Annotated in this window: 93 protein-coding genes, 3 pseudogenes and 1 riboswitch (2 of these 97 cut by a window edge); of the genes and pseudogenes, 63 read left to right on the top strand and 33 right to left on the bottom strand. The window is 70.0% G+C overall.

The features are described from left to right. Together AB0D14_RS24810 and AB0D14_RS24805 are read left to right on the top strand one after the other, a co-directional pair. Window positions 1-643 carry the 3' portion of a helix-turn-helix domain-containing protein gene (locus AB0D14_RS24810; protein ID WP_362782689.1) on the top strand. 65 nt of this gene lie to the left of the window's left edge, so the window shows 643 of its 708 coding nt (coding positions 66-708); its start codon lies beyond the left edge, outside the window; the stop codon is at window positions 641-643. Next, complete coding sequence (locus AB0D14_RS24805) at window positions 640-3,171, top strand: ABC transporter permease (protein WP_362782686.1); 2,532 nt, start codon at window positions 640-642, stop codon at window positions 3,169-3,171. Before AB0D14_RS24810 ends, AB0D14_RS24805 begins: the two co-directional genes overlap by 4 nt. Before the next feature lie 135 nt (window positions 3,172-3,306). Here AB0D14_RS24805 and AB0D14_RS24800 read toward each other — a convergent pair. The 8 genes and pseudogenes from AB0D14_RS24800 to AB0D14_RS24765 form a co-directional block, all read right to left on the bottom strand. Further along, a pseudogene (locus tag AB0D14_RS24800) lies at window positions 3,307-3,495 on the bottom strand (hypothetical protein); the annotation flags it as partial. 33 nt (window positions 3,496-3,528) lie between these two features. Next, entirely contained in the window at window positions 3,529-4,098 is a 570-nt protein-coding gene (locus tag AB0D14_RS24795) for a cysteine dioxygenase (protein WP_362782683.1), read from the bottom strand. Window positions 4,099-4,182: 84 nt separating this feature from the next. Continuing rightward, window positions 4,183-4,254: a putative leader peptide gene (locus AB0D14_RS24790; protein ID WP_309544753.1), complete on the bottom strand. Its 72-nt coding sequence runs from the start codon at window positions 4,252-4,254 to the stop codon at window positions 4,183-4,185. 80 nt (window positions 4,255-4,334) lie between these two features. Further along, window positions 4,335-5,930, bottom strand: a complete 1,596-nt coding sequence (locus AB0D14_RS24785) for an FAD-dependent monooxygenase (RefSeq protein ID WP_362782681.1) — start codon at window positions 5,928-5,930, stop codon at window positions 4,335-4,337. Between the two features lie 190 nt (window positions 5,931-6,120). Continuing rightward, a complete protein-coding gene (locus AB0D14_RS24780) occupies window positions 6,121-7,032 on the bottom strand; it encodes an amino acid ABC transporter permease (protein WP_362782679.1) in 912 nt (303 codons plus the stop codon). Further along, window positions 7,029-7,694, bottom strand: a complete 666-nt coding sequence (locus tag AB0D14_RS24775; protein WP_362782676.1) for an amino acid ABC transporter permease — start codon at window positions 7,692-7,694, stop codon at window positions 7,029-7,031. The genes AB0D14_RS24780 and AB0D14_RS24775 overlap by 4 nt, the downstream gene beginning before the upstream one ends. 89 nt (window positions 7,695-7,783) lie before the next feature. Next, window positions 7,784-8,629, bottom strand: a complete 846-nt coding sequence (locus AB0D14_RS24770) for a glutamate ABC transporter substrate-binding protein (protein WP_362782674.1) — start codon at window positions 8,627-8,629, stop codon at window positions 7,784-7,786. A 59-nt stretch (window positions 8,630-8,688) separates the two neighbouring features. After that, window positions 8,689-9,465 (bottom strand): amino acid ABC transporter ATP-binding protein, encoded by a 777-nt coding sequence (locus AB0D14_RS24765; RefSeq protein ID WP_362782671.1) that lies wholly within the window; start codon window positions 9,463-9,465, stop codon window positions 8,689-8,691. Between the two features lie 290 nt (window positions 9,466-9,755). Between AB0D14_RS24765 and AB0D14_RS24760 the strand changes: the two genes are divergently transcribed. Next, a complete protein-coding gene (locus AB0D14_RS24760) occupies window positions 9,756-10,442 on the top strand; it encodes a response regulator transcription factor (protein ID WP_362782669.1) in 687 nt (228 codons plus the stop codon). 9 nt (window positions 10,443-10,451) lie between these two features. After that, the gene (locus AB0D14_RS24755; protein WP_362782667.1) at window positions 10,452-11,858 is read left to right on the top strand and encodes a HAMP domain-containing sensor histidine kinase; all 1,407 of its coding nucleotides are present in this window, start codon (window positions 10,452-10,454) and stop codon (window positions 11,856-11,858) included. Window positions 11,859-11,977: 119 nt separating this feature from the next. Here the strand turns inward: AB0D14_RS24755 and AB0D14_RS24750 are convergent, their stop codons facing one another. Next, a complete protein-coding gene (locus tag AB0D14_RS24750) occupies window positions 11,978-12,976 on the bottom strand; it encodes a TAXI family TRAP transporter solute-binding subunit (RefSeq protein WP_362782664.1) in 999 nt (332 codons plus the stop codon). A gap of 188 nt (window positions 12,977-13,164) precedes the next feature. Here AB0D14_RS24750 and miaB point away from each other — a divergent pair, with 188 nt between their 5' ends. Further along, complete coding sequence (gene miaB / locus AB0D14_RS24745) at window positions 13,165-14,685, top strand: tRNA (N6-isopentenyl adenosine(37)-C2)-methylthiotransferase MiaB (RefSeq protein ID WP_362782662.1); 1,521 nt, start codon at window positions 13,165-13,167, stop codon at window positions 14,683-14,685. 160 nt (window positions 14,686-14,845) lie between these two features. Continuing rightward, complete coding sequence (locus AB0D14_RS24740) at window positions 14,846-15,571, top strand: class III extradiol dioxygenase subunit B-like domain-containing protein (RefSeq protein ID WP_362782659.1); 726 nt, start codon at window positions 14,846-14,848, stop codon at window positions 15,569-15,571. A 271-nt stretch (window positions 15,572-15,842) separates the two neighbouring features. Here AB0D14_RS24740 and AB0D14_RS24735 read toward each other — a convergent pair whose 3' ends face one another. Then, the gene (locus AB0D14_RS24735) at window positions 15,843-16,223 is read right to left on the bottom strand and encodes a hypothetical protein (RefSeq protein WP_362782656.1); all 381 of its coding nucleotides are present in this window, start codon (window positions 16,221-16,223) and stop codon (window positions 15,843-15,845) included. A gap of 183 nt (window positions 16,224-16,406) precedes the next feature. Between AB0D14_RS24735 and miaA the strand changes: the two genes are divergently transcribed. The 6 genes from miaA to hflX all read left to right on the top strand — a co-directional run bounded on the left by miaA (window position 16,407) and on the right by hflX (window position 24,632). Beyond that, window positions 16,407-17,345 carry a tRNA (adenosine(37)-N6)-dimethylallyltransferase MiaA gene (gene miaA, locus AB0D14_RS24730; RefSeq protein WP_362782653.1) on the top strand — a complete coding sequence of 313 codons (939 nt, stop codon included), beginning with the start codon at window positions 16,407-16,409 and terminating at the stop codon, window positions 17,343-17,345. 108 nt (window positions 17,346-17,453) lie between these two features. Next, entirely contained in the window at window positions 17,454-17,975 is a 522-nt protein-coding gene (locus AB0D14_RS24725) for a hypothetical protein (protein ID WP_362782700.1), read from the top strand. Between the two features lie 100 nt (window positions 17,976-18,075). Beyond that, entirely contained in the window at window positions 18,076-18,945 is an 870-nt protein-coding gene (gene dapF / locus AB0D14_RS24720; RefSeq protein WP_362782650.1) for a diaminopimelate epimerase, read from the top strand. Between the two features lie 169 nt (window positions 18,946-19,114). Beyond that, complete coding sequence (locus AB0D14_RS24715; protein ID WP_362782647.1) at window positions 19,115-21,244, top strand: HD domain-containing protein; 2,130 nt, start codon at window positions 19,115-19,117, stop codon at window positions 21,242-21,244. Window positions 21,245-21,430: 186 nt separating this feature from the next. Continuing rightward, window positions 21,431-22,957, top strand: a complete 1,527-nt coding sequence (locus AB0D14_RS24710) for a M1 family metallopeptidase (protein ID WP_362782644.1) — start codon at window positions 21,431-21,433, stop codon at window positions 22,955-22,957. A 181-nt stretch (window positions 22,958-23,138) separates the two neighbouring features. Beyond that, the gene (gene hflX / locus AB0D14_RS24705; protein WP_362782641.1) at window positions 23,139-24,632 is read left to right on the top strand and encodes a GTPase HflX; all 1,494 of its coding nucleotides are present in this window, start codon (window positions 23,139-23,141) and stop codon (window positions 24,630-24,632) included. Window positions 24,633-24,798: 166 nt separating this feature from the next. Here the strand turns inward: hflX and AB0D14_RS24700 are convergent, their stop codons facing one another. Both AB0D14_RS24700 and AB0D14_RS24695 read right to left on the bottom strand, forming a co-directional pair. After that, on the bottom strand, window positions 24,799-25,998 hold the full coding sequence (locus tag AB0D14_RS24700) for a hypothetical protein (protein ID WP_362782638.1): 1,200 nt from the start codon (window positions 25,996-25,998) through the stop codon (window positions 24,799-24,801). A gap of 215 nt (window positions 25,999-26,213) precedes the next feature. Continuing rightward, window positions 26,214-27,449, bottom strand: coding sequence for a hypothetical protein (locus tag AB0D14_RS24695; RefSeq protein WP_362782636.1), 1,236 nt, complete (start codon window positions 27,447-27,449; stop codon window positions 26,214-26,216). Window positions 27,450-27,779: 330 nt separating this feature from the next. Here AB0D14_RS24695 and AB0D14_RS24690 point away from each other — a divergent pair, with 330 nt between their 5' ends. The 5 genes from AB0D14_RS24690 to AB0D14_RS24670 all read left to right on the top strand — a co-directional run bounded on the left by AB0D14_RS24690 (window position 27,780) and on the right by AB0D14_RS24670 (window position 36,915). After that, window positions 27,780-29,369 (top strand): diaminobutyrate--2-oxoglutarate transaminase family protein, encoded by a 1,590-nt coding sequence (locus AB0D14_RS24690; RefSeq protein WP_362782633.1) that lies wholly within the window; start codon window positions 27,780-27,782, stop codon window positions 29,367-29,369. A gap of 237 nt (window positions 29,370-29,606) precedes the next feature. Further along, on the top strand, window positions 29,607-31,652 hold the full coding sequence (locus AB0D14_RS24685) for an IucA/IucC family protein (RefSeq protein WP_362782631.1): 2,046 nt from the start codon (window positions 29,607-29,609) through the stop codon (window positions 31,650-31,652). Between the two features lie 39 nt (window positions 31,653-31,691). Beyond that, window positions 31,692-32,681, top strand: a complete 990-nt coding sequence (locus AB0D14_RS24680) for a GNAT family N-acetyltransferase (RefSeq protein WP_362782628.1) — start codon at window positions 31,692-31,694, stop codon at window positions 32,679-32,681. A 57-nt stretch (window positions 32,682-32,738) separates the two neighbouring features. After that, window positions 32,739-34,838, top strand: coding sequence for an IucA/IucC family protein (locus AB0D14_RS24675; RefSeq protein ID WP_362782626.1), 2,100 nt, complete (start codon window positions 32,739-32,741; stop codon window positions 34,836-34,838). 100 nt (window positions 34,839-34,938) lie between these two features. Beyond that, a complete protein-coding gene (locus AB0D14_RS24670) occupies window positions 34,939-36,915 on the top strand; it encodes an ATP-dependent DNA helicase (RefSeq protein ID WP_362782623.1) in 1,977 nt (658 codons plus the stop codon). Between the two features lie 144 nt (window positions 36,916-37,059). Here the strand turns inward: AB0D14_RS24670 and lexA are convergent, their stop codons facing one another. Next, on the bottom strand, window positions 37,060-37,842 hold the full coding sequence (gene lexA, locus AB0D14_RS24665; RefSeq protein WP_362782620.1) for a transcriptional repressor LexA: 783 nt from the start codon (window positions 37,840-37,842) through the stop codon (window positions 37,060-37,062). A gap of 533 nt (window positions 37,843-38,375) precedes the next feature. Between lexA and nrdR the strand changes: the two genes are divergently transcribed. Both nrdR and AB0D14_RS24655 read left to right on the top strand, forming a co-directional pair. Then, a complete protein-coding gene (gene nrdR, locus AB0D14_RS24660; protein ID WP_362782618.1) occupies window positions 38,376-38,924 on the top strand; it encodes a transcriptional regulator NrdR in 549 nt (182 codons plus the stop codon). Window positions 38,925-39,076: 152 nt separating this feature from the next. Beyond that, window positions 39,077-41,971: a vitamin B12-dependent ribonucleotide reductase gene (locus tag AB0D14_RS24655; protein WP_362782615.1), complete on the top strand. Its 2,895-nt coding sequence runs from the start codon at window positions 39,077-39,079 to the stop codon at window positions 41,969-41,971. A gap of 147 nt (window positions 41,972-42,118) precedes the next feature. On the opposite strand, the gene AB0D14_RS24650 is transcribed toward AB0D14_RS24655, so the two are convergent. Beyond that, on the bottom strand, window positions 42,119-42,652 hold the full coding sequence (locus AB0D14_RS24650) for a TerD family protein (RefSeq protein WP_362782612.1): 534 nt from the start codon (window positions 42,650-42,652) through the stop codon (window positions 42,119-42,121). A 152-nt stretch (window positions 42,653-42,804) separates the two neighbouring features. Here AB0D14_RS24650 and AB0D14_RS24645 point away from each other — a divergent pair, with 152 nt between their 5' ends. From AB0D14_RS24645 to AB0D14_RS24630, 4 genes are all read left to right on the top strand, one after another. Next, window positions 42,805-43,410, top strand: coding sequence for a YdbC family protein (locus tag AB0D14_RS24645; protein ID WP_362782609.1), 606 nt, complete (start codon window positions 42,805-42,807; stop codon window positions 43,408-43,410). A gap of 82 nt (window positions 43,411-43,492) precedes the next feature. Then, complete coding sequence (locus AB0D14_RS24640) at window positions 43,493-44,170, top strand: histidine phosphatase family protein (protein ID WP_362782607.1); 678 nt, start codon at window positions 43,493-43,495, stop codon at window positions 44,168-44,170. 12 nt (window positions 44,171-44,182) lie between these two features. Further along, complete coding sequence (locus AB0D14_RS24635) at window positions 44,183-45,106, top strand: ADP-ribosylglycohydrolase family protein (RefSeq protein ID WP_362782604.1); 924 nt, start codon at window positions 44,183-44,185, stop codon at window positions 45,104-45,106. A gap of 686 nt (window positions 45,107-45,792) precedes the next feature. Then, window positions 45,793-47,205 carry a DUF4173 domain-containing protein gene (locus AB0D14_RS24630; RefSeq protein WP_362782698.1) on the top strand — a complete coding sequence of 471 codons (1,413 nt, stop codon included), beginning with the start codon at window positions 45,793-45,795 and terminating at the stop codon, window positions 47,203-47,205. Between the two features lie 147 nt (window positions 47,206-47,352). Here the strand turns inward: AB0D14_RS24630 and AB0D14_RS24625 are convergent, their stop codons facing one another. Beyond that, entirely contained in the window at window positions 47,353-48,900 is a 1,548-nt protein-coding gene (locus AB0D14_RS24625; RefSeq protein ID WP_362782601.1) for an MFS transporter, read from the bottom strand. A gap of 200 nt (window positions 48,901-49,100) precedes the next feature. Here AB0D14_RS24625 and AB0D14_RS24620 point away from each other — a divergent pair, with 200 nt between their 5' ends. The 3 genes from AB0D14_RS24620 to AB0D14_RS24610 all read left to right on the top strand — a co-directional run bounded on the left by AB0D14_RS24620 (window position 49,101) and on the right by AB0D14_RS24610 (window position 51,261). After that, complete coding sequence (locus AB0D14_RS24620) at window positions 49,101-49,724, top strand: TetR/AcrR family transcriptional regulator (RefSeq protein WP_362782598.1); 624 nt, start codon at window positions 49,101-49,103, stop codon at window positions 49,722-49,724. A 137-nt stretch (window positions 49,725-49,861) separates the two neighbouring features. Next, window positions 49,862-50,563 carry a ribonuclease HII gene (locus AB0D14_RS24615; protein WP_362782596.1) on the top strand — a complete coding sequence of 234 codons (702 nt, stop codon included), beginning with the start codon at window positions 49,862-49,864 and terminating at the stop codon, window positions 50,561-50,563. Between the two features lie 68 nt (window positions 50,564-50,631). Next, window positions 50,632-51,261, top strand: a complete 630-nt coding sequence (locus tag AB0D14_RS24610) for a hypothetical protein (RefSeq protein WP_362782593.1) — start codon at window positions 50,632-50,634, stop codon at window positions 51,259-51,261. 231 nt (window positions 51,262-51,492) lie between these two features. Here AB0D14_RS24610 and AB0D14_RS24605 read toward each other — a convergent pair whose 3' ends face one another. Together AB0D14_RS24605 and AB0D14_RS24600 are read right to left on the bottom strand one after the other, a co-directional pair. Continuing rightward, the gene (locus AB0D14_RS24605; RefSeq protein WP_362782590.1) at window positions 51,493-52,110 is read right to left on the bottom strand and encodes a hypothetical protein; all 618 of its coding nucleotides are present in this window, start codon (window positions 52,108-52,110) and stop codon (window positions 51,493-51,495) included. Between the two features lie 220 nt (window positions 52,111-52,330). Beyond that, window positions 52,331-52,609, bottom strand: a complete 279-nt coding sequence (locus tag AB0D14_RS24600; protein ID WP_362782587.1) for a hypothetical protein — start codon at window positions 52,607-52,609, stop codon at window positions 52,331-52,333. Between the two features lie 6 nt (window positions 52,610-52,615). On the opposite strand from AB0D14_RS24600, the gene AB0D14_RS24595 reads away from it, so the two are divergent. The 8 genes from AB0D14_RS24595 (at window position 52,616) to AB0D14_RS24560 (ending at window position 65,806) form a co-directional block, all read left to right on the top strand. Further along, on the top strand, window positions 52,616-54,775 hold the full coding sequence (locus AB0D14_RS24595; protein WP_362782584.1) for a RecQ family ATP-dependent DNA helicase: 2,160 nt from the start codon (window positions 52,616-52,618) through the stop codon (window positions 54,773-54,775). Window positions 54,776-55,216: 441 nt separating this feature from the next. Further along, entirely contained in the window at window positions 55,217-56,683 is a 1,467-nt protein-coding gene (locus AB0D14_RS24590) for a DUF4192 domain-containing protein (protein WP_362782581.1), read from the top strand. Between the two features lie 397 nt (window positions 56,684-57,080). Further along, entirely contained in the window at window positions 57,081-59,027 is a 1,947-nt protein-coding gene (locus AB0D14_RS24585) for a glycogen debranching N-terminal domain-containing protein (protein ID WP_362782696.1), read from the top strand. 127 nt (window positions 59,028-59,154) lie between these two features. Next, window positions 59,155-59,913, top strand: coding sequence for an NUDIX hydrolase (locus tag AB0D14_RS24580; protein ID WP_362782580.1), 759 nt, complete (start codon window positions 59,155-59,157; stop codon window positions 59,911-59,913). Between the two features lie 184 nt (window positions 59,914-60,097). Further along, window positions 60,098-61,861 (top strand): ABC transporter ATP-binding protein, encoded by a 1,764-nt coding sequence (locus AB0D14_RS24575; RefSeq protein WP_362782577.1) that lies wholly within the window; start codon window positions 60,098-60,100, stop codon window positions 61,859-61,861. 162 nt (window positions 61,862-62,023) lie between these two features. After that, complete coding sequence (locus AB0D14_RS24570; RefSeq protein ID WP_362782575.1) at window positions 62,024-62,911, top strand: FadR/GntR family transcriptional regulator; 888 nt, start codon at window positions 62,024-62,026, stop codon at window positions 62,909-62,911. A gap of 405 nt (window positions 62,912-63,316) precedes the next feature. Next, entirely contained in the window at window positions 63,317-64,855 is a 1,539-nt protein-coding gene (locus tag AB0D14_RS24565; protein ID WP_362782573.1) for an RNA polymerase sigma factor, read from the top strand. A gap of 135 nt (window positions 64,856-64,990) precedes the next feature. Beyond that, complete coding sequence (locus tag AB0D14_RS24560) at window positions 64,991-65,806, top strand: serine protease (RefSeq protein ID WP_362782570.1); 816 nt, start codon at window positions 64,991-64,993, stop codon at window positions 65,804-65,806. A gap of 115 nt (window positions 65,807-65,921) precedes the next feature. Here AB0D14_RS24560 and AB0D14_RS24555 read toward each other — a convergent pair whose 3' ends face one another. Next, window positions 65,922-66,152, bottom strand: coding sequence for a hypothetical protein (locus tag AB0D14_RS24555; protein WP_362782568.1), 231 nt, complete (start codon window positions 66,150-66,152; stop codon window positions 65,922-65,924). A gap of 441 nt (window positions 66,153-66,593) precedes the next feature. On the opposite strand from AB0D14_RS24555, the gene AB0D14_RS24550 reads away from it, so the two are divergent. The 6 genes from AB0D14_RS24550 (at window position 66,594) to AB0D14_RS24525 (ending at window position 73,484) form a co-directional block, all read left to right on the top strand. After that, a complete protein-coding gene (locus AB0D14_RS24550; protein WP_362782567.1) occupies window positions 66,594-68,717 on the top strand; it encodes a DNA topoisomerase IV subunit B in 2,124 nt (707 codons plus the stop codon). A 235-nt stretch (window positions 68,718-68,952) separates the two neighbouring features. Further along, on the top strand, window positions 68,953-69,477 hold the full coding sequence (locus AB0D14_RS24545) for a DUF1453 domain-containing protein (RefSeq protein WP_362782565.1): 525 nt from the start codon (window positions 68,953-68,955) through the stop codon (window positions 69,475-69,477). Then, window positions 69,474-70,625, top strand: a complete 1,152-nt coding sequence (locus AB0D14_RS24540; protein ID WP_362782563.1) for a histidine kinase — start codon at window positions 69,474-69,476, stop codon at window positions 70,623-70,625. Before AB0D14_RS24545 ends, AB0D14_RS24540 begins: the two co-directional genes overlap by 4 nt. Next, complete coding sequence (locus AB0D14_RS24535; protein WP_362782559.1) at window positions 70,622-71,302, top strand: response regulator transcription factor; 681 nt, start codon at window positions 70,622-70,624, stop codon at window positions 71,300-71,302. Before AB0D14_RS24540 ends, AB0D14_RS24535 begins: the two co-directional genes overlap by 4 nt. 104 nt (window positions 71,303-71,406) lie before the next feature. Next, a complete protein-coding gene (locus AB0D14_RS24530; RefSeq protein ID WP_362782556.1) occupies window positions 71,407-71,895 on the top strand; it encodes a DUF485 domain-containing protein in 489 nt (162 codons plus the stop codon). Continuing rightward, window positions 71,892-73,484, top strand: a complete 1,593-nt coding sequence (locus tag AB0D14_RS24525) for a cation acetate symporter (RefSeq protein WP_362782554.1) — start codon at window positions 71,892-71,894, stop codon at window positions 73,482-73,484. Before AB0D14_RS24530 ends, AB0D14_RS24525 begins: the two co-directional genes overlap by 4 nt. Before the next feature lie 81 nt (window positions 73,485-73,565). Here the strand turns inward: AB0D14_RS24525 and AB0D14_RS24520 are convergent, their stop codons facing one another. The 7 genes and pseudogenes from AB0D14_RS24520 to AB0D14_RS24490 all read right to left on the bottom strand — a co-directional run bounded on the left by AB0D14_RS24520 (window position 73,566) and on the right by AB0D14_RS24490 (window position 79,280). Beyond that, a complete protein-coding gene (locus tag AB0D14_RS24520) occupies window positions 73,566-74,249 on the bottom strand; it encodes a response regulator (protein ID WP_362782551.1) in 684 nt (227 codons plus the stop codon). After that, window positions 74,246-75,931: a sensor histidine kinase gene (locus AB0D14_RS24515; RefSeq protein WP_362782548.1), complete on the bottom strand. Its 1,686-nt coding sequence runs from the start codon at window positions 75,929-75,931 to the stop codon at window positions 74,246-74,248. The genes AB0D14_RS24520 and AB0D14_RS24515 overlap by 4 nt, the downstream gene beginning before the upstream one ends. A 72-nt stretch (window positions 75,932-76,003) precedes the next feature. Beyond that, on the bottom strand, window positions 76,004-76,954 hold the full coding sequence (locus tag AB0D14_RS24510) for a sucrase ferredoxin (protein ID WP_362782546.1): 951 nt from the start codon (window positions 76,952-76,954) through the stop codon (window positions 76,004-76,006). Between the two features lie 52 nt (window positions 76,955-77,006). Continuing rightward, window positions 77,007-77,165, bottom strand: a pseudogene (locus AB0D14_RS24505) (citrate synthase); the annotation flags it as partial. Window positions 77,166-77,290: 125 nt separating this feature from the next. Beyond that, window positions 77,291-77,941 carry a DUF6082 family protein gene (locus tag AB0D14_RS24500; protein WP_362782545.1) on the bottom strand — a complete coding sequence of 217 codons (651 nt, stop codon included), beginning with the start codon at window positions 77,939-77,941 and terminating at the stop codon, window positions 77,291-77,293. Window positions 77,942-78,196: 255 nt separating this feature from the next. Continuing rightward, entirely contained in the window at window positions 78,197-78,433 is a 237-nt protein-coding gene (locus tag AB0D14_RS24495) for a hypothetical protein (RefSeq protein WP_362782543.1), read from the bottom strand. Window positions 78,434-78,776: 343 nt separating this feature from the next. Further along, a complete protein-coding gene (locus tag AB0D14_RS24490; RefSeq protein ID WP_362782542.1) occupies window positions 78,777-79,280 on the bottom strand; it encodes a DUF6082 family protein in 504 nt (167 codons plus the stop codon). Window positions 79,281-79,601: 321 nt separating this feature from the next. On the opposite strand from AB0D14_RS24490, the gene AB0D14_RS24485 reads away from it, so the two are divergent. Beyond that, window positions 79,602-80,750, top strand: coding sequence for a GTP-binding protein (locus AB0D14_RS24485; protein WP_362782540.1), 1,149 nt, complete (start codon window positions 79,602-79,604; stop codon window positions 80,748-80,750). Here the strand turns inward: AB0D14_RS24485 and AB0D14_RS24480 are convergent. Then, on the bottom strand, window positions 80,747-83,206 hold the full coding sequence (locus AB0D14_RS24480) for a DNA topoisomerase IV subunit A (protein ID WP_362782538.1): 2,460 nt from the start codon (window positions 83,204-83,206) through the stop codon (window positions 80,747-80,749). The genes AB0D14_RS24485 and AB0D14_RS24480 overlap by 4 nt on opposite strands. 546 nt (window positions 83,207-83,752) lie before the next feature. Here AB0D14_RS24480 and AB0D14_RS24475 point away from each other — a divergent pair. The 4 genes from AB0D14_RS24475 (at window position 83,753) to AB0D14_RS24460 (ending at window position 88,705) form a co-directional block, all read left to right on the top strand. Further along, window positions 83,753-85,120: a pitrilysin family protein gene (locus AB0D14_RS24475; RefSeq protein WP_362782535.1), complete on the top strand. Its 1,368-nt coding sequence runs from the start codon at window positions 83,753-83,755 to the stop codon at window positions 85,118-85,120. Further along, on the top strand, window positions 85,117-86,505 hold the full coding sequence (locus AB0D14_RS24470; RefSeq protein ID WP_362782533.1) for a pitrilysin family protein: 1,389 nt from the start codon (window positions 85,117-85,119) through the stop codon (window positions 86,503-86,505). Before AB0D14_RS24475 ends, AB0D14_RS24470 begins: the two co-directional genes overlap by 4 nt. A 294-nt stretch (window positions 86,506-86,799) precedes the next feature. Beyond that, a riboswitch (cyclic di-AMP (ydaO/yuaA leader) is annotated at window positions 86,800-86,960 on the top strand. Window positions 86,961-86,972: 12 nt separating this feature from the next. Continuing rightward, the gene (locus AB0D14_RS24465) at window positions 86,973-87,761 is read left to right on the top strand and encodes a M23 family metallopeptidase (protein ID WP_362782531.1); all 789 of its coding nucleotides are present in this window, start codon (window positions 86,973-86,975) and stop codon (window positions 87,759-87,761) included. 251 nt (window positions 87,762-88,012) lie between these two features. Beyond that, complete coding sequence (locus AB0D14_RS24460; protein WP_362782528.1) at window positions 88,013-88,705, top strand: GntR family transcriptional regulator; 693 nt, start codon at window positions 88,013-88,015, stop codon at window positions 88,703-88,705. Between the two features lie 215 nt (window positions 88,706-88,920). On the opposite strand, the gene AB0D14_RS24455 is transcribed toward AB0D14_RS24460, so the two are convergent. Beyond that, window positions 88,921-89,202 (bottom strand): HPr family phosphocarrier protein, encoded by a 282-nt coding sequence (locus AB0D14_RS24455; protein WP_362782526.1) that lies wholly within the window; start codon window positions 89,200-89,202, stop codon window positions 88,921-88,923. A 268-nt stretch (window positions 89,203-89,470) separates the two neighbouring features. Here AB0D14_RS24455 and AB0D14_RS24450 point away from each other — a divergent pair, with 268 nt between their 5' ends. Genes AB0D14_RS24450 through AB0D14_RS24435 form a run of 4 tightly spaced genes read left to right on the top strand, consistent with a single transcriptional unit; the run spans window position 89,471 to window position 95,003 of the window. Then, window positions 89,471-92,476 (top strand): GNAT family N-acetyltransferase, encoded by a 3,006-nt coding sequence (locus tag AB0D14_RS24450; protein WP_362782524.1) that lies wholly within the window; start codon window positions 89,471-89,473, stop codon window positions 92,474-92,476. Between the two features lie 32 nt (window positions 92,477-92,508). After that, window positions 92,509-93,105, top strand: a complete 597-nt coding sequence (locus AB0D14_RS24445) for a DUF5998 family protein (RefSeq protein ID WP_362782694.1) — start codon at window positions 92,509-92,511, stop codon at window positions 93,103-93,105. After that, window positions 93,105-94,292 (top strand): nucleotide pyrophosphatase/phosphodiesterase family protein, encoded by a 1,188-nt coding sequence (locus tag AB0D14_RS24440; RefSeq protein WP_362782521.1) that lies wholly within the window; start codon window positions 93,105-93,107, stop codon window positions 94,290-94,292. The genes AB0D14_RS24445 and AB0D14_RS24440 overlap by 1 nt, the downstream gene beginning before the upstream one ends. A 54-nt stretch (window positions 94,293-94,346) precedes the next feature. Then, window positions 94,347-95,003 (top strand): thymidine kinase, encoded by a 657-nt coding sequence (locus AB0D14_RS24435; RefSeq protein ID WP_362782518.1) that lies wholly within the window; start codon window positions 94,347-94,349, stop codon window positions 95,001-95,003. Between the two features lie 36 nt (window positions 95,004-95,039). On the opposite strand, the gene AB0D14_RS24430 is transcribed toward AB0D14_RS24435, so the two are convergent. Next, window positions 95,040-95,834 (bottom strand): VOC family protein, encoded by a 795-nt coding sequence (locus AB0D14_RS24430; protein ID WP_362782515.1) that lies wholly within the window; start codon window positions 95,832-95,834, stop codon window positions 95,040-95,042. Window positions 95,835-96,148: 314 nt separating this feature from the next. On the opposite strand from AB0D14_RS24430, the gene AB0D14_RS24425 reads away from it, so the two are divergent. Then, window positions 96,149-96,976, top strand: coding sequence for a sulfurtransferase (locus AB0D14_RS24425; RefSeq protein ID WP_362782513.1), 828 nt, complete (start codon window positions 96,149-96,151; stop codon window positions 96,974-96,976). Between the two features lie 111 nt (window positions 96,977-97,087). Here AB0D14_RS24425 and sepH read toward each other — a convergent pair whose 3' ends face one another. The 3 genes and pseudogenes from sepH to AB0D14_RS24410 form a co-directional block, all read right to left on the bottom strand. Beyond that, window positions 97,088-98,170 (bottom strand): septation protein SepH, encoded by a 1,083-nt coding sequence (sepH, locus tag AB0D14_RS24420; protein WP_362782510.1) that lies wholly within the window; start codon window positions 98,168-98,170, stop codon window positions 97,088-97,090. A 449-nt stretch (window positions 98,171-98,619) separates the two neighbouring features. Beyond that, window positions 98,620-99,939: a D-arabinono-1,4-lactone oxidase gene (locus AB0D14_RS24415; RefSeq protein ID WP_362782508.1), complete on the bottom strand. Its 1,320-nt coding sequence runs from the start codon at window positions 99,937-99,939 to the stop codon at window positions 98,620-98,622. Then, window positions 99,902-100,522, bottom strand: a pseudogene (locus AB0D14_RS24410) (MFS transporter); the annotation flags it as partial. The pseudogene AB0D14_RS24410 and the gene AB0D14_RS24415, both read right to left, overlap by 38 nt. A 53-nt stretch (window positions 100,523-100,575) precedes the next feature. On the opposite strand from AB0D14_RS24410, the gene AB0D14_RS24405 reads away from it, so the two are divergent. Together AB0D14_RS24405 and AB0D14_RS24400 are read left to right on the top strand one after the other, a co-directional pair. Then, window positions 100,576-101,703, top strand: coding sequence for a ferrochelatase (locus tag AB0D14_RS24405; protein ID WP_362782505.1), 1,128 nt, complete (start codon window positions 100,576-100,578; stop codon window positions 101,701-101,703). Then, window positions 101,700-102,524 (top strand): inositol monophosphatase family protein, encoded by an 825-nt coding sequence (locus tag AB0D14_RS24400; protein ID WP_362782503.1) that lies wholly within the window; start codon window positions 101,700-101,702, stop codon window positions 102,522-102,524. Before AB0D14_RS24405 ends, AB0D14_RS24400 begins: the two co-directional genes overlap by 4 nt. Before the next feature lie 117 nt (window positions 102,525-102,641). Here AB0D14_RS24400 and AB0D14_RS24395 read toward each other — a convergent pair whose 3' ends face one another. Then, complete coding sequence (locus AB0D14_RS24395) at window positions 102,642-102,815, bottom strand: hypothetical protein (protein WP_362782500.1); 174 nt, start codon at window positions 102,813-102,815, stop codon at window positions 102,642-102,644. Window positions 102,816-103,241: 426 nt separating this feature from the next. On the opposite strand from AB0D14_RS24395, the gene AB0D14_RS24390 reads away from it, so the two are divergent. The 4 genes from AB0D14_RS24390 to AB0D14_RS24375 all read left to right on the top strand — a co-directional run bounded on the left by AB0D14_RS24390 (window position 103,242) and on the right by AB0D14_RS24375 (window position 106,742). After that, window positions 103,242-103,895, top strand: coding sequence for a response regulator transcription factor (locus AB0D14_RS24390; RefSeq protein ID WP_307535873.1), 654 nt, complete (start codon window positions 103,242-103,244; stop codon window positions 103,893-103,895). Between the two features lie 6 nt (window positions 103,896-103,901). Continuing rightward, window positions 103,902-105,143, top strand: coding sequence for a HAMP domain-containing sensor histidine kinase (locus AB0D14_RS24385; RefSeq protein ID WP_362782497.1), 1,242 nt, complete (start codon window positions 103,902-103,904; stop codon window positions 105,141-105,143). Between the two features lie 392 nt (window positions 105,144-105,535). Further along, window positions 105,536-105,832, top strand: a complete 297-nt coding sequence (locus tag AB0D14_RS24380) for a DUF4193 domain-containing protein (protein ID WP_005481602.1) — start codon at window positions 105,536-105,538, stop codon at window positions 105,830-105,832. A 13-nt stretch (window positions 105,833-105,845) separates the two neighbouring features. Further along, window positions 105,846-106,742 (top strand): hypothetical protein, encoded by an 897-nt coding sequence (locus AB0D14_RS24375; RefSeq protein ID WP_362782494.1) that lies wholly within the window; start codon window positions 105,846-105,848, stop codon window positions 106,740-106,742. A 137-nt stretch (window positions 106,743-106,879) separates the two neighbouring features. Here the strand turns inward: AB0D14_RS24375 and AB0D14_RS24370 are convergent, their stop codons facing one another. Further along, the gene (locus AB0D14_RS24370; protein WP_362782492.1) at window positions 106,880-107,341 is read right to left on the bottom strand and encodes a DUF3093 domain-containing protein; all 462 of its coding nucleotides are present in this window, start codon (window positions 107,339-107,341) and stop codon (window positions 106,880-106,882) included. Between the two features lie 58 nt (window positions 107,342-107,399). Here AB0D14_RS24370 and AB0D14_RS24365 point away from each other — a divergent pair, with 58 nt between their 5' ends. From AB0D14_RS24365 to AB0D14_RS24335, 7 genes are all read left to right on the top strand, one after another. Beyond that, complete coding sequence (locus AB0D14_RS24365) at window positions 107,400-107,984, top strand: PaaI family thioesterase (RefSeq protein ID WP_362782488.1); 585 nt, start codon at window positions 107,400-107,402, stop codon at window positions 107,982-107,984. After that, window positions 107,981-108,502: a dUTP diphosphatase gene (gene dut / locus AB0D14_RS24360; protein WP_362782485.1), complete on the top strand. Its 522-nt coding sequence runs from the start codon at window positions 107,981-107,983 to the stop codon at window positions 108,500-108,502. Before AB0D14_RS24365 ends, dut begins: the two co-directional genes overlap by 4 nt. A gap of 1 nt (window position 108,503) precedes the next feature. Then, a complete protein-coding gene (locus AB0D14_RS24355; protein ID WP_362782483.1) occupies window positions 108,504-109,265 on the top strand; it encodes a DUF3710 domain-containing protein in 762 nt (253 codons plus the stop codon). Between the two features lie 455 nt (window positions 109,266-109,720). After that, complete coding sequence (locus AB0D14_RS24350; protein WP_362782480.1) at window positions 109,721-110,608, top strand: peptidoglycan-binding domain-containing protein; 888 nt, start codon at window positions 109,721-109,723, stop codon at window positions 110,606-110,608. A 207-nt stretch (window positions 110,609-110,815) separates the two neighbouring features. After that, window positions 110,816-112,084 carry an alginate lyase family protein gene (locus AB0D14_RS24345; RefSeq protein ID WP_362782477.1) on the top strand — a complete coding sequence of 423 codons (1,269 nt, stop codon included), beginning with the start codon at window positions 110,816-110,818 and terminating at the stop codon, window positions 112,082-112,084. Between the two features lie 59 nt (window positions 112,085-112,143). Continuing rightward, entirely contained in the window at window positions 112,144-112,854 is a 711-nt protein-coding gene (locus tag AB0D14_RS24340; RefSeq protein WP_362782474.1) for an ABC transporter ATP-binding protein, read from the top strand. 175 nt (window positions 112,855-113,029) lie between these two features. Next, window positions 113,030-115,343, top strand: partial view of a sensor histidine kinase KdpD gene (locus AB0D14_RS24335; protein WP_362782471.1) — the 5' portion only. Its footprint extends 353 nt past the window's final position; the window shows 2,314 of its 2,667 coding nt (coding positions 1-2,314); it begins with the start codon at window positions 113,030-113,032; its stop codon lies off the right edge, out of view.

The raw sequence follows: 115,343 nt of genomic DNA, 5'->3' as shown, positions 1-115,343 counted from the left end.
GACCGATCGCGCTCCGGTCGAGCTCTCCGACCTGGCCACGCTCAAAGCGCTTGCCCAGCCCCGTCGACAGCGGATGCTGCAGCACCTCACCGTGCACGGTCCCGCCACCTCCGCCACGCTGGCCCGGTCCCTCGGGCTCAACACCGGGGCCACCAGCTACCACCTGCGTGAACTCGCGCGCTATGGCTTCGTCGAGGAGACGGGCGCCCACGGGCAGGGCAGGGAGCGCTGGTGGCGGGCCGTTCCCGGAGACCGCCGCTTTCCGCCCCGCAGCCGCCAGAGCCCCGAAATGCGGCTCGTTATGGACGAACTCAACCACCACGCCTACGCCGCCGACCTCGAACTCTTCGAGCAGCTCCAGCTCCAGCGGCAGCCCGGCGACGAACCATGGGCCGACGCCTTCCCGTACTCACGCGGCACGATCCGGCTGACGCTCCCCGAACTCCGAGCGTTCTTCGAGGAGTACATCGCCCTCCTCAACCGGTACAAGCGCCCGGAGGCCGACACCCCGGCCGGCGCCCGCACGGTACTCACCCGCTTCCTCGCCTTCCCAGCCCAGGGCGACGCCGCGGGCGAGCTCGCGCCCGACGGCAACGAAGACGACAAAGGCAAAGACAACAGAAGAGAGGCCGGGACCCCATGATGCTGCGCTACGCCCTGCAGACCGTCCGGCACCGCAAAGGTGGCTTCATCGGCGCCTTCCTCGCACTGATGTGCGCGGCCGCCCTCATCACCGCCTGCGGCACGCTCCTCGAAACCGGACTGCGCGGCACCATTCGCACAGAGCGCTACGCCGCCACCCCCGTGGTGGTCTCCGCCGACCAGAACGTCCATCAGACCACCGTCAAGCACAAGAAGGGCAAGACCAAGACCAAGCACAAGGCCAAACCCATCGCCGAACGGGCCTGGTTGCCGGAGAACCTCACAGCGCGGCTCGGCGCAGTCCCCGGCGCCGAGCGCGTCATCCCGGAACTGACCTTCCTGGCACAGCCCTTGACCCCCACCGGCACAGGCGACCGGACCGCCTACGGTCACGCCTGGGACTCCGCGGCCCTCACCCCGTACACCCTCGCCACCGGAACCCCGCCCAAGGCACCGGGCGATCTGGTTGTGGACCGCTATCTCGCCGACCGCGCCCGGCTCAGGCCCGGTGACCGCCTCGCCGTCCAATCCACGCAGAGCCCGCGCACGTACCGCGTCACCGGCATCGCGGTACCGGCCGGAGACGGCATACGCCACCAGACCTCCCTCTTCTTCTCGACTGCCGAAGCCCGGCGCCTCGCCGCGCACCCCGGCGACGTCACGGCCTTCGGCGTTGTCCCGGCCAAGGGCATAGACACCGCCACCCTCGAAAGGGCCGTGGTCAAGGCGCTGCACGGCACCACCGCGCAGGTCAGCGCCGGTGACGAGCGAGGCCCCGTCGAGTTCCTCGACGCGGCTGCCGCCCGGATCAAGCTCGTCAGCATGGGAGGCGCGATGGGCGGTACATCTCTCCTCGTCGCCATCCTGGTGGTCGTCGGTACGTTCGCGCTCTCCGTCCAGCAGCGGCACCGCGAACTCGCCCTGCTCCGCGCCATCGCCGCCACTCCCGGACAGATCCGCAAACTCCTCGGCCGGGAGGCCCTGCTGGTCGGCGCGGCTGCAGGCATCACCGGAGCGCTCGCCGGACTGCCGCTCGGCGGCTGGCTGCACGGCAGGTTCGTCGCCCTGGGCGCCGTGCCCGCCACGCTTCAGCACACGGTCAGCGTGTTTCCGGTGTTCGCCGCAGTCGCCGCCACCCTCGTCGGTGCCTGGGCAGCCGCGCGTGTCTCGTCCCGGCGCATCGCCCGTCTCCGCCCGGCCGAGGCACTCGCCGAGACCGCGGCGGCGCTCACTCGACCGGCCTGGGGCCGCGTTGTTGCGGGGTTCGTGCTACTGGCCGGGGGCACGGTTCTCGTCGCTCTACTCAGCGTGCTGCGCACCGAGCCGGCCTCGACTCCTGTGACCTTTCTGGCCGTTGTGGTCCTTGCCTCCGCCGTCGCCCTCCTCGGCCCGCTCCTGGTGAGGGCGGCCGCAGCGGTCCTGGGCACTCCACTGCGACTCACCGGCCTGGGCGGCAAACTAGCCACCGCCAACCTGCGCGGTAACGCCGCCCGCATGGCCTCCGTCGTCACCCCGCTCACCCTCCTCATCGGTATGACCTGCACCGTCCTCTTCGTCCAGCCCACTCTGGGGCACGCCGCCCGGGCCCAGGCCCGCGAGGGAATCCGCGCGGACTGGGTCCTCGCGGCACAGGGCCCCGGCGTCCCGAAGCAGGTCGCACGACAACTGCGTACGGACCGTGACGTCGCCACTGAGATCGTCCGCACGACCGTCCGCGTCGGGCTCGGCAAGTACGCGGCACAGGGCGTCACACCCCAGGGGCTGACCCGCACCTGGGACCCCGAGGTCACCGACGGCTCCCTCGCCGAGCTCACAGAAGACACCGTTGCCGTCAGCGAACTCGCCGCGGACCAACTCCACCTGAAGCCTGGCAGCGCACTGAAACTCACCCTCGGCGACGGCACGCCCGTCACCCTCACCGTCGCCGCCGTCTACACCAAGGGCCTCGGCTTCGGCGACCTCACGATGGCCCACGACCTCATCGCCCGGCACGTCGACAACCCGCTCGCGGCCACGGTCCTCGTCTCCACCCCCCGTTCACTGGAAGAACTGTCGGCCGCCGTCCGGAAGTTCCCGGGGGTCCGGGTCGTCTCGCCGGCCACCGCGGACTCGTTGCAGGCCGAGCGGCAGCAGGCGAACGCCGAGGTCAACTACTTCGCCATGGGCCTCGTGCTCGCCTTCACCGCCATCGCGGTCGTCAACACGCTCGCCATGTCGGTCTCGGAGCGTGTCCGCGAATTCGCGCTGCTCCGCCTCGCGGGTGCCACCCGCCACCAGGTGCTGCGCATGCTGCGGACAGAGGCGCTGTCGGTCCTGCTGCTGGCCACCGGCCTCGGCAGCGGGATCGCGCTCGCCGTCCTGACGGCCTTCAGCGTCGGGATGACGGGCAGTGCGGCTCCGGCCGTCACGCCCCTGGTGTACATCGCGGTGGTGGCGTCCGCCGGACTGCTCGCCCTCGTCGCCACCGCGGTGCCCGGCCGGGTGGCCCTCAAGGTCCGCCCTGTCACAGCGGCGACGGCCAGGGAGTAAGGGGCGGTACGCAATGGTGGGTGCCCCTTACGTGAAGGGGCACCCACTGCTGGCTATGCCCAACGCCCGGACGGGATACGCCTGACGGGGCGGCTTCTGCATCTGAGGGAGCGGCTTCTCCGTCTGCCTGGGCTCCTAGACAGCCGCAGCCGCAGCCACAGCCGAGATCGAGGCCGTACTCGCCGTACTCGCCTCAGCCAAGGCTGCCCGGGCCGTATGTACCGGCAGCCCTGCCGCTCGCCAAGCCTGGAAGCCTCCCACCAGGTCCGTGGCCCGGTGGACTCCCAAGTGGTGCAGGGACACGGCCGCGAGGCTCGACGCGTAGCAGCTCATCGATCCCCACAGGACGCTCGGCCGTCACTGCCAGTCCGCGGGGCGCTCGACCTGCTCCAGGCGCAGGACCTGGCCGCTGCGGCTGTAGCGGCGGATCCTCGGCAGCGGCGGGTAGTACGCGTGCACGGAGACGGCGTGCTCCTCGGCGGACTCGTTGAGTACCTCGTGCACGTGGTGGCGGCCGAAAGAACGACCCTTGCCGGCCGACAGCCGCCGTTCACGGTCGATCCCCTCGGTGAGTTCGAGGGTCTGCCAGCCGTCGGTGGGCAGCCGCGCGACGAGCGAGTTCTCCTTGAGCTCGCCCGACGCGGTGAGGAAAGCACCCACCGACTCGGCGTGGTCGTGCCAGCCGGTGCCCGTGCCGGGCGGCCAGCCGATGAGCCAGGCCTCGCTGCCGCCGGGGCCTTCGAGGCGTACCCACGTACGGCCCTCGGGATCGAGCGGCAGGGAGGCGATCAGCTCCGCGTCGGCGGCCGTGCGCCGTACGAAGTCCAGCAGCTCGGCCTGAGTGGGGGTGCGGGCCGCAGCGGGGACCGCGGAGCTGGCGGAGGCGGGAGTGGAGGCGGAAACAGAGACAGAGGGTGACACAGACACGGGTACCGTCCTGACAAGCGTTCGCGTGGGTGCGCGCGGCAACACAGAGGTCACACGCGCGGGATACAGAAGAGGGATGCGAAGTCAGCAGGACGGGCGACACACACAGCCCGCATAGCGGACGAGGTCCATATGGACCCTCCGCCACAGGCGCACACAGGTGTCGGTCACGATCCGGAGTAGACCACGACGGTGCGGGCCGGTCAACTCGGTGTCATCGGGTGGACAGAGGGCATTCAGGACCTGCTCGCGGCCGCCTCCGCCGTGGCCCGGGGGCCGCCCAGTGCCGCCTCCGCGGCCTCGTACAGCTCCGCCGGGCGCACCCCGCTCAACGCTGTGACCAGGTGCCCGTCCGGGCGGATCAGCAGCACCGAGTGCGCGGCCGCGCCCGGGTAGGCCTCGGCGACCAGCAGCTCGGCCCGGTGCGGCAGTGCGGTCACGGCGGCGGCGAGCCGCGGCATGACCCCGGCCGTCACCCAGTGCTTGCGTTCCCACACCACAGTCCCCGGCGCGATCAGCAGTACGAGGAGCGCCCCCCGGCCCAGCCGGTCCCGCAGCGCCACGGACGAACCGTCCTCCGCCGTCACCCGTACATCGGCGACCGGAGCACCCACCGCCGTGTCGACCTCGACCGAGGACTCGGCGCGTGGAGGTGCGAGCGGCGAATCGGCGTACGCTCCCGGCGCACCCAGCGGACCGCGCCCCAGGTGACCGTCCGTGAGCAAACTGTCATGGCTGCGGGCCGAGCCGGGCACCACGGACCGCAGGCCTCCGGCACGCAGCACCGGCAGGGCCTGGTCGGCGGCGCGCAGCCGGGCGGCGACGTTCGCGCGCCGCTCCACCTGGTAGCTGTCGAGCAGTGCCTCGTGCGGACCGTGATGCCAGGCGAGGGCCAGCTTCCACGCGAGGTTGTCGGCGTCCCGCAGCCCCTCGTCGAGGCCCTGGGTGCCGAGTGCGCCGAGCAGATGCGCCGCGTCCCCGGCGAGGAGGACACGGCCGGCCCGCCAGCGGCGCGCCAGCCGGTGGTGGACCGCGTGGACTCCGGTGTCCAGCAGCTCGTACGGCGGGGTGGTGCCCCCGCACCAGCCCGCCAGGGTCTCGCGGACGCGCGCCACGAGCAGGTCGGGCGTGACGAGGTCCTTCCCCGGGGGGAGCAGCCAGTCCAGGCGCCACAGGTCCTCGGCCAGGGGGCGCGCGGTCACTTCGGCGACCGAGGGGCCCGAGGTCCGCCACGGTGGCATGCGGTGCAACAACGCCTCGCCGGGCCACGGGAGCTCCGTACGCAGGGCCGCGACCGCGTGCCGTTCCACGGCGGTGCGGCCGGGGAAGCGGATGTCCTGGAGCTTGCGCACCGTCGAGCGCGGACCGTCGCAGCCGACCAGGTAGCTACCGCGCCACCACGTGCCCTTGGGCCCCCGCGTGTGCGCCGTGACGCCCGCGGGCTCCTGCTCGACGGAGTCGAGACGGCTTTCCACGGAGACCTTGACCAGGCGTTCGTCCACGATCGCCGTCCGCAGGGCGTCGGTCAGAACGTGCTGGGGGAGGTGCAGGAGCGCCGGATCGTCCTCGGTGAACGTGATCTGCCGCATCACCTGCTTGCGCCGCATCGACCGCCATCCGGCCCAACGGAAACCGGCCTCGGTGAGGGGGAACCCTGTCAGCCGTCCGACCAGCGCGGTGGTGTCCTCGCGCAGGACGGTCGTACGCGCCAGCCTCTGCTCGTCTTTCCCGGGACCCTCGTCCAGGACGACCGACGGGACCTCCTGGCGCGCCAGCGCCAGGGCGAGCGTGAGTCCTACGGGCCCCGCTCCGACAATGATCACCGGGTCCACGGCGCGGTGCCCCCTGCCCGGAGCGGCGTGCTGAGTGTCCTACCGGGACTTGCAGGTGGAGCGGGGTACACGATCACAGAACGTATGCAACCTATTGCCGGTGCTTGCGTCAAGTGACGGAGGCAGTGGCGCTCACGCCACTGCCTCCGGCTGCTCACATCGCGTCAGTTCTTCGATGCGGGTGGGCTGTTCACTTGCCCTTGTCGACCTCGTGGGTGACATCCACGTGATCACCAGGTGCGCTGAGCTCGTCGACCGCGTCCGCCCCGAGCACCGCGCCGGTGGACTTCTTGCCGCGGCGCAGCCTGCCCTCCAGCCAGCTCGCGAAGGACGTGAGGGCAAAGTTGATCACGATGAAGATCACGGCTACCACCGTGAAGCTGGCGATGGGATTGCCGTAGTAGCCGATCATCGAGCTGGCCGACGCGAGCAACTCGGGGAAGGTGAGGACCGCGCCACCGAGCGCCGTGTCCTTCACGATCACCACGAGTTGGCTGACGATCGCGGGCAGCATCGCCGTGACCGCCTGCGGCAGCAGGATGAACCGCATGACCTGGTTCTTGCGCAGGCCGACCGCCGACGCGGCCTCGGACTGGCCCTTGGGCAGCGACAGGATGCCTGCCCGGACGATCTCGGCGAGGACCGAGGAGTTGTAGAGCACCAGGCCGGTGACGACCGCGTACAGCGGGCGATCGTCCGTGTTGACGTTCGTGTACTCGGAGAACAGGGCGAGGCCGAAGATCATGAGCACCAGCACCGGAATGGCGCGGAAGAACTCCACCACGACGCCGGCCGGGACACGCACCCAGGCGTGGTCGGACAGCCGGGCGATACCCAGGACCGCGCCGAGCGGCAGCGCGATGACCATGGCGAGCGCCGCGGCCTTGAGAGTGTTCTGCAGCCCCGGCCAGAGGTATGTGCTCCATGCCTCGGTGCCGGTGAAGAAGGGCTTCCACAGCACCCACTCGAGCTGGCCCTTCTCGTCGAGCTTGCTGTACATCCACCACAGCACAGCGGCGAGAGCGGCGAGAAACACCACGGAGAACACGAGGCTCCGCCGCTTGGCCCGTGGACCCTGGGCGTCGTAGAGGACCGAGCTCATCGCTTCACCGCCACCTTCTTGCTCAGCCAGCCGAAGAACAGACCCGTCGGCAGCGTCAGACACACGAATCCGAACGCGATGACCGCGGAGATCGCGATGAGCTGCGCCTCGTTCTCGATCATCGTCTTCATCAACGCCGCGGCCTCGGCCACACCGATCGCGGCGGCCACCGTGGTGTTCTTCGTCAATGCGATCAGGACGTTCGCCAGCGGGCCGACGACCGAACGGAAGGCCTGCGGGAGCACGATCAGCGACAGCACCTGTGTGAAGTTCAGGCCGATGGCCCGCGCCGCCTCGGCCTGTCCGACGGGCACCGTGTTGATGCCGGATCGCAGCGCCTCACACACGAACGCCGAGGTGTACACGATCAGACCGAGTACCGCGAGCCTGAAGTTGATGGTGTCGGTCTGATCCGAGCCGAGGGTGATCCCGAACGTCTGGTTGAGTCCGAGCGACGCGAACAGGATGATCACGGTCAGCGGGATGTTCCGCACGATGTTGACGTAAGCGGTACCGAAGCCGCGCATCAGAGGCACCGGGCCGACCCGCATGGCGGCCAGCAGGGTTCCCCAGATCAGGGAGCCTACGGCGGACAGAACGGTCAGTTGCACCGTCGTCCAGAAGGCTTCCCACAGGTCGTAACCTTCAAGAAAGTCGAACACGATCTCCCGCGCTTCCGCGTGTGGGGAGGGGTCCTCCTGACTGGTGCGCCGCCCCGGAGGACGACGCACCAGTCAGGTCAGATCCCGCTTCACTTGACGATGTTGCCGATCTTCGGGGCGGGCTCGTTCTTGTAGTTGGCCGGGCCGAAGTTGTCCTTCACGGCCTTGTCCCACGTCTTGTCGGAGACCATCTTTTCCAGGGCCGTGTCGATCTTGGCCTTGAGGTCGCTGCCCTTCTTGACGCCGATGCCGTAGTTCTCGTTGGTCATCTTGAAGCCGCCGAGCTTGAACTTGCCCTTGAAGTTCGCCTGCGAGGCGTAACCGGCGAGGATCGAGTCGTCGGTGGTCAGCGCGTCGAGGGCGCCGCTCTGTACACCGGTCAGGCACGCCGAGTAGGTCGGGTACTTCTGAAGCTGGGCCTTCGGGGCGAGCTTGTCCTTGACGTTCTGCGCCGAGGTCGAGCCCGTCACCGAACACAGCTTCTTGCTGTTGAGGTCCTTAGGCGTCTTGATCGAGTCGTCGTCGGCACGGACCAGCACGTCCTGGTGGGCGAGGAGGTACGGGCCGGCGAAGTCGACCTTCGCCGCGCGCTCGTCGTTGATCGAGTAGGAGGCGGCGATGAAGTCGACGTCACCACGCTGGAGCATGGTCTCGCGGTCGGCGCTCTTCGCCTCCTTCCACTGGATCTGGTCGTCGCTGTAACCGAGCTGCTTGGCGACGTACGTCGCGACGTCGACGTCGAAGCCCGCGTAGCCGTCCGGCGTCTTCTGGCCGATGCCGGGCTGGTCGAACTTGATGCCGATGGTGATCTTCTTGTTGCCGCCCCCGGAGGAGGAGCCGCTGCTGTCGTCCTTGTCGTCGGAACCGCACGCGGTGGCGGTGACAGCGAGCGCGAGGACGGCGGCCGAGGCGGCGGTGACCTTGCGGAGCTTCATGGTGAACATCCTTTGAGTGGTGAAGACGTGCGATCCGGCAGTGCGGGTGACGTAGGTCGTCAGTGGTGCAGGATCTTCGACAGGAAGTCCTTCGCCCGGTCGCTGCGCGGGTTGCTGAAGAACTGGTCCGGCACAGCCTCTTCGACGATGCGTCCGTCCGCCATGAAGACGACACGGTTGGCCGCCGAACGGGCGAATCCCATCTCGTGGGTGACCACGACCATTGTCATTCCGTCACGCGCGAGCTGCTGCATGACTTCCAGGACCTCGTTGATCATCTCCGGGTCGAGAGCCGAAGTCGGCTCGTCGAAGAGCATGACCTTGGGGTCCATCGCCAGCGCCCGTGCGATCGCGACACGTTGCTGCTGCCCGCCGGAGAGCTGCGCCGGGTACTTGTCCGCCTGGGCGGTGACGCCCACTCGGTCGAGCAGCCCGCGTGCCTTCTCCTCGGCGGCCTTCTTGTCCGCCTTACGGACCTTGAGCTGGCCCAGCATCACGTTTTCGAGCACCGTCTTGTGCGCGAACAGGTTGAAGGACTGGAAGACCATGCCGACGTCGGCGCGCAGACGGGCGAGTGCCTTGCCCTCCTCGGGCAGCGGCTTTCCGTCGATCGTGATGGATCCCGACTCGATCGACTCCAGGCGGTTGATCGCGCGGCACAGGGTGGACTTTCCGGACCCGGAGGGTCCGATGACCACGACAACCTCACCACGGGCGATGGTCAGATCGATGTCCTGAAGTACATGCAACGCACCGAAGTGCTTGTTGACGTTCTTCAGTACGACCAGATCGTCGGCCGTGGGTACGGCGTCCTTGGTCACCGATACTTCGGTCATCGGCCTCTAGCTCCGTCCTCCTCGGTTGCGGAGGACAGTAGTGACGCCGCACGATCAGCGTCATCACATCTGAGGGGAAATTGAGCATAACGATCCGGCGGCGACCGGGCACTCTTCGTGAAGGCCGCCCCGGGCGCGTACCGGCTGCGTAACGGAAGTGGGCCGCGACCCGAACATGCTTGACGCCGTCCGCGTCCATCGGCCTGACTGCCAGGGGGCACGCGCGCGGGTCCACGTCCATCCGTTCTATCCGCTCAGAACATACGACTGATGAACCTAAGGGGGCCGTAATGAGACTGCTCCTCGTCGAGGACGACAACCACGTCGCTGCCGCTCTGTCCGCGGTCCTCGCCCGTCACGGCTTCGCGGTCACGCACGCCCGCAGCGGCGAAGAGGCCCTCCAGGCACTCGTCCCGGAAGGGGACGGCTTCGGAGTGGTGCTCCTCGACCTCGGGCTGCCCGACCAGGACGGCTACGAGGTCTGCGGCAAGATCCGCAAGCGGACCAGCACGCCCGTGATCATGGTCACCGCGCGGGCGGACGTACGCTCCCGGATCCACGGCCTCAACCTCGGCGCCGACGACTACGTGGTGAAGCCCTACGACACCGGAGAACTCCTCGCCCGTATCCACGCCGTCAGCCGGCGCAAGGTCCCCGACGACGCTGCGCCCTCCGGTGAGGAGTCGCTGCGCCTCGGCCCCGTACACATCGAACTGTCCACACGCCAGGTCAGCGTCGACGGCTCGATCGTCCAACTGACCCGCAAGGAGTTCGACCTGCTGGCGCTCCTCGCCCAGCGCCCCGGTGTCGTGTTCCGGCGGGAGCAGATCATCAGCGAGGTCTGGCGCACCAGCTGGGAGGGGACCGGCCGCACCCTGGAGGTGCATGTCGCGTCGCTGCGCTCCAAGCTGCGGCTGCCCGCCCTGATCGAGACCGTGCGCGGCGTCGGATACCGGCTCGTCGCGCCCGCCGCGTAGCGGGCCCCGGTGCGCACACGCCTTCTTCCGCTGCTCATCGTCCTCATGGCGGCCATCCTGCTCGCCCTGGGCGTCCCCCTGGCCGTGAGCCTGGCGGCGGCCCAGCAGCAGAAGGTGGTCGTCGACCGGATCGACGACACCGCACGCTTCGCGTCCCTGGCCCAGTTCGTGGCCGACCGGCCGGAGGGCTCGCGGGTCAGCCCCACGGAACAGCGCGGTGAGACCCTCCTCCAGGAACTCGACATCTACCACGAGCTGTACGGGATCAAAGCGGGCGTCTTCTACCGCGACGAGGACGTCATGGCGAACGCTCCGCTGAACTGGTACCTCCCTGCGGACGGCGAGGTGCGCGACGCCTTCGACGAAGCGCTCCAGAGCCGCCGCAGCCACGACCCGGAGCAGGTCTGGCCGTGGCAGCGGGACCGTCTCGTCGTCGCGTCCCCCGTCATCCGGGACGGTGACGTCGTCGCGGTGGTGGTCACCGACTCGCCCACCGGGCAGATGAGGTCGAGGATCCTGCACGGCTGGCTCGTCATCGGTGCCGGCGAGGTCGCCGCGATGCTTCTCGCGCTCGGCGCCGCGCTGCGCCTCACCGGCTGGGTGCTGCTCCCCGTCCGCGTCCTCGACGCCACCACCCACGACATCGCGACCGGCCGCCTGAAGTCCCGGGTCGCCGCGGCCGGCGGACCGCCGGAACTCAGACGCCTGGCCCGGTCGTTCAACGAGATGGCCGACAACGTCGAGGATGTCCTGGAACAGCAGCGCGCCTTCGTCGCCGACGCCTCGCACCAGTTGCGCAACCCCCTGTCCGCCCTGCTGCTGCGCATCGAACTGCTCGCCCTGGAACTGCCCGAGGGCAACGAGGAGATCACTGCCGTCCGTACGGAGGGCAAGCGCCTCGGCCAGGTCCTGGACGACCTCCTGGACCTCGCCCTCGCCGAGCACGCCGAGGCGGACCTGCGGCTCACCGACATCGGAGACCTCACCGCCGAACGCGTGGCGTCCTGGTCGCCGTACGCCGACGACAAGGGCGTACGACTCGTGGGGACCTGCCCCGCCACGACCGCCTGGGCCGACCCGATCGCCCTCTCCAGCGCCCTGGACGCGGTCATCGACAACGCGCTGAAGTTCACGCCCCAGGGAGAGTCCGTCGAGGTCGAGGTGGCCTCCAACGGCGAGGCCTCGACGATCGTCGTCACCGACCGCGGGCCCGGCCTGAGCGACGAGGACCTGACCCGCGTCGGCGACCGCTTCTGGCGCAGCGCCGGCCACCAGAACATCAAGGGTTCGGGTCTCGGCCTGTCGATCTCGCGTGCACTGCTCTCCGCGGGTGGCGGCTCCATCGCGTACGCGCGCCACGAGCCGCACGGGCTGAAGGTGACGGTGACGGTACCTCGGACGATGCCGGGGGCCTGAGCGGGCGTACAGGGGGCTTGTAGGCCCCTTCACCGTCGGAGTACGGGCCGCCGTCCCGCCTCGTCGCTCCCTCCGCCGAACCGTTCTCTCCACCGAGCTGCTAAGGCTTGACCGACCCGCTAAGGCTTGACCGAGCGGTAGTACCGCTGTGCGCCCCGGTGCAGGTCCAGAGGGTCGGTGTAGATGGCGGTCCGCAGATCCACGCGTTGCGCGGCATGCACCTTCTCGCCGATGCGGTCGCGACTGTTGATCACTGTGCGGGTCATCCCCTCGGTGAGCTCCGAGTTCGTCCCGTCCCGCGTCACCAGCAGATTCGCCACCGCCACCGTAGGCACGGCGATACGGCCCTGGGCCTTGCCATAGGCGTCTGCCGGCATGAGGGCCGACCGGTAGTAGCTGGACCCCGTGCCTGGCTGGTGCAGCTTCGCGACCAGGTCGGCATCGATCGGGACCAGTTTGATGTCGAAGCGGTCCGAGAGGTCGGTCACCGCGCTGGTCGGGAGTCCGCCGGACCAGAAGAACGCGTCGATCTTCTTCGTTTCGAGCAGTTTCGGCGCGGTGGAGATTCCGGCCGAGACCGGCTGGACGTCCTTCTTCGGATCGAGGCCGGCCGCCGCCAGCACATGCTCCGCGATCAGGCGTACCCCGGAACCCGGCGGCCCCACCGCCACCCTCTTGCCCTTCAGCTCCGCGATGGAGTTCACGGAGGACCTACGGGGGACGACCACGTGTACGTAGTCGTCGTACAGCCGGGCACAGCCGCGCAACAGGTCCGCGCCGCGCCCGCCGTTCGCCTTGTACTTCTCGACCGCGTCGGCCGCCGCGATCGTGAAGTCGGCCTGCCCGGTGGCCACCCGCTCCACGTTCTCCTGCGAGCCCTCGCTCTGCTCCAGGGTCACGTCCAGGCGCGGCATGTCCTTGGCGAGCGCCTCCTCCAGCAGATTTCCGTACAGCTGGTACACCCCGGTCGGTGTCCCCGTACTGATGACGACCTTTCCGCCCGGCGAGTCCTCGCCCAGGGGCAGCAGCCACCACAACAGCAGCCCGAAGGCCACGAAGGCGGCGGCCGAACCCTGCAGGGCCCGGCGTCGGCCGATACGGGGGAGTGCCTGGAACATGCGCGCGATCCTGCCAGCTCACCGGCCCGGATGACCAGGGCCGGTCTCGCCGGGTACGCGCACGGCCCGGTACGGCGGACCAGAAGTCCCCTGGGGGCCGCGGGAGCGGCCGTGCCGCCCGGCAGGTCCGGGAACCGGCCTGTGGCTCCCGGGCGGGACGTACTCCGGGCACCGCCTACCCTTGTCGCATGAGCAGCAGCGACCGGAGCCGTGCAGTGGACCTGACGAGAACGTATGAAGTGCGCACTTACGGATGTCAGATGAACGTCCACGACTCGGAGCGGCTCTCCGGGCTGCTGGAAGGCGCCGGCTACGTACGCGCTCCCGAAGGCTCCGACGGTGACGCCGACGTCGTCGTCTTCAACACCTGCGCGGTGCGGGAGAACGCCGACAACCGTCTCTACGGGAACCTCGGCAGGCTCGCGCCGATGAAGACGAAGCGGCCCGGCATGCAGATCGCAGTCGGCGGCTGCCTCGCCCAGAAGGACCGCGACACCATCGTGAAGAGGGCGCCCTGGGTGGACGTCGTCTTCGGTACGCACAACATCGGCAAGCTCCCCGTCCTCCTGGAGCGCGCCCGCGTCCAGGAAGAGGCACAGGTCGAGATCGCCGAGTCGCTCGAAGCGTTCCCGTCGACGCTCCCGACGCGTCGCGAGAGCGCGTACGCCGCCTGGGTCTCCATCTCCGTCGGCTGCAACAACACGTGCACCTTCTGCATCGTCCCGGCGCTGCGCGGCAAGGAGAAGGACCGCAGGACCGGCGACATCCTCGCCGAGATCGAGGCCCTCGTCGCCGAGGGCGTCTCGGAGATCACCCTGCTCGGGCAGAACGTGAACGCCTACGGCTCCGACATCGGTGACCGCGAGGCCTTCAGCAAGCTCCTGCGGGCCTGCGGGAAGATCGAGGGCCTGGAGCGGGTGCGCTTCACCTCGCCGCATCCGCGCGACTTCACGGACGACGTCATCGCCGCGATGGCCGAGACACCGAACGCCATGCCGCAGCTGCACATGCCGATGCAGTCCGGTTCGGACACCGTCCTGAAGGCGATGCGCCGCTCGTACCGCCAGGACCGGTACCTCGGGATCATCGACAAGGTGCGCGCCGCGATCCCGCACGCCGCGATCACCACCGACATCATCGTGGGCTTCCCCGGCGAGACCGAGGAGGACTTCGAGCAGACCCTGCACGCGGTTCGCGAGGCCCGCTTCGCGCAGGCCTTCACGTTCCAGTACTCCAAGCGTCCTGGCACCCCCGCGGCCACCATGGAGGGGCAGATCCCCAAGGCAGTCGTGCAGGAGCGCTACATGCGCCTGTCGGCCCTCCAGGAGGAGATCTCCTGGGACGAGAACAAGAAGCAGGTCGGCCGCACGCTGGAGCTGATGGTCGCCGAGGGCGAGGGCCGCAAGGACGGCGCCACGCACCGGCTCTCCGGACGTGCCCCCGACAACCGCCTGGTGCACTTCACGAAGCCCGACGTCGAGGTCCGCCCCGGCGACGTCGTCACCGTCGAGATCACGTACGCCGCCCCGCACCACCTGCTCGCCGAGGGCGCCGCTCTCGATGTGCGCCGCACGCGCGCGGGGGACGCCTGGGAGAAGCGCAACGCCGCCGAGGCCGCGAAGCCCGTCGGCGTCATGCTGGGGCTGCCGAAGATCGGCGCACCCGAACCGCTGCCCGTCGCCGCGGGCGCCGGCTGCGGCTGCGACTGACCGCGGCACGGGCGGGGGAGGGGCCCGTCATGCCGTAGAGGGCGAAGTTCACCGAGCGTGCCCCACGTGCGGCACGTGCCGCGCAAGGCGACCTCACGGCTCACGGACGTGCTCGCCGCGGAGTGACGTTCGGCCGCCGCCCGGGGTTACGCTGCCGATCATGCTTGTCGCCGCCGCCGTATGCCCCTGCCCGCCTCTGCTCGTGCCCGACGTCGCCTCGGGGGCCGCGTCCGAACTGGACGCGGCGCGTGCCGCGTGCGTCGATGCCCTGGGGGTGCTGGCCGCCGCGCGCCCGGACCGGCTGGTGGTCGTGGGGCCTGCCGAGGAGGACGCCCGCGGACCACATCCTGAGGGCTCTCCCGGATCGTTCCGCGGCTTCGGCGTCGCGCTCGATGTGCGGCTCGGCGGAAGCGGAAGCGAAACGAGGACCGGGGCGGCCGGACGTGCGCTCCCTCCCTCGCTGGCGGTCGCCGCCTGGCTGCTCGGTCGTACGGACTGGTCCGACGCCCCGGTCGAGGGGCTGGGGGTGGGGGAACCTCTCGCCCCTGAGCGGTGTATCCAAGCCGGAGAACACCTCGCCGCGCAGACCGGGCGGGTGGCGCTGTTGGTGATGGGCGACTCCAGTGCGTGCCGCACGCTCAAGGCGCCCGGCTACCTGGACGAGCGGGCGGCGGGCTTCGACACGGAGGTCGCGCGGGCGCTGGGCACGGCGGACGTGGCCGCCCTCAAGGCGCTGGACGCCGAGCTGGCGTACGAACTGAAAGCCTCCGGCCGAGCCCCCTGGCAGGTGCTCGCGGGCGCGGCGCAGGGAGCGGGGCTCGGCGGCGCTCTTCTGTACGAGGACGCGCCCTACGGCGTGGGCTACATGGTCGCGGCCTGGTCGTAGCCGCCGCTCGTCGGGTGTGCGCCCCGCTTCGTCGGCCCCGCCCCGCAAGGGGCGCGGGGAACGGCGCGACCGGCCACGACGGGCCCGCAGTCGAGGAATCCACCCGGGCAGGTCGCCGGTGGTGGGGGGCGAGCGACGGGGCATGGCACAAAGACACGGCGGACGGCTCGGAGTCGTAATCGCTCCGAGTCCGTCCGCCGATGTGCTGTCGTTCAGGATCCCACGGGCGATGCCGACGGAGGCACGGGGCCGGAGTCCATCGCGGGGACAGTCACTTGTGCGCGCCCTCGCCGACCTCGCTGTCGGCCGCCTTGTCGGCGGACTGCTGCTTGGGAATCTCGACAGCGTCCGCCGCGGACTCACCGGCTTCGTCGGACTCCGTCGTCGCGGTCGCGGTCGCAGATTCGGGTTCGGAATCGGAATCGGAATCGGACGCAGCCTCCGGCTCGGCGCCGACGGCCGCGTCCGAGGCGGCGGTCTCGGTGGAGCCCTTCGCCGCTTCCCCCACCTCTACCTCCGCCTCCGCCTCCGTCCCCGCTCCGGATTCGGATTTGGCTTTCAGAACATCGGTCTGCGCCGCGGCGGTTGACGCCTCTTCCGACCCCTTGGGCTTAGGCCTGTCTTTACGAAGAAGTCGTGCAAAAACGCCCATATCGTCTCCAAAACCTACTCGTGTGGGCGAAATCCCGCGTCGCCCGGTGCGTCCCATTGCGTCGCCCGGGGTCACCGGTCCTCAAAACCGGCGGCTGGAACCTCGCAACAGGAAACGACCCCGGCCCCGTGCCGTCACGTAGCTCGTTCGAGAAGTGGTCCCGAGGTTTGCGAGACTGGTGCGGTGAGTAGAGCAGCTCCCGCTCCGCGGGTCATCGCCGTCGTGGGTCCCACCGCGGCTGGAAAGTCCGATCTCGGCGTCCACCTGGCTCAGAGCCTCGGCGGTGAGGTCGTCAACGCGGACTCGATGCAGCTCTATCGGGGGATGGACATCGGCACCGCCAAGCTGACGCACCCGGAGCGCGGCGGCATCCCGCACCACCTCTTGGACATCTGGGACGTGACGGTGATGGCGAGTGTCGCCGAGTATCAGCGGCTCGCGCGTGCCCGCATCGACGCGCTGCTCGCGCAGGGCCGCTGGCCGGTCCTCGTCGGCGGCTCCGGTCTGTACGTGCGAGGGGCTGTCGACAACCTCGAGTTCCCCGGTACGGATCCCGAGGTGCGGGCCCGCCTGGAGGAGGAGCTCACCCTGCGGGGCTCCGGCGCCCTGCACGCCCGGCTGGCCGTCGCCGACCCCGAGGCGGCCCACGCGATCCTGCCGAGCAACGGCCGCCGTATCGTCCGGGCCCTCGAGGTCATCGAGATCACCGGCAGACCTTTCACCGCCAACCTCCCGGGCCACGACTCCGTCTACGACACCCTGCAGATCGGGGTCGACGTGGGGCGCCCCGAGCTGGACGAGCGCATCGCCCGCCGCGTGGACCGCATGTGGGAGGGGGGCCTCATCGAGGAGGTGCGCGCACTGGAGGCGCAAGGGTTGCGCGAGGGGCGTACGGCGTCGCGCGCCCTCGGCTACCAGCAGATGCTCGCGACGCTGGCCGGGGAGTGCACCGAGGACGAGGCGCGAGCCGAGACGGTACGTGCCACCAAGCGCTTCGCGCGCCGTCAGGATTCCTGGTTCAGACGCGATCCACGGGTGCATTGGCTCAGTGGGGCTGCGGCGGATCTCACAGAACTTCCACAGCTCGCGTTGGCGTTGGTCGAACGACCGGTCACAGCCTGATCACGTCATGGCATCGGGACGCTCAGGCCGTCATCCGGGCCTCTGGGGCCGTGCCATCATCGAGCTTCGATCGACCAAGTGGAGTCCGAGTTGGGAGGGCGCGTGGCGATGGAGGCCGGCCCTCGTGACACCGCACCAGACGCGGAGCAGAGCACCGTCACCGGTGAGGTGCACGACACCGCGCAAAATCAGCAGGACCCCGAGGGGGACCGGCTGAGCCCGGACGGACCCGACGACACCATCGGTGGTGTGACCGCCGACGGGCCAGAGCCCGACGAGATGTTCGCGGGCCCCGAGGTCGAGGTCGAGCTGCGCCCGCAGCGCCGCATGCGCATCTGGCAGCTCGCTCCCATCGTGAGCCTCGCCGCACTCGGCTCCCTGATGTTCGCCTTCCCGCTGGCCTTCGACTTCGGCGACAGCGGAGCCATGATCGCCATGCTCGGTCTGCTGATCTGTTCCTGCGCGGCGGGCTGGGGCATGATGGCCGCCCGTCGGGTGGGTTACACGTGGCCCGGCCTGCCGCAGCGCGGTTCCGGCCGCCGCCCTGACTGGCGGGTCGTGATCGCGTACGCCGTGGTCGTCGCCGCGGTCGTGGTGCTCGCCGTGTGGCGCGTGGCGCGGCTGCGCTGAGGCTTTCCGCGGGCCCTGCCGGACCCCGTCGGCCCACCATCGCGGTCCGGCTGCCGGACTGGCCGCCCTGGCTGTCGTACCGACCCCTTACGATCGAGGAATGAGCACGCGGATCGCCTTCCTCAAGGGGCACGGGACCGAGAACGACTTCGTGATCATCCCGGATCCCGAGAACACCGTCGATCTGCCCGCCGCCATGGCCGCCGCCCTGTGCGACCGCCGCGCGGGCATCGGCGGGGACGGTCTGCTGCACGTCGTACGGTCCGCCGCGCACCCCGAAGCCCGGTCGATGGCGGCCGAAGCGAAATGGTTCATGGACTACCGCAACGGCGACGGCTCGATCGCGGAGATGTGCGGCAACGGAGTGCGTGTGTTCGCCCGCTACCTCCAGCGCGCCGGACATGTGGCCGAAGGCGACATCGCGGTGGCTACGCGCGCGGGCGTGAAGACCGTGCACATCGCCAAGGACGGCGACGTCACCGTAGGCATGGGCAAGGCGCTCCTCCCCGAGGGGGACGTCACCGTGACCGTCGGCGAGCGCAGCTGGCCCGCGCGCAACGTGAACATGGGCAATCCCCATGCCGTCGCCTTCGTGGAGGACCTCGACCACGCCGGACATCTGTACGCCCCGCCGCCATTCAGCCCGCTGTCCGCGTACCCGGACGGCGTGAACGTGGAGTTCGTCGTCGACCGTGGCCTTCGTCACGTCGCTCTGCGTGTCCATGAGCGAGGCTCCGGCGAGACCCGGTCGTGCGGCACGGGCGCGTGCGCCGTGGCCGTGGCGGCCGCGCGCAGGGACGGCGCGGACCCCGCCGTGACCGGCATCCCGGCCACATACACCGTCGACGTGCCCGGCGGTCGGCTCGTGATCACCGAGCGGCCCGACGGCGAGATCGAGATGACCGGGCCTGCGGTGATCGTCGCAGAGGGTGAGATCGATACCGAGTGGCTCGAAACCGTGACCCCCTGAACCTTCGCTCGAATGGGTGATCCGTTTCACGCTCGGCGAGAGGCGGTCGGTCGGGCGTGGTGGGCTCGGTAGCATCAAGGACCGGCCCGGACGGGGGAACGACGCCATCCCCAGAGCCGCATACGCCATGGGGCGCCCCGTCCGCCGGTCAACGCAGCCGGAGGTGCCCATGAGTGCGGAGGCCACGAACCCCGCGACGCCCGGCCCCATCACGCCCGCGGCACAGCGCAGGCGGGGCCGCCCCCGGATCGATCTGCGGCGCCTCGGCCGGGCCGCTCTCCTGGGGCCCTCGGCCCGTGACCGGCTGCCCGACGCGATCGGCCATGTGGCCGAAGCCCACCGGGCCTCCTACCCCGACGCCGACCTGGACCCGCTGCGCCGCGCCTACGTCCTCGCCGAGTCCTCGCACCGCGGTCAGATGCGCAAGAGCGGCGAGCCGTACATCACGCACCCGCTCGCCGTGACGCTGATCCTCGCCGAACTCGGTGCGGAGACCACGACGTTGACCGCCTCCCTGCTCCACGACACCGTCGAGGACACGGAAGTGACGCTCGATCAGGTGCGTGAGGAGTTCGGTGAGGAGGTCCGCTACCTCGTCGACGGCGTGACGAAGCTGGAGAAGGTCGACTACGGAGCGGCCGCCGAGCCAGAGACGTTCCGCAAAATGCTCGTCGCCACCGGCAGCGACGTACGCGTGATGTCGATCAAGCTCGCCGACCGGCTGCACAACATGCGCACCCTCGGAGTCATGCGTCCCGAGAAGCAGGAGCGCATCGCCAAGGTGACCAAGGACGTCCTGATCCCGCTCGCCGAACGCCTCGGCGTCCAGGCACTCAAGACCGAACTCGAGGACCTCGTCTTCGCGATCCTGCGCCCCGACGAGTACGCACATACCCGTGAACTCATCGTCAAGAACGCCTCGCGCACCGACGACCCCCTCGCCGAGATCTCCGAAGAGGTGCGCGGAGTCCTGCGCGAGGCCGGGCTGCAGGCCGAAGTCCTGATCAGGCCACGGCACTTCGTCTCCGTACACCGCGTCTCGCGCAAGCGGGGCGAGCTGCGCGGCGCCGACTTCGGGCGTCTGCTGGTCCTTGTCAACGAGGACGCCGACTGCTACGGAGTCCTCGGCGAACTGCACACCTGTCTCACGCCCGTGGTCTCGGAGTTCAAGGACTTCATCGCCGTTCCCAAGTTCAACCTGTACCAGTCGCTGCACACCGCCGTGGCCCGCCCCGACGGACAGGTCGCCGAAGTCCTCATCCGTACGCACCAGATGCACAAGGTCGCCGAGGCCGGTGTCATCGCGCTCGGCAATCCCTACGCCTCTCCCGCCGAGGAGCAGACGGACGGCGACGGCCCCCGTCCCGCCGACGGCGAGCGCGCCGACCCCACCCGCCCCGGCTGGCTGTCCCGCCTCCTCGACTGGCAGGAAGCCGCGCCGGACCCCGACACGTTCTGGTCCACGCTCCGCGAGGACCTCGCCCAGGACCGGGAGATCACCGTCTTCCGCCCCGACGGCGGCACGCTCGGACTGCCCGCGGGCGCCAGCTGTGTGGACGCCGCGTACGCCCAGTACGGCGAGGACGCGCACGCCTGTATCGGCGCCCGCGTCAACGGCCGCCTGGCGAGGCTGAGCACGGTCCTGAGCGACGGGGACACCGTTCAGCTGCTCATGGGCCAGGACCCGACCTCGGAGCCCTCCAGGGAGTGGCTGGAGCACGCGCACACGCCCGTCGCGCGGATCGCCATCACCCGCTGGCTGGCCGCGCATCCGGCGTCGGCCACACAGTCCGAGGAGCCCGCCGCGACCCGCCGCCGGGCCGCTGACGGGCCCGCCGCCCGCCCGGCCGCCGCGGACGTCGTCGTCGACCGGCCCGGCGCGACCGTACGCCTCGCAGGCTGTTGTACGCCCGTGCCGCCCGACGCGATCACCGGATTCTCTGTGCGCGGGGGAGTGGTGACCGTGCACCGCGTCGAGTGCGCCGCGGTCGGGCGTATGAAGAGCGCGGAGCGTGCGGAGGTCGAGGTGCGCTGGGGCGACAGCAGCGAGTGCCGTGTCACGCTCTTCGCCGAATCCTTCGGACGGCCCCACCTCCTGGCCGACCTCACCGAAGCCATCGCCCTGGAGGGCGTCGCCATCGTCTCGGCGACCGTCGAACCACCCAGCCAGCAGCGCGTACGCCACACCTACACGCTCGAGCTCCCGGACGCCGCCCACCTTCCCGCGCTCATGCGGGCGATGCGCAATGTGCCGGGCGTGTTCGACGTGAGCCGCGCCCAGCACCAGTCGACTCCGTAGAGGGCCATCAGCCCATCAGTCCATCGGCCTCTCGGGCCACCGGGCCATCGCTGGCACCGTTCCGCCGGCGACGCGACGCGACGCGACGCGTCCCTGGGCCCTTCGTGGTCACGTGAAAGAGCCCGTTCGGGTGGGCCCGGCGCGAGTCGTCACCGCGAGGCGGGCCAGCGCTGATAGCCGTGGTCCATGCTGCGCACCCGCACGACCCCCCGCACCGGGACGCCGGGCCCGAAGGCCTCCCGGCGACTCCGGACGGCATTCCTCGCCTCCGCCGTCTCCGTCTGCCTCATCGCCGCGAGCGCCCCCGCGCCGTCACCGGTCGGTATCGGCGACCGACTCTTCCCGCACCTGGGCAACCCCGGTTACGACGTCACGGCGTACGACCTGGCCTTCACCTATCCCGGCAGCAACAGCAAGCCGCTCCCGGCCGTCACGACCATCGAGGCCCGCACGACCGACTGGCTGGAGCAGTTCAATCTTGACTACTCGCACGGGAAAGTGCGATCCGTCGAGGTAGACGACGAGCCCGCGGAGTTCCGGAGCGCCGGCGAGGACCTGGTCGTCACGCCCGCGCACCCCCTGCCGCCCGGCATCCGGATGCGGATCACCGTGCGCCACGACAGCAACCCGGTGGCCACGAAGAACCAGCCGAGCGGCTGGGTGCAGACCCAGGACGGGCTCGCGATGGCCAACCAGGCCGACGCCGGACACCGTGTCTTCCCCAGCAACGACCATCCCTCGGACAAGGCGATGTTCACCATCCGGGTCACCACGCCCAAGGGCTACACGGCCGTCGCCAACGGGCTCCCCGTAGGGGCGACCCGTCGCGCGGCGGGCACCACCTGGACATACCGCACCGAGCACCCCATGGCCACCGAGTTGGCCCAGGTGTCCATCGGGCGCTCCTCCGTGGTGCGCCGAACCGGCCCCGACGGTCTGCCCGTACGCGACGTGGTGCCCACCAAGGACCGCGACCGGCTGGAGCCGTGGCTCAAGAAGACGCCCGGCCAGATCGCCTGGATGCAGGAGAAAGTCGGCGACTACCCCTTCGAGACGTACGGGCTGCTGATCGCCGAGGCGCGTACCGGATTCGAACTCGAGACACAGACGCTCTCTCTCTTCGAGAGAGAGCTCTTCACACGGTCCGAGTTCCCGAAGTGGTACGTCGAGACGATCATGGTGCACGAACTGGCCCACCAGTGGTTCGGCGACAGCGTCTCCCCGCGCACCTGGTCCGACCTGTGGCTCAACGAAGGACACGCCACCTGGTACGAGGCCCTCTACGGGGAGGAGAAGGCCGACAGGCCCATGGAGGCGCGGATGAAGGCCGCCTACCGGTCGTCCGACTCCTGGCGCAAGGCCGGCGGCCCGCCCGCCGCCCCCAAGGGGGCAAAGCCCGGCGAGAAGCTCAGCATCTTCCGCCCGAACGTCTACGACGGCAGCGCCCTCGTCCTGTACGCGCTGCGCCAGGAGATCGGCCGGTCCGCCTTCGAGCAGCTGGAACGCGTCTGGGTGAGCACCCACCAGGACGGTGTCGCCGACACCGCGGACTTCGAGCGTCTCGCCTCGGGCATCGCCGGCCGCGATCTGAGCGGTTTCTTCAAGGCCTGGCTCTACGGGGAGAAGACCCCGCCCATGCCGGGGCACCCCGACTGGCGCGGCGCGGCGGCCGCGAAGAAGACCGCGAAGAAGACCGCGAAGCACGCCAAGTAACGCCCGGGAATTCGAGTGACGAGACGGGGCGTGCCGTGCGAACATCTCCACGTCGGCGACGCTTCAGGCCGACGGCACGGCCCTCCGGACCCGGGCGGGAATCTCCCGGCGACCCCGGACGTTGCGATGAGTGACGGACGACAAGTCCGCCGCCCAGGTATCCCACCGACGTAAGGACCCAATGACCTCCTCTTCTTCCCCTTCCCAGGACACCCAGAGCCTCGCGCAGGACCACCCCGACGGTTTTCGGGCCGATGCCCTGATGGAAGAGGACGTCGTCTGGAGCCACGAGATCGACGGAGAGCGGGACGGCGACCAGCTGGACCGCTCCGAGCGTGCGGCCCTGCGCCGTGTCGCAGGCCTCTCCACCGAGCTCGAGGACGTCACCGAGGTCGAGTACCGACAGCTCCGACTGGAGCGCGTGGTACTCGTCGGGGTGTGGACCTCGGGCACCGCGACCGACGCGGACAACTCCCTGGCCGAGCTGGCCGCCCTTGCGGAGACCGCGGGAGCGCTCGTGCTCGACGGAGTCATCCAGCGCCGGGACAAGCCCGACGCGGCCACGTACATCGGTTCCGGCAAGGCCAACGAGCTGCGGGACATCGTGCTCGAAACCGGCGCGGACACTGTCATCTGCGACGGTGAACTCTCGCCGGGCCAGCTCATCCACCTCGAAGACGTCGTCAAGGTCAAGGTCATCGACCGCACGGCCCTGATCCTCGACATCTTCGCCCAGCACGCCAAGTCCCGAGAGGGCAAGGCGCAGGTCGCCCTCGCGCAGATGCAGTACATGCTGCCGAGGCTCCGCGGCTGGGGTCAGTCGCTGTCCCGTCAGATGGGCGGCGGTTCGGGCGGCGGCCTCGCCACCCGTGGCCCCGGTGAGACCAAGATCGAGACTGACCGGCGCCGTATCCGCGAGAAGATGGCGAAGATGCGCCGGGAGATCGCGGACATGAAGACCGGCCGCGACATCAAGCGCCAGGAGCGCCGACGCAACAAGGTGCCCTCGGTCGCGATCGCCGGTTACACCAACGCCGGTAAGTCCTCGCTGCTCAACCGGCTCACGGGCGCGGGCGTCCTGGTGGAGAACTCGCTGTTCGCGACCCTCGACCCGACCGTGCGCCGGGCCGAGACCCCGAGCGGGCGGCTGTACACGCTGGCGGACACCGTCGGCTTCGTACGGCACCTGCCGCACCACCTCGTCGAGGCGTTCCGCTCCACGATGGAGGAGGTCGGTGACTCCGACCTGATCCTGCACGTGGTGGACGGCTCGCACCCGGCGCCGGAGGAGCAGCTCGCCGCCGTGCGAGAGGTCGTCCGCGACGTGGGCGCCACCAAGGTGCCCGAGATCGTGGTGATCAACAAGGCGGACGCGGCCGACCCGCTGGTGCTTCAGCGGCTGATGCGGAACGAGAAGCGCTCCATCGCGGTCTCGGCCCGTACCGGCCAGGGCATCGAGGAACTGCTCGCCCTCATCGATGTCGAACTGCCGCACCCCTCGGTCGAGATCGAGGCACTCGTGCCGTACACGCTCGGCCGGCTGGTCGCGCGCGCCCACTCCGACGGCGAGGTGATCTCCGAGGAGCACACGCCGGAGGGCACCCTGATGAAGGCGCGGGTGCACGAGGAACTGGCGGCGGAGCTCGCTCCGTACGTCCCGGCTTCCGCGGCCTGAACCGGCAAACACGGAAGTAAACGGAAGTAACACGAAGGCCCGCCCCCAGGCGCTTTGGCGCTCTCAGGGGGCGGGCCTTCGTCATGCGCACGGTGTACGCACGTGTATGTACGGCGCGTACGGCGCGTACGGCGTGTACGCACGGCGCGCAGGCGTGTACGGGCGTCTACTTGGCGCCGTACTCCTCGCTCATGTTGTCGTAGATCGCCTCGGCGCCCTTGCCGAGCTGCGGGCCGGCGAGCCAGGTGCTGTCGGTCGGGCCGATCGACGTGTTGGAGACGAGCACGGTCTTGCCGTCGACGACGCGGAACCAGCCGCCGCCGGACGAACCACCGGTCATGGTGCACCCGATGCGGTACATCGTCGGCAGACCCGGACTGAGGGAGAGTCGGCCCGGCTGATCAACGCACTTGTGCATGATCAGACCGTCGTACGGCGCGGCGGCCGGGTAACCCCAGGCGCCCACCGAGCCCGCGTTCGCGGCGGCAGGCGTGGAGAAGTCCACGTCCAGCGCGTTGCCGACCGTTTCCTCAAGGGACTTGGAACCGGACTCCGGCTTCACATGCAGCACCGCGTAGTCGTACGCGGCACCCGCGCCGCCGGATTCCGAGCCGCCCTCGATCCACTCGTCGGACGTCGAGGCCCAGTCCGCCCAGTACTGGCCGTACGGGGCGATCTCCTGCTGTGTGGCATCGCCCAGCTCGGCCTCGGACTTGCCGAGGTCGTTGTAGGCGGGCACGAAGGCGATGTTGCGGTACCAGCCGCCGCCACCACCCGCGTGCACACAGTGGCCCGCGGTCCACACGAGGTTGGACCTGCCCGGGTTGCGCGGGTCCTTGACGACCGTGCCGGAGCAGACCATCGAGCCCTCGGGGGAGTCGAAGAAGACCTTCCCCACCGGGGCGGCGTTCTCGTGGTAGGGAGTCTTCTCGCGCGTCGCCGTCACAGGGGCGGGCGCCGGGTCGCTGACGCCCTGCTCGGCCGCCGCGTCCTTCGCGGAGATCGTCTTCTCCGGGTCCTCGGCGGATGTCATCCGCTCGGGCTTCCAGAGGTCCTCGATCACCGGGTTGACGAAGTCCTGGGCCTCAGTGAGCCACTTGTCCTTGTCCCAGTTCTTCCATTCGCCGTCCTTCCAGTCGTCGACATCGATGCCGTGCTCCTTGAGCTGGTCGGCGATGTCGGCCGGAATTTCGATCTTGTCGGAACCCGAGGTTCCGGAACCGGTGGCGGACGGTTTGCCGGTGGCCTTGTCATCGCCCGAGTCGCAGGCGGTACCGGTGAGCGCCAGGGCCGCGGCGAGCCCGGTGGCGGCGAGAACGCGGCGCCGCCCGCGACTTTCCGCGAAGGACGGACGTGTGGAACGCATGGTGTTGTTACCCCCGATAGAACGTGCACTTCTCACATGCGGGTCAAGCGCGAAGAACGCGTTGGCCGCGAAGAACGCGGTGAACCCGATGAACGTTCTCCGTGGAGCCGTGCCACCGCGACACCCCACTATGCCCGGGGAGTCGAGGACGAACGGCGGCTGGTCGGTGAAAGTTTCCGTGAGGCACCAGCCTGCCGCCGTCCGTCCGTGCGCCGCTACCGCTGCGTCGCGTACTTCTTGCTCACCGCGTCGTAGATTCCCTTGGCCTCCGTGCCCAGGTGCGGACCCGCCAGCCAGCCCGCGGTCACCGGGCCGATCGAGGTGTTGGACACGAGCGCGGGACTACCGTCCGAGCCCGTCGCGACCCAGCCGCCGCCCGACGAACCACCGGTCATGGTGCATCCGATGCGGTACATCGTCGGCTCGCTCTTGGCGATCGAGAGCCGGCCCGGCTTGTCCGTGCACTGGTACATGGTCTCGCCGTCGAACGGCTTCGCCGCCGGGTAACCGGTCGCGGTGATGTCCCCGACCTGAGACACGGCCGGAGCGTTGAAGTCCACCGGGAGCGCCGAACCGACCGTCTCCTCCAGGGACTTGCCGTCGCTGCCCTTCTCCGGCGTCACATGGATGACGGCGAAGTCGTACGACGCGCCCTCGCCGCCCGTCGCGCCGCCCTGCTCGATCCACTGGTCCGAGGTCTGCGCCCAGTCACCCCACCAGGCACCGTACGGAGCGACCTCCTCCTTGGTGGCACCCTGGATCTCCGTCGCCGACATGGCGTCGTCGTTGTACGAAGGCACGAAGGCGATGTTGCGGTACCAGCCGCCCTTCTTGCCCGCGTGCACACAGTGGCCCGCTGTCCACACGAGGTTGGACTTGCCCGGGTGGGCCGGGTCCTCGACCACGGTCGCCGAACAGACCATCGTGCCCTCGGGGGAGTCGAAGAACACCTTGCCCGACTCGGGCGCGTTCTCGTGGTAGACCGCCGGAACGGCCTTCGCCTCCACGGGCGCCGGCTCGGGGTCGGTCACACCCTGGTCACCCGAGAGGTCGTTCTCTTCGACGCCCTTGCCCTGGTCCGGGTCCTCGGCCTCGCGCATGCGGTCCGGGTCCCACAGGTCCTTGATGATCGGGTTGACGTAGTCACCGGCCTCGCGCAGCCAGTCGTCCCGGTCCCAGTTCTTCCAGGCGCCGCCCTTCCACTTGTCGATGTCGATTCCGTGCTCTTTGAGCCTGTCCCTGATGTCGTCCGGGATCTGGATCTTGCCGTCGCCGGCCGCGGTGGCCGACGCCGCGCTGCTCGCGTCGGCGTCGGCGTCCTCACCGGACCCGCAAGCGGTGGCGGTCAGCGTCAGCGCGGTGGCCAGGCCGACCGCGGCCAGCACGGGGGAGGTTCTGCGGCGCGGGCTCCTCCCCCGACGGGTGGCGAAGAGCGGGCGTATCGGTCGCATGGTGTGACTCCCCCTGGAGGTGAACGAACAACTCTGTGCTGCCACTCGGGACTTCGTACGGATCCGGGGACCCGTGCGTGTCCGACGTGGACCGTGGGTGCTGATCAGCGAAGCACTGCCGAACGGCACCACAGACTATGCCGTTGCTGTGGGGGACTTCCGACGGACCCGCAACGGTTCCGTCACGGCAAGGATCTTGGGTCTGCCGTTGCCCCGCGCAGTCCTCGTCGTTGGTACGTACGGGGGACGTTCCGGCTGCGTTCATCCCCCTGCCGCCTCCCATCGGGCGGACCGGCAACTCGCCTCTGGACAGCGGGAGGACCGACAGACGTGACTGTGACGGAGTCTGCACCCGAGGTGGCGCCCGCCATGCAGGAAGCGGCGGGGGCGCCCGCGGTGCAAGAAAGCGCGGGGGCGCGCACGACACAGGGGGACGTGGGGACACGCGCGGCACAGGAGGACGTGGGGGCACGCGCGGCGCAGGAGGGGATCCTGCGACGGCAGTCGGCGCGCGAGTCGGCGGCGCGCACCTACGCGCGCGCCCTGCCGATCGTCCCCGTACGGGCGCGCGGGCTGACGATCGAGGGCGCCGACGGGAACCGCTACCTCGACTGCCTCTCGGGCGCCGGCACGCTGGCCCTCGGCCACAACCACCCGGTCGTCCTGGAGGCCATCCGGAAGGTCCTCGACTCGGGGGCTCCGCTGCACGTCCTCGACCTGGCCACACCCGTCAAGGACGCCTTCACCACCGAGCTGTTCCGCACACTGCCGCCCGGCCTGGCCGACCGCGCGCGTGTGCAGTTCTGCGGCCCCGCCGGTACGGATGCCGTGGAGGCCGCGCTGAAACTGGTGCGTACCGCGACCGGGCGCAGCGGGGTTCTGGCCTTTACCGGCGCCTATCACGGGATGACAGAGGGGGCGCTCGCGGCGTCCGGGGGCGCGCCTGACGTACGGGTGGCGCGCCTCCCCTATCCGCAGGACTACCGCTGCCCGTTCGGCGTCGGTGGCGGGCGAGGGGCCGAACTCGCCGCGCGCTGGACGGAGTCCATCCTCGACGACTCCAAGTCCGGGGTGGCAAGCCCCGCGGGCATGATCCTCGAACCGGTTCAGGGGGAGGGCGGCGTGATTCCGGCCCGCGACGACTGGATGCGGCGGATGCGGGAGATCACGGCGGCGCGCTCCATTCCGCTGATCGCCGACGAGGTCCAGACGGGGGTCGGCCGGACCGGCACCTTCTGGGCGGTCGAGCACAGCGGTGTCACGCCCGACGTGATGGTCCTCTCCAAGGCCATCGGCGGCAGCCTGCCTCTGGCGGTCGTCATCTACCGCGAGGACCTCGACGTATGGGAACCGGGCGCCCACGCCGGCACGTTCCGCGGCAACCAACTCGCCATGGCGGCGGGCACCGCGACCCTCGCGTACGTCCGTGAGAACGGCCTCGCCGAGCGCGCCGCCGCACTGGGCGCCCGCATGATCACGCAACTCCGCTCCCTTGAGGTGGCTTTCGGCTGCGTCGGCGAGGTACGCGGCAGGGGACTGATGATCGGCATCGAGTTCGTGGACCCCGAAAAGCCGTCGGCTACCACCGGAGGACCTCCCCCCGCCGCACCCGAGACGGCGGCCTCCGTCCAGCGCGAGTGCCTGCGACGCGGACTGATCGTGGAACTCGGTGGCCGGCACTCAAGCGTGGTGCGCCTGCTTCCCCCGCTCACGATCACCGACGAGCAGGCGACCGCGGTGCTCGACAGGCTCGTGGACGCGGTGGCGGAGGTCGCGAAGGGTCCTACCGGCTCACACGTCGCGGGTGCCCACCGACTGCCGCCCGCGCTCCCCGAACGGGCCGAGCACGCCGGACAAGCCGAGCACGCCGGGCTTCCCGAAAGGGCCGAGCACGCCGAACGGGCCGAGCGCGCCGGATAGGGCGGCGGTCCGGTGGCCGACACGGTCCAGGTTCCGAAAGCGGTGCCTTTCTGGAGACACCCGAGCACTTGTCAGGCATCCCCAGAAGGCACCGCCTCCTCGCAACCCCTCTGCGCACCTTCCTCACCCTCCGATCGGACAAGCTCCCCCCTCGATCGGCAAACGCACAGGTACCACCTACGCCGGAACAGCCCCGGTTCGTCGCCGTACGAGCCTGAACCACCCCAAGGAACCCTCTTGAACGCCACCCCCGCATCCGACGACCGCCCCCACGCCCATGAGCGAGCAGTCCGCGGCACGCAGGCCCCGCTGGGGCCGGGGGCCGAATCGGTCCCTCGGCAGAAGGGAGGGTCCGCGCATTCCGAAGGGCTGTACGGCGCCACCACCGACCTGCTGGAACACCCCGACCCGCACACCGCCGCCCAGGCCGCAGCCGTCGAGAACCTGCTGCGCTGCTGGGTACGCGAGCATGACCTCCCCGCTCCTGCCGACGGCGCCCTCCGTATCCCCCTTCCGGCCAGTGGCACAGACCTCGTCGTCCCGGTCCACTACTGGTCCCTCACGGGATGGCACCGCCTGGGCCCTCCCCATCTCTCCGACGCCCCGGACCAGGCGCTTCCCACCGACGCCGTCACGCTGGCGGCCCTGATGGAGCGCGAGACCCCGACGTACGGGGCCTCCGCCGCGCCTGCCGCCGTGCCCGACGCTTGCGCCACAACAGCCACAACAGCCACAACAGCCACAACTGGCGTGCCTGCCGAAGCGAACGCCTCCACCGCACCGCACACGCCCAGTGAGACCCGAGCCCCGGCCGACGCGGGTGACCTGGTCGGCCGCGTCGTGGACTCCCTGCGACGAACCGTCGTGTTCATCACGGACCGCAGGGAAAACCCCGCCGACGGCCCCGACCTCTTCCTCTCCGCCGAACAGTCGCTGTTGCTCGGCCACCCCCTCCACCCCACCCCGAAGAGCCGCGAAGGACTTTCCTGGGCGGAGAACCGGCTCTACTCGCCCGAGCTGCGTGGCTCCTTCGCACTCCACTGGATGGCCGTCGCCCCCTCCGTACTCGCCACCGACTCGGCGTGGACCGAGCGAGGCCGGCCCGTAGCCGCCCAACAGCTCACTTCCCGGCTCGCCGGCGCCGGGCTGCACCTGCCTGACGGATACGCCGCGTTGCCGATGCACCCCTGGCAGCTCCGAGAGGTTCACCGGCGCCCGGAGACGGCGAAACTCCTGAACGCCGGACTGCTCCGGGACCTCGGCCCCCACGGCTGCTCGTGGCACCCCACCTCCTCCGTACGCACCGTCTACCGCTCCGGCGCCCCCGCGATGCTGAAGCTGTCGCTGGGCCTGCGCATCACCAACTCGCGCCGGGAAAACCTCCGCAAGGAATTTCACCGAGGAGTCGAGGTCCACCGCTTGCTGCGCGCCGGCCTTGCCGAGCAGTGGCAGGCGGCCCACCCGGGCTTCGACATCGTCCGCGACCCCGCGTGGCTCGCGGTGAACGACCCCGACGGCGCCCCGGTGCCCGGCCTCGACGTGATGATCCGCCACAACCCGTTCAGGCCGACGGACGACGTCACCTGCATCGCCGGGCTCGTTTCGCCCAGACCAGGGGCCACGTCCACCGCACCCCGGCACCCCGAGCAGAGCCGCGGTACGACCCGGTCCCGGCTCACCGAGATCGTCACCCGGCTCGCCGGCCGCACGGGCCGGCCTCGTGGCGCCGTCGCCGCGGAGTGGTTTCTGCGCTATCTGGAGCGCGTCGTCCGCCCCGTCCTCTGGCTCGACGGTGAAGCCGGTATCGCGCTGGAGGCACATCAGCAGAACACCCTGCTCCTGCTGGACGCGGAAGGCTGGCCCGGAGAAGGCCGCTACCGCGACAACCAGGGCTACTACTTCCGCGAGTCCTGGCGCTCGGCACTGGACGGGCGACTGCCGGGCATCGGCGGCCACAGCGACACGTTCGTCTCCGACGCGGTCGCCGACGAACGGTTCGCCTACTACCTCGGCATCAACAACGTACTCGGCCTCATCGGGGCCTTCGGCTCCCAACACCTCGCCGACGAACGGCTGTTGCTGGCCGCCTTCCGCCGGTTCCTCACCAACGTCGCCTCCGGACCCGCCCGGCTGCGAACCACCCTGCCCGCCCTCCTGCTCGACTCACCCGTCCTGCGCTGCAAGGCCAACCTGCTGACCCGGCTGCACGGCCTCGACGAGCTCGTCGGCCCGGTCGACACCCAGTCCGTCTACGTCACCATCGCCAACCCCCTTCATTCCTGAGGGGCATGACCCACCCCGTCTCCTGAGAGGAGCGTCGCCGTGCCTCCCACCGATGCGAGTACCGACGCCGACGCCGACGCCGATACAGCCCCCCGCACCGACGCTCGAAGCGATACGGGTTCCGGTGCGGACAGCGAGGAAACCCTCGACCTCCGCCTGCCCGACGAACTCCTCGCGCTCTTCGCGGAGAACGCCGGAGCGGCCGAAGCAGCCGCCGGGGGAGGGGGCGCCGGGGCAGCCTTGGGGCGGGGCACGCGGAGTGGCAGCGAACCACGAGGGGGTGAAAACGGCGGCGGGGAACAAGCCCGCGCAGAACGAGGCCGGCCAGAACGAGGCCGGCCAGAACAAGGCTGCAGGGAACAAGGCCGCGCAGAACAAGGCTGCAGGGAACAAGGCCGTGAGGAGAAGAACACGGCGCAGTATGAGGCAAGGCCTGCCCCTGCCGCCCCGGCCGGTGAAGACCTGCTCGACCGCGTCGGTGACTGGGGGCCGGCAGCCACCGCCGCGGGTGCCTTTCACCTGGTCCCCGTGTGCGTCGACCGCGATCTTCCGCTCATCAGCCGCTGGATGAACGACCCCGCCGTGGCGGCCTTCTGGGAACTCTCCGGACCCGCGACGGCGACCGAGGACCACCTGCGCGCCCAGCTCGGCGGCGATGGACGCAGCGTCCCCTGCCTCGGCCTGCTGAACGGCACCCCCATGAGTTACTGGGAGATCTACCGCGCGGATCTGGATCCACTGGCCCGCCACTACCCGGCCCGCCTCCACGACACCGGAATCCACCTCCTCATCGGCGCCGTCGCCCATCGCGGGCGAGGGCTCGGCACGATGCTGCTCCGTGCTGTCTCCGACCTCGTCCTCGACCGGCGCCCCTCATGCGCGCGAGTCATCGCGGAGCCCGACCTTCGCAACACCCCTTCCGTGTCCGCCTTCCTGAGCGCCGGCTTCCGGTTCTCCGCCGAGGTCGACCTGCCCGACAAGAAGGCAGCCCTCATGGTCCGAGACCGGCCCCTGCGCGGTCTGTTGTAGCGCCGTCACTTCCAGTACACCGCTCGTCCCGATCAGGTTCCCAGCAGAGGAGTCCCTGTGCCGAACCCGTCCGCCGCCCCGGCCCCCGGAGAGCCGTCACGCCTCTACGACCCGCCTGAACTGAGCGCGGAAGGATGGGAGAGAGCGGGTCGCCGACTGCTCGCGAAGATGATCGGCGAGTTCGCGCACGAGGAGATCCTGTTGCCGGAGCCGGAGCCGGAGCCGGAGCCGGAGCCGGAGCCGGAGCCGGAGCCGGAGCCGGACGCGAACCGCGCCGACGCCACGGCGGCAGCCGGGTTGCCTTCCGATCCCTCCGACGCTGTGGAACCGGTCGGAGCCTGGGAATCCAGAGGAGACGATTCGCCACCCGGCACGGACGCCCGGCGCCCGCCGTCGGCCGGGGCCGCGCCCGATGGCGAGCGTTCCTACACCCTCCGCCTCGACGGCGGCGGCACTCTCGCCTTCCGTGCCCGCCGCGGTGCGTACGACAGCTGGCAGGTGGACCCGTCGTCGCTCACCCTGTCCGAAGCGCCCGGCACGACTGGAGCAACTGGAAGCACCGGAGCAACTGGAAGCACCGAAACAACTGGAACGCCCGATGCAGCCCAAGCAGCGCCGCACCAGCGCCCCTACACGGATCCCCTCGACTTCCTCATCCGCGCCCGTGCCACCCTCGACCTCGACGGCGCCACCCTCGGCCACGTCATCCGTGAGCTGTCCACCACACTCGCCGCTGACGTCCGTCTGGACCACACCGCGCTCCCGGCAGCCCACCTCGCCGACCTCGGATACGCGGAGTTGGAAGGCCACCAGACAGGCCACCCCTGGATCGTCCTCAACAAGGGCCGCCTCGGCTTCTCCGCGACGGACGCCGCCCAGTGGGCACCGGAGGGCCGCACGGCGACAGCCCTGCCGTGGATCGCCGTGCACACCTCCATGGCCACCTACCGAGGTGTCGAGGGCCTGGACACCGCCGACCAGCTCTACGCGCGCGAGCTCGACCCCGCCGTCCGGGAGTCCTACGACACGGCACTGCGCGCGCGGGGGCTCACTCCGGAGTCGTACCTCTACCTGCCCGTGCACCCATGGCAGTGGAACGACGTCGTGCTGCCGCTCTTCGCGCCCTCCGTGGCCGCGGGAGCGATCGTCCCACTGCCTCCGGACGGTGACCTCCGTCTGCCCCAGCAGTCGATCCGTACGTTTCTGAACACCTCACGCCCGGACCGGCACACCGTGAAACTGCCGCTGTCCATCCTCAACACCCTTGTATGGCGCGGTCTACCGACAGAACGCACGCTCGCGGCTCCCGCCGTCACCGCCTGGATGCACGGCCTGCGCGACACCGATCCCTTCCTGCACGACACCTGCGGGGTCATCCTGCTCGGCGAGGTCGCGTCCGTGACGGTCGGACACCCTGTGTACGACGCGCTGCCGGAAGTCCCGTACCAGTACAAGGAGCTGCTCGGCGCGATCTGGCGCGAGCCGCTCTCCCGTCATCTCGCGCCCGGTGAACGCGCCCGCACGCTCGCCGCTCTTCTGCACACCGATCCCGAGGGCCGTGCCTTCGCGGCGGAGCTGGTCGAGCGCTCGGGTCTTGAGCCGCGAAGCTGGCTGCGTCGCCTCTTCGCCGCGCTGCTGCCGCCCCTGCTCCACTTCCTCTATCGTTACGGCACTGTGTTCAGCCCACATGGCGAGAACGCGATCGTTGTCTTCGACGACCACGACATTCCGGTCCGCCTTGCGGTGAAGGACTTCGTGGACGACGTGAACGTGAGCGCCGAGAAACTTCCCGAGCACGCCTCCATGCCCGACGACGTACGGGCCGTGCTGCTCACGGAACCGGCCGCCTTCCTCACACAGTTCATCCACTCCGGGCTCTTCGTCGGTGTCTTCCGCTATCTGGCCCCGTTGTGCCGGGAGCAACTGGGCGTGCGGGAGGACGATTTCTGGACACTCGTCCGCGCTGAGATCCTCCGGCACCACAAGCTCTTCCCGGAACTCAAGGACCGCTACGAAACGTTCGACCTGCTCACTCCCCGTATCGAGCGGCTCTGCCTCAACCGCAACCGGCTACACCTGGACGGTTACCGGGACCGGCCGCAGCGCCCGCACGCCGCCGTGCACGGAACCGTCCCCAACCCGCTCCACCAGTCATGATCGCCCACCGTGACACCGACCGTGCACGCGTCTTGATCGCGTCCCTCTCCGCCTCCGCGATCGCCCGGTTGTCGGTGCCGACCCGTAGGGTGGTCGGGCTATGACAGAGCCCTCACTTCCCGAACTCCTGCATGCCGCCGTCACAGCCGTCGGCGGTACGGAGCGCCCTGGCCAGGTGACCATGGCCGAATCCGTCGCGCAGGCCATCGACGACGGTTCTCATCTGCTGGTCCAGGCGGGCACCGGCACCGGTAAGTCGCTCGGCTATCTGGTTCCCGCGCTGGCGCATGGGGAGCGGGTCGTCGTGGCGACGGCCACCCTGGCGCTCCAGCGGCAGCTCGTGGAGCGGGACCTGCCGCGCACGGTGGACGCGCTGCATCCGCTGCTGCGCCGCCGCCCCGAGTTCGCGATGCTCAAGGGCCGGTCGAACTACCTGTGCCTGCACCGTCTGCACGAGGGGGCGCCGCAGGATGAGGAGGAGGGTCTCTTCGACCAGTTCGAGGCGGCCGCGCCCACCAGCAAGCTGGGCCAGGACCTGCTGCGGCTGCGGGAGTGGTCGGACGAGACCGAGACAGGGGACCGTGACAACCTCACCCCCGGCGTCTCGGACCGGGCCTGGTCACAGATCTCCGTCTCCTCCAGGGAGTGCCTCGGCGCCTCGAAGTGCGCCTACGGAGCGGAGTGCTTCGCCGAGGCGGCCCGTGAGCGCGCCAAGCTCGCCGATGTCGTCGTCACCAATCACGCGCTCCTGGCCATCGACGCCATCGAAGGCGCGCCTGTCCTCCCGCCGCACGAGGTGCTGATCGTCGACGAGGCCCACGAACTGGTCTCCAGGGTCACCGGAGTCGCGACCGGCGAGCTCACTCCGGGCCAGGTCAACCGAGCCGTGCGCCGAGCGGCGAAACTGGTCAACGAGAAGGCGGCCGATCAGCTCCAGACGGCTGCCGAGGGCTTCGAGCGAGTGATGGAACTGGCCCTGCCCGGCCGCCTCGAAGAGATCCCGGAGGATCTCGGGTACGCGCTGATGGCCCTGCGTGACGCCGCCCGCACGGTGATCTCGGGGATCGGGGCGACTCGCGACAAGTCCGTCACCGACGAGGACGCGGTCCGCAAGCAGGCCCTCGCCTCCGTGGAGAGTGTCCACGACGTGGCGGAGCGCCTCACGAACGGCTCGGAGTGGGACGTCGTCTGGTACGAGCGGCACGACCGCTTCGGAGCGTCCTTGCGGGTCGCTCCGATGTCCGTGTCCGGCCTGCTGCGCGAGAAGCTCTTCACGGACCGCTCCGTGGTCCTGGCATCGGCCACCCTGAAGCTCGGCGGTGATTTCAACGGCGTGGGTGCCTCGCTGGGCCTGGCCCCGGAAGGCACGGAGGGGGAGGACATCCCGCCCTGGAAGGGCATCGACGTCGGCTCGCCCTTCGACTACGGGAAGCAGGGCATCCTGTACGTCGCGAAACACTTGGCCAGACCCGCCAGGGACAGCGACCGCGGGGACATGCTCGACGAACTCACCGAGCTGATCCAGGCGGCCGGCGGCCGTACGCTCGGGCTCTTCTCCTCGATGCGGGCCGCCCAGCTCGCCACTGAGGAACTGCGCTCCCGTGTCCCGGAGTTTCCCATCCTGCTCCAGGGGGAGGAGACGCTCGGTGAGCTGATCAAGAACTTCGCGGCCGACCCGAAGACCTGTCTGTTCGGCACGCTCTCGCTGTGGCAGGGCGTGGACGTCCCGGGCGCCAGCTGTCAGCTGGTCGTCATGGACAAGATCCCCTTCCCTCGCCCGGACGACCCGCTGATGAGCGCCCGGCAGAAGGCGGTCGAGGACGCCGGGGGCAACGGCTTCATGGCCGTCGCGGCCACCCACGCGGCTCTGCTCATGGCTCAGGGCGCCGGCCGCCTCGTACGGGCGATGGAGGACCGGGGCGTGGTCGCCGTGCTGGACCAGCGCCTTGCCACCGCGCGTTACGGCAGTTACCTCAAAGCGTCACTGCCCGACTTCTGGTACACGACAGACCGTAACCAGGTGCGGCGGTCGCTGGCCGCCATCGACGCGATGGCACGGAAGGCCGAAGAGGCCTAGACATGGCCTGGACATCAGTGGGCTGCCCCCTAGAAGAAGTAAGGGGGCAGCCCACTGATGTGTGCACCGAACGCACTGCACAACGCACAGCACAGGGCCCCGGAACCGGCGCAGAGGTCCCGGGGCCCGGTCAAGGGTGGATCCTCAGATGCGCCGGAGCACCGCCACGACCTTCCCGAGGATGGTCGCCTCGTCGCCGGGGATCGGCTGGTACGCGCTGTTGTGCGGCAGCAGCCACACATGGCCGTCCTCGCGCTTGAAGCGCTTGACCGTCGCCTCGCCGTCCAGCATGGCGGCCACGATGTCGCCGTTCTCCGCGACCGGCTGGCGCCGGACGGTCACCCAGTCGCCGTCGCAGATCGCGGCCTCGATCATCGAGTCACCGACGACCTTCAGGACGAACAGCTCGCCGTCGCCGACCAGCTGCCGGGGCAGCGGGAAGACGTCCTCGACCGACTCCTCGGCGAGGATCGGACCACCGGCGGCGATGCGGCCGACCAGTGGGACGTACGACGCCGCCGGCTTGCCGGCCGTGTCGGTCGGCTGCGCGGTGGACTGGTCCGAACCACGGACCTCGTAAGCCCTGGGGCGGTGCGGATCGCGGCGCAAGAAGCCCTTGCGCTCCAGTGCCATCAGTTGATGGGCGACCGAGGAGGTGCTGGAGAGGCCGACGGCCTGCCCGATCTCCCTCATGGACGGGGGGTAACCCCGCCGCTGCACGGAGTCCCTGATGACCTCGATGACCCGGCGTTGCCGGTCGGTGAGTCCGGAGCTGTCCGCCCGGATGCCTGGAGGTCGGCCCGGCAGGGAGCGTGCCGGCTTGGTCCCCTCCTGGTTCGCGGTTTCATTCATGGCATGCACCGGCTCAAATCGGCCCTGGGAGCGGTCCTGGGCAGTGATGGTGGCACTGTCTGCGGTGGTGGTCACGTCGGCCCCTCTCGTTCGTCTCCCTGCTGGACAACGGTAGTTGCTTTCGAAAGGTTGCGCCAAACACACGTTCGAGTGAAAAAATGCGAATGGTCTTACGTGATCACGCGTCTGGGTGTATGGCTACCGCTGCACAGGGCGGACGGAAGTGCTCATCACTGCGTCTTCAGTACTCTTCGCCGCCGATGCCGATGCCGTGACCCGGCGGGTCGGAGCGGGGCGAAGATCAGTCTGCCATCAGGTGTCCCGCAGGCCGGGAACCGGCCCCCGTTCGTCTGCCGCACACCGTATCCCCGTACGCTCCTCGCCGGAATGGCCACGCGGCACATGCCAATACGGGCGCGACACGCGCGAAGGGTGTGAGTTTCTGGTTCAGGCCCCACATGTAGTGGTTGGATTGGCGCAGCAGCCCAGAAGTTGTGGTCCCCCGGTCTTCCAGGGCCTTGGTCATCGCCTATGCTGGGGGCTGCTTCGAGGGGCTCAAAGGGCCTCAAGAGGCTATCGAGTCGTGCTGTGAAGGAGGGTTGGAGCCGATGCACTGCCCCTTCTGCAGGCACCCCGACAGCCGCGTCGTCGACAGTCGTACGACGGATGACGGTACGTCGATCCGCAGGCGCCGCCAGTGTCCCGACTGCTCCCGTCGGTTCACGACCGTGGAGACGTGCTCTCTCATGGTGGTCAAGCGGTCCGGAGTCACCGAGCCCTTCAGTCGTACGAAGGTCATCAACGGCGTGCGCAAGGCATGCCAGGGACGGCCTGTCACGGAGGACGCGCTCGCTCAGCTCGGCCAGCGGGTCGAGGAGGCGGTGCGGGCCACCGGAAGTGCCGAACTGACCACCCATGACGTCGGGCTGGCCATACTCGGCCCGTTGCAGGAGCTCGACCTCGTCGCCTACCTGCGGTTCGCGTCCGTATATCGGGCGTTCGGCTCGCTGGAGGACTTCGAGGCCGCCATCACGGAACTCAGGGAAGAGACACAGAGCCCCGCCGCGGCCGACGAAGACGTGTGCGAGGGGTGCCAGGGAAGTAGCCGCGGGTCCGGAGAGGCTGTCGAAGCCCCCGTGCCCGCCGCCGCCGACTGACGAGAGGGGCCGGCGGCGGACCGGCCGATCGGCGGCGACCACAGACCTGTTGCGAGCAGTCGCGTATGCGGCGCGCGCAACACCAGACACATACCGTGCCCCGGGAAGAACGAGGCACTTCAGGGCGTTTTAGCCTGATACAGGGAGGCGGCATGACAGAGACGGCGAGCGGTCCGGCACGAGGTTCCCGCGCGAAGGGCACCAAGGCCACCAAGGGACTGCGTATCGAGCGCATCCACACCACCCCGGGCGTGCACCCGTACGACGAGGTGGCCTGGGAGCGCCGTGACGTCGTCATGACCAATTGGCGCGACGGCTCGGTCAACTTCGAGCAGCGTGGCGTCGAGTTCCCCGACTTCTGGTCGGTGAACGCGGTCAACATCGTCACCAGCAAGTACTTCCGCGGTGCTGTGGACACCCCGCAGCGCGAGGTGAGTCTCAAGCAGCTCATCGACCGCATCGTGAAGACGTATCGGAAGGCCGGCGAGGACTACAAGTACTTCGCCTCGCCCGCCGACGCCGAGATCTTCGAGCACGAGCTGGCGTACGCCCTCCTGCACCAGATCTTCAGCTTCAACTCGCCGGTGTGGTTCAACGTCGGCACGCCCCAGCCGCAGCAGGTCTCCGCCTGCTTCATCCTGGCCGTCGACGACTCCATGGAGTCGATCCTCGACTGGTACAAGGAAGAGGGCATGATCTTCAAGGGCGGCTCCGGCGCCGGCCTGAACCTCTCCCGGATCCGTTCCTCCAAGGAACTGCTCTCCTCGGGCGGCAACGCCTCGGGTCCCGTCTCCTTCATGCGCGGCGCCGACGCCTCCGCGGGAACGATCAAGTCGGGCGGCGCCACGCGCCGGGCCGCCAAGATGGTCATCCTCGACGTCGACCACCCCGACATCGAGGACTTCATCCAGACCAAGGTCAAGGAAGAGGAGAAGATCCGCGCCCTTCGCGACGCGGGCTTCGACATGGACCTGGGCGGCGACGACATCACGTCCGTCCAGTACCAGAACGCCAACAACTCGGTCCGCGTGAACGACACGTTCATGAAGGCCGTCGAGAACGGCGAGAAGTTCGGCCTGACGTCCCGCATGACCGGTGAGGTCATCGAGGAGGTCGACGCCAAGGAGCTCTTCCGCAAGATGGCGGAGGCCGCCTGGGCATGCGCCGACCCGGGCATCCAGTACGACGACACGATCAACCGCTGGCACACGTGCCCGGAGTCCGGCCGCATCAACGGCTCGAACCCGTGCAGCGAGTACATGCACCTGGACAACACGTCCTGCAACCTCGCCTCGCTGAACCTGATGAAGTTCCTGAAGGACGACAACAAGGGCCGCCAGTCCTTCGACGTCGAGCGCTTCTCGAAGGTCGTCGAGCTCGTGATCACGGCGATGGACATCTCCATCTGCTTCGCGGACTTCCCGACCCAGAAGATCGGCGACAACACCCGCGCCTTCCGTCAGCTGGGCATCGGTTACGCCAACCTCGGCGCCCTCCTGATGGCGACCGGTCACGCGTACGACTCCGACGGCGGCCGATCCCTCGCCGGCGCCATCACGTCGCTGATGACCGGCACCTCGTACAAGCGCTCCGCGGAGCTCGCCTCGGTCGTCGGCCCGTACGACGGCTACGCCCGTAACGCGCAGCCGCACCAGCGCGTCATGAAGCAGCACTCCGACGCCAACGCCGTGGCCCCGCGGGTGGACGACCTGGACACGCCGATCTGGGCCGCTGCCACGGAGTCCTGGCAGGACGTTCTGCGCCTCGGCGAGAAGAACGGCTTCCGCAACGCGCAGGCCTCGGTCATCGCCCCGACCGGCACCATCGGTCTCGCGATGTCCTGCGACACCACAGGCCTTGAGCCCGACCTCGCGCTGGTCAAGTTCAAGAAGCTGGTCGGCGGCGGCTCGATGCAGATCGTCAACGGCACCGTCCCGCAGGCCCTGCGCCGCCTGGGTTACCAGGAGGAGCAGATCGAGGCGATCGTCGCCCACATCGCCGACCACGGCAATGTGATCGACGCCCCGGGCCTCAAGCAGGAGCACTACTCGGTCTTCGACTGCGCCATGGGCGAGCGTTCCATCTCCGCGATGGGCCACGTCCGCATGATGGCCGCGATCCAGCCGTGGATCTCCGGCGCGCTCTCCAAGACGGTCAACCTGCCGGAGACGGCGACCGTCGAGGACGTCGAAGAGGTCTACTTCGAGGCGTGGAAGATGGGCGTCAAGGCGCTCGCGATCTACCGCGACAACTGCAAGGTCGGTCAGCCCCTCTCCGCGAAGACCAAGGAGAAGGAGAAGGTCGCGGTGACGGCCAAGGCCGAGGACACCATCCGTACCGCGGTCGAGAAGGTCGTCGAGTACCGCCCGGTCCGCAAGCGCCTTCCCAAGGGACGTCCCGGCATCACCACGTCCTTCACGGTCGGCGGCGCCGAGGGCTACATGACCGCCAACTCCTACCCGGACGACGGTCTCGGTGAGGTCTTCCTGAAGATGTCGAAGCAGGGCTCCACCCTCGCCGGCATGATGGACGCCTTCTCGATCGCCGTCTCCGTGGGCCTGCAGTACGGCGTGCCCCTGGAGACGTACGTCTCGAAGTTCACCAACATGCGCTTCGAGCCGGCCGGCATGACGGACGACCCGGACGTGCGGATGGCGCAGTCGATCGTCGACTACATCTTCCGCCGCCTGGCGCTCGACTTCCTGCCCTTCGAGACGCGCTCCGCGCTCGGCATCCACTCGGCCGACGAGCGGCAGCGCCACCTGGAGACCGGCTCGTACGAGTCGGGCGAGGACGAGGTCGACGTCGAGGCGCTGGCCCAGTCCGCGCCCCGCGCGCAGGAACTGAAGGCCGTCGCCACCCCGAAGGCCGAGGCCGAAGCGGTGAAGCCCGTCCCGCAGCAGGCGCACACCAGTGCCGAACTGGTGGAGATGCAGATGGGCATCCAGGCGGACGCCCCCCTGTGCTTCTCCTGCGGTACGAAGATGCAGCGGGCCGGCTCCTGCTACATCTGCGAGGGCTGCGGCTCGACCAGCGGCTGCAGCTGATACCGGGCACGGCTCGGGTGTGAACCCGATGGCCGGGCGGCGGCGCCGGTGACTCGGCGCCGCCGCCCGGCGCGCGGAAAGGGGCGGTACAGCCGTGAGCTGTACCGCCCCTTTCCGCGCGCGTGCCCTTCCGCGCGCGTGCGTGGGTCAGGCCTCGTCGGTGTTGCCCATGATCCTCGCGAAGGTGGCCGGGTCCGCGTCGAAGCCGCGGACGGTCGGACGGAAAGCCCACTCTCCGGAGTCGTCGCGCACGAACTCCGCGATCGCCGTGGCCGTGGCCCCGAGAACGCTGCCGAAGTCGTCCTCGGCCAGGACGGTGTAGCCCTCGCGGATCCGCAGTGCCGGATTGTGCACGCCGACGAACGTGCGCCTCCCGGTGCGCTGCTGGATGGCGACACCGACCATCACGCGCGCGTATCGCTTGTTGAGTCGGGACAGCTCCAGGGTCATCACCTCGTCCCAGCCGAATCCCTTGCCGTCCTTGCTGTCCCGGTTGAGGTAGATGGTGCCGTCCGGGGAGCGGCTGTCGAAGTGCACTACGTAGTCGGGGTTCTCGTGGGTGTCGGTCGCGAGGTAGGTGGCGGCGACGATGTCGAGATCGATGGCCGGTTCACCGGGGGGACTGGGATCCCACTTCACCGAGACCTCGACCTTGCTGATGCCCTTGTTGAGGCCGTTCACCGCATATCCCTCCTGGTCCCCTGTGCCGGACGCCTCAACTGCCGTGCACTTGAGGCGTGTTGCCCATCGTGCCACGCGCACGGGGGCGATCGTGCGGAGGCAGTCCGCCCGAGCGTGACCGACGCCACGTTCCTGGGCCTTACGATGGCGCGGTGCTGGTCAAGTGGATTCGCTGCACCGTGGTCGACCGCCGCGGTTTCGAACGGGGGCAGCGGAAATGGGCGGGACTTCTGGGGGAGCCGGGATTCCGGGGGCAGGGCGGGGGCTGGAGCCGGGGGAGGCCCGGAGTCGCCCACGTCTTCGCCTTCTGGGAGAGCCGTGCCTTCTACGACTCCTTCATGGCGCGCTCCCATGACCGGCTGGCCGCCTCCCAGTCGGGCACCTTCAAGGATCAGCACGCCAAACTGTTCGATCACCGTTTCGACGTGAAGACCGGCTTCGAACCGCGCTTCACGGAATCCGATCTGGTGCGGGTGGCGCACTGCCGTGTGCACGAGGAGCGCGCCGAGCACTTCGCCCTGATGCAGGAGAAGGTCTGGAACCCGGCGATGGCCGGTTCGCCCGGCATGGTCCGGGGCATGTTCGGCGAGGCGCCCGGCCATGAGTTCGTGGTCCTGTCGATGTGGCAGTCGGCCGCCGAGCACGGCAAATACCGTGCCGAGCGCGTGGAGCGGCTCGCCCTGCGGGCACAGATAGAGGCGGACGTCGTGGCGCTCACGGGGGACATCGTCCAGTTGGAACCGACCTGGATCGTCTGAAGGCGTCGCGAATTGTGTGACCTGTGACGTATGGAGCCCGTACGAGTGCTCGATCGGGCGCGACCCGATCTAGGGTCTTGGTATGGCACGTCCACGGCGCATCGTCCTTGTCCGGCACGGCGAGTCGGTGGGCAATGCCGATGACTCCGTCTACGAGCGTGAACCCGACCATGCTCTGGCACTCACCGAGAAGGGGTGGCGACAGGCGGAAGAGACCGGCAAGCGGCTCAGAGAGGTCTTCGGACGCGAACAGGTAAGCGTTTACGTCTCCCCCTACCGCCGTACGCACGAGACCTTCCGGGCCTTCCACCTCGACCCCGGCCAGGTACGCGTCCGAGAGGAGCCCCGGCTGCGCGAGCAGGACTGGGGAAACTGGCAGGACCGGGACGACGTACGCCTGCAGAAGGCCTATCGCGACGCGTACGGGCACTTCTTCTACCGCTTCGCACAGGGCGAGTCCGGCGCCGATGTGTACGACCGGGTCGGCAACTTCCTTGAAAGCCTGTTCCGGAGCTTCGAGGCGCCGGATCACCCGCCCAACGTGCTCCTGGTGACCCACGGCCTGGCCATGCGCCTGTTCTGTATGCGTTGGTTCCACTGGACGGTCGCCGAATTCGAGTCGCTGTCGAACCCGGGGAACGCGGAGATGCGGATGCTCGACCTCGGGGCGGACGGCAGGTACACGATCGACCGTCCCTTCGATCGCTGGCGTGATCCGGAACCGTACGGAGATCCCGAACTGTATGGATTCACCGGATAGAGTGACAGAGCGATGACCGCTGACTTCTCTCCCGCAGGGCGCCTCGACCGCGCCCTGGCCAGCCTGCGTGGACTCGCGGTCGGGGACGCGCTGGGCTCGCAGTTCTTCGTGCCGGCGAACTACCCGCTGCTGAAGGACCGCGCACTGCCGCCCGGCCCCTGGAAGTGGACCGACGACACGGAAATGGCCTCCTCCGTAGTGGCCACTCTGGCCGCTCACCACCGCATCGACCAGGACGCACTGGCCCACCTCTTCGCCGAGCGCCACCATGCCGACCGCGGGTACGGCCCCGCCGTCGACCGCTTGCTTCGGCAGATCCGGGAGGGCGGGGACTGGCGTGAGCTGTCCTCGGCCCTCTTCAAGGGGCAGGGCTCGTGGGGCAATGGCGCGGCGATGCGGATCGCCCCCTTGGGCGCCTGGTACGCGGACGATCCGGAGCAGGCCACGCACCAGGCCGAGATCTCGGCGTACCCCACCCATCAGCACCGCGAAGCGGTGGTCGGCGCCATGGCCGTGGCGGCCGCCGCCGCGCTGGCCGCGGCACCGGGAGGCCCGCCCAGGCCCGACACGCTGCTCGACGGCGTCATCGCCCTCGTGCCGCGCAGCGCCGTGGGCGCGGGTCTCCGGCGCGCCCGGGACATGCTCGACTACGGGGACACGACCACTGTCGCAGCCGTCCTCGGCTGCGGGCGGCGCACGACCGCGCACGACACGGTGCCGTTCGCCCTCTGGTCGGCGGCGCGCGCCCTCGGCGCCTACGAAGAGGGCTTCTGGGCGACCGCAGAGGTGGGCGGCGACATGGACACGACCTGCGCCATCGTGGGAGGCGTCGTGGCCGCAGGGAAAGCCGGGGCACCGCCCGCGGAGTGGGTGCAGCGCACCGAAGCGCTGCCGGGTTGGTCGGCGCCGGACGCCGCCCAGCGGACGGACATCTGACGACAGGGCTCAGGGACGGCCCTGAGTCTGTGCTCGGCTGTCGCTTACCGCTTACCGCTTACTGCCGCTGCGGTGAGCGGGGAGTCGCGGGCCGGGGTCGGGGGCCGCACGCGCGCGTGCCCCTCTCTCTCCCGGTCCAAGTGTCGATCACTGTCACAGCACTGCCACAGACAGACGGTGACCCGCTGTGCCGACTGTGCCCCGGTTAACCTTTCCGCCACGCCGCTCGTTGATCATTTCGGGCCGGCGCCGACGAGAAACCGGTTTCTGAGTGTCCCCGCAGCCCTGCGGCGTGCTGCCCGGGCCGGTAGGGAGGGGGTCCCGTGTCCGACAAGCCGTCCGAGGCCGAGCCGAGAGCGTCGGAAACAGAGGAAGCAGAGGGTTCAGGGAGTTCGGCGGGGCAGTCCGGCAGCGAGGCCGAGGAACCGGAGGACGCCGTTCCAGCAGCCCGCGCCGGAAGGGGGAAGGCGCGCACGCGCGCGGGTGGGGGCCCCGGCGGAGAGAAAACGAACAATCGGAACATCTCTGATGATCGCGGCGGCTCAGGGGGTCACGGCACCTTTGAGAAGAGCCAGGACGACCTCGACGAGGACGAACGCTGGGACGGTCCCGCCGTCGAGTCCTGGTTCGCCGACAGTCAGGCGAGGACTCCGGCACCCGTCCGTACCGAGACTCTCTGGGCCGCTCTGGCCACCGGCCTGCTCAGCATGCTCCTGCTCGGAGAGGGCCTGGCGCTCAACCTCCTCCTGGTAGCGATCCCGGTCACGCTCGGGGCGTACTTCGCGGCAGGAGCGGCGGGTCGGCCCCCACGGCCCTGGACACTGGGCTGGGGCGTCGGGGCACTGGCCCTGTTGATCGTTCCGGCGCTGCGTGACGCCGACTGGCCGTCGTTCCTGGCCGTTGTCGCCGCGCTGGCGGTGGGCTCGCTCGCGCTGCACGGCGGCCGTACCTGGACCGGGATGCTGTTCGGCCCGATCGGTCTCTACACCTCGCTGATCACCGGCCTGAGATGGGGCTGGCAGGGGTTGCGCGAGCGGACCGGTGGCGCACGCGGCAACGTGGGCCCGGTGCTGCGGGCGATCGCGGTGGCCGCGGTCCTGCTGGTGGTCTTCGGCGCACTGTTCGCAGGGGCGGACGCGGCCTTCGCGGACCTCCTCGCGGGCCTCGTGCCGGACGCGTCGGTCTCCGGCGGCCCCTGGCGCGCCGTGCTGTTCGTGATCGGCGCGGCCGGCGCTCTGGCGGCGGCATACACAGCTGCGGCGCCCGTTCAGTGGGACCGTGTCGAGGTGCCCCCGGGCCGCGCTCGCGGCCGCGTCGAGTGGGCGCTGCCCCTGGTCGTGCTAGCTGCCCTCTTCGCGGTCTTCAACGCCGTCCAGCTGGCCGTCCTGTTCGGTGGATACGACGCCGTGCTGGAGAAGACCGGACAGACGTACTCCGAGTACGCGCGCCAGGGCTTCTGGCAGCTGCTCCTGGTCACGCTCCTCACTCTGCTGGTCATCGTCTTCGCCCTGCGCTGGGCCCCGCGGGACGGCACACGCGACCGCACGCTGGTACGCGCTGTCCTCGGCACCCTCTGCGCCCTCTCCCTCGTGGTCGTGGCCTCGGCGGTGCGGCGTATGGACATGTACGTGGAGGCGTACGGACTGACCCGGCTGAGGATCTCCGTGGTGACCGTCGAGCTCTGGCTCGGCCTGGTCATCGTGCTCATCATGGTGGCCGGTGTCCTGGGCGCCCGCTGGCTGCCGCGCGTGGTGCTGGCCAGTGCCGCCGCGGGAGTGCTCGTCTTCGGGGTCATGTCGCCGGATGCCCTGATCGCCGAGCGCAATGTCCAGCGGTACCAGAAGACGGGCACCTTCGATCTCGCCTACGCGCGCGGGTTGTCCGCCGACGCCGTGCCGGCTCTCGACGAACTCAAGGAGCCCCTGCGGTCCTGTGCTCTGAAAGACCTGGCGGCGGACCTGGAGGGGCCCGTCGGGCCCTGGTACGCCACGAGTTGGGGGGAGGCGCGCGCCCGGGACATTCTCGACGGGCGGGATCTGTCACCCGAGGCCGACTGGCGCGAGTGCAGCCGGCTGGATATGGAGCTGGCGTACCGCTGAGGCGGGTGGCGCGCGCCACCCGCCTCAGCATCGTCCTAAGGGCCACCCGCCTCAGCATCACCCGCGTAAGCGCCTGCCGGGGCGCACTACCGCGGTGGACCGGGCCGGCCCGCGAGGCCGGCCGGCTCGGTCCACCACCGTGGCCGGTCAGCCCGCGGCGGACCCGGCAGTGCCCGAGAGCGCGTCGAGGTCGCTCTTGCGGACCCTGACCACCAGGGTGGCGATGACCAGGGCCAGCACGGCCATCGCGACAGCCGGGATGAATGCCGTGGAGATGCCCTGGGAGAGCACCTCGTAGCTCCAGGGAGCGGGCAGTTGCTGTGTCCTGGCGAACTCCGCCTTCTGCTCGGCCGAGGCCGTGGCCATGAAGTCCGTGACCTGTTTCTCCGCCTCGTCACGGCTCGCAGTGCCGAAGACCGTGGTCAGGATGGAGAGGCCGAGCGAACCGCCCACCTGCTGCGTGGCGTTGAGCAGACCCGACGCGGCGCCCGCCTCGTGCACGGCGACTCCGGAGACCGCCGTCAGCGTCAGTGTCACGAAGTTCAGTCCCATGCCGAAGCCGAACAGCAGCATCGGACCGAGCACACCGCTGACGTACGAGCTTCCGGGGTCGATGAAGGTCAGCCAGCCGAGCCCGACCACCACGAGGGACGACCCGACCACCATGAACGGTTTCGGGCCGAGCACCGGCAGGAACCGCTGCGACAGACCCGCGCCGGTGCCGATCGCGACCGTGATGGGGAGGAAGGCCAGGCCGGCCTCGATCGGCGTGTACTGCAGCACGTTCTGCACGAAGAGGACGATGAAGAAGAACATGCCGAACATGGCCGCGGCCAGGCTCAGCATGATCACGTACGTGCCCGATCGGTTGCGGTCGGTGAACATCCGCAGCGGCGTGATCGGTTCCTTGGCCCGGGATTCGACCAGCGCGAAGGCAACCAGGAGGACGACCGCGGCGCCGAAGGATCCGATGGTGAGGTTGTCCCGCCAGCCCTCCTCCGCGGCCCGGATGAAGCCGTAGACGAGCGAGGCCATTCCGAGCGTCGAGGTCAGCGCGCCCGAGATGTCGAAGCGCCCCGGATGCCGCTCGGACTCGCTGATGTAGAGCGGTGTGACCACGGCTATCAGCACACCGATGGGTACGTTGACGAAGAGCACCCAGCGCCAGTCGAGCCACTCGGTGAGCATGCCGCCGGCCAGCAGGCCGATCGCACCGCCACCGGCCGAGACCGCGGCGAAGACCCCGAACGCCCTGTTGCGCTCGGGTCCTTCCGGGAACGTCGTGGTGATCAGCGCCAGCGAGGTGGGGGAGGCGATCGCGCCGCCCACCCCCTGGAGGGCGCGTGCCGCCAGCAGTTGCCAGGGCTCCTGGGCGAGACCGCCGAGCAGCGAGGCGACCGTGAAGAGCAGGATGCCGGCCATGAAGACCCGGCGTCGGCCGAGGATGTCTCCGGCCCGGCCGCCGAGCAGCAGCAGACCGCCGAATGTGAGTGTGTAGGCGCTGACCACCCAGGTGAGGTCCGTGGTGGAGAACTTGAGGGCGCCTTGAATGTGCGGGAGCGCGATGTTCACAATCGTCGCGTCGAGTACCACCATGAGTTGGCAGGCCGCGATGACGGTGAGTGCGATGCCGGGATGCCCCTCCCGGCGGGCCGCTCCTGGCTTCTGATCTTGAATCAACGGAGAGGTTGCCACTTTTGAGTCCCCCACGAGTACGTTAGTGAACGCTCGCGTTCACTGCCGCGTCAAAAGGTAGTGAGTCCCCAACAGTGAACGCAAGCGTTCACTGAAGTCGCTGCCGCTTTATGTCACTTGACCGCTCACGGATCCCCAGTCCGTCCGGCATGTACGTGCCTACGCGCGTGCTGCTTGCCCGCTCAAACGGAGACAGGCCCATGATTACTTCGAGTTGGACGGCCGCCCCCGCTCAGGCAGCCTCCCCGCGCAGACGTGGCGCCGTACTCGAACGCGCGATCCTCGATGCCGCACTGGAACAACTCAGCACGGTCGGCTGGAACGGCCTCACGATGGAGGGCGTCGCGGCCGGCGCCCAGACCGGCAAGGCCGCGGTCTACCGCCGATGGCCGTCGAAGGAGGACCTCGTCGCGGACGCGCTCCAGGCGGGGCTGCCGCCATTGGGGGACGTGCCCGATCTGGGAAGCGTGCGGGAGGACCTGCTGGAGCTGTGTCGGCGGGGGCGTGAGGCGATGTTCTCGCGCCCCGGATTCGCGCTGCGTTCAGTGATTCACGAATGCGACTCCTCCCAGGCCCAGCGATTTCAGGGAGTGATCCTGGCCGGGGTGGTGGAGCCGACCATCCGTCTGCTCGGTGTGGTCGTCGATCGTGGGATCCGGCGCGGAGACGTGCGGCCGGACGCGGCGAACTCCTATGTCTTCGACGCCATTCCGGCCATGATGATGTACCGCTCGAAGGTGTGCGCGAGCGAATGGAACGAGCGGGACATCGAGGAGATGATCGACCAGCTCATGGTCCCGCTGCTGCGGCCGGAAGGCGCCTGACCGGCCTTCGGGCGGCTACGGTCGGGGTCCCTGCCGATGCCGGTGGGGGCCCTGGCGCCGGTGCGGCCGGGGCCTTGGGGTTGCTGCGGGGGCCGGGGTGTGGAGTGGGGTTCCGGGCGGCGTAGGCTGAGGGAGCCATGTCGTACGAACCGCCTACCCACACCGTCGAGCGCTCCCTGCGCGCCACGACCGGAGCGAAGATCATCGCTGGTGTCGACGAGGTGGGGCGCGGTGCCTGGGCCGGTCCCGTCACGGTCTGCGCGGCGGTCACGGGCCTGCGTCGCCCGCCCGAAGGTCTCACCGACTCCAAGCTCCTCAGCGTCAAGAAGCGCACAGCGCTCGCGCCAGTACTGGCCGAGTGGGTGACGTCGTACGCCCTGGGGCATGCTTCTCCGGAGGAGATCGACCAGCTGGGGATGACGGCCGCACTGCGGCTGGCCGCCTGTCGCGCCCTCGAAGCGCTGCCCGTGTGTCCCGACGCGGTCATTCTCGACGGGAAGCACGACTACCTCGGGACTCCGTGGCGGGTCCGTACGGTGATCAAGGGCGACCAGTCCTGCGTCGCCGTCGCGGCGGCTTCGGTGATCGCGAAGGTCCAGCGCGACAAAATGATGGCCGAACTGGGTGTCGACCATGCAGACTTCGGTTTTGCGGCCAACGCCGGGTATCCGTCACCGGTCCACAAGGCCGCGCTGGAGATGCGGGGCCCCACCCCGTACCACCGGATGTCGTGGGCGTATCTTGATTCGCTGCCCCAGTGGCGGCACCTCAAGAAGGTCCGCAGTTGGGCGGACGGAAGCGTTCCGGAGATCGAGGGGCAACTCGGCTTCGATTTCTGACGATCCCGTTCGCACTCATGTGCCACCCGCCTACGCGTGTCGCACCGACGTTTGATAAAAATCAGCTCATGCCTCTCATTCCCGAGGAGCCTCAGATTCACGAGAGTGCCCAGGGTCCGCTCGTCAGCCCGGCCACCGGCCGGACCGCGCCGACCCCCCGCCCCGTACCCGGCCCCCGCCCCGCGGCTCCGCCGCGTCCAGGCCGCCCGGGTCCTGTCCGGCCGACGCCGCCTGTGCAACGCACGCCGCGCGACACGGCCGTGGCCAAGCCGGAGCCCTCCGCTCCGGCGGCCCCAGCCGCAGCCTCGACTCCGCAGATCCAGCTGATCCCGGCCTCGGCCGAGGGTGCGCTGGACGCCGCCGAGGAAGCGGTCGACCTGCTTCTTGACTCGGGCAGGGCCCCCGGTGAGGTGCTGGTGGTCACCACCGGCGAACCGCATCCGTGGGCCACGCACGAGCTCTCCTTCGGTGAGGCCGCGTACTGGGCCCAGCACGACGCGGGAGACGACGTGTTCTACGCCGATGCCTCTGCCGTCGGTCGTGCGGTGTCCCGGCCCGTGGTCGTTGTCGCCGTCAACGGAGGGCCCGACACCACTGCCGCCACCGCCCTGCCGCTGGCTCTTGGCCGAGCCGGCACCCTGTTGATCGTCTGCGGGGACCCGCAGCAGATCAACTCGGTGCTGGGCGCGGGGGTCTGAGGGCCCCGTTCTCCTGGGGTTCTCACGACTGAGATGCCACCAAGGTGGCATCTGCCCGGAGTATGCACAGAGGACGGTCCGACGTGTGCCGGTACAAGGACGTGCCGGCGCCGTGTGCCGGTACGAGGGCGTGCCGGGCGTCGGCCGCCTTTGTGACGAGTCGGTAGCAGGGCGTGAGTGGGCCACAAGGAACAGCCACGCCCGCGCCGACGGCCGATTGTGGTGGTCGGCTCAGCGGGCGGCCGCGCGGCGCAGTACCTCCGAGGCGGCGCCACCGGTGCGCGGCTGGACGGTCTCGGCCGCCGCGAACGACTCCAGTGACTCCGGCGGTGACTCCGCGTTGGGGCGGCGCCCTCCGCGTCCCTCGCCGAGCACCTGCCAGCCGTCACGTGTCAGCGTGATGTATGCCCCGCAGCGCAGTCCGTGCAGCGTGCAGGCATCCCGCAGCCCCCACATCCACGCGCCGTCCTCCTCGGTCCAACGCGCGTCGCCGTCACGGCAGTAGAGCAGCACGGCCGTACGCACCGGTGTGCGGCGCCGCAGGTCGTGCGGGATCACCCGGCGCAGCTGCGCGAGCAGCGCGTTGCGGAACATCCAGCCGTCCGCCGGAGCCGCCCGCCGAGTGAAGGACGCGCTCGCGTTCAACCGTTCGTCGGGATCGAGCACTGCCACGATCGCGGTCGTGGGGCCGGGCCGATGCCGGGAGTGCAGTCCGCTGACGACTTCCCGGGGATTGCGCAGGAGCGGAATCCCCGCAGCGGTCCATTCGGCGGGCTCGAGCATCCGGGCCAGTGGGTTGGCGGGCGTCGACATCGATGCCGCCGAGGACGCAGCGAATCCGAAGGTCACGGTCCTCCCTTCGGCTACGCGCCCACACTGCGGGCGAGGGTCGGACGGGGAGCGCGCCGCAGTACAGCCCGAACGGGCGGCCTCGGGAGGCCACGCGGGGCGCGAGTCCAATTCTTCCTGTCGAATCTGGTTGCGGCAACGAGCAATTGGGGCCACTGACCGTTATCTGACGATCAGCCGTCTATATCCCTGACCGATACCCATCATCGCACCGTAAGAATCACCCTCGCACAGCGAGGACCAGCGGCAACACCTCCTGTGTACCGGCCCGCAACCCCTCCTGCGCACCGGTCTGCAAAGCCTCTCGTGTGCCGACCCGCCGGAGGGCGCGCGCGGCCACCGTGGGCGCCCGGCCGATGACGGTCGTGCCGTCCACGAGCAGAACGGGACCTTCGGCCTGGGTGAGCGCCGCGGGCCGGGGCGGGCGGCTGGTGGAAAGGGGCGTTCGCGCTTCGTCGCGGCGGGGGATTGGGCCGTTGTCGGTGCTGTGGGGTTGCATGGGGGCATGAGTAACCAGGAGCTGCGTACCGAGGCCGACGCCATCCTCGCCGAGCTGGTCGGTGATCCGGGCGGTTCGGCGCGGCTGCGGGAGGACCAGTGGCACGCGGTGGCGGCCCTGGTCGAGGAGCGTCGGCGTGCACTGGTGGTGCAGCGCACGGGCTGGGGCAAGTCTGCCGTGTACTTCGTGGCCACCGCCCTGCTGCGTCGGCGTGGGGCGGGCCCCACAGTGATCATCTCGCCGCTGCTGGCGCTGATGCGCAACCAGGTCGAGTCGGCGGCGCGGGCCGGCATCCAGGCGCGCACGATCAACTCGGCCAACCCGGAGGAGTGGGACACCATCTACGGGGAGGTCGAGCGCGGTGAGACCGATGTTCTCCTCGTAAGTCCGGAACGCCTTAATTCGGTGGATTTCCGCGACCAGGTTCTGCCCAAACTCGCGGCCACGACAGGCCTGCTGGTGGTCGACGAGGCGCACTGCATCTCCGACTGGGGTCACGACTTCCGCCCCGACTACCGCCGGTTGCGCACGATGTTGGCGGAGTTGCCGGCCGGTGTGCCGGTGCTGGCCACGACGGCGACCGCGAACGAGCGGGTGACCGCTGATGTGGCCGAGCAGTTGGGGACAGGGGGTGGAGGTGCCCTGGTTCTGCGGGGGCCGCTGGACCGGGAGAGCCTGCGGCTGGGTGTGCTGGAGTTGCCGAATGCCGCGCATCGCCTGGCGTGGCTCGGGGAGCGGCTGGGGGATCTGCCGGGTTCCGGGATCATCTACACGCTGACGGTGGCGACGGCGGAGGAGGTCGCGGCGTTCCTGCGGCAGCGGGGGTACCCGGTGGCTTCCTACACGGGCAAGACGGAGAACGCCGACCGGTTGCAGGCCGAGGAGGATCTGCTGGCGAACCGGGTGAAGGCCCTGGTGGCGACCTCGGCACTGGGGATGGGTTTCGACAAGCCGGACCTGGGTTTCGTGGTGCACCTGGGATCGCCGTCGTCCCCGATCGCGTACTACCAGCAGGTGGGCCGTGCGGGACGTGGTGTTGACCATGCGGATGTGCTGCTGCTGCCGGGGCGGGAGGACGAGGCGATCTGGGCGTACTTCGCGTCGGTGGGTTTCCCGCCCGAGGAGCAGGTGCGGCGCACGCTGGCGGTACTGGAGGAGGCCGGTCGTCCGTTGTCGCTGCCGGCGCTGGAGCCGTTGGTGGATCTTCGGCGTTCGCGGCTGGAGACGATGCTGAAGGTCCTGGACGTGGACGGCGCGGTCAAGCGGGTGAAGGGGGGCTGGACCGCCACGGGCGTGCCCTGGACGTACGACACCGAGCGCTACGCCTGGGTCGCCGAGCAGCGGACCACCGAGCAGCAGGCGATGCGCGACTATGTGGCGACCACGGCGTGCCGGATGGAGTTCTTGCAGCGGCAGTTGGACGACGAGAAGGCGGTCCCGTGCGGTCGCTGTGACAACTGTGCCGGGCCCTGGCTCGACCCCGCCATCTCGCCCGGGGCCCTCGCGGCAGCGACAGGCGAACTGGACCGCCCGGGGGTCGAGGTCGAACCGCGCCGCATGTGGCCCTCGGGCATGCCCGCGGTCGGGGTCGACCTCAAAGGCCGTATCCCCGTGGGACAGCAGGCGGCCACCGGGCGTGCGCTCGGACGGCTCTCGGACATCGGCTGGGGCAACCGGCTGCGTCCGCTCCTGTCGGAGCAGGCCGTTGACGGGCAGATCCCGGACGACGTGCTCGCGGCCGTCGTGACGGTGGTGGCCGACTGGGCCCGCTCGCCGGGCGGCTGGGCCGGCGGCTCCCCCGACGCGATGGCACGGCCGGTGGGAATCGTCGCCATGCCGTCCCGCACCCGCCCGCAGCTGGTGACCTCACTCGCGGACGGCCTGGCCCGGGTCGGCAGGCTCCCGTTCCTGGGCAGCCTGGCCTACACCGAGGAGGCCGGCGAGTACGCGGCACACCGCAGCAACTCCGCTCAGCGGCTGCGCGCCCTGGCTGCCTCGTTCGCCGTGCCCGATGAACTGGCGTCCGCCCTGGCCGGCGCCCCCGGCCCGGTCCTGCTCGTCGACGACTACACCGACTCCGGCTGGACTCTGGCCGTAGGCGCACGCCTGCTGCGCCGGACCGGAGCCGACCAGGTACTCCCACTCACCCTCGCTCTGGCCGGGTAGGCGACTCCCGGCGCCCTCACTGTGGACAACTCCTGACGTGGTCATGGTCGTGGTTATCCACAGGGCGAAGCGGCATTCCGGGATTCGCGGGATCGTCACGGCATGACGAACCACAGCGAACCGGCCGGGAACCTCGGCGACGGTGACATCAGCGGATGCGAAGAGATCGGCAGGCAGGGCGGGGAGGGCGGGCAAGCCGCAGAGGATGGGCAAGCCGCAAAGGGCGGGCTGAGCCGGTCCGGGGAAGCGGACGGGTACCAGCGGGACTCTCACGGCGGAGGTGGCGAAGCAAGCGTCGGGTCAGGCCCGGGGCATTCCGGGCCTGACGTGGTGAGCGGCGAGGTCGACTCGTGGGGCAGGGGCGGCACCTCGAAGCGAGGCGGACCGGCCGTGGGCCGCGGTGAGTGCGGGAAAGGCCGTGACGGTGCGGGCTCTGCCGGCTTGGCACATGGCGCGACGGACACCCCGTGTCCCGAGCGCCAGGTCACCCTCCGCACCCCGGCCGAACTGGCCGATGCCCTGCCGTACTTGCTCGGGTACCGGCCCGAGGACAGCATCGTGCTCGTCGCTCTCCACGACAAGGACGGGCGTGGCCGTTTCGGCGGACGGGCCCGACTCGGCATCCCGAGCCACGCGGACGACTGGCCTTCCGTGGCGCAACAGCTGACGCACGGTCTGGTGAAGGGCAGCGAACGCAGGGGCGCGCTGCCCGAGAGCATGGTCGCCTTCCTCTGCCAGGACCCCAGGCAAGGAGAATCGGGCCAGGCTGTCATGGAACGTCTGCGCCCGCTCGCGCAACTGCTGCGCACGGCCTGCGGAGTACTCGACGTCCCGGTGATCGAGGCCATGTGCATCTCGGACGGCCGCTTCTGGTCGTACTGCTGCCCCAGCGAGCACTGCTGCCCGCCGGACGGTACGTCCATGGGGCTGCCCGGTACCTCTGTGCTGGCCGCCGCTGCCACCTACGCCGGGCTTCAGGTGCGGGGCAGTCTGCGGGAGCTGCGGGCGAGGCTCACCCCGTGGGAGACCGAAGCGGCGTCGGAGCAGGAGTCCGCCCTCGACGCGGTGAGCATGGCGCTGATTCCTCGAATTCTGGACGACGAAAGTCGCGCAGGTGTGGCGGCCCAGACCCTGGAGCTGGCTCACCAGGTCATGCGCAGGTTCGCCGACGTCACCCCTGCGGCCCGTGGAACGGGCACGCTTCCGGCGGATCTCCGGGACGACGAACTGCTGCGTCACGATGAGGCAGCCACGCTGATCCTCGGCCTGCAGGACCGCACGACACGGGACCGGGCCGCGGAGTGGATGGAGGACGACGAGGCCGGACCGGCCCTGCGCCTCTGGCGCGCCCTGGCCCGCCGTTGCGTGGGATCGTACGGGGAGCACGCCGCGGCTCCGCTCACGCTGGCCGGATGGGTCGCCTGGTCCTCCGGCGACGAACTGGAAGCTCGCGAAGCCCTGGCCATGGCGCTCGGGGCGGATTCCGGATACCTCTTCGCCCGCCTGCTCCACCAGGCGTGCAACGAGGGCCTGGACCCGGAGTCGATCCGCCGCTGCCTCCGTGGGGAGCGGGCGGATCGCGTGGAGGGGGATGCGGTTGCGTCGTCGGTGTCGTCGGCGTCATCGGTCGACGCCGACGGACGCCCCGGGTGTGCTCCGGCGAAGTCGCCCGGGGGACCTACCCGCCGCCGACGCGGGTCGCGGGCCACGGAGAGCGCGGCCGACCGGCCCGGCTCCCGGTCGGCGGGCGCCGGGGGTACGCGCCGACCCCGGTCCACGCCTTCCGGTTCCGGGGCTCCCACAGCGGAAGGACCGGGCCGGGCCGGTGACGGCGCGAGGGGTGCGAGGGGTGCGACTCGGTCTCGCCGGGGCGCAGGGCGGCCCGGCACACCGAAGGGCGACACCTGAGGGAGGGGCGGTCGGGTGTGGACGGGGGCTGTCGGGTTCGTTCGACGGGACCCCGCGAACCGGGGCGTGACTCGGGCGAGGCCCTCCCCGTTCACCTGAGTGGTGCAGCTTCCCGCTGTGCCGTGCCGTCGCATCGGCTTCCCTGCCGGAGCCTCACGCGTCGCCGAGTCCGCCACATCGCCGAGCGCCCACACATCACCGAGCCCGCCACTTTCGCCGAGCATCCACTCAGCCAACGGAGCACGGAAGAAGCCGCCCCATGTCTCTGCCCGTCCCGGCCTCCATGCCGCCCGTTCCGAACAGCGACCCGCCTGCCTTTCGCAGGTCCGCACAGCCCTCCATAGGCCGCGGCGCCGCGCCGGCCCCGCCGACGGCGTCGGGCGGGCCGCGCGGCTCGATGAACCTGCCGACCGCGCACACCGCACTGATCTGTGTCGCCCTGCCGGGGCTCGCGATCTCCACGGAACAGGGTCAGTTGACCGGTCACGGGTTGGAGGGTTTCTACCGATCGGGCCGGCGCATGCTCTCCCGATGCCGCCTGCGGGTGGCGGGGCGGGAGCCACTCGCAGTCCAGGCCCGGATGATCGCGGCCGATCAGGCACGGTTCGTGGCGACCCTGAGCCTGACCGCCGACGGTGGACCCGACCCGGATGTCCTGGTCGAACGGACGCGGTACGCGGACGGCACGGAGCGGATCACCCTGCGCAGCGCGGCACACCGTCCTCTGCGTCTCCCCGTAGAGGTGGCACTCGGCACGGACCTGGCAGAACTGGGCGCGGTCGCCGCGGGGAGGTCAGGCCCCGACCTGCCGGCCAGTGTGTATGACTCCGGCATGCGGTGGTCGTCGGCCGCCGGGCACTCCGTCGTCACGGCCGACCCGCCTCCTTCGGACGCGCTGGCCTCTGCCGGACTGCTGCGCTGGGAGTTCGAACTGCCGCCCGGCGGCACCCGAAGCGTGGAGCTGAGGGTGGGTCCGGCCGGGGCGGGGCCCATTCGAGCTGTCGCGCGCGGCGCCACGAGCCCGCTCGCGCCGGCACGGGCCACGGGTGACGATTCACGGGTTGAGACGCTTCTGCGCACGAGCATCGAGGACCTTCGGGCGCTGCTCCTGCGTGATCCCGTACAGCCGTCCGACACACATCTGGCGGCCGGGGCACCCTGGCGCTGCGGCATGGCACCGGCCGAGGCCCTCGCGGCAGCGCGCATGACCCTGCCGCTGGGCACGCGTCTCGCCGCCGGCACCCTGCGGACCCTCGCCCGCACCCAACTCGTGGGAGCGGGGCCACGATCCGGCCTGATTCCAGGCCCGCGACGGCAAGCCGGCGCCCAACTGCCACCGAGCTGTACGGGCCAGGAAGCGACCTTGCTGTTCCCCGTGGTCCTTGCGGAGGCCCGGCGCTGGGGGCTCTCCGAGCCGGAGACCGAAGAGCTGCTGCCGGCGGCCGAGCGTTGCCTCCAGTGGCTGCGAACCGCTGCAGGCGACGATATGTATCTGTCGGACCCGAACCCGGGCGGCCCATGGCGCTGTGAGACCCAGGCGCACGCTCACCGGGCCGCTCTGCTGGGCGCCGACCTCCTCGACGCGTACGGCAGGGGAGGCGGTGCCGAGCTGCGGGGGTGGGCGGGGGAGATGAGAACCGCGTTCCAGGAGGACTTCTGGATCGAGGACAGGGGCGGCGGCAGACCGGCCGCGGCCCGCCTGCCGGGGAAGCGGCTTGTGCCGCACCTCGGCGCCGGCAGCGTCCATCTGCTCGACACCGGACTGCTCGGCGCCGGCGCACCGGCCCCGGGCCTGCTCGACAAGGTGCAGACGGAACAACTCGCGAGACTGCTCGGCGGGCCCGCCATGGACTCGGGCTGGGGGCTGCGCAGCCTCGGTGCGAAGGAGATCGGCTACAACCCGTTCGGGCATCGGAGCGGGGCCGTGCGCGTGCACGAGACGGCTCTCGCCGTGGCGGGGCTGGCCGCCGCGGGCTACGAGAAGGAGGCGAGTTCACTCCTGCTGGGGGTGCTGTCGGCCGCCGAGGCCTTCGGTCACCGGCTGCCCGAGATGTACGCGGGGGAACGGCGAGCGGAAGGTGGTGCCCCGGCACCGCATCCCACGGCCTGCAGACCGGCGGCCACAGCAGCGGCCGCCGGTGTCCTCCTGCTCACCACCCTCGCCGGAATCCGCCCCGACGCCCCGGCTCGCACTGTGACACTGCGTCCGGTCCGTGGGGCTCCCCTGGGGGAGATCGAGCTGACCGGCCTTCGCGTCGCGGGCGCCGCCTTCTCCGTACGCGTCAGCAGGCTCGGCCTCGCCGTGGTGGAGGAGGCCGCCGACGGGCTGCAGCTGGGAGCGTGAGGGCGCGCCGAGGGTGAGGCGGGGGTCTGCGGAGGTTGTGGTCGGCCTGTTCGAGCCCTGTGGGCCGGCCAGGTAAGCGACCGGCGAAGGGAGTGTTTATCGTCAGGCAGACGACTATGATCGCCGCATGCCCTACGACCCGTCAGCTTTCGCGCCGTTCGCCGTCACCGTTGACCTGGTCGTGCTGACCGTGCGTCGTCACGCCCTGTGCGCGCTGGCGGTACGGAGGGGTGAGCCGCCCTTTCAGTCGCGGTGGGCGCTTCCCGGCGGTTTCGTGCGGCCGGACGAGGACCTGTCACAGGCCGCGGCACGCGAGCTGATGGAGGAGACCGGGCTGTGCGCCCACGACCCGGACGCTCCCGCACAGGCGAACGGGGCGCATCTGGAACAGCTCGGGACCTACGGTGACCCCAAGCGCGACCCGCGGATGAGGGTCGTCAGCGTCGCCCATCTCGCCCTCGCGCCCGACCTGCCCGCGCCCAGGGCGGGCGGAGACGCCCACAGCGCACGGTGGGCTCCCGTCGAGGACCTGCTCCAGCAGGGCGGCTACGGCCGTGACGGAGAACAGGCCGCGCCGCTCGCCTTCGACCACGCCCAGATCCTCGCGGACGGTGTGGAGCGCGCCCGTTCCAAGATCGAGTACTCGTCGCTGGCCACCGCCTTCTGCCCGCCCGAGTTCACGGTCGGCGAACTGCGCCGGGTGTACGAGGCGGTGTGGGGAGTGGCGCTCGACCCGCGCAACTTCCACCGCAAGGTGACCGGCACGCCGGGCTTCCTCGTCCCCACGGGCGGGACGACGACCCGGCAGGGCGGCCGCCCCGCGCAGCTCTTCCGTGCGGGTGGCGCCACACTGCTCAACCCGCCGATGCTCCGCCCCGAAGTCTGACGCCGCCCGCCGCCCGCCGCCCGCCGCCCGCCGCCCGCCGCCCGCCGCCCGCCGCCCGGAGGCCGGCCAGTAGGGGAGTTCCGGGGCGGCAGGTCCGGCCAAGTGGCCGGAGCGGCATGGAGCATGCTCCCGAGCATGTCTGAGATGCCCGTAAAACGGTACATGTCGCGCTATCTTGCTTCGGGTGATCCAGGCCATCGGACTGACCAGCAACACCCGCAAGGAGCTTCCCTCCGCTGTCGACGACGTCTCCTTCGAGGCGCCCGCAGGCCATGTCACGGCGCTTCTGGGAGCCCCGGGCGCGGGCAAGTCGACCACGCTCAGGCTCATGCTCGAACTGCAACAGGGCCGCGGAGTCACCTACTTCAGAGGCCGCCCGCTGCACCGCATCTCCCACCCCTCGCGTGAGGTGGGTGTCCTCCTCGGTGAGGTGCCCGGCCATCCGGCGCGTACGGTCCGAGGTCAGCTCCGCATGCTGTGCGCCGCGGCGGGCGTACCCGCAGGGCGCGCCGACGACGTCCTGGAAGTGGTGGGCCTCGTCAGTCTGCGCGACGAACGTCTGGGCACCCTCTCACGCGGCATGGACCGTCGTCTGGGCCTGGCCTGTGCCCTGCTGCCCGACCCGCACACCCTGGTCCTCGACGGTGTCGCCGACGGACTCTCCGTTCGCGAAAGCCGCTGGCTGCACGGGGTTCTGCGCGCCCATGCCGGTGCGGGCGGCACCGTACTGTTCGCCACGGACGACCCGAAGGAGGCCGCGCGGACCGCCGACCGGGTCGTCACGCTGGAAAAGGGCAGGCTCGTCGCCGACCAGGAGGTCGCAGACTTCTCGCGCACCCGGCTCCGGCCGCGCGTCGCCGTGCGCAGCCCGCATGCCACCCGGCTCGGCGCTCTGCTGACCAAGGAGGCCCGCGCCGGCCGGCACTCCGTGGAAGTCGTGCAGGAGGACGGCAACCGCCTCTCCGTGTACGGCAGCACCTGTGCCGATGTCGGCGAGGCCGCCTACCGGCATGGCATCCTCGTACACCAACTCGCGGACGAGGTCGGCGATATGGGACCCGCGCCCGTGCGGGGGCCCGCAAAGGGCCCTGGCGAGGCCGAGGCGCCCGCACGGACCGCGGAGGCGCCGGGCGCCCACGAGTTGTCCCCACTGCCGCCGCCCATCGCCGTCCGCCCCGGCGCGGGCCCTTTGCGTCCGCTGCGCTACGAACTGCGCCGCGCGGCGGGGGTCGCTACGGGCTGGCTGACCGCGGTCGCCGTGCTCGTCGCCTCCGCCCTCATCTCCGTACTCCTGGCCAGGACGGGGCACACGCCGCAGCCACGTCTGCTCGCCGCGTGGCCGCGGGACTTTCCGCTGCCGCCGGCGGCACTCGGCGCGGGGCTGCTCGGCGCCTTCGCCTTCGGCGACGAGTTCCGGCACCCCGCCCTGGCGGCGGACCGCGGCACCGTCCCCCGCCGCCTGGGGCTGCTGGCCGCGAAAATCGTCGTCGCCGCAGTCACCGCGCTGACGCTGGCCCTCGCCGTGGTCGGCGTGAACGCCGGACTGCTCCACATCGTCTACGGACGGGAGCTGACCGGAGTCCCCCCGGACTGGATCTCGCTGAGCGCGAGTTGGATCGGTCTCGTGACCGGCTGTGCGTGGGCGGGTGTTCTGGCGGCGGGCATCTTCCGGTCCACGACCGCCGGACTCGCGGCGGTTCTCGCTGTGCCGATCCTCGTCGTGCCAGTCGTACAAAAGGTTCTGGAAGGGCCGTCGGTTCGGACGGCTGCCGGGCTTTCGACCCGGCTGCGTGAGCTCGTACTGGTGCAGTGGCCGTTCGGGGGTGAGCACTATCTGGCTGCTGCCGCAGGCGTGGTCGCCCAACCTGTCGGCGGCGCGCTGATGTTGTCACTCACGGCTCTGCTCTGCGCATATCTGCTCACAACCCTGCGGAGCAGGGTCCGATGACAGCCGTCTGTGCACGTGTGTTCCCCTCGTGCGCGCAACTCCGCACAGAACGCCCACTTCCTTCCGATAAGGCGTCAATTGCGACGGGGTGAGCGATCACCCTTTCGTGTGCTTTTCACCAAAGACCTCAAGGGAGTTGGAGGCGGCGCCGACAAATGATCCGTGACTACCCTTGCGCACGCCATGATGACCGCCGCCCGTTCCGCAGACTCCGGCCTCGCCGGTCCGGGCGAACTCGATCGTTACCCCTATGCGGAGACCTCCGGCGCAGATCGCGTCAGCACCTCGGTCTGGGACGCCACGGACCCGGAGCTGGGCCGCGTGGGCCGACGCACCGCCGGCAGTCGCGGCCGCGGCCTGCACGGTCAACTGGTTCAGCAACTGGGTCAGATGATCGTCTCCGGTGACCTGGGCGCCGACCGGCCGCTCGTGCCCGAGGAGATCGGCCAGCGATTCGAGGTCTCCCGCACCGTCGTCCGTGAGTCCCTCCGTGTCCTTGAGGCGAAGGGGCTGGTCAGCGCCCGCCCCAATGTCGGTACGCGCGTCCGTCCGGTCAGTGACTGGAACCTCCTGGACCCGGACATCATCGAGTGGCGCGCCTTCGGGCCGCAGCGCGACGATCAGCGGCGTGAGCTGAGCGAGCTGCGCTGGACGATCGAGCCGCTGGCCGCCCGCCTCGCCGCCGGACACGGTCGGCCGGAGGTCCAGCAGCGGCTCACCGACATGGTCGAGATCATGGGTCATGCGATGGGGCAGGGTGACGCGCTCACCTTCTCGCGGGCCGACGCGGAGTTCCACTCCCTGCTCATCCAGGTCGCAGGCAACCGCATGCTGGAGCATCTCTCCGGGATCGTGTCGGCCGCGCTCCAGGTCTCCGGTAACCCGGTCACGGGCTGCGACCGGCCGAACGAGGCCTCTCTCGCACACCATGCCCGCATCGCCGACGCCCTCGCGGCGGGCGACGCCTCGGGCGCCGAGGCGGCCATGCGGCAACTGCTCACCGTCCACCCCGAGGTGGAGCGCGTCGTGCCCGCGCCGCGCGAGCACTGACCGCGTACCGCAGGCGGCGCGGTCGGGAGAGGGCGCCCCGCGTGGCATCGCCGGGCCGGGGAGCGGTCTGCCGCCGGGCCCCACCGGATTCCGAAAGGATTCGGAGGGCCCGGCGGTGCGATGAGAGGCTGTAATGGTCGGCTGACCACCTATGACGGCATCCAGCTGCTTTTGGGCGCTTTCGAGTGTGACTCGGGCCACGTGGATTGGGCGTAACGCTCTTCGGGACAGCGCGATGACCTAAGAGGTGACAGCCGAGTAGGGAATACGGGCGCCGCTTCAGGCGCTGTGACTCTTCCCGGCCCTCGCCCGCGTCGTCGGCCCATTCCAAAGCCGGCGGTCGTCGGCTCCGGTCCGCAGTGGACGGGGCCGGAAGCCGTTTTCCAACGTTCCGAGAGGTTGTTCGTGTCGGCCAGCACATCCCGTACGCTCCCGCCGGAGATCGCCGAGTCCGTCTCTGTCATGGCGCTCATTGAGCGGGGAAAGGCTGAGGGGCAGATCGCCGGCGACGACGTGCGTCGGGCCTTCGAGGCTGACCAGATTCCGGCCACTCAGTGGAAGAACGTACTGCGCAGCCTCAACCAGATCCTCGAGGAAGAGGGTGTGACGCTGATGGTCAGTGCCGCGGAGCCCAAGCGCACCCGGAAGAGCGTCGCAGCGAAGAGTCCCGCCAAGCGCACCGCCACCAAGACCGTCGCGGCGAAGACGGCGACGGCCAAGAAGGCCACCGCCACCGCCACGCCGGTCATGCCTGACGCCGACGCTCCCGCCGAGGACGCGGCGGTCAAGAAGGCCGCGGCCAAGAAGACGACCGCCAAGAAGGCCGTCGCGAAGAAGGCCGTCGCCAAGAAGGCAGTGGCCAAGAAGACCGCCGGCAAGAAGGACGACGCCGAGCAGGTCGACGACGACGAGGCCGAGGAGACCCCGGGCACGGCGAAGGCCGGCGAGGGGACCACCGAGGACGGCGCGCAGGGCTTCGTCCTGTCCGACGAGGACGAGGACGACGCGCCCGCGCAGCAGGTCGCCGCCGCCGGTGCCACCGCCGACCCCGTCAAGGACTACCTCAAGCAGATCGGCAAGGTCCCGCTGCTCAACGCCGAGCAGGAGGTCGAGCTCGCCAAGCGCATCGAGGCCGGTCTGTTCGCCGAGGACAAGCTGGCCAACGCCGACAAGCTCGCGCCGAAGCTCAAGCGCGAGCTGGAGATCATCGCCGAGGACGGCCGCCGCGCCAAGAACCACCTCCTGGAGGCCAACCTCCGTCTGGTGGTCTCCCTGGCCAAGCGTTACACCGGCCGCGGCATGCTCTTCCTGGACCTCATCCAGGAGGGCAACCTCGGTCTGATCCGCGCGGTGGAGAAGTTCGACTACACCAAGGGCTACAAGTTCTCGACGTACGCCACGTGGTGGATCCGTCAGGCGATCACCCGCGCCATGGCCGACCAGGCCCGCACCATCCGTATCCCGGTGCACATGGTCGAGGTCATCAACAAGCTCGCGCGCGTGCAGCGCCAGATGCTTCAGGACCTGGGCCGCGAGCCCACCCCGGAGGAGCTGGCCAAGGAACTCGACATGACCCCCGAGAAGGTCATCGAGGTCCAGAAGTACGGTCGTGAGCCGATCTCCCTCCACACCCCGTTGGGTGAGGACGGCGACAGCGAGTTCGGTGACCTCATCGAGGACTCCGAGGCGGTCGTCCCGGCCGACGCGGTGAGCTTCACGCTCCTTCAGGAGCAGCTGCACTCGGTCCTGGACACCCTGTCCGAGCGCGAGGCGGGGGTCGTCTCGATGCGCTTCGGCCTCACCGACGGCCAGCCGAAGACGCTCGACGAGATCGGCAAGGTGTACGGCGTGACGCGTGAGCGTATCCGCCAGATCGAGTCCAAGACGATGTCGAAACTGCGTCACCCGTCGCGCTCGCAGGTCCTGCGCGACTACCTCGACTAGGTCTCGGGCGAAGTACGTCACTGAGGGCCCGTCTTCCCGTCAAGGGAGTCGGGCCCTCAGTCCGTGCGGAGTGCGGAGTGCCGCTATCTGGATCACTCTGGGTGTCTCATGACAACCCGCGAGTGAGGAGCACGCATGCGTCGTCCCTTCGCCCGAGCACTGGCCTTCGTGGCCGCGGTGGCCGTGATACCGCTGGTCTTCCCGGCCCCCGCGACGGCCGATGTCGTCATCGGCGGCTATCCGGTCGAGATCTCCGAGACTCCCTGGGCCGTGGCCCTGTCCAGCCGTGACCGGTTCGGGGGTACACGTGCGGGACAGTTCTGCGGGGGCGTGGTGACCGGGCGGTCCACGGTGTTGACCGCCGCCCACTGTCTGAACGAGGAAGTGCTGGGCGCGCCCCCTCGGCAGGTCCGGGATCTGAAGGTCGTCGCGGGCCGCGGGAACCTGGGGGCGGGCGGGGGCAGCGAGATCGCCGTACGCGACATCTGGATCAACCCCCGGTACGACGGCCACACGAACGCAGGCGACTTCGCCGTGCTCACCCTCGCGCGGCCGCTCGGCGCCGGCTCGGTCATTCGTGTGGCCGGCCCCGGAAGCGCCGTGTACGCGCCCGGTACGAAGGCTGTGGTCTACGGCTGGGGCGACACGACGGGGGGCGGCGACTTCGCGAGTGCTCTGCGAGCGGCACGCGTCCGTGTGCTGTCCGACGCCGTCTGCGGGAAGGCCTATCCCGGCAGCGCGGACGGAACGTATCTTGCCCGCTCCATGCTGTGCGCGGGGGCGGCGGACGGTGGCCGGGACGCCTGTCAGGGCGACAGCGGCGGGCCGCTGGTCGCTCAGGGGCGGCTGATCGGCCTCGTGTCGTGGGGGAGTGGCTGTGGGCGGGCAGGCAGCCCGGGGGTCTACACGCGCGCCTCAGGGGTCGTCACGGCGCTCAGAAGAGGCCGCTGAGATCCGTCCGACGGCTTCCGCGGACACGAGCACGAGCGGTCGCCCCTGAATGATCCAGGGGCGACCGCTCGGTCACCGGCCTGTGCCGGAGATGGCTCGTCGTCTGCGCGAAGTGTCAGTGCTCTTCGTCAGTGGCGCTTGCCGGGGCGGCCGTCAACCGCTCCGTCTCGTCCTGTATCTCAGCGGCGATCTTCTTGAGTTCCGGCTCGAACTTGCGCCCGTGGTGGGCACAGAAGAGCAGTTCACCACCGCTGAGGAGGACGACGCGCAGATATGCCTGGGCGCCGCAACGGTCGCAGCGGTCAGCGGCCGTCAGTGGGCTCGCGGGGGTCAGAACAGTAGTCACGTCGCCTCTTCTCTAGCTCGACGAGCTGTCGTACCAGGGTCAACATCCAACCAGGCCGAAAACGTTCCCGCTCGTGGCTCTTCCTCGAAAAAAATCTTTCCGAGGCGGCTGTCTGCTGCCGGTTGGCGGCGAATGAGCCGTATTGCGTGTCTTCGTGTCTTACGGGTTTCGCACTCTGTCAGGTTCAGTCCTCCCGGCTGGCTTGCCGGTTGTTCTTGAGGACGTGCCCGGAGCCTAAATGGTTCATGCCTGGAAGGGAACGTGATATGTACTTCACTCCAACGAGGGATCGAACATGCATGCGAGTCTGGACTAGTCTGCGTTTCGGACGAGGGTGGCGTTACAACGGCTCTACCAGGCCTCGGTACCCTCGGACCGGTGACCGAAGCCGGACCCTTACCCAAAAGGGCCCCAACTGAAATTCAGCGAGGAGCGAACCGCGTGACCGCCGATACGTCCGTGCCGTCCACAGCCCTGCTGACCGGAGCAGACCGGGACGGTTCCAACTACACCGCGCGGCACCTGCTCGTCCTCGAAGGCCTCGAGGCCGTGCGGAAGCGCCCGGGCATGTACATCGGATCGACCGACAGCCGCGGTCTGATGCACTGCCTCTGGGAGATCATCGACAACTCCGTGGACGAAGCCCTCGGAGACCACTGCAACCACATCGACGTGACCCTGCACGACGACGGCTCTGTCGAGGTGCGGGACAACGGCCGGGGTATTCCGGTCGATGTCGAGCCCAAAACCGGCCTGTCGGGCATCGAGGTCGTGATGACCAAGCTGCACGCCGGAGGCAAGTTCGGAGGCGGCTCGTACGCGGCCTCCGGCGGTCTGCACGGCGTGGGCGCCTCCGTGGTGAACGCGCTCTCGGCCCGCCTGGACGTCGAGGTGGACCGTGGAGGCCATACCCACGCGGTGAGCTTCCGGCGGGGCACGCCCGGCGCCTTCAGGGGAGACGGCGCCGATGCCGCGTTCGACGCGTCGTCCGGGCTGCGCAAGCTCAAGAAGGTCCCCAAGAACCGCACGGGCACGCGCGTGCGGTATTGGGCCGACCGTCAGATCTTCCTCAAGGACGCCAAGCTCTCCCTGGAGCACCTGCACCAGCGAGCCCGCCAGACCGCCTTCCTGGTACCCGGCCTGACCATCGTCGTCCGGGACGAGTACGGGCTCGGCGAGGGCGGCAGCAAGGGCGAGGAGTCCTTCCGTTTCGACGGCGGCATCAGCGAGTTCTGCGAGTACCTGGCCTCGGACAAGCCTGTCTGTGACGTGCTCCGTTTCTCCGGCCAGGGCAGCTTCAAGGAGACGGTCCCGGTACTCGACGACCACGGGCAGATGACTCCGACCGAAGTCACCCGTGAACTGGGTGTCGACGTCGCGATGCGCTGGGGCACGGGCTACGACACGACGCTCAGGTCGTACGTGAACATCATCGCCACGCCCAAGGGCGGAACCCACGTCGCGGGCTTCGAACAGGCTGTCGCCAAGACGATCAACGAAGCGCTGCGCACCAAGAAGCTGCTGCGCGTCGCCGAGGACGACGTCGTCAAGGACGACGCCCTGGAGGGCCTCACCGCCGTTGTCACCGTACGTCTGGCGGAGCCCCAGTTCGAGGGGCAGACGAAGGAGGTGCTCGGTACCTCCGCGGCCCGTCGCATCGTGACGAACGTGGTCTCCAAGGAACTCAAGGCGTTCCTGACCTCCACGAAGCGGGACGCGGCCGCACAGGCCCGCGTCGTCCTGGAGAAGGCGGTCTCCGCCGCCCGAACACGGATCGCGGCCCGCCAGCACAAGGATGCCCAGCGGCGGAAGACGGCTCTGGAGTCCTCCTCGCTGCCGGCCAAGCTCGCCGACTGCCGCAGTGACGACGTGGAGCGCAGCGAGCTGTTCATCGTCGAGGGGGACTCGGCGCTCGGCACCGCCAAGCTCGCGCGGAACTCCGAGTTCCAGGCGCTGCTGCCGATCCGCGGAAAGATCCTCAATGTTCAGAAGGCGTCCGTCACGGACATGCTGAAGAACGCCGAGTGCGGCGCGATCATCCAGGTCATAGGAGCCGGGTCCGGCCGGACCTTCGACATCGACGCGGCGCGCTACGGGAAGATCATTCTTCTCGTCGACGCCGATGTCGACGGCGCGCACATCCGCATTCTGCTGCTGACGCTCTTCCAGCGCTACATGCGGCCCATGGTCGAGGCCGGCCGGGTGTTCGCGGCGGTGCCGCCGCTGCACCGCATCGAGCTCAGCCAGCCGAAGAAGGGCCAGGACAAGTACATCTACACCTACTCGGACCGCGAGCTGCGAGAGACCGTGCTGGAGCTCCAGCGGAAGAACGTGCGGTACAAGGACTCGATCCAGCGCTACAAGGGTCTCGGCGAGATGGACGCAGACCAGTTGGCCGAGACGACCATGGACCCGCGCCATCGCACACTGCGCCGGATCAACATCACCGACCTCGAAGCCTCTGAGCAGGTGTTCGACCTGTTGATGGGCAACGACGTCGCCCCGCGCAAGGAGTTCATCTCCAGCTCCGCGGCGACGCTGGACCGCTCGCGCATCGACGCGTAGGAGGTCCGACGGGGGCCGGCGGGAACTCCTGCCGGCCCCCGTCGGACAGCCGGCCTCCTTGAGCGTGGGGGATCGCACCGGGAGCCCTCCACCCGTGGGTGGAGACCGGCGGCCTCCGGGATCCACCCATGATCCACCCTGGCTCCGATCCGCCGACCGGCCCGTTTCCGTAGCGTCGAAGGCGTCGACAGTGCCCGCTGCCGGCACCTTCCTCTCTTCGCTCACGGAGGCCGCGATGTCCGGGTTTGTCGATGTCCTGGCGCTTCTCGCCGTTGCCATTCTGGTGATCGCTCGCCAGTTCCGCACCCAGCGGATGGAGGCGGACAAGCGCTGGTGGGTCGTGCCCGGCGTGCTGATATTTCTCGCCGTGCGTGAGCCCGGCCTGCTCGACCCCGGCCATCGGACGGCATCGGGCCTCCTGCTCGGCGCCGAACTTCTCGTCGCCCTGGTCACCGGCCTTGGCTGGGCCTGGACCACGCGCGTCTGGACAACGCCGGACGGAGCGGTGTGGAACAGGGGTACCAAGGCCAGCGTTCTTGTCTGGATCATCGGCATAGCCCTGCGTGCGGGTCTCCTCGGCCTCGGCGCCGCGTTCGGTCTCCACCAGGACACCTCCGGCCTGCTCCTCGGGCTCGCTGTGACGCTGCTCGTCCGTTCCGGCATCCTGGCCTGGCGGGTGCAGGGACCGCATCCGGCGCGCGGGCAGAGCGCGGCATACGGTGAAGGCGTGCCCCAGCCCTCGTGGAAGGAGCGTGTGTGACGGAGAACGTCTGGCTGCGCTGGCCCTCCCGCGAGGCGCTCTCCCGGGCAGGAGTGCTCAGGGCCCGGCGCTCGCTCGTCATGGGCGCGCGCATCGTCGCCATCGGGGTCCTCCTGGGGACGACCTTCACGGGGAGCGACCTGCACGGCTGGGGCATCGCGGCTGCCGGATTGGCGGTCCTCGCGTGCGGATTCGGGATCTGGGGCTTCAGGAGCACCACGTTCGAACACCGGCTCCTGCCCTCCCTGGGGCTGCTCGTGCTGCTGTTCGCCGTTGCGGTGGTCGCACACGGCGTGGGTCTCCGGGTGCCGGCCCTCGTTCTGTGGTGCGTGTGCGGCGTCACCGCGATGGAGCGGCTGCCCCTGGCGGCTGCCCTGCCGGCCACCTCCGCGGCGCTGGGGGCGTACGCGCTCGTCGATCACGACGGCTGGCTGTCCACCACGGCCACGACCGGCGGGATCGCCCTGCTCGGCTATGTGCTCCGGTTGGACGCGGAGGCCCGCGGCAATGCCCAGCGACTGCTCGCCCAGGAGCGTGCGGCGCGTGCGGCCGAGGCGGAATCGGCCGCGCTGGCGGAGCGGGCCCGGATCGCCCGGGAGATCCACGACGTACTGGCGCACAGCCTCTCGGCGCAGCTCGTGCACCTGGAGGCGGCCCGACTGCTGATCGAGCGGGGTGCGGAGAGAGACCAGGTCCTCGACCGGGTCGTGGCCGCCCGCGGGATGGCCCGCGAGGGGCTCGCCGAGACCCGGCAGGCGCTCTCCGCGCTGCGCGGAGAGCTGTCCCCGCTGGAGGAGTTCCTGAGCGAGCTCGTCGCCGAATCCGACGGCGCCGATGTCACTGTCACGGGTGAACGGCGTCCCCTGCCGGCCGAGGTGTCCCAAGCGGCCCGCAGGGTCGCTCAGGAGGCTCTGACGAACGTCCGGAAGCACGCGCCGGGTGCCAAGGTCCACATACAGATGGACTACGGACAGCATGAAGTGACACTGAACGTACGGGACTCGGGCGCGCCACCGGGAGAGTTCGCACACACCGGCGCCGGGTACGGTCTGCTCGGAATGCGGGAGCGGGCCGAGTTGCTGGGCGGTTCGCTGGAGGCAGGACCGTACGAGGAGGGGTTCATGGTGACGCTGAAGGTGCCCGTATGACGGAGGGGGGCGATGGGGCACCGGCCCGTGTCGTCGTGGCGGACGACCAGACCGTGGTGCGTGAGGGCATCGTGATGCTGCTCGGTCTGCTGCCGGGGATCGAGGTTGTCGGTGCGGCCGCTGACGGGGACGAGGCCGTACGTCTGGTGGCCGAACTCGATCCGGACGTGGTGCTGATGGATCTGCGCATGCCCCGTTGCGACGGAGCCGAGGCGACCAGACGGATCAGGGCCGAGCACCCGAGGACACAGGTCGTCGTGCTCACCACGTACGCGGACGACGCGTCGCTGTTTCCCGCGCTGAGGGCGGGTGCCCGCGGCTATCTCACCAAGGACGCGGGCGGCGACGAGATCGTCCGAGCCGTGCGGAGCGTGCTGTCCGGGGACGCCGGTCTCTCGCCGGGCATCCAGCGACGGTTGCTGGAGCGCCTGTCGGAGCCGGAGCCCACCACGCCTTCGCAGGAGGCTCCGGACGGACTGACGACGCGGGAGACAGAGGTGCTGGTGCTGATCGCCGACGGCCTGACCAACCAGGAGATCGCCCGCAACCTGCATGTGTCCACGGCCACGGTGAAGACCCACATCAACAACCTCTTCGCCAAGACGGGACTCAAGGACCGTGCGCAGGCCGTCCGTTACGCCTTCACGAAGGGACTTGTGCGCCCACCAGGGGGGTGAGTCACCTGATGGGGTGAAGTGCGCGGAGAGAAGAGTCAGGGATCTTCCCGTTCTGTCCATCCTTGGGCGCGCGGCCGAAACGGGCGGCGGACAAGGAGAGTCCGGTGGAGAAGCACGACGGTCCCGACTCCGGAAGGGTGCGGATCGACGACCCCTGGTACGACGCGCTCGCCTCCGGGTGGGGAGAGTTGGACGGTACGGGCGCGCCTGCCCCAGCTGTGCCGCCCGCACGCAGGGAGCAGGAGGACCGCAGCGCCCGCGCATCCGATGTCTATCTGGAGGTACAACGCAGTGTCGCTTTCCAGGAGGTGCGCAGCCGGTACCGGAGGTTCGTGATCCCGAGCGTCGCCGTCTTCCTCACCTGGTATCTGGGATATGTCGTGATGGCCACCACGGCACCGGCTTTCATGGCGCGGCCCGTCGCCGGCGCGGTGAACGTGGCGATGGTCGCGGGGCTCGGACAGTTCCTCACGACGTTCCTGTTCACGTGGGCGTACGCGCGGCACGCACGGTTGCGCAGAGACCGTGCGGCGCTGGATCTGCGCTGGGACACACAGGAGCTGACGCGTGGCGTCGCGGGTGGTGAGCGGTGACCGGGAACCACCAGACGCTGGCCCTGCTGCTCTTCAGCGTGTTCGTCGCGATCACGTTGGGAATCACGACATGGGTGAGCCGTCACCGGCACGGTTCGGCGGAGGAGTTCTACGCGGGTGGCCGGCTCTTCTCGCCGATGGAGAATGGTTTTGCCATCGCGGGCGACTACATGTCCGCCGCCTCCTTCCTCGGTATCTCGGGGCTGATCGCACTCTTCGGCTACGACGGACTGCTGTACTCGGTGGGCTTTCTCGTCGCCTGGCTCGTCGTGCTCTTCCTGGTCGCCGAACTGGTCCGCAACTGCGGGCGGTTCACGCTCGCCGACGTCGTCGCCTCACGAATGAGCGAGCGGCCGGTGCGGATCGCGGCGGGAACCTCCTCGGTGACCGTGTCCGTTCTGTACCTGGTCGCGCAGATGGTGGGGGCGGGCAGCCTGGTGGCGCTGCTTCTGGGAGGCGCGAGCGAGGCGGCGCAGGCCTGGACGGTCATCGGTGTCGGCGCGCTCATGGTCGTCTACGTGTCGTTCGGAGGAATGCGGGCCACCACGTGGATCCAGATCGTCAAGGCCGTTCTGCTCATGGGCGGGGCGGTCGCGTTGACGGTGCTCGTTCTGGTGCGGTTCCACGGGGACTTCAACCAGTTGCTGGGTACGGCGGCGGAGCGGAGCGGGCACGGGAAGTCATTCCTGGCGCCGGGGCTGAAGTACAGCGGGGACTGGACGGCGCGCCTCGACTTCATCAGTCTGGGCCTCGCGCTGGTGCTCGGCACGGCCGGGCTGCCGCACATCCTGTCGCGCTTCTACACCGTGCCGACCGCTCGGGCCGCACGCCGCTCGGTCGTCTGGGCGATCGGCCTGATCGGTGGGTTCTACCTGATGACGATCGTGCTGGGTTTCGGAGCGGCGGCGATCGTCGGCCCCGATGCCGTACGAGGGTCGAACGCGGCCGGGAACACGGCGGTTCCGTTGCTGGCACTCGATCTGGGTGGCGGAGTCGCGTCCACGGGAGGAACGGTTCTTTTTGCGATCGTCGCCGCGATCGCCTTTGCCACGATCCTCGCGGTGGTCGCCGGCATCACGCTCGCCTCCTCGGCGTCCGTGGCCCACGACCTGTACGCGTCACTGCGCGGACGGCGTGCGAAGCCGCACAGCGAGGTGGCCGTGGCGCGGACCGCCGCGGTGGGGATCGGCGTCGTGGCCATCGCGCTCGGTCTGCTCGTACGCGACCTCAACGTGGCGTTCCTGGTGGGACTTGCCTTCGCGGTGGCCGCGTCGGCGAACCTGCCCGTCCTGCTGTACTCGCTGTTCTGGCGGAACTTCACCACGCGCGGAGCGGTGTGGTCCGTTTACGGGGGCCTGGTGCCGGCCCTGGCACTCGTGGTGCTGTCGCCCGTGGTGTCGGGCAGTCCCGCCTCGCTGTTCCCGGGCGTCGACCTCCAGTACTTCCCGCTGGAGAATCCGGGCCTGGTGTCCATTCCGCTGGGCTTCCTCGCGGGCTGGCTCGGTACGGTCACTTCGGCGGAGCCGCCGGACGAGGCCAAGCACGCGGAGACCGAGGTGCGGGCGCTCACGGGAGCGGGGGCCGTCTGAGAGCCTGTGTCCGAGAGCCCGGCGAAGGGCTGGGCACGCGCGCAATCCGTGGGCCCCGGCCCTCGTACTCCGGTGGTGGCGTCAGGCTCCTCGGGTCGCCCAGACATAGCGGTGTTCGGGGCGGCCCGCGTCGCCGTACTTCAGGCTCAGTGTGGCCCGGCCGGTGCGCTCCAAAAGCTTCAGATAGCGCTGGGCGGTCTGCCGGCTGAGGCCGGTCAGGTCGGCGATCTCCTGGGCGGACAGGGGGCTTCTCGCGTTCACCAGAGCCTGGCGCACGGCCTCCGCGGTGGTGGGGGAGTGCCCTTTGGGCAGATCGGGTTCAGTGCCCGCCGAGAGGGCGCCGAAGATCCGGTCGACCTCGGACTGTTCCGCCTCGCCCCCGCCGTCGAGGGTGCGGCGCAGCTCGGCGTACGCCTCGAGTTTCGCGCGGAGTCCGGCGAAGGCGAACGGTTTCACCAGGTACTGGAGGGCGCCCTGTCGCATCGCCGCCTGGACCGTGGTGATGTCACGCGCCGCGGTCACCATGATCACGTCGGTCTGGTGGCCGCGCCGCCGCATCTCCTGGACGACCGCGAGCCCCGTCCCGTCGGGCAGATAGTGGTCGAGCAGCACCAGATCCAGCTGGGGCAGCGCTTCCACCTGCCGCAGTGCCTCCGCCGCCGAGTGCGCCTCTCCCGCGACGTGGAAACCCGCGACCTTCTCCACGTAGGCGGCGTTGACCCGAGCGACCCGGGTGTCGTCGTCCACGACCAGTACCTCGATCATCGCGGTTCCTCCTTGGTGGTCGTGGCGGCTCTTCCAGGTGCGGACCCGGACTCCGGCTCGGATGCGAGCCGCAGCTCCGCCAGCGCCTCCGGCAGCACGATCGTGAACTCCGCGCCCCCGCCCTCGGCCTCCGAGACCTGTGCGCTGCCACCCTGCCGTTCAGCGAGTCGGCGCACCAGCGACAGGCCGATCCCGCGCTCGCGATGGGCCGGCGGTTCCTTGGTGGACCATCCGTCCGTGAAGATCAGTTCACGTTGTTCGGCAGGGACTCCCGGCCCGGTGTCGCGCACCCTGAGTACAGCCGTACGCCCTTCCGCGCGCAATTCGACCTCTACGCGCGCGTGGAGGGTGCCCGCGACGGCGTCGAGCGCGTTGTCGACGAGGTTCCCGACGATCGTGACCAGCCCCCGGGCGTCGACCAGCCGGTCGGGGAACAGCGTCCTGTCGGAGATCCGCAGGGCTACGGCGCGCTCCGCCGCGACGGTCGCCTTGCCTACCAGCAGAGCGGCGAGCAGCGGGTCGTGGATCTTCTCGGTCACCTGCTCCGCGGTGGCCCTGTGGTCGCCGACCACCTCACCGACGAACTCCACGGCGTCGTCGAACATCTCCAGTTCCAGCAGGCCGAGCAGCGTGTGCATCCGGTTGGCGTGCTCGTGGTCCTGGGCGCGCAGGGCGTCGATCAGGCCGCGGGTGGAGTCGAGTTCGCGGCCCAGCTGCTCCAGCTCCGTGCGGTCCCGCAGTGTGGCGACGGCGCCGCCGTCGTCGGTCGGCATACGGTTGGCGACCAGGACTCGCTGTCCGCGGACGGTGAGCAGATCGGTTCCTCCGACGGTTCCGGCCAGTACATCGGCCGTACGTCCCTCACCGAGCGCCGTGCCGAGAGGCTGCCCCACGGCTTCGTCGCCGAGGCCCAGCAGCCGCCGGGCCTCGTCGTTGAGCAGCCGGATCCTGCCCTCGCGGTCCAGCGCGACGACGCCCTCCCTGATGCCGTGCAGCATGGCCTCTCGTTCCGCCAGGAGCCCGGCGATGTCCGAGAAGGCGAGGTCACGGGTCTGACGCTGCACCCGCCGCGAGATCAGATAGGCGGCCAGGGCGCCGACGGCCAGCGCCCCGCCCGCGTAGGCGAAGAGCCCCGGGATCGCATGGATCAGGCGGGCACGCACACTGTCGTACTCGATGCCGACCGAGACCGCGCCGACGATGTCGCCGTCGGCGTCGCGCAACGGCACCTTGCCGCGCGCCGAACGGCCCAGTGTGCCGTTGTCGATCTGCATGACCTCCCGGCCGGCCAGAGCCTGCTGCGGGTCGGTGGAGACGCGTTCCCCGATCTCGGCGGCGTTGGTGTGCGACCAGCGCACCCCGTGCATGTCCATGACCACGACGTACTCGGCCCCGCTCGCCTTGCGGACCCGCTCCGCCTCGGCCTGCACGGGTCCGTCCGCCGAGGGGCGTGTCGACGTCAGTTCCGCGGCGAGCTGTGGCTGCGCCGCCGCGGTCTGCGCGATCGCGAGCGCCCTGCGCATCGCCTGGTCGTCCAGCTGGTCACTGAGCGGCGCGAGGAACAGACCCGTCGCGAGTACGGCGACTCCGGCGGCGATCGCCACCTGCATGAGCAGCACCTGCGAGAACATCCGCCTCGGCATGTGGGGGCGGAGTCGTCGAGCAGGGGGAGTGGAACTCATACCCATGAAGGTACGGGCAGCGACACGCAGGTCCGTAGGCGGTGTGGCGTGGATCTCGTCCGGAGGTCCTGGTCAGCGGGTCGCGGGGCCCATGGCGACGGTATGTGACAGCTCGCGCACCGCCGTCACGTCCATCCGTGCCGGAGAACCGGGAGCCGAGCCGCAGCTCTCCGCACGGGGCGGTGATGCGGTGCCCTGAGCGACCGTGACGCGCCAGCGGCGGCCGTCGGTGTGGGCGACCGTCACCTCCCAGCGAGGCGCCTCGCCCTCGGTGCGGACCACGCTCAGCGCGCCCGCCGCGTCCTCGGACACTGTCGTGCGCACCGCCAGCTCGGCGGCCTGGCCGGGCCGTTCCCAGGCAGAGTTCCCACGGCACCCTTCCGTGACGACACGGCCTTCCCGTACGCCCTGGAGGACCTCCTTGACGGCATGCGCCTCGGCACGCCCGTACGCATAGCCGAACGGCAGTACGAGGAGAGTGGGTGAGAAGCGGTGGCCTCCCAGGTGCGTGACCTCCCACGCTCCTGTCACTCCGGAGGCGGCGAGTTCGGCGGCGAGGGGGCGGCCGAGCAGGGCGCAGCACCGGTCGCGCTTGCCGTTGGTGCACACGAGCGCCAGAGGGTCTCCGGTGTGGGGACGACCGTCGAGCGTCGTGTCGAAAGTGCCGGGCAGGCCCCTGCCGAGCTCGGCGAAGTCAAGTTCGAGCAGTTGTTCGGGATCTGTCGTGATGGCGTTGTGCAGCCATACGGCTCCCGGAGTGGTGTGGGCCGCGTACACCTGACGCCGGGCGCTCGTGTGGCAGTCGGCATGCCGCCCCGGTCGGCGGATCAGGGCGATGCGTACGCCGGTGCCCTCGGCTGCCTGCTCCAGGGCGCGGCCCAGCGCGGGATCCAGATGGCTCGATGTCAGCGCGTCGGCACCCCAGGGGCCGGGCTGTTCGACCAGCAGCCACGTTCTCGCCGTGGCGGCGGTCCCTGCGAGGGGCTCCTCAAGGCCTCGGGACACCTTCGCGCACGTACTCACAGAGGTGAGCCTAACCTGACTTGGCTCCTCGCGACCTCTGGGGCCGGTGGTGTCACTGCTCCGGAAGTGGCTGAGGAAGTGGCTGAGGTGGCCGTTCACCTACGTAGTGCCCGCTCGGGCGCATCCGCAGGGGCGCCTCGCCGTATTCCTCCAAGGCGTGGGCGATCCATCCGGCGGTGCGGGCCACGGCGAAGATCGTCTCGCCCGCCGAGGCGTGCAGCGCGTGGTCGCTTGGAGCGCCAGCGTCCTGGAACAGGGGGAGGATCCGAAAGTCATTCGCCCGGCGGCACGGTGTGTGAGGCCGGTTCCGTCGGTCGCGGTGCCTGCGGCGGCCTGTCACGACGTGGAAGCAGGCGGTTCGAGGCGTATCTCGGCAAGCGCTTGATCGAAGATCCGTGCGAGCTGGGCCTCTGGGCTGTCTGGCGAAATGCGGCTCTTCGCGATCCGAGTGGCTTCCCAGTAGTCCTGGAAAACAGGGTTTCGAAGCAGACCGTGGGCGTGTGCCAACAGGTCTGAATCGGAGAGCGTCCCCCAGCTGCGGGCCAGTAAGAAGTGACTGAAAACGAGATTGGCGAAGAGGTGTTGCCGCACTGTCGACTCGGACTGATCGTGGCTGGTGGCCCACACCTCGGCCAGAGAGGGATCGTCAATCGCCATTTGCGTCAGTTGTACGTGCAGGCCGCGCATGTCCGCCTCCGCGCTGCGGCGAAGTTCATCGCGGGACGCCTTCAACTCTCCCCGCTGCAAACTGAGTTCAAGGCGCTGCAACCGCAGCTCGCGTTGCTGGTACACGAGTGTCGCGATGAGAAGAAGAAGTGCCAGACCTGAGAAGATCGCGCTGACAGCACCGAAGTAGTCGCCCAGGGCACTTCGTTCCGATGCGATCCGTCGGCTTCCGTTCGCTTGCTCGACGCCATCGATCATCCATCCGCTGGCGACTATCGAAGCCGCTCCCACGATGCTGATCACTGCCACGGCAGCGGTCACCCAGGAGCAGATTCGGACTACTGAACGCCATGTGCTGTCACTTGCCATAACGCCCTCCTGCTGTCTCCGGGATGCCTCCCGCGACCTACGGGGAAAGTCGAGTGGACGAGCAATGGCATGTGAAGAGCCCGGCATCGCGTCGGTGCCGGGCCTGATGCCCTTCAATCGTGTTCGTGCGCCGCGGAGATGAAGGGTGTCTGGAGCTCTCTGCTGCCTCTACCGCTGCTGTGGTGTGGTCATCGCGAGTTCTTGATCTCAAGTATCGGGAATGTCCGCTTTTGCGCGCACCAGGGTCTCGCGTGTGATCACCACGATCCGCTCGTAGTCGGCCCGTGAAGCATCGGGCGGAAGCTCCCAGTCGAGTTCCTTGGTGGCCTCTCGGCCGATGACAGCGAAGCTGCCGTCACTGAGCTCGAAGATGTCGGGGCACGACTGACCAGTAGCGCTCCCGCGCTCGCGTGGTGAAGCCCCGACACGGCGCACGATTTTCACGAACAGGTACCAACCTTATGGCTCAGAGAGTGTTGGGTGTCCCCGAGCTGTTCTCAGGTATGTGACGGGCGGGCCCCGAGCGGAGGTGTTCGTCGGAGGCGGATGTCTCCGAGCGGGGGGTGTGCGTTCGGAGTGCCCACATAGTGGGCACGCGCCAATTTATATCGTCTGCTGCTCGCCGCGCGCGACGTAACAGCAGGAATCCGAGTGAAATTCTTCGCCTCCCTTTGACGAGAGGGGTATTGGGGGGATGAGTGCTCATCGCGGCCATTCATGGCATGCGGGACGCATGGGTGGTTTGCGTGGACTGAGAGCGGCGCGCTGGGTCATGACGAGCGACGAGTCACTGTGACTCCTCAGGTGGTTCTCCCACAACCCACCACTCGTCGGCGTCCGAATCCGCCTGATCCTGGATGAGGTTGTCCATCATCTGGCCCAGCCCGGCCTCCTCCGACGAGTCGGGCAGGCTCTCCCGGTGGTGGTGTGTCGCCGCCCAGTACTCCTGAAATACCCTGTTTTGGCACATAATCCGGAAATGCCCGTGGAGTTCTCGCCGGGTGAGGGCCCCAATCCTGTGGAAGTACAGGGCGTTGACGTAGAGGGCATTCGCGAAGAGGTACTGGCGCTGCCTTTCGGGGGTCACGTCGCTCTCGTACGTGTTGAGGACCGCGGCGAGGGCAGGATCGTCCATGGCCTTGCATAACAGGTCGAAGTGGAGTCGGTGCTGTTCAGTGAGGGCGGCACGCGTGCGGTGTCGATTCCTCGCTGTCACGACGGAGTCGGCCGCGGAGGCGAACCTCACCCTGGCGGCGGAGAGCCGCGTCTTCCACAAACTCTGTGTGGCCATGTCAACCCCCGAATCAGGCGGCCGTCCGCCGGTCGTCGGGTGCGGGTCGACTGATGGGGACCGGCGAGCGTTGGGCGGCGCTTGCCGTCTCCCAGGGTGCCCGAGCGGCTCTGATCGGCTGGGAGGCGGAGAGGCGGCGCACGGAGGTAAGCGAGGGTCGCGCAACTCGGCGCCTTGCCCAACGTGTGCCCCGCGAGCGCCGCTAACAATCGTTCACTTCGAGTGGTATCCCGCGGCTCGTATCCTTGGTGGGCATTCGTTCCCTGTCGTGAGAGCCGGTCCGCGAGCCGGTGTACGCATTGGTGTGAGAGAGGTCGCGCGTTGAGTGAGGCGAGCCCCCAGCAGATCCCGGTCCTCGTCCTGGCCGGCTTTCTGGGCTCCGGCAAGACCACCCTGCTCAACCATCTCCTGCACCGCGGTGGAGGCAGCCGTATCGGCGCCATCGTCAATGACTTCGGTGCCATCGAGATCGATGCCATGGCGGTGGCCGGCGCGCTCGGCGACTCCACCGTCTCCCTGGGCAACGGGTGTCTGTGCTGCGCCGTGGACGCCAGTGAACTCGATCTGTACCTGGACCGGCTCGCGCAGCCCTCCGCCCGGATCGACGTGATCGTCATCGAGGCGAGCGGCCTCGCCGAACCGCAGGAGCTGGTGAAGATGCTCCTCGTCAGCGAGAACCCGCACATCGTCTACGGGGGTCTGGTGGAGGTCGTCGACGCCGCCGAGTTCGACACGACCCGTGAGAAGCATCCCGAGATCGACCGGCACCTCGCCGTCGCCGATCTCGTCGTCGTCAACAAGGCGGACCGCGCGGCGGACGCCGACCGCGTGATCCGGCTCGTGCGGACGCTCGCCCGCGGTGCCGCCGTCGTGGCCGCCTCCTACGGGCGGATCGACCCCGAGTTCCTCTTCGACTGCCGGCCGACCGAGGAACGTATCGGCCAACTGTCCTTCGACGATCTCCCCCGGCACGAGGAAAGTGATCACGAGGAGGGTGACGGAGAGGGGCCTGGCGCGCACCACGGCCATCCACACCACGGCCATCTGCACTCCGGCTACGAGTCCGTCTCCTTCACCTCCGAAGTGCCCCTCGGGCCCCGGCGGTTGATGGACTTCCTCGACAGCAGGCCCGACGGCCTCTACCGCATCAAGGGATACGTCGACTTCGGCGCCGCCGACCCCCGCAACCGGTACGCCGTGCACGCCGTGGGCCGGTTTCTGCGTTTCCATCCGGAGCCCTGGACTCCCGGCGAGCAGCGCCTCACCCAGCTCGTGCTCATCGGGTCCGGCATCGACGCCCTCGCGCTCGGCAGAGAGCTGGAGGCGTGCAAGGACGACGCCCCACAGGCCGACGAGCACGGCATGTGGAGCGTCCTCCGTTACGTACAGGAGCAGGAGCAGGAGCAGGAGCAGAAGCGGCAGGCCGCCGTTCGTGGCCCTGGGGCCGACCTGCCGGAATCCGGACTCTAAACCGGCCCCGCCACCGCCGAGACCGTCTTCGCCAGCGAGACCCCCGAGCCGTCACGCCGCGGATCCATCTCCGGCAGCTCCGCGGGTGTCCCGTCCTTCTGCGCGGCGAGCGCCGGAGCCGGACCCGCCCACGCCAGGCTCAGGCAGTCCTCGCCCTTCAGGAACCGCTGGCAGCGCACACCGCCCGTGGCTCGGCCCTTGCGCGGGTACTGGTCGAAGGGGGTCAGCTTCGCGGTCGTCTGGACCGAGTCGTCCAGCGTGCCCCGTGAACCCGCCACGGTGAAGACCACCGCGTCCACGGCCGGGTCGACCGCCGTGAACGAGATCACCTTGGCGCCGTCCGTGAGCTTCACGCCCGTCATACCGCCCGCTGCCCGGCCCTGCGGACGGACCTGGGATGCCTGATAACGCAGCAGCTGCGCGTCGTCGGTGATGAAGATCAGGTCCTCCTCGCCCGTGCGCAACTCGGCCCCGCCGACGATCCGGTCGCCGTCCTTGAGGGAGATGACCTCCAGCTCCTCCTTGTTGGACGGATAGTCGGGGACCACGCGCTTGACCACACCCTGCTGTGTGCCGAGCGCCAGGCCCGGCGACGATTCGTTGAGCGTCGTCAGGCAGACCACCTGCTCGTCGCCCTCCAGAGTCAGGAACTCCGAGATCGGTGCGCCCCCGGAGAGGCTGGGAGCCGAGGCGGTCTCGGGCAGCCGCGGGAGGTCGATGACATTGATCCGCAGGAGTCGTCCGGTGGACGTGACCGCGCCGATCTCGCCCTGCGCCGTCGCGGGGACGGCGGAGATGATCAAGTCGTGTTTGACGCGTCTGGCCTCGCTCTCCCCGAAGGGGTCACCGTTGGCCGTTCGCGCGAGCAGCGCCGTCGACGACAGGAGTACCCGGCAGGGGTCGTCCGCCACCTGCAGCGGAACGGCCGTGGCGGTGGAACCGGCGGACTCCAGCAGCACCGTACGCCGGTCGGTGCCGAACTTCTTGGCCACCGCGGCCAGTTCGCCCGAGACCATTTTGCGCAGCTCGGCGTCCGAATCCAGGATGCCGGTCAGCTCGTCGATCTCACCGTTGAGCCGGTCGCGCTCGGTCTCCAGCTCGATGCGGTCGAACTTGGTCAGCCGGCGCAGCGGCGTGTCCAGGATGTACTGCGTCTGGATCTCGCTGAGTGAGAAGTGCTCGATCAGGCGCTGCTTGGCCTGGGCGGAGTTGTCGCTGGAGCGGATGAGGCGGATGACCTCGTCGATGTCCAGCAGGGCGACGAGCAGGCCCTCGACCAGGTGCAGCCGGTCGCGCTTCTTGGTGCGGCGGAACTCGCTGCGGCGGCGTACGACCTCGAAGCGGTGGTCGAGGTACACCTCCAGCAGTTCCTTGAGCCCCAGCGTGAGCGGCTGGCCGTCCACCAGCGCCACGTTGTTGATGCCGAAGGTCTCCTCCATCGGCGTCAGCTTGTAGAGCTGTTCCAGGACGGCCTCGGGCACGAAGCCGTTCTTGATCTCGATGACCAGGCGCAGTCCGTGCGAGCGGTCGGTGAGGTCCTTGACGTCGGCGATGCCCTGCAGCTTCTTCGCGCCGACCAGGTCCTTGATCTTCGCGATCACCTTCTCCGGGCCGACGGTGAAGGGCAGTTCGGTGACGACGAGGCCCTTGCGGCGCGCCGTCACGTTCTCCACCGAGACCGTCGAGCGGATCTTGAAGGTGCCACGACCCGTCTCGTAAGCGTCCCTGATCCCGGACAGACCGACGATGCGGCCGCCCGTGGGCAGGTCGGGGCCCGGGACGTGCCTCATGAGCGTCTCGAGATCGGCACCGGGGTGGCGGATCAGGTGCCGGGCGGCGGCGATGACCTCGCCGAGATTGTGCGGCGCCATGTTCGTCGCCATGCCGACCGCGATACCCGACGCGCCGTTCACCAGGAGGTTCGGATACGCGGCCGGGAGGACCGACGGCTCCTGCTCCTGGCCGTCGTAGTTCGGGTTGAAGTCGACCGTCTTCTCTTCGATCGACTCCGTCATGAGGGAGGTCGCGTCGGCCATCCTCGCCTCGGTGTACCGCATGGCGGCCGGCGGGTCGTCGTTGCCGAGCGAACCGAAGTTGCCGTGTCCGTCGACCAGGGGCAGACGCATGGAGAAGGGCTGGGCGAGGCGGACCAGGGCGTCATAGATCGACGCGTCGCCGTGGGGGTGGAGCTTACCCATGACCTCGCCGACGACGCGGGCGCACTTCACATAGCCGCGGTCGGGGCGAAGCCCCATCTCGTTCATCTGATAGACGATGCGGCGGTGCACGGGCTTGAGGCCGTCGCGGGCGTCCGGCAGGGCTCGGGAGTAGATGACCGAGTACGCGTACTCGAGGAAGGAGCCCTGCATCTCGTCGACGACGTCGATGTCGAGGATGCGCTCCTCGAAGTCGGCGTTGTCATCGGGGCGCGTGGTCTTCGTGCTGCGGCGGGCCATCGCTGCTGCGACTCCTTCACAGTCTCTGCCTGGGCATGAACGGGTTCTGACGCGGTCCATTGTGGACCGGAGTACTGACAACGCGGACCACGACCCGTCCGTACGGACCTCGCGGGCCGGGTGCGCGACCGCCTCAACAGGCCCCGCAGACCGCGATCGCGACGGCCTCGACAGGCTCCGGAAGCGCGGCCTCCGACTGCTGTGGAGGTGTCAGGACGCTACCGCGTCGCCGTCCGCGCGAGGCACCGGAGGCTACCGCCTCGCTGGCGGCGCGGGCGCCGGGGGCTCTCGTACCGCCGTCCCCGCCGGGGTACGAGCGCGAGCACGGAGCCACCCCGCGCCCTTCGCCGGCCGCGCGTCCGATCGCCGGCGCCGGCTCGGGGAACGTCCGTGCTCGTACGACCGTACGAGATGCCGAGGTCGCCGGCGTGCTCGCTCTCGGCGTAGCCGACGCGGGAACTTCGCCAGCTGTCCGCGCGCTTGCATACAGTGGCATGACTAGCAGGAATTCAGCAGTTTTCCGCGATCGAAGGGACGTACATGCCCATGGGTCACACGGCCACAGCCGAGGCCGGTTCCGGCGGCCTGACAGCGACCGAGCACCGCCTGGCCAACGGCCTGCGCGTGGTGCTCTCCGAGGACCACCTGACCCCGGTCGCCGCGGTGTGCCTCTGGTACGACGTCGGCTCGCGCCACGAGGTCAAGGGCCGCACCGGGCTCGCCCACCTCTTCGAGCACCTGATGTTCCAGGGCTCCGGCCAGGTGAAGGGCAACGGCCACTTCGAGCTGGTGCAGGGAGCGGGCGGTTCGCTCAACGGGACGACGAGTTTCGAGCGGACCAACTATTTCGAGACCATGCCGACGCACCAGCTGGAGCTCGCTCTCTGGCTGGAGGCCGACCGTATGGGCTCGCTGCTCGCCGCGCTCGACGAGGAGTCGATGGAGAACCAGCGGGACGTCGTCAAGAACGAGCGCCGGCAGCGCTACGACAACGTTCCCTACGGCACCGCCTTCGAGAAGCTGACCGCCCTCGCCTACCCGGAGGGGCACCCCTACCACCACACCCCGATCGGGTCGATGGCCGACCTGGACGCGGCCACCCTTGAGGACGCCCGCGCCTTTTTCCGCACCTACTACGCGCCCAACAACGCCGTGCTGTCGATCGTCGGCGACATCGACCCGGAGCAGACGCTCGCCTGGGTCGAGAAGTACTTCGGCTCCGTCGCCGGCCACGACGGCAAGCCCGCCCCGCGCGACGGTTCGCTTCCCGAGACCATCGGTGAGCAGCTGCGCGAGGTCGTCGAGGAGGAGGTCCCGGCCCGCGCGCTGATGGCCGCCTACCGGCTGCCGGAGGACGGCACGCGCGCGTCGGACGCGGCCGACCTGGCCCTGACCGTCCTCGGCGGCGGTGAGTCGTCCCGGCTCTACAACCGGCTCGTACGCCGTGACCGCACCGCGGTGGCGGCCGGGTTCGGCCTGTTGCGCCTCGCCGGAGCACCCTCCCTGGGGTGGCTCGACGTGAAGACGTCGGGCGACGTCGAGGTCCCGGTGATCGAGACCGCCGTCGACGAGGAGCTCGCCCGGTTCGCCGAGGAGGGGCCCACGGCCGAGGAAATGGAGCGCGCCCAGGCCCAGTTGGAGCGCGAGTGGCTGGACCGTCTCGGTACGGTCGCGGGCCGCGCCGATGAACTGTGCCGGTACGCCGTCCTGTTCGGCGACCCCCAGCTCGCCCTGACCGCCGTCCAGCGGGTCCTCGACATCACCGCGGAGGAGGTCCAGGAGGTCGCCAAGGCCCGCCTGCGTCCCGACAACCGCGCGGTGCTGGTCTACGAGCCGGTCGCCCCCGAAGAGACCGACGCCGCCGAGGACACCAGCGCCGCAGCTGCAGACACCGACGAGGAGGCGGCCAAGTGACCGAGCTCGCCACGATGGAGTTCCACCCGCAGCCCCAGGCCGGCGAGGCCAGGCCCTGGGCCTTCCCGGCACCCGAGCGCGGCGCGCTCGGCAACGGCCTGACGCTGTTGCGCTGCCACCGCCCCGGCCAGCAGGTCGTCGCCGTCGAGGTCCTCCTGGCCGCCCCGCTGGAGGCCGAGCCGAAGGGCCTGGACGGTATCGCCACGATCATGGCGAGGGCCTTCTCGGAGGGCACCGACAAGCACTCCGCCGAGGAGTTCGCCGCCGAGCTGGAGCGCTGTGGCGCCACGCTCGACGCCCACGCCGACCATCCCGGTGTCCGGCTCAGCCTCGAAGTCCCCGTCTCCCGGCTGCCCAAGGCGCTCGGCCTGCTCGCCGACGCCCTCAGGGCGCCCGCGTTCGAGGACGGCGAGATCGAGCGGCTGGTGCGCAACCGGCTCGACGAGATCCCGCACGAGACCGCCAACCCGGCCCGCCGGGCCGCCAAGGAGCTGTCCCGGCAGCTCTTCCCGGCGACCTCGCGCATGTCGCGACCGCGTCAGGGCACCGAGGAGACGGTCACCGCGATCGACTCGGCGGCCGTGCGCGCCTTCTACGAGAAGCACGTACGCCCCGCCACGGCCACCGCGGTCGTCGTCGGTGACCTCACCGATGTCGACCTCGACGCGCTGCTCGGGGACACCCTCGGCACCTGGACCGGATCGCAGGCCGAGGCGCGTCCCGTGCCGTCCGTGACCGCCGACGACACCGGCCGGGTGATCATCGTCGACCGTCCCGGAGCCGTCCAGACGCAGTTGCTCATCGGCCGCGTCGGCGCGGACCGGCACGACCGCGTGTGGCCCGCCCAGGTGCTCGGCACGTACTGCCTCGGTGGCACCCTCACCTCCCGCCTGGACCGCGTCCTGCGCGAGGAGAAGGGATACACCTACGGCGTGCGGGCGTTCGGCCAGGTGCTGCGCTCCGCTCCGGACGGGACGGGCATCTCCATGCTCGCCATCAGCGGCTCCGTGGACACCCCGAACACCGGACCGGCGCTCGACGACCTCTGGAAGGTACTGCGCACCCTCGCCGCAGACGGCCTGACGGACGCCGAGCGCGACGTCGCCGTGCAGAACCTGGTGGGCGTGGCGCCCCTGAAGTACGAGACCGCGGGCGCCGTCGCGGGCACGCTCGCCGACCAGGTCGAGCAGCATCTGCCGGACGACTTCCAGGCGACGCTGTACCAGCAGCTTGCCGCGACCGGCACCGTGGAGGCCACCGCGGCCGCCGTGAACGCCTTCCCGGTGAACCGCCTGGTGACCGTCCTCGTCGGTGACGCCGCGCAGATCGAGGAGCCGGTCAGGGCTCTCGGGATCGGTGAAGTCAGCGTCGTGGCGCCGGAGTAGAGACCGGTAACGGGACGAAGCAGAGACCGGTAGCGGCACACAGCGGAGACCGGCAGCCGGGCGCTACAGAGGCCGGTGGCCGGTTGGGGCCCGGGCGACTGATGAGTTGCCCGGGCCTTCTTCCTGTGCTGTCCTGGTCGCTGCGTTCGTCCGCTGTGTCCGTATTGGTAGGGAGGTTGCCTGTCTGCCCTGTGGCGTGCGCTACAAAAGTCGTGATCCGTTTGGCTATTGAAAGAGGCCCCGCTTAGCGTCATTCCGGCTGTTCGTCAGGCAGTGCGCCGCGTCCGCGGCACCGGACAGTCATCGCCGAGTCCCCGTACGGCGCGAGCCAGGGGAGCCGGGGACCCATGTGTAGTCCCTGGGGTGAATCGGACGCCCTTCCCGAAGGGGGTCCGTAGGAGACCTTCCTGCTCCGAACCCGTCAGCTAACCCGGTAGGCGAGAAGGAAGGAAAGGACCAGCCACTTCATGGCGTTCACCCGCGCCACGGGGAAGCACCGTCTTCCCAGCCGTATGCAGCGCACGACCCGCAGGACGGTGGGCGTCGCCGCACTCGCCACCACCGGTGTCGTAGGCACTCTGGCTGCCGCCCCGGCGTTCGCCGCCGAGAGCGCCGTCGAGCAGACCGGCCTCACCCAGGCCGTCACCATCGGCGACTCGATCGCCGACGAGATCGACGCACAGGCCGCCGCGCAGCGGCAGGCTGCCGAACAGGCAGCCGCCCGCGAGAAGGCCGAGGCCGACGCGAAGAAGCGTGCCGAGGAGGCCGCGGCGAAGGCCAAGGCCAAGGCCGAGGAGGAGCGCGAGGTCAAGGCCCGTGCCGCCCGCGAGGCCGAGCGCAAGCGCCTCAACGCCTACACCGCGCCGATCGCCGGCTCGTACGTCTCCACCTCCTACCAGGCCGGCGGCGGCGTCTGGTCCTCCGGCAGCCACACCGGCATCGACTTCCACGCCGCCAGCGGCACCGCCGTGCACGCGGTGGGCTCCGGCACCGTCGTGGAGGCCGGCTGGGGCGGCTCCTACGGCAACCAGGTCGTCATCAAGATGACCGACGGCACGTACACCCAGTACGGGCACCTCTCGTCCGTCGGCGTCTCGGTGGGCCAGACGGTCACTCCGGGACAGCAGATAGCCCTCTCCGGGGCGACGGGCAACGTCACGGGGGCGCACCTGCACTTCGAGGCGCGTACGACCGCGGAGTACGGCTCCGACATGGATCCGGTCTCGTACCTCCGCTCGCACGGCGTGAACGTCTGACCCACGGCACGGCACGGCACAGCACGGCACGCGGCACGGCACCACACCGCACCTCCGTCGAAGGCCCCGGCTCACCACGAGCCGGGGCCTTCGCGTGCCGCACCGGACGACTGCCTGTTCAGAGGCGCGGTGTGTCCAAAAAATAGCCATGGATTTCGGGCTGCCTTCGGAATTTCCCGTTCTCTGCAATAGAGTCACCGAACAGGCGTCAATCGACCGCGTTTCGCGGGGATTAAGGCGGAGGCTCGGTCATGCGTATTCCCGCGCGCTCGGTATGCACCGCGATCCGTGACGACATCGTCGCGGGTGTCTACGAGCGCGGCAGCCGGCTCACCGAAGAACTGCTCGCGCGCCGTTACGGCGTCTCGCGGGTCCCCGTACGCGAGGCGCTGCGCACCCTGGAGGCGGAGGGCTTCGTGGTCACCCGCCGGCACGCGGGCGCGTGCGTCGCGGAGCCCACGGAGCATGAGGCCGCCGACCTCCTGGAGATGCGCATGCTGCTGGAACCGCTGGGGGCCGCCCGGGCCGCTCAGCGCCGCACCGAGGCTCACCTCAAGGTCCTGCGCGGTCTGGTCAGACTTGGTCAGGAGCGGGCCAGGCGGGGCAACAGCGAGGATCTGCGCTCGCTCGGGGGCTGGTTCCACGAGACCCTCGCGCAGGCCTCCGGCAGCCAGGCGCTGACCTCGACGCTCGGCCAGTTGCGGCACAAGATCGCCTGGATGTACTCGGTGGAAGCACCCGCGCAACCCGCCGAGTCCTGGACCGAGCACGGGGCCATAGTGGACGCCGTGGCCCGTGGTGACAGCGACCGGGCCCGGGCGATCACGGCGCTGCACACCGAGCGGGCGACGACCGCGCACCGGCTGCGCTTTCCCGGCGGGAGCCGCGTCGAACGTGTGAGGACTTCGCAACATCCCGTAAACACGGCGAGCCTGCGGCATTAACAGAGACGCCGTATACAAAGAGGCGTATTCGGCGGGAGTTTATTTCTGCTGCCCATTTCCCGCGTCACCGGAATTGTCGAGCGCGTGATTTCCGTCTGAACGGATCTGCACGGAAACAGCTGCGCCGGTCCCGCGCGAAAAGCAGGAACAGGAACGGCGGAGCCGCGTCGCCCGGGGTGCGGGTGACGCGGCTCCGCCGTAGGTGAGGTGCGCGGTCAGACGGTCTCGGGGAGTTCGTCGAGACCGTCGGCGACCAGCTTCGCCAGGCGGTCGAGCGCGGCGTCCGCGCCCTCGGCGTCGGAGGCCAGGACGACCTCCTCGCCCCCCTGGGCGCCCAGGCCGAGGACCCCGAGCATGGAAGCGGCGTTGACGGGGTTGCCGTCAGCCTTGGCGATCGTCACGGGGACGCCGGAGGCCGTGGCCGCCCGGACGAAGATGGAGGCGGGGCGGGCGTGAAGGCCCTCGGCCCACCCGACGTTGACGCGGCGCTCAGCCATGTGATGCTGCCCTTCGATGTCTCAAGGTTGTCTAGACCAGTGTTCCATACGTGAAGCGGGGCCCGAGTGGTGCGGACCCCAAGACTGCCCCGTGCCCCGGCCGGACGCGAACGCGCCCGCACGGACCGCAGGCCTGCCCGTTGCCGGGGCGCGCCGGGCAGCAAACCCGCCATCGCCAGGAAGCGAGCCCGCCATCGACGGTCGACGGCCCCGTCATCGCCGGGCAGCGACCCCGCCGTTGTCGGACCGGAGTCGTACTCTGGGCCCCATGCAGACCCCGTCGGACCGGCACGAGTACCCCGCTCACTGGGAGGCCGACGTCGTCCTGCGCGACGGCGGCACCGCGCGCGTCCGGCCGATCGCGGCCGACGACGCCGACCGCCTCGTCAGCTTCTACGAGCAGGTGTCCGACGAGTCGAAGTACTACCGCTTCTTCGCGCCGTACCCGCGACTGTCCGCCAAGGACGTCCATCGCTTCACCCACCACGACTTTGTGGACCGGGTGGGACTCGCGGCCACCGTCGGCGGCGAATTCATCGCCACCGTACGCTACGACCGTATCGACACGGACGGCCTGCCCGCCTCCGCCCCGGCGGACGAGGCGGAGGTCGCCTTCCTCGTCCAGGACGCCCATCAGGGCCGCGGCGTGGCGTCCGCCCTCCTCGAACACATCGCGGCCGTCGCCCGTGAGCGCGGCATCCGCCGTTTCGCCGCCGAGGTGCTGCCGGCCAACAGCAAGATGATCAAGGTGTTCACGGACGCGGGGTACCAGCAGAAGCGCAGCTTCGAGGACGGCGTCGTACGCCTGGAGTTCGATCTGGAGCCCACCGACCGTTCGCTCGCCGTGCAGCGGGCGAGGGAGCAGCGGGCGGAGGCGCGCTCCGTGGCCCGGCTGCTGGCGCCCCGTTCGGTCGCGGTCGTCGGAGCGGGCCGCACGCCCGGGGGAGTGGGGCACAGCATCCTGGAGAACCTGCGGGCCGCGGGGTTCACGGGGCGCCTGTACGCGGTGAACGGGGCGCTTCAGGAGAAGGAACTCGCCGGAGTCCCGGCCCACCGTTCCGTGCGGGACATCGCCGAGCCCGTCGACCTCGCCGTGATCGCCGTCCCGGCCGAGCGGGTTCCCGAGGCCGTCGAGGAGTGCGGGCAGCACGGGGTGCAGGGGCTCGTCGTGGTCTCCGCGGGGTACGCCGAGAGCGGCCCCGGGGGCAGAGAGCGTCAGCGTGAACTCGTGCGCCAGGCGCGTACGTACGGAATGCGTCTCATCGGGCCGAACGCCTTCGGAGTCATCAACACCTCTCCGCGGACACGGCTCAACGCCTCGCTCGCGCCGGAGATGCCGCGTGCCGGGCGTATCGGCCTGTTCGCCCAGTCCGGGGCCATCGGGATCGCGCTGCTGTCCCGACTGCACCGGCGCGGCGGCGGGGTCACGGGAGTGACGGGCGTGTCGACCTTCGTCTCCTCGGGCAACCGCGCGGACGTGTCCGGCAACGACGTCCTTCAGTACTGGTACGACGACCCGGACACCGATGTCGCGCTCATGTACCTCGAATCGATCGGAAATCCGCGGAAGTTCACCCGCCTCGCGCGGCGCACGGCGGCGGCCAAGCCGCTGGTCGTCGTCCAGGGCACACGGCACGGCGGAGCCGCGCCCCAAGGCCACGCCGTACGGGCGACTCGGCTGCCCCACGCCACGGTGTCCGCCCTGCTGCGGCAGGCCGGGGTCATCCGGGTGGACACGATCACCGAACTGGTCGACGCGGGGCTGCTGCTGGCGCGCCAGCCCCTGCCCGCCGGCCCGAGGGTCGCGATTCTCGGGAACTCCGAATCGCTCGGGCTGCTGACGTACGACGCGTGCCTCGCCCAGGAGCTGCAACCGCTGCCGCCCCGCGACCTGACGACGGACGCTTCGGCCGAGGACTTCCGCGTCGCGCTGGCGCACGCGCTCGCCGACGACGCCTGCGACGCCGTCGTGGTCACCGCGATTCCGTCGGTGGGCGAGCGGTCCGCGCCGGACGACGCACTGGCGGAGGCCCTCCGTTCGGCCTCGGCCGCAGCTCCCGACAAGCCGGTTCTGGTGGTCCACGTGGAACTGGGAGGGCTCGCGGAAGCCCTGTCCGCGGCCGCCAGTACCGCACCGCAGGCGGCTCCGGCTTCCCCCGGCGGCGCACCCGTCGATCGCACGACGGTCGACGGCGCAACCGTCGCTCCCGCAATCGTCGACCGCCCGCCCGTCATGGAAGCGGTGACCGAGGTGGAGAGCGCCGAGGTGGAGAGCGCCGAGGTGGAGAGCGCCGAGGTGGAGAGCGCCGAGGTGGAGAGCGCCGAGGTGGAGAGCGCCGAGGTGGACTCCCGGCTCATCCCGGCCTACCCCGCCGCCGAGCGGGCCGTACGCGCGCTCGCGGAAGCCGTGAAGTACGGCCAGTGGCGGCGCGAGGCCGCCGACCCCGGGCGGGTTCCCGAGTGCGAGGACATCGACGAGAAGGGCGCGGCCGAACAGATCGGCCGTCTCCTGGCCGACGGTGCCGGTGGTGCCGGTGGTGCCGGTGGTGCCGGTGAAGCCTCCGCCGAGCCGGGAGAGGCGGAGGGCGGGCTCACCCTCGGCCCCGACGACACCTGCGCCCTGCTGGGCCGGTACGGCATCGACGTCCGTCGTGCCCTGCCCGCGCCCACGCCCGGGGAAGCCGTGGCGGCGGCGGAGCGCCTGGGTTACCCGGTGGCGCTGAAGACGACCGCCCCGCACCTTCGGCACCGCGCCGACCTGGGCGGCGTCCGGCTGGACCTGGCGGACGAGGAGCAACTGCGGCGGGCGTACGCCGAGCTGACCAGCCTCTTCGGGAAGCCCGAGGAACTGCGCCCGGTGGTGCAGGGGATGGCCCCTCGCGGCGTGGACACGGTCGTACGCGCGGTCATCGACCCGGCGGCCGGAGCGGTGCTCTCCTTCGGGCTCGCGGGGGCGGCGTCGGAACTGCTCGGGGACACCGCGCACCGGCTGATTCCGGTCACCGACCGCGACGCGGCCTCACTCGTCCGATCCATCCGGACCGCGCCGCTCCTCTTCGGCTGGCGGGGCTCGGCCCCGGCGGACGTCGCGGCACTGGAGGAACTGCTGCTGCGCCTGTCACGCCTTGTCGACGACCACCCGGAGGTCGTTTCCGTGTCCCTGGAGCCCATCGTCGTCGCCCCGCGCGGGCTGAGCGTGCTCGGTGCCTCCGTGCGGCTCGCGCCGCCGCCCGCCCGCGACGACCTCGGCCCACGCACACTTCCTGTGTACTGAGCGGTGCCTCGCAGTCAGTGCGCCCCCGTAGGATGGACATCATGGCCAAGACCAGTACGACGACCCAGGGGCTGCGAGCGGCGATCGAGCGCAGCGGCTACTACCCGGCCCTCGTGGCCGAGGCGGTGGAGGCCGCTGTGGGCGGCGAGCCCATTCGGTCGTATCTGGTCCACCAGGAGACGACGTTCGACGCCAACGAGGTGCGTCGGCATGTCACGGTGCTCGTCCTCACGGACAACCGCTTCATCGTGAGCCACACGGACGAGCAGGCGGCGGACAGTACGTCGCCGACGCCCTACGCGACCACCTCCACCGAGTCCGTGAAGATCGGCCGGATCTCGTCGGTCGTGCTCAGCCGGGTCGTGGCGAACCCGGAGAAGTACGTCGTGGGGACGCTGCCGCGCGAAGTCGTCCTCACCATCGGCTGGGGCGCGGTCGCCCGCATCGACCTGGAGCCGGCGGCATGCGGCGACCCCAACTGCGAGGCCGACCACGGCTATACCGGCAGCTCGACGGCGGACGACCTCAGCCTGCGCGTCAGTGAGGCCGGTGACGGGCCGGACGCCGTGCGACAGACGCTCGCCTTCGCACAGTCGCTCTCCGAGGCGACCACGGACGTCACCCGCTGATGTCCCAGCACGTCTGGGACCACCCTGAACCACTCACCGTCGATTCCGCGCCCGTACCCGAGTACGGAGGCGGTTCCCTCGCCGATCTGTTGCCCACCCTGGCCGCGGGCATGGACGTACCGGACATGACCGCCTCCCTCGCGGAGCTGAGCCCGGCCGACCGCAACTGCGTCTTCCTGATCGACGGCCTCGGCTGGGAGCAGCTGAAGGCGCACCCGGACGAGGCCCCATTCATGAGTTCCCTGCTGGGCAGCTCACGAGGCGGCACCGGTCGGCCGATCACGGCGGGCTATCCCGCGACCACCGCGACCTCGCTGGCCTCGGTCGGCACCGGACTGCCGCCCGGAGCACATGGACTGCCCGGCTACACCGTGCGCAACCCGGAGACCGGCGAGCTGATGAACCAGCTCCGCTGGCTTCCCTGGACGAAGCCGGGCACGTGGCAGCCGTACCCCACGGTGTTCCAGCTGGCCGACGCGGCGGGTGTGCACACGGCCCAGGTGTCGTCACCGCACTTCCAGAACACCCCGCTGACGAAGGTCGCGCTCAGCGGCGGGACGTTCCACGGCCGGCTGACCGGCGAGGACCGTATGGACTTCGCGGCCGAGCAACTGGCCGCCGGGGACCGCTCGCTGGTGTACACGTACTACGCCGAGGTGGACGGCAAGGGCCATGGCTTCGGCGTCGACTCCGACCCCTGGCGCGGACAGCTCATGTACGTGGACCGGCTGGTCCAGCGTCTGGCCGAGCAACTGCCGCCCCGCACGGCCCTCTACGTCACGGCCGACCACGGCATGATCGACATCCCTTTCGACGAGCAGCACCGGATCGACTTCGACGAGGACTGGGAGCTGCGCGCGGGAGTCGCCCTCCTCGGCGGCGAGGGCAGGGCCCGGCATGTCTACGCGGTCCCGGGCGCCGAGTCGGACGTCCTGACCTGCTGGCGCGAGGTGCTCGGCGAGCAGTTCTGGGTGGCCTCGCGCGACGAGGCGATCGCGGCGGGCTGGTTCGGACCGCACATCGACGAGCGGGTGTACGCGCGCATCGGCGACGTGGTCGCGGCCGCCCGGGACGACGTGCTGATCATCGCGTCCGAGCGGGAGCCGAAGGAGTCGGCGATGGTCGGCAACCACGGCTCCATGACTCCGGCGGAACAGCTCATCCCGCTTCTGGAAGTACGTTCCTGACCTGCCCCCCCCAAACGCCCACGAACCGCTTTGCCGAAAGGTGCTCAACTCCCCATGCCCGAGCTGGTGTTCTTCTCCGGAACCATGGACTGCGGGAAGTCGACGCTGGCTCTGCAGATCGAGCACAACCGATCGGCCCGCGGGCTGCAGGGCATGATCTTCACCCGGGACGACCGCGCGGGCGAGGGCAAGCTGTCCTCCCGCCTCGGCCTGGTCACGGACGCGGTGGAGGTCGAGGACGACCAGGACGTGTACGCGTACCTCGTCGACCACCTCTCACGGGGCGGCCGTGCGGACTATGTCATCGCCGACGAGGCGCAGTTCCTCGCCCCCGAGCAGATCGACCAGCTCGCCCGCGTGGTCGACGACCTGGACATCGACGTCTTCGCCTTCGGCATCACCACCGACTTCCGCTCCAAGCTGTTTCCCGGCTCCCAGCGCCTCGTCGAACTCGCGGACCGTGTCGAGGTCCTCCAGGTCGAGGCGCTGTGCTGGTGCGGCGCCCGCGCCACCCACAACGCCCGCACCATAGGCGGCCGAATGGTCGTGGAAGGTGCCCAGGTCGTCGTCGGCGACGTCGACCAGTCGGAGGACGTCGGCTACGAGGTGCTGTGCCGCCGTCATCACCGTCGGCGGATGACCGCGGCCACCGCCCGGGCGGGCGTACTCTCCCCGGACGTGCTCCCGGTGGACGCCGTGGCCCGGCGCTGACGGACCGGCGCTGACGGTCGGCCCGGTGCTGACGGCTCAGCGGCTCGTCCGCACCACCGAGAACGCCGCCCCCTCCGGGTCCGCCACTGTGGCGACACGGCCGTGCGGGCTCTCGTGCGCCGGTTCGAGGACGTGGCCGCCGAGGTCGATGACGTGGGCCACGGCCGAGTCCACGTCGGCGACCTCGAAGTACGTCATCCAGTGGGCGCCGCGGTCACGGGGGAGGGCGTCGCCCACGCCGTGGATGCCGGCCACCGGGCGTCCCTTGATGTGCAGGGTGAGGTAGTCGAAGTCGGCGGAGACGACGGGCTCCTCCTCGTAGCCGAAGACCGTCTCGTAGAACTTGGCGACACCCGCGGAGTCACGTGTGATGAGCTCGTTCCAGGCCAGGGCCCCGGGGACACCGGTGATGCTCGCACCGAGGTGGGCCGCGGCCTGCCAGACGCCGAACACGGCGCCCGAGGGGTCCGAGGCGATCGCGAGGCGGCCGGCCTCGTCGGCGACCAGGGGCCCGACGCCGACCGTGCCGCCGCAGTGCCGGACCGTCTCCGCCGTCAGGTCCACGTCGTCCGAGGCGAGGTAGGGCGTCCACGCGACAGGCAGATGGCGGTCCTGCGGAAGCCGGCCGATGCCCGCCACCTCCTGCCCGTTCAACTGCGCCCGCACATAGGCGCCCAGGTGCTGCGGGCCGGGCTGGAACTCCCATCCGAACAGTTCCCCGTAGAACTCCTGGGTCGCGGCCATCCCGTGCACCATCAGACTCACCCAGCAGGGCGTGCCGGGCGCGTACGCAGTGCCGTTCAGGTCGGCCGACCCGCGTCCCTCGGTCATCGTCACCCTCTCCTCGGCGCCTCGTGGGGCCGCTTCACTTCCGCTTTTGCACCGGGCGTACCGCCGATGCGGACCGGGGGAGCCCGGTGTTGATGGTCGCACCACCGCGGGCATGCCGCGCTTCGGCCGAACGCCCCACGACGGGAGGGTGCCCGCATTCCTGTTGCTCACCCGTTTCCCGGCGATTGCCTGCGCGTGTCCGTCGGCCGTACAGCGTGTGCCCGTTCCCGCACGCCGCGTGGTCGGTGCGGTCCGGCGGAGCACGGTAGCCGGACCTGGACGATGTAGCCACCCCGTGCGCGAGGATGGTGGCCATGAACGCCATCATCTCCGCATCCCGACTCGCGAGCGACCTGACGGGGCCGAACCCGCCGGTCGTACTGGACATCCGCTGGCAGCTGGGTGGCCCGAACCTGCGCCAGGCCTACGAGGAAGCGCACATTCCGGGCGCCGTCTACGTGGACCTGGACACCGAACTCGCAGCTCCCGCCGGTACGGCGGGCCGCCATCCGCTGCCCGACGCGGAGGCCTTCGGCGCGGCCATGCGCGCGGCCGGGGTGTCCGAGGACCGTGATGTCGTCGTGTACGACGGAGGGCTCGGCTGGGCCGCCGCGCGCGCCTGGTGGCTGTTGCGCTGGACGGGTCACCCCTCGGTGCGTGTACTTGACGGCGGTCTCGCGGCCTGGAGCGGCCCGGTCGAGAGCGGCCGGCCGGCTCCGACCGCCGGAACCTTCGTACCGGCTCCCGGAGCGGTGCCCCTGCTGGACGCCGACGGCGCCGCGTCGCTGGCCCGCACCGGTCTGCTGCTCGACGCCCGGGCCGCCGAGCGCTACCGCGGCGACGTCGAGCCGATCGACCGGGTCGGCGGGCATGTCCCCGGTGCGATCTCGGCGCCGACCACCGGGAACGTGGCCGAATCCGGGTGCTTCCTCCCGGCCGGCGAACTCGCCGACCGTTTCAGGTCGCTGGGCGCCGACAGCACGTCCGAGATCGGCGTCTACTGCGGGTCGGGCGTCTCCGGAGCGCACGAGGTACTCGCGCTGGCGGTCGCGGGTATCCCGGCCGCGCTGTACGTGGGCTCCTGGTCGGAGTGGTCCCAGGACGACGGGCGCCCGGTGGCCACCGGCCCCGACCCGCAGTAGCCCCACGGGCGCGGCGGCCCGGCGGGCCGGTAAGGAAGGGCGGACGCACAGCGAAGGACGGACGGGAGCGGAAAGGGCTCGCACCGAGATGGTGCGAGCCCTTTCCATCTTCTAGTCCTGCTTCTTGCGGCGTGTCCCGAAGACGATCTCGTCCCAGCTCGGTACGGCCGCTCTGCGTCCCGGACGGACCCCGTCCGCCTCGGCCTGCCGGTCGGTGGCGCCGACGAGCCGTTCGCGGTGGCTGGCCACCGCGCGCGGCATGAGGACGTCCGCGTAGGCGGAGCCGGCCGAGGCCGCGGGAGCCGGCGGCTCCTCCACCTCGGGCTCCGGGGCGGGCGGCTCCTCCGTCGCCGGGAACTCCGCGGCTGAGGCCGTCGAGGCGGCGGGGGCGGCCGAGGGCCGCTCGGGCACGACCATGTCACCGCGGAAGCTGGGCACCGCCTCAAGAAGGCTGGTCAGCGAGTCACGCTCACTGACGCTCTCCTCGATGTCCGGCTCGGACGGCGACGCGGGCAGGCTCGGCCGCTCGATCTGCCGGTCCAGGGCGCGGTCCAGCGGACGGTCGCGCGGCAGCCGGGCGATGCGCGGCACGAACGGGAAACTGGGCTCGGCCGCGGCGAGGTCGTCGGACTCACCGATCAGCGAGCGCGCCTCGTCGTCGACGGCCTGTACGAGCCGCCGGGGCGGGTCGTACGTCCAGCTCGCCGCATGCGGTTCGCTCGCCACCCGGTAGACCAGCAGGACCTCCCAGGTGCCGTCGTCACGGCGCCACGAGTCCCACTGGACGGTCTCCTTGTCGGCGCCGCGCAGCGTGAGGCGTTCCTGCACCGCCTCGCCGAGCTGGGGGCCGGTCGTCTCGCCAGGCCGGCGGACGGGAGTCTTGCGGGCCCGCTCCGCCATGAAGGCGCGCTCGGCGAGCACGGGTCCCTCGAAGCGGCGCACGCGGTCGACGGGGATCCCGGCGAGCTGGGCGACCTCTTCGGCGGATGCTCCCGCGCGTATACGTGCCTGGATGTCTCGGGGGCGGAGATGGCTCTCCACCTCGATCTCGATCTGGCCGAGGCGCGGACGGTCGCCGCGTACGGCGGCGCGTAGACGCTCGTCAATCGGAAGCGTGTACTCCGTGCTGTCCGCAGCCTTCAGCACCAGCCGTGTGCCGTCATTGGAGACGGCCACGACACGCAGTTCGGGCATGGGGACCTCCCGGGTGGTGCCTGCCGACGTCACGTGCGTCGCTGCTTCCGCTAGTCGAGTGTGGCCTGCCCGGGTGCAGCCTGCCACAACCTTGCCGAGTTGCCCGGCGTGTCGGGCGGTGGCCCGAGCTTGCCGTTATGGCACGGTTACCTATTCGCAACGCTAAGTGACGAACCTCATCACCCTGTGCAACGAGCCCCCTCCCGGCGGTCCTGGAAGGCCCCGGACGCCCTGGCGAGTGTCCGGACCCAGGGCTCGCAACAGTACTCCATTCGGGCCACTCGCGTAGATCGGCGCGTCACCGAACTTCTGTCCGGGGGCGGGAGTTGGCGACCTGGGGTGACGCTTTGGTGATCATAATGAGACGTGTTCTTCACATGATCGCCGGAAAGGGAAGCGACCGATTCGTCCGTACGTCCTGTGCTCGGGCAACCGGTCGAGGTGAACGGCTAATCGCCCAGGATCCGCCGCAGGTAGTCGTTGCCGAAACGCCGTTCCGGGTCGAGCCGGTCACGCAGCTCGGTGAACTCGCCGAAGCGCGGATAGACGCCGGCGAAGTACTCTGCGTCGCGGGTATGCACTTTCCCCCAGTGGGGCCGCCCCTCGTGCGCGGTGAAGATCCGCTCGGCGGCACTGAAGTACGCCCGGTACGGCGTCCCCCTGAACATGTGGACCGCGATGTACGCGCTGTCCCGGCCGGACGCGGTGGAGAGGGTGATGTCGTCCTCGGGCGCCGTCCGCACCTCCACCGGGAAGCTGATGCGCAGTGGCGAACGGTCGACCATGGCCTTCAGTTCGCGCAGCGTGTCGACGAGAGCGGCACGCGGAACGGCGTATTCCATCTCCGTGAAGCGCACCCGGCGAGGAGAAGTGAAGACCTTGTAGGGAATGTCGGTGTAGGTGCGGGCGGACAGCGCGCGGCTGGAGATCCGGGCGATCGAGGGGATCGCGGCGGGAACGGCCCGGCCCACGTAGTTGGCCGCATGGAAGACGCCGTTGGAGAGGAACTCGTCCTCGTAGAGGCCGCGGACGGTGCCGACCGGCTTCTCAGGGCCCGCGCTGCGGTTGTTGCGCTTGGTGTTGCAGTTGCCGGTGTGGGGGAACCAGTAGAACTCGAAGTGTTCGTTCTCTGTGAACAGTTCGTCGAAGGAGCCCGTCACCTCGTCGAAGCTCATCGGCTCCTCACGGGCCGTGAGGAGAAAAATGGGCTCTACGGAGAAGGTGATCGCGGTGATGACACCCAGGGCGCCTATCCCGACCCGGGCCGCCGCGAAGACCTCGGGGTTCTCCTTCTCGGAGCACGAGAGGACCGAGCCGTCGGCCGTCACCAGTTCAAGGCCTGTGATCTGGGCGGCGATCGAGGCGGAGTCGCGGCCGGTGCCGTGCGTACCGGTGCTGATCGCGCCCGACACCGTCTGCTCCATGATGTCGCCCATGTTCGTGAGCGACAGCCCTTCCCGGGCCAGGGCGAGGTTGAGGCGCTTGAGCGGCGTGCCGGCCTCCACCGTGACGGTGCCGCCCTCACGGTCGATGCTGCGGATACCGGTCAACAGTTGAGGGCGGATCAACACGCCGTCGGTCGCCGCGGCAGCGGTGAAGGAGTGGCCCGTCCCGACGGCCTTGACTCTGAGGCCGTCCTCCGCGGCCTGGCGCACGGCGGCGGAGAGTTCCTCGACGGAGGCCGGAGTGACCTCCCGGGCCGGGCGGGCGGTGACGTTCCCGGCCCAGTTGCGCCAGGTGCCGCTCTTCCCGCTCACTGTCCTGTTCATGGGTCCCTCCCCGCTGCGGAACCGGCCTGCTGAGCCGGCGATGTCCGAGGAAACCCACCGCGACCGCGACGGTCCCGGCCGCGACCGGGACCCCGTACCCGGCCCGCGCCCCGGCCACGTCGATCGGCCGACCGGACAGGGAGGAACCGAGCGCGACCCCGACCGCGAGCCAGGTGCTCGTCCACGTGATGCCCTCGGTCGGTTTCGCGCGTGGTACGGGCAGTTCGACGAGAGCCATCGTCGGCGCGACGGACAGGCCCGCAACGAACAGCGCCACGGCCGGAAACGGTAAGTTCCCGACGAGTAGCAGAGGGATCATACTCACGGCCAGGGCGCAGATGCCCAGCCCCCACCGGCGGGCGGGCGCCCCGGGAAGCTCAGCAGCCCGAAGACGGCTCCCGCCGTGCAGGAACCGGCCGCGTACCCGGCCAGGACGACGCCTGCGGCCCTCCTTGCGGCCCTCCTCGTCGGCGAATGCCACGGTGACCGCGCCGAAGATCGCCGGTCGCCACGGAGGTCGCGCCAGTCGCACGAGGGTGGCCACCAGAACCTGGAGTCCGGCCGAGCGCAGTGCCGGGCCTCCCGTGTGGCCCCCGCCGGTGACCGGTTGTCGGCGGCGGGTGGCAGGATCGAGGCATGCGAGACGCGCTCGATGCCACTCCCTACGACGCCCTGCTCCTGCTCTCGTTCGGTGGCCCCGAGGGCCCCGACGAGGTGGTCCCGTTCCTGGAGAACGTGACGCGGGGCCGGGGCATCCCCAAGGAACGCCTCAAGGAAGTGGGGCAGCACTACTTCCTGTTCGGCGGGGTCAGCCCGATCAACGACCAGAACCGCACCCTGCTGGACGCCCTCCGCAAGGAGTTCGCGGAGCACGGCCCGGAGCTGCCCGTGTACTGGGGCAACCGGAACTGGAGTCCGTATCTCGTCGACACGCTGCGCGAGATGGTCGCCGACGGCCGCCGCCGCGTTCTGGTCCTGGCCACGAGCGCGTACGCCTCGTACTCGGGCTGCCGGCAGTACCGCGAGGACCTGGCGGGGGCCCTGGCGACCCTGGAGGGCGAGGGCCTGGAGCCGCCGCGGGTCGACAAACTGCGGCACTACTTCAACCACCCGGGCTTCGTCGAGCCGATGGCCGAGGGCGTCTGCAAGTCCCTCGCCGAGCTTCCCGAGGGCGTCCGCGCGGGCGCGCACATCGCCTTCACGACGCACTCGATCCCGACCGCCTCGGCCGACACCTCAGGGCCCGTCGAGGCGCACGGCGACGGCGGCGCGTACGTGAAGCAGCATCTGGACGTCGCCCGGGTCATCGCCGACGCGGTGCGCGAGCGGACCGGGACCGACCATCCCTGGCAGCTCGTCTACCAGTCGCGCTCGGGAGCCCCGCACATCCCGTGGCTGGAGCCGGACATCTGCGACCACCTGGAGGAGCGGCACGGAGCCGGCGTCCCGGCCGTCGTCATGGCGCCCATCGGGTTCGTCTCGGACCACATGGAGGTCCTGTACGACCTCGACACGGAGGCCGAGGCGAAGGCCGCGGAGCTGGGGCTGCCCGTGCGCCGCTCACCCACCGTCGGCGCCGACCCGCGGTTCGTCGCCGCGATCCGCGACCTCGTCCTGGAACGGGCCGCCACCGAGAGCGGCGCAGACGTCTCCCCCTGCGCGCTGGGCGCCCTGGGCCCGAGCCACCACCTCTGCCCCGCGGGCTGCTGCCCCGCCCGCACACCCAAGCCCGCTGCCGCGGGCGCCGACAGCCCGTACGTATGAGGAGCCCCGTGACCGCCACAGCGAACGACGAGCTGAAGGCCGAGCTGCTGGAGATCGCGCTCGACGCGGCCCATCGAGCGGGCGCCTTCCTGCGCGACGGCCGCCCCGACGACCTGGGCGTGGCGGCGACCAAGTCCAGCGCGGTCGACGTCGTCACCGAGATGGACATCGCCTCCGAGAAGCTGATCACCGGTCTGCTGGCCGACGTCAGGCCGGACGACGGCGTACTGGGCGAGGAAGGCGCCGACATCGAGGGCAGCAGCGGCATCCAGTGGGTGATCGACCCGATCGACGGGACGGTCAACTACCTGTACGGACTGCCCAGCTGGGCCGTTTCCATCGCGGCCCGCCAGGACGGCGAGACCGTCGTCGGTGTTGTCCACGCACCCATGCGCGCGGAGACCTACCGGGCCGTCCTGGGCGGAGGTGCCCACGTCAACGACCGCCCCGCGCGCGTGCGGCCCGCCCCCGACCTCGCGCTGTCCCTCGTCGGCACCGGCTTCGGCTACCTCGCGGATCGCAGGGCCCGGCAGGCCGAGGTGGTCGGGCAGCTGATCTCCCAGGTCCGGGACATCCGCCGCGGTGGCTCGGCCGCGATCGACCTGTGCGACGTGGCGACGGGCCGCCTGGACGCGTACTACGAGCGCGGGCTGAACCCCTGGGACTACGCCGCGGGCGACCTGATCGCCCGGGAGGCGGGCGCACTGACGGGCGGACGCCCAGGCGAGCCCCTCTCGACCGACCTGACCATCGCGGCCCCGCCCGGTCTCTTCGAACCCCTCCAGTCCCGCCTCGACGAACTCGGCGCCTGGCACGACTGACGGCGCGTACCGCGCCCGGCGGACACCTCCTACGACCGCCACCGGGACAGCGCGTACAACAACGGAGCGGGGCCCCGGGCTGGATCTGCCGGGGCCCCGCTCTCGTGACGAACCTGGTCAGACGTGCGACGCGCCGACCTGTACCCCGTGCTCCGCGGCAAGGCGGTGCAGGTCGTCGAGTTCTGCCTGCTCGACCTCGGCGAGGAAGTCGTCGCCGGTCTCGCGAGCCATTGTCAGGTCGGACTCGGTCGCCCTTATGCGCTGCAGAAGTCCTGTGGTGAAAGCGTCCATGCTGCGCCCCCTCGTCCTGGGTCGTGGGTCAGTGGCACGGGGGTGTGCCGTTCGGAAGGGGCGATCACGTCTCCACAGGTGCCCGGCGCTGCCCGGCCGGGCGGCGTCAGTGCCGGACACCCACGCCCGCCCTGCGGGAAAGCGGACCGTGGCATACCGCAAGGTGGTGCGGCACAAGCAGAGCGTGATCGCGGGGTGTAAAGCCGTCCTCCCCCGGCTCCCTTCCACGGAAACCTCAACCGCACGAGAAAATCTCGCATTCCCCGGCCCCCGAACCCGTCTTACAGCCGACTTATGGCCGAAAAGGGCAGGATGGAGTCTCACCCTCCGTGCTCTCGACTGTGCTTGAGCGGGAGCACCCCATCAGACCCCGCCCGCGAGTGCCGAGAAGCCGCTACGCGGGTGGACAGAGGAAGGACAAGCGACGTGCGCGTACTCGTCGTCGAGGACGAGCAGCTGCTCGCCGATGCGGTGGCCACCGGACTGCGCCGGGAGGCCATGGCCGTCGACGTCGTGTACGACGGGGCGGCCGCCCTGGAGCGCATCGGCGTCAACGACTACGACGTGGTCGTCCTGGACCGGGACCTCCCGCTGGTGCACGGTGACGACGTCTGCCGCAGGATCGTCGAGCTCGGCATGCCCACCCGTGTGCTGATGCTCACGGCCTCCGGAGACGTCAGCGACCGGGTCGAGGGTCTGGAGATCGGCGCCGACGACTACCTCCCCAAGCCTTTCGCGTTCAGCGAGCTGACGGCACGCGTGCGTGCCCTCGGCCGTCGTACGAGCATGCCGCTGCCGCCCGTCCTGGAGCGTGCGGGGATCAAGCTCGACCCCAACCGCCGCGAGGTCTTCCGCGACGGCAAGGAGGTCCAGCTCGCGCCCAAGGAGTTCGCCGTCCTGGAGGTGCTGCTGCGCAGCGAGGGCGCGGTCGTCTCCGCCGAGCAGCTCCTGGAGAAGGCCTGGGACGAGAACACCGACCCGTTCACCAACGTCGTGCGCGTCACGGTGATGACCCTGCGCCGCAAGCTCGGCGAGCCGCCGGTCATCGTCACCGTGCCCGGCTCCGGCTACCGGATCTGATCCCCGATGACCACGACCCCCGCTCCTCCCAAGGCACCCCCGAAACCCACCTGGGACCCGAGGAAGCCGGAGCCGCCCTTCCCCTGGCTTCGCCCGACCATCCGGATACGGCTCACGCTGCTCTACGGCGGGATGTTCCTGATCGCCGGGATCCTGCTGTTGTCGATCATCTATCTGCTCGCGGCCCAGGCCCTCCACGAGGGCAGTGGCGTCGCCTTCAAGGTGACCGGCAGCAACCTCCAGCTCACCAGTGACACCTGTCCACAGCTGAGCAGCGCCGGCAGCAACGAAGAACTGAACGCGATGCTCAAGGAGTGCACCGCCGCCCAGCGGCAGCACGCCCTGGACGGCCTGCTCAGCCGGTCGCTGATGGCCCTGCTCGGCCTTGCCGTGATCGCGTTCGCCTTCGGCTACGCGATGGCGGGGCGGGTTCTCGCGCCGCTGGGCCGGATCACCCGCACCGCGCGCGCGGTGGCGGGCTCGGACCTGTCACGGCGGATCGAGCTGGACGGCCCGGACGACGAGCTCAAGGAGCTGGCGGACACCTTCGACGACATGCTGGAGCGGCTGCAGCGGGCCTTCACGGCCCAGCAGCGATTCGTCGGGAACGCTTCGCACGAGCTGCGCACGCCCCTCGCGATCAACCGCACCCTCCTGGAGGTGCACCTGTCGGATCCGGGCGCGCCCATGGAGTTGCAGCAGCTGGGCAAGACCCTGCTCGCCACCAACGAGCGCAGCGAACAGCTCGTCGAGGGCCTGCTGCTGCTCGCCCGCAGCGACAACCAGATCGTCGAGCGCAAGCCGGTCGATCTCGCCGAGGTCGCCTCGCAGGCCATAGACCAGGTGCGCGGCGAGGCGGACCTGAAGGGCGTGGAGGTACGCGGGGAGCGGGCCGCGGCGGTCGTCCAGGGCAACGGGGTCCTTCTGGAGCGGATCGCCCTGAACCTCGTCCAGAACGCGGTGCGGTACAACGTGGCGGACGACGGCTGGGTCGAGGTCGTCACGGAGATGCGGCACGGCCAGGCGGTTCTCACGGTGTCCAACACCGGTCCCGTGGTTCCGGCGTACGAAATCGACAATCTTTTCGAGCCGTTCCGGCGGCTGCGTACCGAGCGGACGGGAAGCGACAAAGGTGTGGGGCTGGGACTGTCCATCGCCAGGTCGGTGGCCCGCGCCCATGGCGGTCACATCGTCGCGGAGCCGCGTGAGGGAGGTGGCCTGGTGATGCGAGTTGCCCTACCTATCTGAGACCATGTCGCCGACACGCGGGGATGTTCGCTTTGCGCGGAAATTTCTGGGCAGGCAAAAGGCACACTCGTGTGTGATCGATCACAAGGGCGAATTTCCGGCCATCCACCCTCCGTGATCGGAAAGACCGTAGGAAAGCCGGGAAAATCCGGGTTTTCGGAGGTCGAGATCACGGGAAGTACACGGTGGGGCGCCTTTGTGGTGCGGCATTCGGACCGTGTACGGTCCCGTTCGCCATCCAAGCCGATCACCCCTGAGGGGTCCGGTTGGGTGTCGATTGAGTAACAGACCTTGATGTGAGGCAAAATCTCCGCCTCAGGTCGGGCACAAGTCCGGCCTCTCACGCGTTACCTGCGCTGAGACACCGCAGACACCCAGAGGGGGAGAGTGACATGGCAACGGATTACGACACCCCACGCAAGACCGACGACGACGTCGACTCGGACAGCCTTGAAGAACTGAAGGCTCGCCGGAACGACAAGTCGACTTCGGCGGTCGACGTGGACGAGTTCGAGGCTGCCGAAGGCCTGGAACTGCCCGGAGCGGACCTTTCGAACGAGGAACTGGCCGTCCGGGTCCTGCCGAAGCAGCAGGACGAGTTCACCTGCATGAGCTGCTTCCTGGTCCACCACCGCAGCCAGCTGGCCCGCGAGAAGAACGGCCAGCCGATCTGCCGCGACTGCGACTGAGGCAGGGTCGGCCGTGACAGGCTCGACCCCGCCCTGGAAGCGCCGTTTCCGTGACCGGGGAGCGGCCGGTCCGTCCCAGGACGGCTTGCATGACGACGAGCGGGGCCACCGGGCCTCGCTCGGACCAACAGACGCGACAGGTGCCTCCGGTGCCCTGGAGGTGCCGGTTCCGAAGGCGCCTGTCGCCAAACGCCGAGCGGCTGCCGTCGGCCAAGGGGTCAAGGAAGGCGTCCGAAAGGGCGGCAGCCGGGCCAGGGCCGCCTTGGCGCAGCTCACGGACCGCATCATCGAGAACGCCCCGCGGATCCCCGTACGCGACCTCGGCGCACTCCGGAAGCAGTTCCCCGGCCTCGGACCCGAACAGCTCGCGGACAAGCTCGTCGCGGGCGCGTGCAACGCGACGTCCACCGTGGGTGCGGGAATCGGTGCTGCCGCGATGATGCCCGTGCCGCCCGCGATGCCCACGGAGCTGGCCGCCGAGATCACCGGCGTGGCCGCGATCGAACTGAAGCTGATCGCCGAGCTGTACGAGGTCTACGGACTGCGGCCGCCGGGCAGCCTGAAGGAGCGCTCGACCACGTATCTGAGTTCGTGGTCGGAGGAGCGCGGCATCGACGTGACGAAGCCGTCGACGTTCAATTCGGCCCTCGGGGGCCACCTGAAGCGCGAGCTGCGCCAGCAGATCATGAAGCGCATGGTCAGGAACCTGCCGAACCTTATGCCGTTCATGGTGGGCGCGGCCGTCGGGGCGGTCATGAACCGCCGTGACACGAGAAAACTCGCGGACCGGGTCCGCGGAGATCTCCGCAAGGCGCAGGTGCCCTGGGACGCCCTCCCGGCGCTGCCGCCCCTGGAGTCACCGGCCGATCCGCTGAGCATGGGCGACGCCCCCAGAGAGCTGGGGCGCTGACCCGCGGGCAAAGTTCTGGGCCGCGGAAGGAAAAGTTTTCGTACGCGTACGAGTGCGCGTACGAGGACGAGTGTGAGGACGAGTGTGAGGACGAGTGCGCGTCCGAGTACGGAAGCGCGCTCGGGCTCGGAGGCGGTCTACGCGGCCGTGCGTGCCGCGGCCAGGGCCGCCGCCAGGCGCTCCGGGTCCCGGGTCGACAGATACACGTACGGGGTCGGGTCCGCAGGATCGGTGATGTCCACGCGCAGGGCCGTGGGGACATAGGAGCGCAGCAGCATGTGGGCGCGCGCGTCGGCCTTGAACGAGCGCCAGGCGCGGGCCTCTTCGGGGTCGAGGACGTGGGCCTCACCCAGGGCGGTGACCGGGATCTTGGCATCGCCCGCGATCAGGGACCCGCCCACCACACGGATGCGCGCGGAGCCGTACGAACTGGCCACCACCGCCGATACCGCCGTGCCGCCGACCAGGCCGCCCAGGAGGGGCAGTGTGCCGAAGGGGAGCAGGATCAGGGCCATCGAGACACCCACCAGCAGGCAGACGAGCCACCAGGAGCGGGGTGCGGTGAGGCGTTCTTCGTACGGAGGGGCGGAGGGCTGCATACCGCCAAGCCTGCCATGGTGCGTGCTGTCCGCCGACGCGGAGGTAAGGTCTGCGCCTGTGAGTGGTACATCTTCGGCCCTGCGGCCCCCGGCCGACGCCGTGGCGCCGGTGCGCCATCCCGACGCGCCCGCCCCGGGCGAGCTGCTCGGCGCGCACTACGACCAGTGTTTCGGCTGCGGTGGCGGACAGCCGCACGGGCTGCATCTTGAGGCCCGGGCGGCGGACGGGGTGCGGATCACCGCCGAGTTCACCGTCAAGCCCGCGCACCAGGGAGCCCCCGGTCTGGCGCATGGCGGAGTCCTCGCGAGTGCCCTCGACGAGACCCTCGGTTCGCTGAACTGGCTGCTGCGCACCATCGCGGTGACCGGGAGGCTTGAGGCCGACTTCGTACGTCCCGTGCCCGTGGGCAGTGTGCTGTACCTGGAGGCCGAGGCCACGGCGGTGGCGGGACGCAAGATCTACTCGTCCGCCACCGGACGTCTCGGCGGCCCCGACGGGCCCGTCGCCGTCCGTGCGGACGCCCTCTTCATCGAGGTGAAGGTCGACCACTTCGTCGACAACGGCCGCCAGGAGGAGATCCGGGCGGCCATGGACGACCCCGACCAGGTCCGTCGTGCCCGTGCTTTCGAGGTGAACCCGTGACTTCCGCCCAGGTCCCCGTCGGCGTGCTGATCAAGCGCGTCGACCCGGACGTACCGCTTCCGGTATACGCGCATCCTGGCGACGCCGGCGCGGACCTCCGGACCACCGAGAGCCGCGTTCTGGAGCCCGGTGAGCGTGCCGTGCTCCCCACCGGAGTGTGCATCGCGCTTCCCGAGGGGTACGCGGCCTTCGTGCACCCCCGTTCCGGGCTGGCCGCCCGCTGCGGTGTCGCTCTCGTGAATGCCCCGGGGACGGTTGATGCCGGGTACCGTGGGGAGATCAAGGTGATCCTGGTGAATCTCGACCCGCGCGAGTCCGTGCGGTTCGATCGCTTCGACCGGATTGCCCAACTGGTCGTCCAGCAGGTCGAGAAGGTGCGCTTCCAGGAGGTTGCGGAGCTTCCCGACTCGGTGCGGGCCGCAGGGGGCTTCGGGTCCACCGGCGGCCATGCCGCGGTGGGCGGCACAGCGGGTGGGAATCGATACGCTTCGGTCGTATCCGACCGGGAAGGACAGTGACGTGTTCGGACGTCGCAAGAAGGGCACTGCCGCCGAGGACGCGGCGGGCGAGGCCGAGCAGGTCGTCGACGGTGTCGACACTGAGGCGGACGAGGGAGAGCGCGAGCGCGTGAGGCTCGAGCCGGAGCCGCGCCCCGACGGTCCCTGGGACAGCACCGAGGTGCGCGATCCGGCCGACGGCCGGGTCGACCTGGGTGGCCTCTTCGTGCCCGGGGTCGACGGCATGGAGCTCCGGGTGGAGGTCGCGGGTGACGCGATCGTCGCGGCCACGGTGGTGCTGAAGGACAGCGCCGTCCAGCTGCAGGCTTTCGCCGCTCCCAAGCGCCAGGGCATCTGGGGCGAGGTGCGCGAGGAGATCGCCACCGGCATCACCCAGCAGGGCGGTGTCATCGACGAGGTCGAGGGCCCGCTGGGCTGGGAGCTGCGCGCTCAGGTACCGGTGCAGCTGCCGGACGGGACGGGCGGCTTCCAGGTCGTCCGGTTCATCGGTGTGGACGGCCCCCGCTGGTTCCTCCGGGGAGTGATCTCCGGTCAGGGCGCGGTGCAGCCGCAGGCCGCCGGTCAGCTGGAGCAGGTCTTCCGGGACACCGTGGTGGTCCGCGGGGAGGGCCCGATGGCCCCGCGCGACCCGATCGTCCTGAAGCTGCCGGACGACGCCCAGATGGTCGCGGAGGGTGTGCAGCAGGAGGAGCAGGCCGGGTCCCGCTTCTCCGGCGGCATGGGGCAGTTGCAGCGCGGACCGGAGATCACCGAGGTTCGCTAGACGCAGAAAAAGCCGCGTACACGGAAGTGTGCGACGGGCCGCGTTCCCTTGGGGGAGCGCGGCCCGTCGTCGTTTCCGGCACGTCACGGCGCGTCATGCGATCAAGGTGGGGTCGGGCGTCCAAACCTCATGAACCGCAGGTCATCACCGGTGCGCGGTGAGGGCGAAGGGACGCGTCGGCGACCGGACGGACAGGGTGGTGGCGGCAGCCGGCCGCAGGCGGTGGCGCCGGCGGCGGTACTCGATCCTGGAGTGATTTTCTTTCCCGCCCTTGTCTGGACATTCACGCTTTTCGGGGTCCGGAGCGTGGGCCGAACGAGTGAAGAAGGGGCCAACTCGCAACCCGGAAGAAGCTACGCTGCGTCACCCTGGGTGTGGCGAAGGGGGGGCGATGTCCTCAACTCCCCCGACCTGCACCCGACTTGATGGCCAAGAAGGACCTTGGGGGGTTCGGAATGAGCACCAACTGGATCGAGAAGGCTCGGCGATTGGGCGACGGGAGCATCGGAGGCGCGATGGACCATCCATCGGTTCCGGGCCGTGTCGTCTGGCACACCACGGAGAGTGGCACGGGCGATGACGCTTTCAAGGCCGTGGCGGCGCATCTGATCAGTGTCACCGCCGAGCCGCACCTGCTGTACGACCCGACGACCGACCGGCTCGGCCAGTTCGGCCCGCTGAACCACAGCGCCCGCGCGCTGCGCAATGACGGGTCGACGAGGACCAACCGCGTCGGCAAGGTCTGCATCCAGATCGAGGTGCTCGGGCGGGCCGCCAAGCCGTTCACCAAGACCTGGGAGCCGGGCCCGAACTACCGGGCGATGATGGCCGCGATCCGTTCCTGGAAGATTCCGGACACCTTCCCGGCGGGGCGCCTCGCGACCTCGGCGTCTGACGCGACCAACCGCCCCCGCACGGTGTGGATGAGCAAGGGCGGCCACTACGGCCACGCGAACATTCCGGGCAACGACCACTGGGACCCGGGCGACATCGACAGGTCCGCCCTCTTCGAGGCCGCCCCGGTGGAGGGGGGTACCGGCACCACCCCCGCCAAGCCCGTCGTCGACCTCAGCAATCTGATCGCCGCCGCGCGTCGTGACCCGGGTCTGCCCCAGGGCGGCACGACGCACAAGGCGGATGTCCTGGTCGTCGAAAAGGCCCTGGTGGCCGAGGGACTGCTGCCCTCCCGGTGGGCCGACGGCTCCTTCGGCACCAGGACCGTGGAGGCGTACGCGGCCCTCCAGCGCCGCTACGGCTACAGCGGTGGCGACGCGAACGGCATCCCGGGCCAGACCACCCTCCGTAAGCTCGGCCAACACCACGGATTCACGGTCAAGGCCTGAGCAGCCTGAGCGGCCTGAGTGACGTGAGTGACGTGAGCGGACCGAGTGGTCCGTGAGCTTCGGATGGCTTCCGGGGGCCGCGGGCCGGTGGCGTTCAGGGCCCCTGCCGGTTCTCTTGACGCGGACATGGTCTGTACCTATGGTCACCGGCCAACGCCTGCGTTCATAAAGGCGCACCTCGTTCACGTACGAGAACGGATGGCCCCCATGATGCCGACCGCTCCGGTTCCCGCACGCCCTGCACGTCCCTCACGTCGCCCAGGTCTCTCACGTCCCCCACGTCTCTTCCGTCACGCCGGGGCCTCCCGCTCCGCGCTTCTCGTCACCGTCGCCGCCCTGCTGGCCGGCGCCCTCGCCTGGCCCGCGCAGCCCGCCGAGGCGGCCCCCGCCACCTTCGCGCACCCCGGAGTCACCGTCTCCCGCGGCCAGTTGGACTTCGCCCGGCAGCAGGTCAACGCGGGTGCCCAGCCCTGGAAGGGCGCGTACGACCAGATGATGGCGAGCAGGTACGGCTCGCTCACGCGCACCGCCAAGCCCCGCGCGACAGTGGAGTGCGGCTCGTACTCGAACCCCAACAACGGCTGCACGGACGAGCGCGAGGACGCGATCGCCGCGTACACCCAGGCGCTGGCCTGGTACGTCACACGGGACGCCCGGTACGCGAAGAAGGCGATCGAGCTGATGGACGCCTGGTCCGCGACCATCCGGGACCACACCAACAGCAACGCGCCGCTGCAGACCGGCTGGGCGGGCTCGTCCTGGCCCAAGGCCGCCGAGATCATCAAGTACACGTACGACGGCGGCTGGGCGAACTCCGGCCGCTTCGCGACCATGCTGCGCGGCGTCTATCTGCCCGAGATCATCAACGGCTCCCACTCCAACGGCAACTGGGAGCTGTCGATGATGGAGGCCGCCGTCGGCATCTCCGTCTTCCTGGAGGACAAGGCCTCGTACGACAAGGCCATGGCGAAGTTCCGCACCCGTACGGCCGCCTACGTCTATCTCTCCTCCGACGGCGCCCTGCCCAGGACCGTACCGAGTCAGAACCTCGACACCACGCAGAAGATCGTCAAATACTGGCAGGGCCAGTCCACCTTCGTCGACGGACTCACCCAGGAGACCTGCCGCGACTTCACCCACACCGGATACGGCATCTCCGCGATCTCGCACATCGCCGAGACCAGCCGTATCCAGGGCCAGGACCTGTACGGCACCGATGTCGGCGAGCGGCTGCGGCACGCGCTCGGTTTCCAGGCGAAGTACGAGCTCGGCGAGGCGGCTCCGGGCTGGCTGTGCGGCGGCTCGCTGCACCTCGGGCTCGGACCGGTCACCGAGGTCGGCCACAACGCCCTGCACAACCGTCTCGGCCACGCCATGACCAACACCGAGCGGCTGACGGCGCAGAACCGCCCGGCGGGGAGCAACAACCTCTTCGTCGCCTGGGAGACGCTCACGCACGGCGACAACCCGAGCTGAACCGTTGCAGCTCCGGGCGTCGGACGGTGATACTGGCGCCCGGTCCACGGGGGAGGGTCATGAGCACTCAGGTCGTCACGGGCACGGTCGGCACGGACACGATGGTGCGGGTGGAGAACGTCCACCGCTCGTACGGGAGCGGCACCACCGCCGTACACGCCCTGCGGGGGGTGTCGTTCGACATCGCGCGCGGGGAGCTCCTCGCGCTCAAGGGGCGTTCGGGGTCGGGCAAGACCACCCTGCTGAACCTCGTCGGCGGGCTCGACGAGCCGGACGACGGGCGGATCACCGTCGACGGGCTGGATCTCTCCGGGCTCGGCGAGAACGGACTGCTGGAGCTGCGCCGGGACCGCATCGGCTTCGTCTTCCAGTCCTTCGGGCTCATTCCGATCCTGACGGCCGCCGAGAACGTGGGCGTGCCCATGCGGCTGCGCCGGGCCGACCCGCGTGAGCGCGAGGAACGTGTCGAGCTGCTGCTCTCGCTGGTCGGGCTCGCCGATCACGCGGCCCAGCGGCCCGGTGAACTCTCCGGCGGTCAGCAGCAGCGCGTCGCCATCGCCCGCGCCCTCGCCAACAACCCCGCGCTCCTCATCGCCGACGAACCCACCGGCCAGCTCGACGCCGAGACCGGGATCGGGGTGATGGAGCTGTTGCGGGCGGTCGTCCGCAGCGAGCGGGTCACCGCGCTCGTGGCCACCCATGACGCGGCCCTCCTCGACCTGGCCGACCGGGTCCTGGAGCTGAGTGACGGCGAGATCGTGGAGAGCTGACGCCAGGCCCCGTACCTCCCGGAGCTGCGCGTGTACCTGCGTGTACCCGCGCGTACCTGCCGCGTCAGGGTTCCGTCAAAGACGCCGGCACCCAGGCCTTCCGTCCCCTTTGTCCGGATCATCGGCCGTAAGGTCTACGCGGCGTACGCGGTGCGTTTGGGAAGACAATGAGGCCATGGGACGCGGCAAGCTTCGGATCTACCTCGGTGCGGCACCGGGCGTCGGCAAGACGTACGCGATGCTCTCGGAGGCGCACCGCCGCGTCGAGCGGGGCGCGGACTGCGTGGTGGCCTTCGTCGAGCATCACGACCGGCCGCGTACGGAAGTGATGCTGCAGGGTCTGGAAGAGATCCCCCGCAGGGAGCTCGCCCACCGGGGCACCGTCTTCACCGAGATGGACGTCGACGCCGTCCTGGAGCGCGGCCCGATCGTCGCCCTGGTGGACGAACTGGCGCACAGCAACGTGCCCGGCTCGCGCAACGCCAAGCGCTGGCAGGACGTCGAGGAACTGCTCGCCGCCGGCATCGACGTCGTCTCGACCGTCAACATCCAGCACCTCGAATCGCTCGGTGACGTCGTGGAGTCGATAACCGGCGTCCGCCAGCGGGAGACCGTCCCGGACGAGGTGGTGCGGCGGGCCGACCAGATCGAGCTGGTCGACATGTCGCCACAGGCGCTCCGCCGCCGTATGGCGCACGGCAACATCTACAAACCCGACAAGGTCGACGCGGCCCTGTCCAACTACTTCCGCCCCGGCAACCTCACCGCCCTGCGCGAGCTGGCCCTCCTCTGGGTCGCCGACCGCGTCGACGAGTACCTCCAGCAGTACCGGGGCGAGCACGGCATCCGCTCCACCTGGCAGGCCCGCGAACGGATCGTCGTCGGCCTGACCGGCGGTCCCGAGGGCCGTACGCTGCTCCGCCGGGCCGCCCGGCTGGCGGAGAAGGGCGCCGGCGGCGAGGTACTGGCCGTCTACATCGCCCGCAGCGACGGGCTGACCTCCGCCTCGCCCAAGGAGCTGGCCGTCCAGCGGACCCTCGCCGAGGACCTCGGCGGCACCTTCCACCACGTAGTCGGCGACGACATCCCGACCGCGCTGCTGGAGTTCGCAACGGGGGTCAACGCCAGCCAGATCGTGCTCGGCTCCTCGCGGCGCAAGGCCTGGCAGTACGTGTTCGGGCCCGGCGTCGGCGCCACGGTGGCCCGGGACTCGGGGCCCGACCTTGACGTGCACATCGTCACGCACGACGAGGCGGGCAAGGGGCGCGGGCTGCCGGTCGCCCGGGGCGCCCGCCTCGGCCGGTCCCGGATCATCGCGGGCTGGCTGGTGGGTGTCGTGGGCCCGGCCGTCCTCGCGCTGCTGCTGATCCACGCCGACGCCGACCTCGGGCTCGCCAACGACATGCTGCTGTTCCTGACCCTGACCGTGGCGGCGGCCCTGCTCGGCGGACTGCTTCCGGCACTCGCGTCGGCGGCCTTCGGCTCCCTGCTGCTCAACTACTTCTTCACCCCGCCGCTGCACCGGCTGACGATCGCGGACCCCAAGAACTTCGTCGCCATCGCGATCTTCGTGGGGGTGGCGATCTCGGTCGCGTCGGTGGTGGACCTGGCGGCCCGCCGCACCCACCAGGCGGCCCGGCTGCGCGCCGAGTCCGAGATCCTCTCCTTCCTGGCGGGCAGCGTCCTGCGCGGCGAGACCAGCCTCGACGCCCTGCTGGAACGGGTCCGCGAGACCTTCGGCATGGAGTCGGTCGCCCTCCTTGAGCGCGCCGGCGACACCGACCCGTGGACCTGCGCGGGCAGCGTGGGACCGCACCCGCCGACGCTCCCCGAGGCCGCGGACGTGGACATGCCGGTCGGCGACCACACGGCGCTCGCCCTCTCCGGCCGGGTGCTGCCGGCCGAGGACCGCCGGGTGCTCGCCGCCTTCGCGGCGCAGGCCGTCGTCGTCCTGGACCGCAAGCGCCTCCAGAAGGAGGCCGAGCAGGCTCGCACGCTCGCCGAGGGCAACCGCATCAGAACGGCGCTCCTGGCCGCCGTCAGCCATGACCTGCGTACGCCGCTGGCCGCGATCAAGGCTGCCGTGTCGTCCCTCAGGTCGGACGACGTTGCCTGGTCCGAGGAGGACGAGGCGGAGCTCCTGGAGGGCATCGAGGCGGGCGCCGACCGGCTCGACGCCCTGGTGGGCAACCTGCTCGACATGTCCCGCCTGCAGACCGGCACGGTCACCCCGCTCATCCGCGAGATCGACCTGGACGAGGTCGTCCCGATGGCCCTGGGCGGCGTACCGGAGCACAGCGTCGAACTGGAGATCCCCGAGACCCTGCCCATGGTCGCGGTCGATCCGGGACTGCTGGAGCGCTCGGTCGCCAACATCGTCGAGAACGCCGTCAAGTACGGCCCCGCCGGGGAACGCGTCGTCGTCGCCGCCAGCGCGCTCGGCGACCGGGTGGAGGTGCGGGTGGTGGACCGGGGCAGGGGCGTACCGG

This window comes from Streptomyces sp. NPDC048484 (assembly GCF_040651415.1).
Taxonomy (GTDB): domain Bacteria; phylum Actinomycetota; class Actinomycetes; order Streptomycetales; family Streptomycetaceae; genus Streptomyces.
This window is presented reverse-complemented; position numbering and strand designations above follow the sequence as displayed.

Excerpts from the sequence above, each read along its gene's own strand:
- AB0D14_RS24805 (WP_362782686.1), top strand. The coding sequence starts at position 640 with ATGATGCTGCGCTACGCCCTGCAGACCGTCCGGCACCGCAAAGGTGGC.
- AB0D14_RS24780 (WP_362782679.1), bottom strand. The coding sequence starts at position 7,032 with ATGAGCTCGGTCCTCTACGACGCCCAGGGTCCACGGGCCAAGCGGCGG.
- AB0D14_RS24770 (WP_362782674.1), bottom strand. The coding sequence starts at position 8,629 with ATGAAGCTCCGCAAGGTCACCGCCGCCTCGGCCGCCGTCCTCGCGCTC.
- AB0D14_RS24765 (WP_362782671.1), bottom strand. The coding sequence starts at position 9,465 with ATGACCGAAGTATCGGTGACCAAGGACGCCGTACCCACGGCCGACGAT.
- AB0D14_RS24760 (WP_362782669.1), top strand. The coding sequence starts at position 9,756 with ATGAGACTGCTCCTCGTCGAGGACGACAACCACGTCGCTGCCGCTCTG.
- AB0D14_RS24750 (WP_362782664.1), bottom strand. The coding sequence starts at position 12,976 with ATGTTCCAGGCACTCCCCCGTATCGGCCGACGCCGGGCCCTGCAGGGT.
- miaB (WP_362782662.1), top strand. The coding sequence starts at position 13,165 with ATGAGCAGCAGCGACCGGAGCCGTGCAGTGGACCTGACGAGAACGTAT.
- AB0D14_RS24740 (WP_362782659.1), top strand. The coding sequence starts at position 14,846 with ATGCTTGTCGCCGCCGCCGTATGCCCCTGCCCGCCTCTGCTCGTGCCC.
- AB0D14_RS24735 (WP_362782656.1), bottom strand. The coding sequence starts at position 16,223 with ATGGGCGTTTTTGCACGACTTCTTCGTAAAGACAGGCCTAAGCCCAAG.
- AB0D14_RS24725 (WP_362782700.1), top strand. The coding sequence starts at position 17,454 with ATGGAGGCCGGCCCTCGTGACACCGCACCAGACGCGGAGCAGAGCACC.
- dapF (WP_362782650.1), top strand. The coding sequence starts at position 18,076 with ATGAGCACGCGGATCGCCTTCCTCAAGGGGCACGGGACCGAGAACGAC.
- AB0D14_RS24715 (WP_362782647.1), top strand. The coding sequence starts at position 19,115 with ATGAGTGCGGAGGCCACGAACCCCGCGACGCCCGGCCCCATCACGCCC.
- AB0D14_RS24710 (WP_362782644.1), top strand. The coding sequence starts at position 21,431 with ATGCTGCGCACCCGCACGACCCCCCGCACCGGGACGCCGGGCCCGAAG.
- hflX (WP_362782641.1), top strand. The coding sequence starts at position 23,139 with ATGACCTCCTCTTCTTCCCCTTCCCAGGACACCCAGAGCCTCGCGCAG.
- AB0D14_RS24700 (WP_362782638.1), bottom strand. The coding sequence starts at position 25,998 with ATGCGTTCCACACGTCCGTCCTTCGCGGAAAGTCGCGGGCGGCGCCGC.
- AB0D14_RS24695 (WP_362782636.1), bottom strand. The coding sequence starts at position 27,449 with ATGCGACCGATACGCCCGCTCTTCGCCACCCGTCGGGGGAGGAGCCCG.
- AB0D14_RS24670 (WP_362782623.1), top strand. The coding sequence starts at position 34,939 with ATGACAGAGCCCTCACTTCCCGAACTCCTGCATGCCGCCGTCACAGCC.
- nrdR (WP_362782618.1), top strand. The coding sequence starts at position 38,376 with ATGCACTGCCCCTTCTGCAGGCACCCCGACAGCCGCGTCGTCGACAGT.
- AB0D14_RS24655 (WP_362782615.1), top strand. The coding sequence starts at position 39,077 with ATGACAGAGACGGCGAGCGGTCCGGCACGAGGTTCCCGCGCGAAGGGC.
- AB0D14_RS24640 (WP_362782607.1), top strand. The coding sequence starts at position 43,493 with ATGGCACGTCCACGGCGCATCGTCCTTGTCCGGCACGGCGAGTCGGTG.
- AB0D14_RS24635 (WP_362782604.1), top strand. The coding sequence starts at position 44,183 with ATGACCGCTGACTTCTCTCCCGCAGGGCGCCTCGACCGCGCCCTGGCC.
- AB0D14_RS24620 (WP_362782598.1), top strand. The coding sequence starts at position 49,101 with ATGATTACTTCGAGTTGGACGGCCGCCCCCGCTCAGGCAGCCTCCCCG.
- AB0D14_RS24615 (WP_362782596.1), top strand. The coding sequence starts at position 49,862 with ATGTCGTACGAACCGCCTACCCACACCGTCGAGCGCTCCCTGCGCGCC.
- AB0D14_RS24610 (WP_362782593.1), top strand. The coding sequence starts at position 50,632 with ATGCCTCTCATTCCCGAGGAGCCTCAGATTCACGAGAGTGCCCAGGGT.
- AB0D14_RS24600 (WP_362782587.1), bottom strand. The coding sequence starts at position 52,609 with ATGCAACCCCACAGCACCGACAACGGCCCAATCCCCCGCCGCGACGAA.
- AB0D14_RS24595 (WP_362782584.1), top strand. The coding sequence starts at position 52,616 with ATGAGTAACCAGGAGCTGCGTACCGAGGCCGACGCCATCCTCGCCGAG.
- AB0D14_RS24585 (WP_362782696.1), top strand. The coding sequence starts at position 57,081 with ATGAACCTGCCGACCGCGCACACCGCACTGATCTGTGTCGCCCTGCCG.
- AB0D14_RS24580 (WP_362782580.1), top strand. The coding sequence starts at position 59,155 with ATGCCCTACGACCCGTCAGCTTTCGCGCCGTTCGCCGTCACCGTTGAC.
- AB0D14_RS24560 (WP_362782570.1), top strand. The coding sequence starts at position 64,991 with ATGCGTCGTCCCTTCGCCCGAGCACTGGCCTTCGTGGCCGCGGTGGCC.
- AB0D14_RS24545 (WP_362782565.1), top strand. The coding sequence starts at position 68,953 with ATGTCCGGGTTTGTCGATGTCCTGGCGCTTCTCGCCGTTGCCATTCTG.
- AB0D14_RS24535 (WP_362782559.1), top strand. The coding sequence starts at position 70,622 with ATGACGGAGGGGGGCGATGGGGCACCGGCCCGTGTCGTCGTGGCGGAC.
- AB0D14_RS24520 (WP_362782551.1), bottom strand. The coding sequence starts at position 74,249 with ATGATCGAGGTACTGGTCGTGGACGACGACACCCGGGTCGCTCGGGTC.
- AB0D14_RS24515 (WP_362782548.1), bottom strand. The coding sequence starts at position 75,931 with ATGAGTTCCACTCCCCCTGCTCGACGACTCCGCCCCCACATGCCGAGG.
- AB0D14_RS24490 (WP_362782542.1), bottom strand. The coding sequence starts at position 79,280 with ATGGCCACACAGAGTTTGTGGAAGACGCGGCTCTCCGCCGCCAGGGTG.
- AB0D14_RS24480 (WP_362782538.1), bottom strand. The coding sequence starts at position 83,206 with ATGGCCCGCCGCAGCACGAAGACCACGCGCCCCGATGACAACGCCGAC.
- AB0D14_RS24475 (WP_362782535.1), top strand. The coding sequence starts at position 83,753 with ATGGGTCACACGGCCACAGCCGAGGCCGGTTCCGGCGGCCTGACAGCG.
- AB0D14_RS24465 (WP_362782531.1), top strand. The coding sequence starts at position 86,973 with ATGGCGTTCACCCGCGCCACGGGGAAGCACCGTCTTCCCAGCCGTATG.
- AB0D14_RS24460 (WP_362782528.1), top strand. The coding sequence starts at position 88,013 with ATGCGTATTCCCGCGCGCTCGGTATGCACCGCGATCCGTGACGACATC.
- AB0D14_RS24455 (WP_362782526.1), bottom strand. The coding sequence starts at position 89,202 with ATGGCTGAGCGCCGCGTCAACGTCGGGTGGGCCGAGGGCCTTCACGCC.
- AB0D14_RS24450 (WP_362782524.1), top strand. The coding sequence starts at position 89,471 with ATGCAGACCCCGTCGGACCGGCACGAGTACCCCGCTCACTGGGAGGCC.
- AB0D14_RS24445 (WP_362782694.1), top strand. The coding sequence starts at position 92,509 with ATGGACATCATGGCCAAGACCAGTACGACGACCCAGGGGCTGCGAGCG.
- AB0D14_RS24440 (WP_362782521.1), top strand. The coding sequence starts at position 93,105 with ATGTCCCAGCACGTCTGGGACCACCCTGAACCACTCACCGTCGATTCC.
- AB0D14_RS24435 (WP_362782518.1), top strand. The coding sequence starts at position 94,347 with ATGCCCGAGCTGGTGTTCTTCTCCGGAACCATGGACTGCGGGAAGTCG.
- AB0D14_RS24430 (WP_362782515.1), bottom strand. The coding sequence starts at position 95,834 with ATGACCGAGGGACGCGGGTCGGCCGACCTGAACGGCACTGCGTACGCG.
- AB0D14_RS24425 (WP_362782513.1), top strand. The coding sequence starts at position 96,149 with ATGAACGCCATCATCTCCGCATCCCGACTCGCGAGCGACCTGACGGGG.
- sepH (WP_362782510.1), bottom strand. The coding sequence starts at position 98,170 with ATGCCCGAACTGCGTGTCGTGGCCGTCTCCAATGACGGCACACGGCTG.
- AB0D14_RS24415 (WP_362782508.1), bottom strand. The coding sequence starts at position 99,939 with ATGAACAGGACAGTGAGCGGGAAGAGCGGCACCTGGCGCAACTGGGCC.
- AB0D14_RS24405 (WP_362782505.1), top strand. The coding sequence starts at position 100,576 with ATGCGAGACGCGCTCGATGCCACTCCCTACGACGCCCTGCTCCTGCTC.
- AB0D14_RS24400 (WP_362782503.1), top strand. The coding sequence starts at position 101,700 with ATGAGGAGCCCCGTGACCGCCACAGCGAACGACGAGCTGAAGGCCGAG.
- AB0D14_RS24395 (WP_362782500.1), bottom strand. The coding sequence starts at position 102,815 with ATGGACGCTTTCACCACAGGACTTCTGCAGCGCATAAGGGCGACCGAG.
- AB0D14_RS24385 (WP_362782497.1), top strand. The coding sequence starts at position 103,902 with ATGACCACGACCCCCGCTCCTCCCAAGGCACCCCCGAAACCCACCTGG.
- AB0D14_RS24380 (WP_005481602.1), top strand. The coding sequence starts at position 105,536 with ATGGCAACGGATTACGACACCCCACGCAAGACCGACGACGACGTCGAC.
- AB0D14_RS24370 (WP_362782492.1), bottom strand. The coding sequence starts at position 107,341 with ATGCAGCCCTCCGCCCCTCCGTACGAAGAACGCCTCACCGCACCCCGC.
- AB0D14_RS24350 (WP_362782480.1), top strand. The coding sequence starts at position 109,721 with ATGAGCACCAACTGGATCGAGAAGGCTCGGCGATTGGGCGACGGGAGC.
- AB0D14_RS24345 (WP_362782477.1), top strand. The coding sequence starts at position 110,816 with ATGATGCCGACCGCTCCGGTTCCCGCACGCCCTGCACGTCCCTCACGT.
- AB0D14_RS24340 (WP_362782474.1), top strand. The coding sequence starts at position 112,144 with ATGAGCACTCAGGTCGTCACGGGCACGGTCGGCACGGACACGATGGTG.